Source organism: Streptomyces piniterrae, from assembly GCF_005048155.1.
GTDB lineage: Bacteria > Actinomycetota > Actinomycetes > Streptomycetales > Streptomycetaceae > Streptomyces > Streptomyces piniterrae.
The window spans coordinates 631,121-746,463 of the sequence record NZ_SUMB01000004.1; the positions used below are offsets into that span (position 1 = coordinate 631,121).

Below are 115,343 nucleotides of genomic sequence, written 5' to 3' on the forward strand. Positions count from 1 at the left end.
CTGTCCGGCGCGGAGGGGCCCTGTGGGGCGGCGTCCGGCGTGGCGGAGCCCGGCGCGGGCCCGCTGGGAGCGGTGGTCAGGGTCACGGCGGTGCCGTCGGCGATATTCGTGGTATCTCCCGAATCTTGGGTACGAAATGCATCGATCATGCATCCATCGAACCATGACCCACTGACACACCGACTGGACTCCAGGTGAATTCCGGGTGCCACGGGGCGCACGGCGCGGCGATCCGGACACCCAACGTGACCCCACGATGACGCCGCCATGACGCCGCCATGACGCCACCGTGACGGCGCCGGGATACCTCCGGGATGCCGCCCCCTCAGCGCCCGACCGCGTACCCCTGCATCCCCCACGGATTCGCCGCCCCGGAGAGCACCCCCGTCTCCGGATCGCGCGCCACCGCGCACAGCCGCCCCTCCGACCAGGCGTCGCCGACCGTGACGAGATGCCCACGTCGCCGCAGGTCGTCGACGGTCTCCGGGCCGATCCTGGATTCCACGGTGACGCTCCCGGGACGCATCGTCCGCGGGAAGAAGGACCCCGGGAACGATTCCTGGTGCCAGTTCGGGGCGTCGATGGCCCCTTGGAGGTCGAGGCCCCCACGGACCGCCGCCCGCAGCGCCACGGCCAGGAAGAAGTGCACCTGCCACTGGTCCTGCTGGTCGCCGCCGGGCGTCCCGAAGGCCATCACGGGGACCCCGTCCCGCAGCGCGAGGGACGGTGTGAGGGTGGTGCGGGGCCGCCGCCCCGGGGTGAGGGAGTTCGGCAGCCCCTCCTCCAGCCAGGCCATCTGAAGGCGGGTGCCGAGGGGGAAGCCGAGCGCCGGGATGACGGGGTTGGACTGGAGCCAGCCGCCGGAGGGGGTCGCGGAGACGAGGTTGCCCCAGCGGTCGACGACGTCGATATGGCAGGTGTCGCCCCGGGTGGCGCCGTTCCGGCCGACGTCCGAGACCACCCGGCGGGCGGTCGTCGGCTCACCCGCCCCGCTCCCGGAGATGCCCAGCGGGTCGAATCCGCCCTCGCCCGCCGCCACGGCCGCCGCCGCGTGCTTGCCGAGCCGCGGCGTACGGCCGTCCGGGCTGCCGGGCCGCAGCTCGTACGAGGCGCGCTCGCCGATCAGGGTCCGGCGCGTGGCGTTGTAGTCCCCGCCGAGCAGCGTGCCGAGCGGCACCTCGGCGGCGTCGCCGTACCAGGCCTCGCGGTCGGCCATCGCCAGCTTGCTGCCCTCGATCAGCAGATGGACGTATTCGGGACCGCCGTAAGCCGGCAACTCCTTTGGCAGCAGGGCGAGTTGCTGGAGGAATACCGGGCCCTGCGACCAGCCGCCGGCCTTGGCGACGGTCCAGCCGTTCCAGTCGTGGGTGACCGGCGCCTCGTAGGTCGCGGTGTACGCGGCCAGGTCGTCGCCGGTGAGGGTGCCCGCGTGCCGCTCGCCCGAGGTGTCCATGGCAGGGCGGGCGGCGAAGGCGGCCAGCGCCTCACCGATGAAGCCCTCGCGCCAGACCCGGCGGGCTGCCTCGATCTGCGCCTCCCGGCCGGCCGACGCGGCCTCCGCCTCCGCGATCAGCCGACGCCAGGTGGCCGCCAGCGGCCGGTTCCTGAGCAGCCCGCCGGGCGCGGGGGCCGCACCGCCCGGAAGGTAGATCTCGGCCGAGGTCACCCACTCCGTCTCGAAGAGCCGACGCACCGTCTCCACGGTCTCCCCGACCCGCTCGACGGCCGGATGGCCCTGCTCCGCATAGCCGATGGCGTACCGCAGCACCTCGGCGAGGGACTTGGTGCCGTGGTCGCGGAGCAGCAGCATCCAGGCGTCGAAGGCACCGGGTACGGCGGCGGCCAGCGGCCCCGTGCCGGGCACCAGGTCGAGGCCGAGTGCGGTGTAGTGCGCCACGCTCGCACCGGCCGGCGCCGGGCCCTGCCCGCACAGCACCCGCACCGGCCCGCCCGCGGGCGCCAGAATCACCGGCACCTCGCCCGCCGGACCGTTCAGATGCGGCTCCACGACGTGCAGCACGAACCCGGCGGCGACGGCCGCGTCGAAGGCGTTGCCGCCGTCCTCCAGAACGGCCATCGCGGACTGGGACGCCAGCCAGTGGGTGGTGGCGGCCATGCCGAAGGTGCCTTGGAGGGTGGGGCGGGTGGTGAACACGGGCGGCTCCTCGTCCATGGGTGACGATCAACGCCTGGTTAGTCTCTCCCCCATGGCTATGCAGCGCACCAACCTCCCCCGAGCCGCTCAAGGGGTTCCCTGGGACGGACTGGCCCTGACCGTCGATGGTCCGGCTCGTCCGGCACTGCGCTGGGAGGTCGCCGACGGAGGGCGGCTGGTGTTGCTGCAGAACGGTGAGCAGGGGGATCAGGTCGTGATCCTGGGGCGCCAGCGGGTCACCCATCGCGGGGTGCACTACGTGCGCACCGGGCAGTACGCCTCGCCGCTGCCGCCGCTGCGCGCCGACCTCGCCCGTAAACACCGGGAGGCGTGCCCGGACGACGACGCCTGGTCTGCCCGGTGGGCGAACCACTTCGCGGACGCACTACGGGACAGCGCCAACGGGCCGCTGCACGACGGCAATTGGCAGCTGACACGTGGGATGCGGTCCGGGTGGAACTCGGCCGAGAGCTGGGAACGGCTGCCGCACCACGACCCGGCCGTCGGCCACATCACCTGGTTCGGCTACGGCGACCCCGAAGAGGACCGCCGCGACCTCCTTCCGCTGCGCCCACTGTCCGCGCCCGACGCACCGCGGGTGAAGGCGTACCGCCGCCAGCACCGCGAGGGCGTACTGCCGCCCATCCTGGTCTGGTGGGTCGGCGGCCTCCACTCGCTGGTGCTGGTGGACGGGCACGACCGGCTCGCGGCGGCACTCGCCGAGGGCGGCCGCCCCAGCGTCCTCGCCCTCGCCCGTGAGTCGTCGGAGCGGTGGCTGAAGTGGATCGCGCAGCCGCTCATCCTCGACTACAAGCACCGCCTCGCACCTCTGGAGCGCGCCTATGGGGAGGGCGATGCGCTGGCGACGATCCTCGCCGGCGCGGCGAGCCGTCAACTGGGCAATCAGCTGCACGACCTGGCCGTCCACCCGGATATCACCCGCTCCTGGCCCCTCCCCGGCGGCGTCCCCGCCTGGGAGGCCCTCGCCGAGGAGCACGCCCCCGGCTGGCATCCCGACACCAGAAACTGACAGGACGCCAGTCGCGTCGGCTGCGTACGCTCGCCCCATGACCGGCAGCAACCCGCCCTCCGACCAGCCGACTCCCGACCAACCGGCCCCCGGCGAGACGCCCCACCGCCCCCTCGTCGCCATCCTGAGTGGCGCCGGGATCTCGACCGACTCCGGGATCCCCGACTACCGCGGCCCGAACGGGCTGTGGCGGCGCGACCCGGAGGCCGAGAAGCTGGTCACCTACGACACGTACATGGCCGATCCGGAGATCCGGCGCCGCTCGTGGCGGATGCGCCAGGAGAGCCCGGCGTTCCGGGCCCGGCCGAACGTGGCGCATGAGGCGGTCGCCAGGCTGGAGCGGTCCGGGACGCCGGTGCGGGTGATCACCCAGAACGTGGACGGGCTGCACCAGCTCGCCGGGATGCCCGAACGCAAGGTCCTGGAGCTGCACGGCACCGCGCGGGCCGTCACCTGCACCCGCTGCCACGCCCGTTCCTCGATGGCGGAGGCTCTGGAGCGGGTGGCCGCGGGCGATCCCGACCCCGCGTGCCTGGTGTGCGGCGGGATCCTGAAGTCGGCGACCGTGATGTTCGGGGAGCGGCTGGATCCGCAGGTGCTGGGTACGGCGCTGGGCGTGGCGAAGGCGGCGGAGATCTTCATCGCGGTGGGTACCACGCTTCAGGTGCATCCGGCCGCCTCGCTGGCCGGGGTGGCCGCCGAGCACGGTGCCCGGCTGATCATCATGAACGCCGAGCCGACGCCGTACGACGAGCTCGCCCACGAGGTGATCCGCGAGCCGATCGGCAGCGCGCTGCCCGCGTTGCTGGCGGAAATCGGCGAAGGCGGCTGACTCGGGCAAGTCGACCGACGAGGCGGCTGAGCGCGCCCAGTCCCCCCAGCCACCAATCACCAACCGGTCCCCTTTGCCGGGAATGCCGGCGCCCGCGATACCGTTGATCACTCTGACGGCCGCGCGGGCCGTCGGGAGCGGGAGACGGGGACAAGGAGCACGTCGTGCAGGGCAAGCACCACGGTGAGTACAAGGTGCCGGGCGGCAAGCTCGTCGTCGTCGATCTCGATGTGGTGGGCGGGGCGCTGCGCGGGGTCCGGGTCGCCGGGGACTTCTTCCTGGAGCCGGACGAGGCGCTGGACGCGATCAACGGAGCGCTGGAGGGCGCCCCCGCCGAGCTGGACGCGCGCGGGCTCGCGGCCAGGATCGACGCGGCGCTGCCGGCCGGCGCGGTGCTGTTCGGGTTCAACAGCGAGGCGGTGGGCATCGCGGTCCGGCGGGCCGTCGCGGACGCCGCGGAGTGGACGGACTTCGACTGGCAGATCATCCATGACGGGCCCCAACCGCCCGCGCTGCACATGGCGTTGGACGAGGTCCTGACGGACGAGGTCGCGGCGGGCCGGCGGCCGCCGACGCTGCGGGTGTGGGAGTGGGACCGCCCCGCGGTCATCATCGGCAGCTTCCAGTCACTGCGCAACGAGGTGGACCGGCAGGGCGCCGATCGCCATGGTGTGACGGTCGTACGGCGGATCAGCGGCGGCGGCGCGATGTTCGTGGAGCCGGGGAACACCATCACCTACTCGCTGTGTGTGCCGGACACGCTCGTACAGGGACTCTCCTTCGCCGAGAGCTACGCGTATCTCGACGACTGGGTGCTGGGAGCGCTCGGCGACATGGGCATCAAGGCCTGGTACAAGCCGCTGAACGACATCGCCACCGACGCCGGGAAGATCGCGGGCGCCGCGCAGAAACGGCTGGCTTCGGGAGCCGTGCTGCATCACGTGACGATGTCCTACGACATCGACGCGGACAAGATGGTCGAGGTGCTGCGGATCGGCCGGGAGAAGCTGTCGGACAAGGGCACCACCAGCGCGAAGAAGCGGGTGGATCCGCTGCGCCGGCAGACCGGGCTGGCCCGCGCCGAGGTCATCGACCGAATGATCGCGTCGTTCCGGTCCCGCTACGGCGGGTCGGCGGGCGCCGTCTCGGACAGCGAGCTGACGCGGGCGCGGGAGCTGGCGGCGGGCAAGTTCAGTTCACCGGAGTGGTTGGCGAGGGTGCCGTGACGGCTGTCCGGCACCTCCCGCGTCCCTCCGGCGCCTGGGGAGCCCACGCAGTCCCGTTCGTGGGAATCAGAACCACGGTCTCAGCGCCACAGCCTCAGAACCACGGCCTCAGAACCGCAGTCACGTGCCGACGGCTCCCCTCTGTCGCTCTCCCGCCATCAGTGCCACATAGACCAGGAACGACGCTGCGAGTCCCACGGCCCAGCCGTAGTCCGCGAGCGGCTTGAGGGGCGGGATCAGTCCGTCGGCCGGGAACGGTCCGGCCCTGTTCCCCTTCGCGTCGAGCGTCGAGTAGGAACCGCCGACGGCCAGTACGCCCCCGGCCAGGAACGCGACGACGGCGCGCCAGTTCCATCCACCGCCGTACCAGTAGCGTCCACCCGCCACGTAGAGGTCTGCGAGGTGCAGCACGGTCCGCCGGATGATCCAGTAGTCGGCGATCAGGATCCCGGCCACCGTGCCGAGCAGCCCGCCGACGACGCCGAGCCAGGTGAAGATGTACAGCTCGGGCGTGGACGTCAGCTTCCACGGCATGACCAGTACGCCGACGATGCCCGTGATGACCGCGCCGGTACGGAAGTTGATGACCTTCGGCGCGAGATTCGCGAGGTCGTAGGCGGGGGAGACGACATTGGCCGCGATGTTCACGGAGATCGTCGCCACGAAGACGGTGACGAGCGCGAAGAGCAGCCCGAACACATTGTCCGTCTTGCCGGCCAGCTCGACCGGGTCCCAGATCGCGGCCCCGTACACCTTCTCCGAACCGGCCGTCACCAGCACCGACATCAGGGCGAAGGCGGTCATGGTGGTGGGCAGTCCGAGGGTCTGCCCCCAGACCTGGGCCCGTTGGCCCTTCCCGAAGCGCGTGAAGTCGGGAATGTTCAGCGACAGCGTCGACCAGAAGCCGATCATGCCCATGAGGCCAGGGAAGAACACTTTCCAGAAGTCCGCGCCCCAGCCCACTTTCGACGGCTCGTGCAGCAACGGACCGAAGCCGCCCGCCTTGTTCGCGATCCAGATCAGCAGCACGACGGCGCCCACGAGCACGAACGGCGCCGCCCAGTTCTCGAAGCGGCGCAGGGTGTCCATCCCCCGGTAGATGATGGCGAGTTCGAGCACCCAGAAGATGACGAAGCACAGCCAGAGCGTCCACGGGTAGCCGCCGATCTTCCCCGCGTCGGCCCAGCCCCCGAAGATCTTCCCCAGCAGTACGAAGATGCCCTGGCCGCCGATCCACGTCTGGATGCCGAACCAGCAGCAGGCCACCGCGGCCCGCACCATGGCGGGCAGGTTCGCGCCGCGGATGCCGAACGAAGCGCGGGCCAGCACCGGGAAGGGTATGCCGTACTTCGGTCCGGCATGGCCCGTGAGCAGCATCGGCAGCAGCACGATCACATTGGCGAGGGCGATCGTCAGAACTGCCTGCTTCCAGTCCATGCCGAGCGCGACCAGCCCGGAGGCCAGCGTCCAGGACGGGATGCAGTGGGCCATGCCGATCCACAGGGCGACGAAGTTGTAGGTGGTCCAGCGGCGTTCGGCGAGCGGGACGGGGCGCAGGTCCTCGTTGGCGTAGCGGCTGCCGGACGGATAGGCGTCGGCGGTCAGCTCGATGCCGACGCCTCCGGCCGGCAGCGGAGACGAGGAGGGGGATGGCACGGTGTCGGTCATGGGCAGTCCGTTCGATGAGGGGCCGGTGCGGAGGGGCCCTACGGGGGACGGGGGAGCTTGGCCATGCGGGTGCCGTGAACTGCCTGATTGGACTGACCTGACCGACCGGTTGAGAGGGGTGCCCAAGTGGCCGGTGACTCGCAGGTTATGAGGTCAGTGCGGGAATGATCTGGGCCCCGTAGGCGTCGATGGTGGATTCCTTCGCGTCGTGCATCGCGTACACCGCGAACTGGTCCACGCCCAGTGCCTTCAGGTGCCGCAGTCGTTCGATGTGCGCCTCGGCCGGGCCCAGCAGGCAGAAGCGGTCGACGATGGCGTCCGGGACGAAGGCGGTGTCGGGGTTGTCGGCCCGGCCGTGGTGGGCGTAGTCGTAGCCCTTGCGGGCCTTGATGTAGTCGGTCAGTTCGTCCGGGACCATGCCGGAGTGCTCGCCGTAGCGGGCGACGAGGTCGGCGACGTGGTTGCCGACCATGCCGCCGAACCAGCGGCACTGCTCGCGGGCGTGCGCGAGATCGTCGCCGACGTAGGCGGGGGCGGCGACGCAGATGGTCACCTGGGACGGGTCGCGCCCGGCGTCCGCCGCGGCCTGTCGTACCGCCTTGACCATCCACTCGGTCAGGAACGGGTCGGCGAGCTGGAGGATGAAGCCGTCGGCCAGCCGTCCCGCCATGGCGAGGGCCTTGGGGCCGTACGCGGCCATCCAGACCGGCAGTTTGCCGTCCCTGATCCAGGGGATCTTGATCCGGTTGCCGCCGATGTCGGCCTCCCGGCCCTCGGCCAGATCACGGATGACGCCGATCGCCTCGCCCAGCCGGGCCAGGGTGTTGGGCTTGCGGCCGGCCACCCGCATCGCCGAGTCGCCGCGGCCGATGCCGCAGACCGTGCGGTTGCCGTACATCTCGTTGAGGGTGGCGAAGGTGGAGGCGGTGACCTCCGGGGTGCGGGTGGAGGGGTTGGTGACCATGGGGCCGACGATCAGATGCTCGGTGTGTTCCAGGATGCGGCTGTAGATGACGAACGGTTCCTGCCACAGGACGGCCGAGTCGAAGGTCCAGCCGTAGCGGAAGCCGTTGCGCTCGGCGCGGCGCATCAGGGTCACGACGGCGGATGCGGGCGGGTCGGCCTGCAGAACGAGTCCGAAGTCCACGGCGGCGCTCCTTAGATGAGGTACTGGCAGGTCCCGCGCGGGATGTACTGGCCATGGCCCGCGCGTCCGGCGAACTCCCGCCGGTCGATGACGAGTTCGCCGCGCGAGAGGACCGTCTCGACCTGCCCGGTGAGCTGTTTGCCCTCGTACGCCGAGTAGTCGACGTTCATGTGGTGGGTCTCGGCGGAGATGGTCTGCTCGGCGGTGGGGTCGTAGATGACGAGGTCGGCGTCGCTGCCGGGGGCGATGGTGCCCTTCTTGGGGTAGAGGCCGAACATCCGGGCCGGGGTGGCGCAGGCGATCTCGATCCAGCGGCGGCGGGTGATGCGTCCTTCCACGACTCCCTGGTGGAGGAGGTCCATCCGGTTCTCCACGCCGGGCATGCCGTTGGGGATCTTGGAGAAGTCGCCGCGGCCGAGCTCCTTCTGGCCCCGGAAGCAGAAGGGGCAGTGGTCGGTGGAGACCACCTGGAGGTCGTTGGTGCGCAGCCCGCGCCAGAGCGCCTCCTGGTGTTCGCGTGGCCGCAGGGGCGTCGAGCACACGTACTTGGCGCCCTCGAAGTCCGGCTCGGCGAGATTGTCGGTGGACAGGTACAGATACTGCGGGCAGGTCTCGCCGAAGACGTTGAGCCCCTTGTCGCGGGCCTGGGTGATCTCCGCGACGGCTTCCTCCGCGGAGACATGGACGACGTACAGCGGCGCGCCGGCGACCCGGGCGAGCTGGATCGTACGGTGGGTGGCCTCGGCTTCGAGGAGGACGCGGCGGACCTCGCCGTGGTAGCGGGGGTCGGTCCTGCCCTCGGCGAGGGCCTGCTCGACGAGCACGTCGATGGCGATGCCGTTCTCGGCGTGCATCATCACCAACCCGCCGTTGCCGGCGGCCCGTTGCATCGCGCGCAGGATCTGCCCGTCGTCGCTGTAGAAGACGCCGGGATAGGCGGTGAACAGCTTGAACGAGGTGACGCCTTCGGAGACGAGGAGGTCCATCTCCTTGAGGGTGTGCTGGTTCACGTCCGAGAGGATCATGTGGAACGCGTAGTCGATGGCGCACTGGGCGTCGGACTTGGCGTGCCAGGTGTCCAGACCGGCGCGGAGCGCCTGGCCCCGGGACTGGACCGCGAAGTCGACGATGGTGGTGGTGCCGCCCCAGGCCGCGGCGCGGGTGCCGGTCTCGAAGGTGTCGGAGGCGAAGGTCCCGCCGAAGGGCAGCTCCATATGGGTGTGCGCGTCGACGCCGCCCGGGATGACGTACTTGCCGGTGGCATCGATATCGCGGTCCGCGGAGGTGCGCCATTCCTCTGCGGTGGGGCTGCCGTGTGCGGCGAGGGCGGCGATCCGGCCGTTCTCCACCAGGACATCGGCGTGCATCTCATCGGCGGCGGTGATGACCAATCCGCCCCGGACGACCGTACGGCTCATCATCTCAGCTCCCTACCTGACGCCACGTCACAGCTGGTCTACACCCGTAGATTCCGGTCGAGAAGGAGACACCGTAGAAGCATGTCACCCACGGTGGCAATACCGTGACCGTTAATCGGCGGGGACGGCCGTGTTGCGCCGACGATCAGCTGGACGGTTCAACGGCGGGGCCGGTGCGGGGCGCGGAGGGGTGCGGGGCCGCCGCGGTGGGCAAGTAACAGGCGGCACCGGCGGGCGGTCCTTGCCGAGGGAGGGCCCGGCAGGGCGGGGGCCGGGGCGGCGAACGGACTGCCCGGTGAACTGAACAGTGCAGCGAAAGAGAAGTGAACAGCGGATCGAGCGGGGTTGGGCACAACCATCTGCCGGGCGAACGAGGAACGGAAGAAAAAGCACACAGGACGTCAGATCAGAAAGGGCGACACGTCATGGAGCAGAGCACGCCGTGGGAGTTCTCCGACGACCGCGGGCGCCTGGCGGTGGCCGGGGAGCGACCGGTGAGGATCGTCGCGTACATACAGGCGGGGGCCACGCTGTGGGACCACGGCATACGTCCCGTGGGGCTCTTCGGGTCCCAGCACGACGGCGCCACCGCCGACCCGGCGAAGAGCGGTGAGCTGCCGCTCGCGGAGGTCCCGTATCTGGGTGCGGGGGGCGCGCTGCACCCGGACACGCTGCTGGAGGCCGAACCGGATCTCGTGGTGGCCGTGACCTACGACTGCGAGCAGGTGTACGGGCTGGAGCCGAAGACCGCGCTGGAGCTGGAGGCGCATGTCCCCGTGGTGACCGTCGCGGTGGGCCCCGGGCGGGGACTCGCCGAGGTACGGGAGCGGTTCGCCGCGCTCGCCGGGTCGCTGGGGCGGGGCGAACCGCCTTCGGTGGCAAGGCAGTTGGATGCCGCCGAGGACGCCCTGCGGCAGGCGTCGGGGGGCCCGGTCAGGCCCCGGGTGCTGGCCTTGTCGGCGGCGGGACCGGAGCGGGTGCATCTGGCCAGGCCCGGTTCCTGGCCGGATCTGCGGGCGCTGGCCGAACACGGCGTCGACCTGCTGGAACCCGCGTCGGGCCCCGGCGTCAACTGGTCCACGGTCGGCTGGGCGGACGCCGCGGCGATGGCCCCTGACATCGTGCTGAGCGACGCCCGGGTCAACGCCGCCCGCCCGGAGGAGCTCCGGTCGGTCGAGCACTGGCGCGCGATCGAGGCCGGCGCGCGGCTGCTGCCCTGGAATCCGGAGGCCCCGTGCAGCCGCCGTGCGCACACCCGCTTCTACACCACGCTGGCCGAGACGATGCGGGAGATCACCGAGGGGGCGTAGGGCCCTGCGCCCCCTCGGGTCCAGGAGACCGCGGCAGCGCGGGCCCGTCCCGCCGACTGCCGTATGCCACCCCCCCGGCCCTCCCGAGCACCCCGCGGCTCCTCCCGCACCCGCCGCGCATCCGCCGTCGGCCGGCCCGAAGCTCCGGCCGGCTACGACGTCACCAGCTGCCCCTGCGCCACCTGGAGCGCCTCCGCCAGCAGCCCGGCGCCCTCCTCCGCCTCCGCGACGGTCAGCGAGAGCGGCGGTGCGATCCGCAGCGTCGCGCCCGTCTGGCCGCCCTTGCCGATGAGCAGACCGCGCTCACGGGCCGCCTCCAGCACCAGCGCCGCCGCCTCGGGCCACGGCTCGTCCGTGCCGGGGCGCACCAGGTCGACGCCGATCATCAGGCCCCGGCCGCGCACCTCCCGTACGACATCGAGTCCGGCCGCCACGGCGCGCAGCCGCTCGATGAGCAGGCCGCCGACCCGCCGGGCGTTGCCCTGGAGATCGTGTTCCAGGAGGTAGGAGAGGTTGGCGAGGCCGGCGGCCATGGTGACCGGGCTGCCGCCGAAGGTGGAAATGGAGTTCGCGGAGAGGGAGTTGATCACCTCGGCGCGGCCCACCACACCGCCGACGGACATGCCGTTGCCGATGCCCTTGGCGAAGGTGAGCAGGTCCGGCGGGCCGTTCTCGGCGTGCGCCTGCCAGCCCCAGAAGTGGTCGCCGGTGCGGCCCCAGCCGGTCTGCACCTCGTCGCTGATCCACAGGATCCCGTGCCGGTCGAGCACCTCGCGGAACGCCGCGTACAGACCGTCCGGAGGTGCGGTGAATCCGCCCACCCCCTGAACCGGTTCGGCGATCAGCGCGGCGACGCCGCCCGCGGTCTGCTGGAGCATGTCCTCCAGGTCCGCGACGCAGGCCGCGATGTACTCACCGTCGGAGAGGCCGGCGTACGGGCCCCGGGTGCGCACCCCGCCGTGGACGTACAGCGTCTGGAACGGCGAGAGGCTGGTCGGCGACCAGCTGGAGTTGCCGGTGACGCCGACCGTGGAGAACGAGCGGCCGTGGTAGCTGTTGCGCATCGCCAGGATCTGGTTGGAGCGGCGGTGCGCGGTGGCCAGCAGTATGGCCGTGTCGTTGGCCTCGGTGCCGGAGGTGGTGAAGAAGACCCGGGCGTCGGGGATGCCGGAGAGCGTGGCGATCCGTTCCGCCAACTCGACCATGGGCCGGGAGAGATAGAGCGTCGAGGTGTGGATGATGCGGCCGGCCTGTTCGCTGACCGCTTTGGTCACCTCGGGCAGCGCATGCGCCGTCATGGTGGTGAGGATGCCGCCGAAGAAGTCGAGATAGCGGTTGCCCTCGGCATCCCAGACATGCCGGCCCTCGCCGTGCGTGAGCTCCAGCGGGCGCTCGTAGTAGAGGGCGAGCCAGGAGGGCAGAACGGCCTGGTGGCGGGCGTGCAAACTCGGGGAGTCATGGTTCACGGCTGCACCAGTCCCTGGTACGCGTCGGGGCGGCGGTCGCGGTAGAACGCCCACTGTTGGCGCACTTCCTCGATCAGCCCGAAGTCGAGGTCGCGGACGACCAGTTCCTCCTTGGAGTCGCTGGCGACCTCGCCGACGAACTGGCCGCGCGGGTCGACGAAGTAGCTGGTGCCGTAGAAGTCGTTGTCGCCGTACTCCTCGACGCCGACCCGGTTGATCGCCGCGATGAAGTACTCGTTGGCGACGGCCGCCGCGGGCTGCTCCAGCTGCCAGAGGTAGGCGGACAGGCCGCGGGAGGTGGCGGAGGGGTTGTATACGAGCTGCGCGCCGTTGAGGCCCAACTGCCGCCAGCCCTCCGGGAAGTGGCGGTCGTAGCAGATGTAGACGCCGACCTTGCCGACGGCGGTGTCGAAGACCGGCCAGCCGAGGTTCCCGGGCTTGAAGTAGTACTTCTCCCAGAAGCCCTTGACCTGCGGGATGTGGTGCTTTCGGTACGCGCCCAGGAACGTGCCGTCGGCGTCGACGACGGCCGCGGTGTTGTAGTAGAAGCCGGACTGCTCGATCTCGAAGACCGGCACGACGATGACCATGCCGGTCTCCCGGGCGAGGTCCTGCATCCGCCGTACGGTCGGGCCGTCGGGCACCGGCTCGGCCCAGCGGTAGTGCTCCGGCTCCTGCACCTGGCAGAAGTACGGGGCGTTGAAGACCTCTTGGAATCCGATCACCTTCGCGCCCTGCGCGGCCGCCGCTCTGGCGTACTCCTCGTGCTTCGCGATCATCGATTCGGTGTCGCCGGTCCAGGTCGCCTGGACCAGTGCGGCACGCACAACATCGGCCATGAGCTGCTCCTTTGTCGTTGCGTCAGCCTGCGGCCACGCGGGATCCACCACACCGATCTACGCGTGTGGAGGTGACCGTAAGCCCCGTCACGCACCGTGGCAAGACCATCTCTCATGCGGCGCGTCCGCGGTGAGAGGGCGCCCGGAGAGGCCGACGCCCCTCGGGCCGTCGGCTCTCCGGCCGTCAGGGGTGGGCGTCGAGGCCGACGGCGCGCAGGGCGTGCGCGATATCGCTGTGCCGGTCCCGCGAGACGGTCCCGGCCGCCTCCAGCAGCAGCGGCGCGAGCGTGTCCGGGGCGACGGCGGCCGCCATGACGGACTCCTCCGGGGTACGGGCCCGTACGAGCGCGGCGAACAGCTCCAGTGCCTGCGCGGGGCGGTGCCGGCCGAGCAGCACCTGCGCGGCGTGTGCCACCTCCTCGACGGGCCGCGCCACGCTCTGCCTGAGCAGGCTGAAGCCGTCGTCCGTACGGCCGGCGGCGGCCAGTGTGTCGGCGGCCGCGGCGAGCTCCTCGGGCGGCAGCGAGGCCACTTCCCAGAGCAGGGTGGGCACATCGGACTCCAGGCCGCGTCTCTCCAACTCGCCGATGAAGAGCGGGAGTTCATGGGCGGGCCGGCCGGCGGCCGCGCACAGTTCGGTGTAGGCGAGGCCGCCGCCACCGGTTGTGTGCAGCTGCGCCAGACGGGCCACGGCGTCGGCGATGGCCCGCCTCGCCTCGTCGTCGACCGGGGCGACCGAGGCGGCCGCGGTGTCGGTGTCGTGCGCGGGCGGCGCTTCGTCGTACGCCCCGGCGAACCGGGCGCCCCGCGGGGCCGTCGCGGCCTCGGCCTGACCGTCTTCGTCGGACGGCGCTCCTCCTGGTGGATCGTCCTGCGTCGCCTCCGGGACGAGGGAGGGCAGCAGCGCCGCGGCGGGCTGTCCGCCCGTGTCCTCGTCGCCCAGATCCAGCCCGGCGAACCGCGCGCCACGGGGGCGGCCGGCGGCCTTCGTCCTGACCTTGTCCTTGGTCCTGCCTTTGGCCTTTTCCTTGGTCTTTTCCTTGGCGGACTTTTTGACCTTTGTGAAGGTTCGGGCGTCCGGCTCGGGGGCGGGTGGTGCGGCCGGTGCCGGTGCGGGCTCCGCTGTCGATGCGGGGGCCGGTGCCGGTGCGGCCGTCGGTCGGGCGGTCGGTTGGTGAGCCGGCTGGGGAGCCGGTTGGGCGGTCGCCTGGGCAGCGGGTCCGCGTACGGCAGCCTCGGCGGGTGGTTCCGGGGCGCGCGGCCGCGGAGCGTCGGCCCGCGGCTGCGGCGAAGCCGGGGCTCGTGCCTCCCGGCCCCACCCCATCGACTCCGCCTCGGCCTTGGTGAGCCGCTCCAGGCGGGCGCGGAGCTCGCGGACGCGGACGCCGGCGCGGGCATGATCATCCTGCGCCCAGGCCAGTTCCTCGGCCAGCCGCGCGCCCTCCTGGGTGCCGGCCGCGGCCCATACCGCCCCCTGGAGTTCCCGGGCGCGCAGCGCCGCATGCTGGTGTTCGCGCAGCATGACCTCCAGACGGTCCTGGAGTGCGGGCTTGCCGCCCGGTTGCGCGTCGTGGTCCGCCATCGCGCGCGCGTGCAGCCGCCTGGCGCGCGGGCCCGCGGTGTGTGCGGCCTCGTCGCCCTCCAGCCCCGCCAGATCGTGCAGCATCGACTCGACCACGTCCCAGGGCGGCACGTCCCGCCCGTCCAGACAGGCGCGCAGCCCGTCCGGGTCACGGTGCGCGAAGACGCCGTACCAGCCGGAACCCGGGTCGAGCAGCGACGCGAGTCCGGTCAGGAAATGTGCGAACTCCTCTACAGGCCCGAGGAGTTGAGATTCCGACATGCCTTCACCTCTCCCCCCGTAGACCGGATCTACCGGCCCGCCCGCATTCGACACCAAACATGTTTCAGGGGTGATAACGGCAGTGCTACAAAGAGTTTTCCGGCAACGCACACGGCAACGAAACGGAACTTTCGCGCGTTACAGACGGACGGCCGCCGGCCGCCGTTCGTGCCACCCCAGCGCGTCCTCCAGCTGCGCCGCCAGCGAGATCAGACGCGGTTCGCCGTGCGCCGGGCCGAGCAGCTGGGCGCCGAGCGGCAGCCCGTCCGAGCTGAATCCGGCGGGCACGCTCACGCCGGGCCAGCCCAGTACGTTCCACGGCCAGGCGTACGGACACGCCGCGATCATGGCTTGATCCGTACGCCAGCCGCTGAGCTTGGCGAGCGTCCCGACGCGCGGCGGCGGGGTGGCGGTGGTCGGCGTCAGCAGCACGTCGTACGGGCCGAACAGCGCGCCGATACGCCGCTGTTGACGCTTCTCGACGGCCCGCGCCCGACGCAGCACCGGCCCGCCCAGGAGCCGCCCCAGCCGGGCCGCGCCTCGCGTACGGGGGTCCAGCAGGGTGCGGTCGGGGACCCGGGCGGCCCACTCCCCCACCCCGACCGTGGCGCGCGGCACGAAGGCCAGCCCGACCAGCCCGTAGTCCGGTTCCGCCGCCTCGACGACATGGCCGAGGCCGGTCAGCGTACGGGCCAGTTCGGTGACCGCGGCCCGGACCTCGGGGTGCAGCTGCTTGCGGGTGAAGGTGATGGCCGGTTTGAAGGACAGCGCGATCCGCAGCCGCCCCGGATCGCGCCGGGCGGCCTCGCGCGCGGCGATGGCGGGCGGCCGGTGCAGATCACCGTCGTGGTTGCCGCTTGCGACGTCCAGCAGCAGGGCCGCGTCCTCGACCGTACGCGCCAACGGGCCGATTCCGGTGATCCCCTGGAACGCCTCGGCGTCCGGCCAGGTGGAGATGCGGCCGCGCTGCGGCTTGATACCGACGAGATGGGACCAGGCGGCGGGGATACGGACCGAGCCGGCGCCGTCGGTGCCGAGCGCGGCGGGGACCAGCCCGGCGGCGACCGCGGCGGCCGAGCCGCCGGACGAACCGCCCGGGGTGTGCGCGAGGTTCCACGGATTGCGGGTGTCGCCGAAGGCCGGCCCCTCGGTGAACGGCCACTGCCCCAGCTCACAGGCGTTGGTCTTGCCGACGATGATCGCGCCGGCCGCGCGCAGCCGCCGGACGACCTCGGCGTCCCGCTCCTTGGGCGGGAACTCGCCGGCGCAGCCGAACGCGGTCGGCTCGCCCGCCACATCGGTGTCGTCCTTGACCGCGACCGGCACGCCCAGCAGCGGCAGCCGCTCACCGGCGGCCAGCCGGCGGTCGGCGGCCGCGGCCTCCGCCAGCGCCGCCTCGGTCCGCACCCGCCGGAAGGCGTTGACGGTGCTCTGGGTGGCCTCGATGCGCTCCAGCGACCGCAGGACCAGCGCGGTCGAGGTGACCCGCCCGTCGGCCAGCGCCCGCGCCTGATCGGCGAGCCCCTCGCACTCACCGGCCACCGCGCCGGTGCGGCCCGCCGGAAAGGACGGCTTGGCCGCCGGACCGCTATCACGGCTCTCGTCAACGCTCACGGTACGTGCCCTCCCTGGGACCGCCCCATTCGAACGAACGGTCCCAGGAGGCTAATCGTTCCCGGCCGTGGCCAGCAATGACGCCGCGCGGCACGGCACATGGACGACACACGGACGGCATAGAAGGACGTGCGGCGTGCCGGGGAGGTTACGTCGGGAGCCCTCGCCGATCTCCGGCCTTCGGCCTCCGCTGCGTCCGCTCGCCGGAGGCCCTCCCGGTGGGTCAGGACACGGGTGGCCCGCCCGCCTCGTACGTCCTCGGCGCGGCCCCGCTCCCCCACTCTCACCAACTTCCCCTATGGACGCGCCAGATCGACGCCCCCCAAGGGCCGCCGAGGCGGCCACCGACGGTTTTTCGCCAGTTCGCAGCGCCCGAGCCGGGCAACGGAGGGCATAGCAGGGCAAGCCCGCCCAGCCGCCCGCCCCGCCCTCGAACGCAGGCCCGGTGGGCCGCTACGCTCCCCGGCCATGGACGACACCCTGCTGCTTCTGATCGCGGCGGTCGCGGCCCTCCTCATCGGGCTGGCGGCCGGCTGGGCCGGGCAATCCGCCGCGGCCCGCCGGAAGCTGACCCGCGAGCAGAGCTTCTTCGGGCTGCCGGAGGGTTCGGAGTGCGTACTGGTCACCCACCGGGACAGCACCTCGGCCCACTGGAGCATCCCGCGCCATGACGCACTGGCGCTGCTCGGGCTGGCCGCGGTGATCGAGAACTGCGGGGCGCACCCGGAGGTCGCACCGCATGACACCGGCCTCCAGGGATTCGGGGCGCGCACCGAGTTCTGCGTCGGCGATCCGACCGCGCACCGCCGGCTGGCGGCCCATATCGCCAATCTGCTGCCGGGCGTCAAGGTGCACCCGGGCGACGAGGGCGGCGCGGACCGCGGCACCTTCGCCATCGGCGGCTCGACGTACCGGATGGAGCCCGGCGCGGTCGAATATGTCCTGCTGGCCCGGCTGACGGCCGGCGAGAGCGGCCGGCCGGTGTTCCTGGCCGCCGGCCAGCGCCCGGTCACCCACCGGGCCGCGGTCCGCCATCTGGTACGCAACCGGACCCGGCTGGCCCGTAAGCACGGTGCGGACGGCCAGTTCTGTCTGCTGCTGAAGGTGGTCAACTCGCAGGCCTACGGGCCCGATGTCGTGGAACTCGTCGCCGATGTCACCAAGGCCGCGACCGCCCCGGCGGAGTCGAAGGGCCACCGGGCTTCGGCCTGAGGGCCCGCCGTCCGCTCCCTGCCGGCACGTGCGCCAGGCCTCTTTGTGACGTGGTCCACGTTGTGACGTGGTTCCCACTGTGACGTGGTTCCCGTTGTGACCTAGTTCCTTCCGGCCGGAGATTCGGCCTGCCTACGGTGATGAGCACCCAGCAGCCCGCTCCGCCTGGAGCGCAGACCGGTCCGGAAGGAGAACTCTTGACCAAGACGCCTGTGACCCACGACATCACCGTGACCCACGACGGTCAGGCCGTCGTCACCCTGGAAGGCGAGCAGGACATCCTCACCGCGCCGCGCCTGCTGACCCTGCTCAGCGCCGCAGCGGCGACCCGGGACCGGATCCTCGTCGATCTGCGGAATGTGACCTTCATGGACACCACCGGCCTGGAACCGCTGGTCAGGACCGCCCGCCGGCTCGAACCGACCGGTGGTGGCGTCACCCTCGTCCTCACCGACCCGCGGCTGCGCAAGCTTCTGGTCCGCAGCCGGGTGGACAATCTGTTTACGCAGGTCAGCTCGCCGCGCTATATCTACAGCGCGTTTCTGCCGGCGGCACGGCGGCCCGCCGACGGGTGAGAGTCGTCACCCACGGCTCCACAACGCTCGATAATGGTTTATCGTTCAAATTGGATGCGGGTGCCGCGATGACGGCGCCCCTGGGCCAGGACCCCGCAGCGGGACGCCGGCCCACAGGCGTACGGCAGCCTCCTCCGCGAGGTGACCGCCGTCACCCCCGCACCCCATAGTCGCCCCGGGCCGGATTCCCCCGTCCGCCGTCCGGGGCCCGCCCCGGCCGGAATCCCCCGTCTGGCCGGGGCCCCCACTTTTCCGGACCGTTCCGGTGCTCCGGACGGCCGCTGATCACGGCGGACGGGCCGCCCCATCCGCGTCACCGCAGGTGGGACGCCCCATTGACGTCGAGGACGGCGCCGGAGGACCAGACCGCCTCGGGCGAGGCGAGATAGTGCACGGCGGCCGCCACATCCCGCGGCGCCGCCACCCGCCCGAACGGGCTCTGCTGCCGAACCTCGTCGGTGATCCGGTCCGCGACCCGCTCGGTCGCCACGAACCCCGGGGCGACCGACGCGACCGCGATCCCGTACGGCGCCAGGTGGACCGCCAGCGACTGGCCCATGGCATGCAGCGCCGCCTTGGCGGCGCCGTACGCCGGGTGGTCCGGCTCGCCGCGGAACGCACCGCGTGAGCCGATGTTGACGATCCGGCCCTCCACCTCGCGCTCGATCATGTTCCGCGCAGCGCAGTAACTCACATGCGCGGCACCCAGCAGATTCACGTCGACGACCCGCCGCCAGGCGTCCTGCCAGTCCTCGAAAGACGTCCGGTCCAGAGGGTGCGCCACATTCGCCGCGGCATTGTTGACCAGCACATCGATGCCGCCGAGCCCGTCCACGGCGGCCCCGACGATCTCGGCCGCGCCGTCCGGGCTGCTGACATCCCCCTGCACCAGGACATGCCCCCTGCCCTCCAGCGCCGCGAACGCCTCCGCCGCCGCCTCCCGCCGCGACGCGTAATGCAGCGCGACCCGGTCCCCGTGCGCGGCGAAGATCTCCGCGACCGCCCGGCCGATCCCCCGCGAGGCACCGGTCACCAGCACCGCGCGGCTCACCGCGCCTCCTCCGACGCAACGAACGAACGGCGCTGACCCCGTTGACCTCTCAGACCTCGTTGACCTCTCAGGCCCTGTTGGCCTCTCGGGCCTCGTTGGCCTCTCAGGCCCCGTTGGCCTCGTTGACTGCGCTGGCTCATAGACATCCCCTGCTCACACCTCGCTGGCGCCGGCAAATGATCATAAGGAATCGTAGGCACCGGGACGGGTGGGAAACGAGGGGCGGGAGGGGCGCCGGTGAGGCCGGAGCAGGGCGATGGAGGCAGGCGACGATGACGCATGAGGCCGCGGCGGTTCCGGGACTGCGGTACGTCGCCGACTGGCTCGCGCCCGATGCCTGCGCGGCCCTGCTCTCCCATATCGACGCCGCGGAATGGTCGACGCGGCTGAGGCGGCGGGTCCAGCACTACGGCCACCGCTACGACTACGGCCGGCGCAGCGTGGCCGCGGATCCGCACGGCGCGCCCGCGCCCCCGATCCCCGAGTGGCTGCGGGAGCATGCCGCGCGCCTGGTCGGCGAGGGCGTGCTGGACCGTGCGGCGGACCAGGTGATCATCAACGAGTACCAGCCGGGGCAGGGCATCAGCGCCCATGTCGACTGCGTCCCCTGCTTCGGGCCGGTCGTCGCCGCGATCTCGCTGGGTTCCGCCTGCGTCATGGACTTCACCCATCCCGAGGACGGCACGAAGGCGGCGCTTCCGCTCGCCCCGGGAAGCCTCTGCGCCATGACCGGCCCGGCGCGGTTCACCTGGCGGCACGCCATCGCCGCCCGCAAGAGCGACCCGGGCGCGGCGGCCCGCATCCCGCGCGGACGGCGGGTCTCGGTCACCTTCCGTACGATGGCCGATCCTGCCGCGGCCCGGTGATAGGCCGTACACCATGCCCTTCAACCACAACGACCACTATCACCGGCTGCTGTTGCGCCGGCTGCCGCGAGATTGCGGTGCCGCACTGGACGTGGGTTGCGGGACCGGCAGGTTCGCGCGTCGGCTCGCCGGGCGCGGGATCGATGTGCGCGCGGTGGATCCATCGGAGGCCGCCCTCACCGAGGCCCGCGCCGCGTCCGGGGAGACGGCGGCCGGCCGGGTCCCCCGCTTCGAGCACGCGGATGTCACCGAGCTCGAACTTCCCACCGGTCACTACGACTTCATCTCCTGCCTGGCCAGCATCCATCACATGCCGTTCGGCACCGTCAGCGCACTGCGCGAGGCGCTCGCGCCCGGTGGCGTCCTGGTGATCCTGGGCTGCTATCGGGAGCAGTCGCCGGCCGACTGGGCCTGGGGCCTGGTGGCCTCTCTGGTGAACGCGGTCGCCAGGCTCGCCATTGGCATCGCGGACGTGGTCCGCCGACCGGCACCCGTGAAGGCGCCGACCCGGCCACCGACGATGCCACTTGCCGAAGTCCGCCGGCAGGCCGCCCTGCTCCTCCCCGGGTGCCGCATCCGCCGATTGCTTTTCTGGCGCTATCTGCTGGTTTTCCGCAAGGACGGCTGACGGCCGCGGCAACCGGTGAGAGAACCCTTTACTTGGCGGTGCGCGAACGGGCCATCTTGGCCGCAAGAGTGCGCGGTGCATGGCGTACGGCCTGCGCATAGGTCTTGTAGCGCCAGCCGGTGATACTGACCGGCCGACCGCGGCCCAGGTCCTTCAGCGCCTGGTCCACGACGTTGTCCGCCTCCAGCCATGCCCACTCCGGCAGGCTGCTGACATCCATTCCGGCGCGCTCCTGGAATTCGGTACGGGTGAATCCCGGGCACAGGGCGATGACCCGGACGCCGTGCGGAGCGAGGTCGACGCGGAGGGATTCGCTGAAGGCCGTCAGCCATGCTTTGGCGGCGCCGTACGTTCCGGTGGGCAGCAGGCTCGCGACGGAGGAGACATTGAGAATGACGCCTCGCCGACGGGCGGTCATACCCGGCACCGCGGCATGGGTGAGCCGAAGCGGGACCTTGGTGAGAAGGTCGAGCATCCGCTCCTCGTCCTCAATGGGACTGTGCGGAAAAGGAGCGGGCAGTCCGAATCCGGCGTTGTTGACGAGGACGTCCACGGGATTCACCGATGAGGCGAGGCGCTCTTCCACCGCTGTGCGACCGGTGGCGTCAAGAAGGTCTGCGGCGATCGTCTCGACGTCGACGCCGTAGCGGGTTCGCAGTTCGTCGGCCGTGCGATCCAGGCGCTCCTTGTTCCGGGCGACCTGCACGAGGTGGAATCCCTTGGCCGCGAACCGGCGGGCGAACGCCGCGCCGATACCGGACGTCGCACCGGTGATAAGGACATTCGTCATGGGCGGACGGGGTTTCCTCTCTCTGGGGGTCTCTGGGGGTCTCTGGGAACTATGGGGACTACGGGGGTCATTCTGGGGCTTTCACACCTGACGCTACGCCCTGTCGGACACCCATCCGATCGTGTCGAGCTGACAGCCGAACGTCTTGAGCAGCGGCGATTCGTACTCCTGGGTCGCCTGCAGAAGGAACGCCTTCTCGTCCGCGAAGTCGCCACTGCCGATCCCCAACTGCTCGGTGGGAGACGGCTTATGGGGAAGCCCGGCGAGCTTTCTCCGGCGGGCTTCCCGCATCACACACGCCAGCACCGCGGCCTCCGTCCTCGGCTCCGGGATGTCCGCCCCGGCCACGAATTCGCGCGCCGCGCTCAGCGTCCCGGGCTCGACATATCCCCGCAACACGACGATCGCGTCGCGGGTTTCGATGACTTTGCGATAGGCGAGAAGTCTCCAGGGAACGAGCGGCCACAGGATTTCCAGGATCCGCGGCCGCGTCTTGGTCAGTGCGACCTGCGGTACCGCGTCCATGAGATCGCGCCAGAGCGGCCACAGACGCCACACCGTTCCGATGTCCACGATGGCGCGGCGGGCCGTGGCGAACGTCGGCACGAGAATGGCCATGGCGCGGAGGAGTGCGTGCGCGCCCATGATGATCGCCATGACGGGCGGAATCCAGTCCGCGCTGGTGAAGAGCCTCACGACATGCCCGACCCAGTAGACGCCGGCGAGCGCGGTGCCGAGGCCGAACAGCCGCAGGCTCGACCTCAGCAGCGGCGGCGCGGTGGACCGGCCGTAACGCCAACACATGGAAACGCAGGCCGTGTTGGCGGTGAGATGGGCGGTGACCAGGATCAGACGGTAGGCGATCGATGTGGGAGCGGGATCCGTACCGGCGAGGGGGAATTCATAGCTGCTGCCGTCCGCCCAGAGCAGTGCGGCCAGGGCGGCAAAGGCCATGCCCATCGCGACATACAGCCGGCCTTCGAATCGCCGGCCGCCCACGGTCATGGTGACGAAGAACAGTACGGCGCCCGCCGACAGCACACCGAAGAAATTCGTCGTGATCTGGATGAGGCGAATGGACTCGCCACTGTCGCGGAACACCTGCTGCACGGCGGAAAGGTTGAGCGTCATGGCCGTCGCGGCCGTCGCCACCGCGAGCCACAGGCCGCGCTGGCTGCGGGACCGCACCGCCGACGGCAAGCGGACCAATACCGCGCCCCATAAGCAGATGGCTCCGACGGTTTGCAGCCACTGCCCGAATTCCGCCGGATCAGGCTTCATGAGAGGAACCCAGACCGAGGCCGGCGCCGAGCCGCGCCAGTACGTCGTCGTCCGCTTGTCCTTGCCGCGGCGGACGGCCCGTGGAATCGATATTGGTGCGCATCAGACTGGCGATCATCTCCGCCTCCCGTTCCTGGGAGGTGGAGTAGTTGGTGCGGCCCAGGAGCCGGCCGATAAGAGCGGGATCCAGGTCCGGCAGGAGTTGAGCGGTCCAGCTGTCATCCGCGTCCGACGCGTGATGGTCGAACAGCATGTGCCCGATCTCGTGCAGCACGATGTGTTCCTGATGCACGCGGGAGGTCTGCTGCTCGTAAAAGATGTGGTCGTCGACCGAGGTGCCCAGCCAGAGGCCGTACGCCCCGGCCATCACCGATTGCATGGGCAGCGGATGGAGATGCAACGGCCGCCCGCGCCGCTCTCCCATATGACGGCATAACGCCTCGATGGAAAAAGGCTGAGGCGGGCTGAATTTGCTGAGTACCGCATTGCATCGGCGACGCAGAGCTATGTCCCTGTACGGCATGCTTAACTTCCCTCGACCCCGTCCGGGGCAACGGCGGTAGGCGTGACACACGGGCTGCCCCCCCCAGGCGTGGTGCCCTTGGTTTTCGACGCACACTACGTCATTCGGGCCGCTTGCGACCCACGCGCGGTTAGTTGAATGGAGAAGCTCAGGCTTTGGGTTTGGCAGGGTCAGCACACTCCGCCGGATTGACGAAGTGGGCCGAGTGGGCGGGGTGGGCGGAGCGGCTGGAGCGGGCGGCGTCGGCCGAGTTCACGGGAATATCGTTACCGGCCGGCAAATTCTGGATCCGGCGGGCTTCGTTCACCATGGTGAGCAACGCGTCCAAACTCGCCGGGGACAGCCCGTCCGCGCGCAGCGCCAGACTGCGGACCCGATTGTCCCGCAGTGCGGTGGCCAATGCCAGTTGGGTATTGACCTTTTCGGTCACCTCGTCATCGAAGAAATAAGCCGGGGGCACACCGAAGAATTCCGCCAGCGCCGCGAGATGCCGCAGCGTCGGATTATCCCGCTGCCCCTTGCGCAACAGCCAGATATAACTGCCGGAGATGGACACACCGTTCGCCGAAATCGCCTGGGCGGCTTCTTCGGTGCTGTACGACCTGCGACCCGCAGGCACCACGGTCCGGAATAGGTGATTGATTTTGTCAGCGAGGCTGGGTCCAGCCGGGCCGGCTGTTCCAGACATGGTCAGCGCCTCCCATCCCCATAGGTTTCCACACTGGCGTGTGGTCCAGGCCATCGTGAACAGAGGTGCGATCAGCGGTCCCGCATCCTACTACCCGTCAACCCGGCGCGGCAGCTTGCCCCAACCGCCCGGAACTTCCCCCTGCTTCACCCGTCTCCCCTCCCGGACATGCGCCGACGGCGATTCCGACATTGAATTCTGAACGTCTGATACACCGCGCCCCACCGCCGCACGCGCGCCGGTCCCCGTCGGGAGCACGCATGCCGTTGCCGAAGACCCCGAACGCCCCTGCCGCGCCCGGCGCGCCCCGTCCCAAAGGCGCGCTTCGGCGTCTCGGGGAGTGGTGCGCCCGCCACTTCGTCGTCGTCATCGTCCTGTGGCTGGCCGCCCTGGCCGCCCTTCAGATCCTCCAGCACGCGTACGGCGGCGACTATTCCGACAACTTCTCCCTCCCCGGCACCCAGTCCTCCGAGGGCCGCGACGTACTCAAGGCGCACGAGCCGCAGGCCGGCGGCTACAGCGCCCAGGTGGTGCTGCACGACGCCTCGCGTCCGCTGACCGACTTCAGCGGCCAGATCAACACCGCCGTCGGCTCCCTGTCGAAGCTCCCGGATGTGCTGTCCGCGCAGAACCCGCTGCCCCCGCCCGGCTCTCCGCCGGCGAAGCCGCCGCCGGGCACCCAGAACGTCGGCCCGCTCTCCTCCGACGGCCGGACGGCGTACATCACCATGCGTTTCTCCGTCCAGCCGTCCACCCTGGGCGCCGGCTATCTGGACGGCGTCGACCGTGCCGTACAGCCGCTGCGTTCCGCGGGCGTGCAGGTGGAGTACGGCGGGCCGTTGGGCGAGCTGGCCCGGCCCAAGGCCAACGACCGGATCAGCGAGGCGATCGGCTTCGGGGTGGCGATCGTGGTGCTGCTGATCGGCTTCGGCAGTGTCCTGGCAGCCGTGATTCCGCTGCTGACCGCGCTGATCGGGGTGGTCTGCGGGCTGGCCGTGCTGGGAATGCTCGCCGCCGCCTTCACCTTCGCCACCGTCTCCCCCACCCTGGCCACGATGATCGGCCTCGGCGTGGGTATCGACTACGCGCTGTTCCTGATCACCCGGCACCGGCAGAACCTGATGGGCGGTACGGATCCGGTCACCGCCGCGGGCCGGGCGGTCGCGACCAGCGGGCGGGCGGTGCTGGTGTCCGGCTGCACGGTCATCATCGCGCTGACCGGACTGACGGTCTCGGGTGTCAGCTTCATCGGGAAATTGGGCGCGGCCGCCGCCGTCACCGTCGTCTCCGCGGTGCTCGGCGCGCTCACCCTGGTGCCCGCGCTGCTCGGGCTGGCCGGCCGCCATATCGACCGGCTGCGGGTACGCAATCCCATCGCGGAGACGGACGCCGAGCCCGGCGAAGAAGCACACGGCACCTGGCACCGTTACGCGCAACGGGTGGAGCGCCGCCCGTGGTGGTTCCTGACGGGCGGCGTGATCACCGTGGCCGTCCTGGCCATCCCGCTCTTCTCGATCCAACTCGGGCACATCGGCGACGGCGCCGACCCCAAGTCCTTCACCGACCGGCGCGCCTTCGACCTGATGTCCGCGGCGTTCGGTCCCGGCTCCAACGGGCCGTTGACGCTGGTCATCGACCAGTCCGGGGTCCCGCAGGCGGACCGTGCCGCGCTGGCGTCGCAGGCGCAGAAGGCGCTCACCGATGTGCCGGACGCGGCCACCATCACCCCGCTCAAGCCCACCTCGGACGGCGACGTACTGACCGCGACCGCGTACTCCACCCAGGCTCCGCAGGACGCGACGACCACGGATCTGACCAACCATCTGAAGGACGACATCCTGCCGCAAGCCGTGCACGGCACCGACGCGCACGGCTATGTGACCGGCACGACCGCTTCCCAGGTGGACTTCCTCGACATCGTCTCCAGCCGCCTCCCGCTGATCATCGCCGTCGTCGTCGGCCTCGCCTTCCTCATCATCCTGACCGTCTTCCGCGGACTGCTGGTCGCTGTGAAGGCCGCGATCCTCAACGTCCTTTCCATCGCCGCCTCGTACGGGGTGGTGGTGGCCGTCTTCCAGTGGGGCTGGGGCGGGCCGGAGCTCGGGGTTTCGGGCACCGTGCCGATCGAGAGCTACGTACCGATGATGATGTTCGCGATCGTCTTCGGGCTGAGCATGGACTACGAGATCTTCCTGCTGTCGCGGGTCCATGAGGCATGGCTGCGGACCGGCGATTCCAAGGCGAGCGTCGCGCACGCCCTGGAGATCACCGCCCGGGTGATCACCTGCGCCGCGCTGATCATGGTGAGCGTGTTCGCCGCGTTCATCGTCAGCGACAACATCGTGGTGAAGATGCTGGGCCTGGGCCTGGCCGTGAGCGTACTGATCGACGCCACCGTGGTCAGGCTGCTGCTGGTCCCCGCGGTGATGACACTGCTCGGCCCGGCGGCCTGGTGGACCCCCCGCCTCCTGGACCGGATCCTGCCGCACGTGGACACGGAGGGGGCGGCGGAGGACCGGGCTGGCGGGGCGTAGCGGGCCGGCGCTGCGGGAATCCCGCGCTACGAGAATCCGACGCTGCGAGAATCCCCCGCCACGGGAATCGGGCGCCACGGGGGTCCCCCGCTACGGGAATACCGCCCCGCGCCCCCGCGTTGTGGCCCCGCAGGGGGGCCTCCGATCCCCTAGGGGATCTGTTCGACTGCCCCCTAGGGGTTCCGTTCGACCACCCCGATACGGCGCCCGGTCGCCCGCCCCCGGCACGCCCCGCCCCCGCCCCCCGCGCCCGATCTGCGCGCCCGCCCGCCTCCCCCGATCATCGAAGCATGGCCCCGACCGCCGACGGTGGCTTCGCCCCGTATCCCGTGATCCGGCCGATGCTGGCCACCGTCGGTCAGCTGCCGCCCGAGGGCGACGACGCGGCGTGGGCGTTCGAGGCCAAATGGGACGGGGCGCGCTGCATCGTCAATACGCCCGGCGACGGCACGATCCGGCTGATCACCCGGGCCGGCAACGACGCGACGACGACCTACCCCGAGCTCGCCGACCTGGGCGGGCAGCTGCACGGCCCGGCCGCCGTTCTCGACGGCGAAGTGGTGGTGCTGGACGCACGGGGACGGCCCGACTTCGGGCTGTTGCAGCGTCGTATGGGTGTGGTGAACCCGCGCCGTACGGCCCGGCTGGCGATGGAGCACCCCGTTCATCTCGTGCTGTTCGACGTCATGTACCTGGGCCGGTCGCTGCTCGACGCGCCGTACCACGAGCGCCGGTCCGTGCTCTATGGGCTGGGCCTGCGCGGCCCGAACTGGTCGGTGCCCGCGCATATGGAGGGTCATGGACGGCAGGCGTGGGAGGCGTCGCTGCGGGGCGGCATCGAGGGAGTCGTGGCGAAGAAGCTGAACTCGGTGTACACGCCCGGGGTCCGGTCACCCGACTGGCGCAAGACGAAGCATCTGCAGACGCTCGACGTGATCATCGGCGGCTGGACGGAGGGCCATGGCGCGCTCGCCGGTCTGCCGGGCGCGGTCCTGGTCGGCATCGAGGACCCGTTGGGGCTGCGGTACGTCGGCTCCGTCGGGTCGGGCCTCTCCGACCGGGAACGCCACGACCTCGCGCAGTACCTGAGCGTGATCGCACGCCCCCAGTCCCCGTTCAGCAACCCGGTGGACCTCGCGGGCGTGCACTGGGCCGAGCCCCGGCTCGTCGCGGAGATCTCCCTCTCGGGCTGGACCTCCGCCGGCCGGCTGCGGCACCCGATCTGGCACCGGTTGCGGCCCGATCTGACGCGGCTGTGACGCCGGTCGGGCGCGGCCTTGAGGCAGGGACGGCTGCCCCTCGGCTGCTTTCCTCAGCTGCTTCCCCTGGCAGCGCTCACCTCACGGGTGGCAGAACTCCGCGGCGGCGATCGATCCGCCGTCGTTCTCGTCGTCGGTGCCCAGGATTCCCTCGCGGGAGCCCGGAAGACAGGCGAGCGCTTCGATCTTGTGCCTCGGGAACGTGCCGAGGCGCCGCGGCCCGTCGGCGACATGCAGCCGGACTTCGCCGCCGACGGAAATGCGCCCGGCGTGGTAGAGCGCGGAGTCGTACGGGCCGTCGTCGCCCGGGTCCGAGGCCGAGGAGACCGTCAGCGCACCGGTGGCGGAGAGCTTCACATCGGAGATATGCCGCACATCGTCGGCCGGGTAGGGCACCGTGAATTCCGCGGAATCGGGCTCGCCGAATGTGTTCGTGCGCGGGTTCCATTCCGCCGCCGAGAGTTTCGCCGGCCGGTCGTCCTGACCGCGGTCCGCCCAGACCGCGGCAATGGTGCCGTGGACCGCCTTCAGTGCGAATCCCTCATAGTTCGCGTCCGGGGAAGCACCGGGCAGCGAGAATTCCTGCGCTACGTGCACGGTGTCCCCGTCCCGGTGGATTCGGTACGCCTTTCCGCTGCTCGCGAGGGCCACGTACTCGTCGTCCCGGCCCGGTACGGCGTCGATCGCCTCCAGGTCCACCGGCGGCTCCCCGGCCCAGGCGACGGGGCGCACCCGCGGCTTGGCGTCCGGGGCGTAACGCACCGCCACCAGCCGGTTCTGCCCTGGCTCCTTGTTGTCGCGTACGGCGAGCGTGTCCACCGTGTCGCCGTCGCGGGCGGCTATGGCGATCCCGCTGATGCCCGAGGTGATGCCGTCGCCGATGGGCTGCCAGCCGTCCGCCGCCGGAATTTCGGATGACGGAACTTTGGCGGACGGAATTCCGGTCGAGGGAACGGGAGATTGGGCGATGGCGGTGGGCGCGATGAGCGCGGCACCGAGAACGGCCGCGGCCACACCGAGTGCTTTCTTCGTCATCGATCGATTGTAAGGCGGACTCTTTATGGCCGCCCGCCCTGTCGGACTACGCGTCAGATCAGCGGTGAGCATGGGCGGTTGACTCCGCACCAATTCGTAGCGGCACGAGAACCCTCTGTACACGGGAGGGAGATGGTTATGCGAAATGACAGGAAATAGGTGTGACACAAGAGCAACAGACAGCAAGAGGCAGCAAGCGGCAACAATCCGGGCGGCGCGGAAGGGGATAGGCAAGTCACCAGCGGTACTCGCCCGGTCGCCGAAACGAGATCATCTGCCGTCCCATCCGCATCATGAGATCCTGAGATCGGTGCGACCGGAGCTTCCCGCGAGCGTGCCGTGCGCCCGGGCTCCCGGTCCGCCGCGAGCCGCGCGAGGAGTGAGTCCCATGAGGATGGTCCTGAAGGCCCAGATACCTGTCGAGGCGGGCAACGAGGCGATCCGGAACGGCACCATGTCGAAGGTCATCGAGAGCGCGTTGGAGAGCATCAAGCCGGAGGCGGCGTACTTCACGACCGATGACGGCTATCGCACCGCGTTCCTCTACTTCGACATGCAGGATTCGTCGCAGATGCCGGTCGTCGCCGAATCCTTCTTCCTCGACATGAACGCCAATGTCACGATCAAGCCGGTGATGAACACGGACGACCTGCGCAAGGGCCTCAAGGCGATGCAGGGCGGCATCTGACCCGGCATCTGACCCACGGCGGTCTCGACGGTCTCGGTACCGGCGGCCGGACATCCCGTCTGCCGCCGGTCACCCGGTGGTTCCCCGGTGGTTCCCAGAATGACTCCGCAGACGGTTCCGTAAATGGCCCCGTAGATGCTTCCGTTTGGAGCAAAACGAGGATCCTCACTACGATCCGGCGATGATCATAAGAAAATGGCTGGCGGCCGCCGTGTGCGGCCTGGTCGCCGCCCTGGCCGCCGGGCCCGCCGCGGCCGACGAACCGGATGCGGAACCCGCCCCGAAGCCCGCCCCCAAGGTGGAGTTGGTGCTCGACGTCAGCGGCTCCATGCGGGCGCGGGACATCGACGGGCAGAGCCGGATGGCGGCCGCGAAGCAGGCGTTCAACGAGGTGCTGGACGCGGTGCCGGAAGAGGTGCAGCTCGGCATCCGTACCCTCGGTGCCAACTACCCCGGCACGGACCGTAAGACGGGCTGCAAGGACACCAAGCAGCTCTACCCGGTGGGGCCGCTCGACCGGACCGAGGCGAAGACCGCGGTGGCGACACTCGCCCCCACCGGTTGGACGCCGATCGGCCCGGCCCTGCTCGCCTCGGCCGACGACCTCAAGGGCGGCGACGCGACCCGCCGGATCGTCCTCATCACGGACGGCGAGGACACCTGCGCCCCGCTCGACCCGTGCGAAGTGGCGCGCGACATCGCCGCCAAGGGCATCCATCTGACCATCGACACCCTCGGACTGCTGCCGAACGCCAAGACCCGCAGCCAGCTGAGCTGCATCGCCGAGGCCACCGGCGGCACCTACACCTCCGTGCAGCACAAGGCGCAACTCCGCGACCGAGTCCATCAGTTGGTGGACCGAGCCGCCGACCCGGTCGTCACACCGGTGGCGACCGAGGGTGCGCAGGAGTGTGCCGGCGCCCCGAAGCTCAAGCCCGGTCTCTACAGCGACCGCGAGAAGTTCGCCGAGCACCGCTGGTACCGGGTGGATGTGCTGCCCGGACAGGAGCTGCGGGCGTCGGTGAGCGTCGCCGCGGACCGTGCGGTCAACAAGGACTACGGCGTCCTGCTGCGCGCCTCGACCGTGCACGGCCGGGAGATCGTCCGCGGCTCGGAGGCGGGCAGCGGCCGCACCGACGTGATCTCGTCCGGCCTGCGCTACCCGAAGGCCGAAGCGGACGACGCGGACCTGGACGAGGACGGGAAGCCCGCGGCGGAGACCGTCTGCCTCCAGGTCAGCAACTCCTTCTCGGCCCCCGCGTCCGTGAAGACCTCGCCGGGCCTGCCCGTCGAGCTCACGGTTGACGTGGTCGACGCGCCCGACGACGCCTCCGACGTGGCGTCCTTCGGGCTCGGCCACGGCTGGTGGCTGCTGGGCGTCATGGCCGTCGTCGGCCTTCTGGCCGGTCTGCTGTGGGGCTGGATCTCCCGCTGGCGCGTCACCGTATGGAGGACCAACTGATGCGTACCGTACGGATATTGACGAGCCTGCTGCTGGTGGGCGGCGGCATCTTCGGCGCCGTGGGCACTGCCGCGGCGGACGACCCCTCGGACGCCCCTTCGGACAGCGGCGCGTCGGGGAGCCCGAGTCCCGGCGCGAGCGACGGCGCCAACGGCCCGACCGAGGCGGGCACGTCCTTCCGCACCGCGGCCAAAATGAAGCCGGACCAGCGGGCCGTGGCCGACGCGTCCACCGGCGACTACCTCTACTGGACGCTCCCTCTGGACAGCGGTCAACGCGCCACGGTGAAGGCCAAGGTGAAGCTGCCGGAGACCGCCCGGCACGGTGCCGCCACCTGGCAGCTCGACGTATATGACGGGCTGCGCCGCCGGCAGGCGTGCACCTACGGCGCGCAGAGCAGGGCGGCCGCCAAGGACGCCGGCTCCGTGGAGCTGTCCTGCACGCTGCGCCCGGTGCGCGCCTGGGCCGATCAGTGGGCGAACGATCCGCTGCCGGGCAGCTATTACGTGCGTCTGACGGTCGTCGACCTGCCGCAGGAGGACCTCGGCCTGCCGGTGCACGCCGAGGTCGAGGCCACCGCGACCGACGCGGGCGGCGGCCAGGCGGTGGACGGTGCGCTCGCCGCTCCGTTGGTGCCGGGCATCGGCGCCCACACCGGCGCGGCACAGCCGGAGGGCAGCGGATCGCCGTCCGCCGACGGCGAGGCACAGGAAGACGAGGACGGTACGGCGAAGCAGTCCGCCGCCCTCGGCGAGCCGGACGGCGGCTGGTCCTCCGGCTGGTGGTCCGACCGCTGGATCTGGACCGCGGCGGGCGGGCTGCTCGCCGCTCTCGCGGGCATCGCGGGCTACTCGGTCACGCGGGGATCCGGTCGCCCGTCGCGGGTGCCGCCGGGCGCCTGACAGGGGGGAGCGGCCGCGGCCCGCGCGCCGCGGCCGCTCCCGTCACGCACCCGACCGTCAACTAACGGTTGACGCCCGCCCATCGTCAACCTACCGTTGACGCATGACGAAACCAGTCCAAGTGACGAACCCCGTCCGCCTCGACGACCTCATCGAGGCCATCAAGAAGGTTCATTCCGACGCCCTCGACCAGCTCTCCGACGCGGTCATCGCCGCGGACCACCTCGGTGACGTCGCCGACCATCTGATCGGTCACTTCGTGGACCAGGCACGACGCTCGGGCGCCTCCTGGACGGACATCGGCAGGAGCATGGGCGTCTCCAAGCAGGCCGCCCAGAAGCGATTCGTCCCGAAGGACCCCGGCCCGTCCGCGGCCCTCGACCCCAGCCAGGGATTCGGCCGGTTCACCGATCGGGCCCGGAACGTCGTGGTGGCCTCACAGAAAGAGGCCCGGGATGCGGGGAACGACGAAATCCGCACCGAACACGTGGTGTTGGGGCTCCTCTGCGAACCCGAAGCGGTCGCCGCGAAGGTGATCACGACACAGGGCGTGACGCTGGACGCCGTACGGGAGGCGGCCACGGCGACGCTGCCCGCGGCGGCGGAGCAGGTGCCCCACCTCATTCCGTTCGACACACAGGCCCGCAAGGCGCTGGAGCTGACCTTCCGGGAGGCCGTGCGGCTGGCCCACAACTACGTCGGGACCGAGCACATCCTGCTCGCCCTGCTGGAACTCGAGGACGGCCAGGGCACACTGGCCGGACTCGGGATCGAAAAGGCGGCCACGGAAGCACACATCGCGGAGGTGCTGGGCGAAGCCTGACGCGGTCGCACGAAGGGGCTGGTCACCTCGCCGGTGACCAGCCCTCGCCGGGCGGGGTCGCCGGTCGATCACCCCACCGCCCCCACCGCCAGCAACGCCGAATGCGGCAACACCAGCCGCCCGTCCGCCTCCATGAACTCCTCGGCCAGCACGCCCAGTTGATGCCTGATCCGCTCGATCACCGCAGGGGGCTGGCTGATCACGATCTGGCCGATGGACGCCACTCCGGCGGCCGGGCCGCGCCACCACTCCTCGATCGTCGTGCGGTGGTTCCAGGACAGCTGCCGGCAGGTCACCTCAGCCAGGTCCGCGGCGCGCAGCAGCGTCGCGAGGCCGTGTGCGGTCCGCGGGAAGTCGTCCTCCGGAGCGAGGGTGGGCAGATGCGCGGGGCGGACCGCACCGGCCGCCTGTACGGCGCGGCCGAGGAGCGCCTGGCCCGGCGCGGCGGGGGCCGCCCAGATCGTCAGCGCGATACGGCCGCCCGGCGCGGTCACCCGGCGCAGTTCGCGGAGCGCCGCCGCGGGCCGCCCGACGTGGTTGAGGACGAAGTTCCCGATGACGGCGTCGAACTCCCCGTCGGGGAAGGGGAGATGCGGCAGGGCGGCGGTACGGACGTCCGCGTCGGGGACCGCGCGGGCGGCACTCCGGACCATCTCCGGTTCGGCGTCCACGGCGGTCACCCGTGCCGCGCGGGCGCGGGCCGCCGCGGCGACCGAGCCCGTCCCCGTCCCGACGTCCAGCACGCGGGTGCCCTCGCCGACCCCGGCCGCGTCCAGCAGTCGCGGAACCGGGTACGCGCAGAGCCTGGCGAACCCGGCCGCGTACGCCTCCGCGCTCCCCGCCCACGTACGTCGCTCGCTCTCGTCAAATGGCGTTTCCGGCACCGCTGCCCTTCCCTCGTCCACTGTCACCCACTCGCGCCCCATGCCTCGCTCCGCGTCTCGCCCCGCCTCTCACCCACATGGATGGATGAACGGCCGGAGGTAGAGGTTCCGCCGAGCGTTGCCCGAGCGCCGTCCGGGCGCGGTACGGGTGCGGTACGGGTGCGGACCCCGCGCCCGCCAATTCCCTTGGCCGCGGCGGGAGTCGACCCGCACGGCAAGCGCGCCGTCTCGGCCATGCCGGTCGACGTCGACTCGACCCCGTGATGTTACCCAGCCGTAACCTACCGACGGGTTACCACGGGTAAGTGGCGGACCTTAATCTCCAGTTAACACGGGCCGACCGGACGCCCCTCCTGTCTTCGGACAGCGTCCGACCGGCCCGCTTCGAGATCTGGAGAGAAGATGACGCCCTCCCGCACGACTTTGCGCGCCTCGATCGGCACCGTCTCCGCGGCGGTGCTCGCCACCACGGTTCTCACCGGCGCACCGGCAACCGCCGGGGCCACGACAGCGGCATCCCCCACTTCAGCCGCCTCCGCCGCCACCGCATCCGTGAAGTTCGTCGACATCAAGGGCGACGGCGGAACCATCCTCAAGGCGAATGTCTTCACCCCCGCCGGCGCCGACGGGACCCGGCGGTACCCGGTCATCGTGCTGCCCACCAGTTGGGCGATGCCGCAGGTCGAATACATGGCGCAGGCCAAGAAGCTGGCCGACTCGGGCTATGTGGTCGTGGGATACAACTCGCGCGGATTCTGGCAGTCCGGCGGACAGATCGAGACGGCAGGACCCGAGGACATCGCCGATGCGTCGAAGGTCATCGACTGGGCGCTGGCCCACACCCCGGCCGATCCGCAGAAGGTCGGCATGGGCGGTGTTTCGTACGGTGCCGGCATCAGCCTGCTGGCGTCCGCGTTCGACAAGCGGATCAAGGCGGTGGCGGCGCTCAGCGGCTGGGCCGACCTCATTGGCTCGATCTACAGCGGCCGTACGCAGCACCTCCAGGCTGCGGCGATGCTCGGCGGCGCCGGTGCGCTGACCGGCCGCCCCAGCCCCGAACTCCAGGGCGTTCTCAAGGACTTCCTCACCTCGAACCTGTCCAAGGAAGACGAGATGATCGCCTGGGGGAAGAAGCGCTCGCCCGCCACCTATCTCGACAAGATCAACGCCAACGGTGCGGCGATCATGCTCGGCAACGCATGGGGCGATTCGCTGTTCCCGCCCAATCAGTACGCCGACTTCTACGAGAAGCTGAAGGGCCCCAAGCGGCTGGAATTCCGTCCGGGCGACCACGCCACGGCCGAAGGGCTCGGACTGCTGGGACTGCCCAATGACACCTGGACGAACACCAAGCGGTGGTTCGACCACTACCTCAAGGGCACGGACAACGGAATCGACCGCGAATCGCCGGTACTCCTCAAGTCCCGTTCCACCGGCGCGTACGAGGGTTACAAGAGCTGGAAGGATGTGCCGTCGGCGCACCGGAGGATCGAGCTCAACGACACCCGGCGCATTCACACGAATCTCGACTCGGGCGCGAATGGCGGGCTGATTTTCCTCTCCAGCATGCTGGACCAGTTCCTGAGGCTCCCACCGATGGCCTCGGTTCCGCTGCTGCCCCGTTCACTGGCCGCCGTCTGGCAATCGGAGCGCTACGAGACCGAGCAGCGGGTCCGTGGCACAACGCGGCTGCACACCACCGTGACCAGCACCGCGGAGAGCGGCACCGGCATCGCGTATCTCTATGACGTCGGCCCGCTCGGCCTCGGCAGGCTGGTCTCGCACGCACCGTTCACTTTCCACGGAAAGACGCCGAACCAACCGTTCGGAGTGGACCTGGAATTGTTCTCCACGGCCTATGACGTACCGGCCGGGCACCGGCTCGCGGTGGTCGTGGACTCCGTCGATCCGCTGTATATCGAGCACAATCCGATGGGCGCCCGGCTGACATTCTCTTCCCCGGCGGACGACCCGTCGTATGTGTCGGTACCGGTGCGCGACTAAGACCGGCGCATACGTTCCGCACGCAGATTTCGTACGCGGTCGTATGCGGGTTCTGCGCGGCCTGGGCCACCCGAGGCCCGGGCCGCGCCGCCCCCACCACCCCCACGCTTGATACGCACCTGACAGGCTCCACCCGGGCATCGCACCTCGGCACGGAGTAACGGACCCCTCACTCTCTGTGTATGGTCGGCACTTGTAGTGAGTTCCGTTCGGCGGGAACCCCAACGCCCTCCCTGCTCAGGAGACCTGCATGCCCGAAGCACAGGTGAAGCCGCGCACCATCCCCCGCCCGCGCCGCCCGTTATTCGCGGCGACCACCGGCACTTCGCCCGGCCATCCCTCCGGGCTGACCGTCGCCCCTGACCCGTTGCGGTTGACGATCGACAACGTGAGCGAGCATCCGGCGCCCCGCCGGGGCGTACGGCTCACGCTCAGGGCGCCGTACGGGGCGACCGAGCCCATCGAGGCCACCGTCTCCAGCACCCGGCGCTGCACCGTAGGCCTCCGTGAGGACCTCTCCGACCAGGCACGGGCGGTCGTGGTGACGGTCCGTGAGGCGGAGCCGGCCGAGGTGTGGGTGGCCCCGTGCGAGGCCGGTCCTCCGAACGAACCCGGTGCTCATATCGACGTCGGCACCGACCAGGGCACGACGCGGGCCGAGGTCTGGATCGAGCCGATCGGCGGCCAGTGGCTCCCGGCCGGCTTCCATAATCGGAAACTGGACCTTGTCCCGCGCCCACCGGTCCCGGCAACGCATCCGGAGACCCTTCCCCTCGATATCACCTCGCCGACCGTGAACGATGTCGTCATGCCCTCGGCCATGCCGCCGAACTTGAATCTCTTTCCCGGCGTTCACCTCCACGGTCCGGCCAAGCGGCCCCAGTGGAAGATGCTCAAACCGGAAGGGCGGACATCCGTCCGGCGCTGGTATCCGAGCGTGACCACCCTCCCGGACGGACGGATGCTCATCACCTCCGGCAGCCGGAACGTATTCCTCGGCAGGCCGGGCATCGGCAACGATCCGGGGGCGGGTTATTGGGACCTCATCAACAATGACTACGAGATCTACGACCCGGAAAAGAACGTACGCGGCGGCCGTGCGATGGGCAGGCCCTATCCGGACCTCATCGACGACGCGGCCCTGCGGAAGAAGCTCCCCCGGGCCCGGCTCGCCACTTATCCGGCCGTCTTCGTCCTGCCGAAGGGCGACCGGGAAACGGTGCTGGCGCTCGTCGAGATGAACCGGACCTGGCTGTACGAATACCTCCCCGACCGCAAGCCGCCGCTCAAGCGGGCACCGGGCTGGCGCACCATGGCCGGCCGCGGCTCGCGCAGTTATCCGACGGCCGGCTCGGCGGTGCTGCTGCCCTTCACGGACGGCGATGCCGCGATGCGGCTTTTCGTGGTGGGCGGCCAGCATGAGTCCCGTACCGAGCACCGTGCCACGGAGCGGTTCGGGGACGGCACCGCGACCGCCGAAATCCTGCGTATCGACACGGCGGAGTCGCTGACCAAGGTGGGCAACTGGCATTACACCAAGCGCCCGTTGCGCCGGCCGCGACTGTTGTGCGACGCCACCCTCCTCGCCGACGGCAATGTCCTCATCAGCGGCGGCGCGGAACAGGGCCGCTGCAGCCGGGGCAACAAGGGGGTTTATGAAGCCGAGTTGTTCGATACCGAGTCCGAGGAATTCCAGCCCGTGGCCTCCGGCACCACCGACCGCCGATTCCACTCGACGGCGCTGCTTCAGCCCGACGGGACCGTGCTCAAGGCAGGCAGCACCGGCGGATTCGAAGCGGAGCGTTACTTCCCGGCGTATCTGTGGCGCGGTCCCCGGCCCACCGTGTTCTCGGACGGCCGGCTGGCGCTGACGTACGACGGGGAATTCACCGTCACCGCCAAGGGCGCCAACCTGAGCCGGCCCCGGCTCGCGATCGTCCGTCTCGGCTCCCCAGCGCACGGCAGTGACACCGGCCAGCGATTCATCTGGCTCCAGGTGACCGGCTACGACGAGCGGACCGGCAGGGTCAGGGCAAAGGCCCCGAAGAACCCGGCGGCGGCACCCCCGGGGGATTACTACTTCATCGTGGCGGACGATCTGAAGGTGCCCTCGGAGGCGCGGATCGTACGGGTGGGCCCCGGGCCGAAATAGCCCATAAGGCATGATCGACGCCATGGGACATCCGCATCTGCCGACCACCGAGGCCGTCGTCACCGCGATCCGCGAGATCGCGGACGCCTACCGGCTGGAGCTGACCGTCACCGACGACATCGGCGCGGACCAGACCTCCCGCCGTACCGCGGCCGGTGCCTTCACGGTCCTGGACCCGGACGGCTCGCTGCCGCACGAGGCCTTCGCCGAACTGGGCGGCTCCCCCGCCGTCACCGTCCAGGTGTTCCCGGAGGACGATGCGAAGATCACCGTCGACGGGGTGGAGTTCCCGGACGTCCCCCGGGACGCGGTGCCGGCCTTTCTGCGGTCCGTGTACGGCGGGCTGGCGTATGTGAAACAGCGGGCCTTCCCACCGGGCCAGTGGCTGATCGTGCCGCTGCCGGGCGACGAGACGTACAAGGAGCTGATCTTCCGGGGCGGCCTCAGCCGGTGGCTCGCCCGCCGCATCCGCTGAGCGCGGGCGGCGCGCACGCTCAGGCGGTCGGCGGCTGGTGGCCGCCCGGAAGCAGCGGGCCCGGTTCCGCGGCGGCCACCTCGACGGCCTCGACCTTGGGGTTGCGCTTCTGGCGCTTGGAAACCCAGTTGGCGAACCAGGACAGCAGCATGCACAGCCCGATGTAGATCGGCGAGATGACCATGACGACGGGGATGAACGGCAGGCCGTAATTGAGGTTGGAGGCGATCAGCTTGCCGGCGTGCAGGAACTCGTCATAGGTGATCAGAAAGCCCAGCGAGGTGTCCTTCAGCGCCACCACCAGCTGGCTGATGATCGCCGGCAGCATCGCGCGCACCCCTTGCGGCACCAGGACATGCGTCATGACCTGCGTCTTGCGCATGCCCAGTGAGTACGCCGCCTCCCGCTGCCCGCGCTCCACGGAGTTGACTCCGCTGCGGAAGACCTCGGCGAGCACCGAACCGTTGTAGAGGGTCAGCCCGGTGACCAGCGCGGGCAGCGGTTCGACCTTCAGCGCCACATAGACGAAGAAGATCATGACGAGGACGGGCATCGCGCGGAAGAACTCCACCACCAGGGTGCTCACCCAGCGGAGGGCCCGGTGCTCGGAGAGCCGGCCGGTCGCGAGCACCGCGCCCAGTGCCAGTGACAGCACCGCCGCGTAGGCGAACGCCTTGAGGGTGTTGCCCAGGCCGCGCAGCAGCAGTTCCTGAATTCCCTCGTAGGTGAAGGGATTCCATTTCACGGCGACGAACTGGCCGGTATCGAAGAGCAGGAAGATGATCCAGGCGACCAGAGCGATGATCACGGCGCTGGCGGCGAGCCCGTAGAAGAGATGCCGCCGCCTGGTCCTCGGCCCCGGGATGTCGTAGAGGGCAGTGGTCATCGGGCGACTCCGAAGTGCTTCTCCAGCAGGTTGAACACCGCGCTGATGGTCAGGGTCACGAGGAGATAGCCGACGGCGATCCAGACGAAGGTCCAGATGATGCTGTAGCCCATCTCGTTGAGCGGCTTGTAGACGCCGAGCAGTTCGACGACGCTGAACGATCCGGCGATCGCGGAGTTCTTGGCGAGCGCGATCAGGGTGGAGCCGATGGGCGGGATGACGGACCGGAACGCCTGCGGGAGGACCACGTCGCCGAGGGTCTGCGGGAACGTCATGCCCAGGCTGCGGGCCGCCTCGCCCTGCCCGACCGGCACCGTGTTGATCCCGGAGCGCATCGCCTCGCAGATGAAGGCCGAGGTGTAGCAGCCCAGCGCGATGATCGCGAACAGTTTGAAGGGCAGCACCACCCCGAAGCGTGGCAGGCCCAGCACCACCGCGAAGAACAGCAGCGTCAGGGGCGTGTTGCGCAGCACCGTGACCCATGCCGTGCCGAAGGCCCGCAGGGATCTGACCGGCGCGACGCGGAAGGCCGCCATGACGAAGCCGAGGACGAGCGCCAGCACCGAGGCGTAGACGGTGAGTTCGACGGTGCCGAGCAGGCCGTCCCCGTAGAGGGAGAGGTTGTCGAGGAGAACGTTCATCGGTCAGGTCCTCATTCCTCAGCTCGCCGGGTAGCGGTCGACCGGCGGCGGCTTCGGTGCGGGCACTCCGGACAGGCCCAGCGTCGCGTCGTACGCCTTCTTCCAGTCGCCGTTCTTCTCGTCGGCCACCAGCGCGTCGTCCAGCGCGAACCGCAGCGCGTTGTCGTTGTGCGGGACCCCGATGCCGTACGGCTCCTCGGAGAACGGCTTGCCGACCACCTTCAGCTCGTCGGGCACCTTCGCGGCATAGCCGGCCAGGATCGCGTCGTCGGTGGTGACCGCGTCGACCTGGTAGGCGAGCAGGTTGTCCACACACACCGAGTAGGTGTCGTAGGCGATCAGGGTCGCCCTGGGGTAGTCGGTCTGGATGCGCTGGTACGGCGTCGAACCGGCCGCCGAGCAGACGCGTTTGCCGGCCAGGTCCTCGGGTCCCTTGATGTCGTTCTCGTCGGCGCGGACCAGCAGCGACTGGCCGGCCATGTAGTACGGGCCGGCGAAGCCCACCAGCTTCTTGCGCTTGTCGTTGATGGTGTAGGTGCCGACGTAGAGATCGATCTGGCCGTTCTGCAGGGCGGTCTCGCGGTTGGCGGACGCGATGGTCTTGAACTCGATCGTCTTCGGGGGGAAGCCGAGGGCCGCGGACATCATCTTGGCGATCTCGATGTCGAAGCCCGTGTAGAGGCCGGACGCCGGGTCCTTCTCGCCCATGTAGGGCTGGTCCTCCTTGGCGCCGACGATGAGATGGCCGCGCTTCTTGGCCTTCGCCCAGGTCGGCGAGTCGGGCAGCCGGAAGTTCTCGGCGACCGGGTACCGGGGCAGTTCGCTGCCCTCGGGGCCCTTGACCGGCGGGCTGCCTTCCCGGCCGCAGGCCGCGGCGGTCAGCGCGAGGGCGGTGAGCGCGACCGCCGCGAGGGCCCGGCGCAGGCGGGTGAAGTGCCGCGGGAGGCGGCGAGGGGAGTGACGAGGGAAGTGGTGGCGTGGGGAGTGAACGTGCATCGCGGCGCCCCCGTTCAGTGCTTGAGGATCTTGGAGAGGAAGTCCTTCGCCCGGTCGCTCCGTGGCGCGGTGAAGAACTCCTCGGGGGTGCGGTCCTCGATGATGCGGCCGTCGGCCATGAACACCACACGGTTGGCGGCGGAGCGGGCGAACCCCATCTCGTGGGTGACGACGACCATGGTCATCCCCTCCCGGGCGAGCTGCTGCATCACCTCCAGCACCTCGTTGATCATCTCCGGGTCGAGGGCGGAGGTCGGCTCGTCGAAGAGCAGCGCCTGCGGGTCCATGGCGAGTGCGCGGGCGATGGCCACGCGCTGCTGCTGGCCGCCGGAGAGCTGCGCCGGATATTTGTCGGCCTGGGAGGCGAGCCCGACCCGGTCCAGGAGTTCGCGGGCCCGCCGGGCCGCCTCGTCCTTGCTCTTCTTACGGACCTTGACCGGCGCCAGCATCACATTGGCCAGCACGGTCTTGTGCGCGAACAGGTTGAAGGACTGGAAGACCATGCCGACGTCGGCACGCATCTGGGCCAGCGCCCGGCCTTCCTCGGGCAGTGGCTTGCCGGCGAGGGTGATGCTGCCCGACTCGATGTCCTCCAGGCGGTTGATGGCCCGGCACAGGGTGGATTTCCCACCTCCGGAGGGACCGATGATCACCACCACCTCCCCGCGGCCGACGGTGAGGTCGATGTCCTGGAGGACATGCAGTTGCCCGTAGTGCTTGTTGACCCCGCGCATCTCAATCAGCGCTTCACCGGCCATATGCAGACCTGCCCACTCTCATCCGTACAGCGGAGAGCCCGCAACTTACCGGCCAGAAAGGGACAGTTCTCTACTGACACGCATGACACGCACATACGGGGTTATGTGAGGTCATAAGCCAGGTTTACGTATGCGGTTCGGGGGCGGCTCGTGGACGATGCACGTACGGTCCGCGGGCGGTTTCGGACGGTTCCGGGCGGTTCCCGGGTGGCGCTGGCGGGTGGCGCCGCCGGGTCAGCTCTCCGCGGCCTCCGCGTACAGCTGGGACAGCTCGGGCGCCCCGATGTCCGCCCAGCCATGGCCCGCCCGCACCACATCGATCTCCCGTCCCGACGCCAGCCGCACCACCGGCTGCCCGTTCGACCGCACATGCCAGACCGCGCCGCGCACCGTACGCACCAGGACGGTGCCGAGGTAGAGGCCCGCGTCGTTGCCGAGCCAGGGCAGCACTTCGGGGTCGTCCCGCCAGACCGGCTGCAGCTGGTCCAGCGCTTCCAACGACCGTACGGAGTCGTCGAGTTCGACTCCCGCGGCGTTGGCCTGGGCCCGCAGCAGCTCGCATTCGGACAGCAGCTCGACGACGCTGGCGGGGTCGGCGCGCACCGACTCCGCGAGGGACACCGGATGGTCCGCGCGCGGGCGCTTGCGCCACTTGTCCAGGAAAGACATGTTCATGGTGTGCAGGGTCCCACCCGCCCCGGGGGCGCGACTACAGGCGCGCGGCAGCACGGTGACCCGATCGTCACCTTGACGTCCCCTGGTGGCCTCCCTACTTTCATGGCGCTCGGCTCGGATCGAATCGGATCGCTGGATCCGCAGGAGCTCCCCCAACCTCTCGCGGGAACGGCCGGATCGCGGCTCAGCACCTGCCTGTTGACGCCATCGGGAGGGAACGATTCATGCCCGCACGACGACGGTTCTCGCGACGACGATTCTCACGACGACGGTTCTGGGGCACGGCCATGGCGCTGCTGGTCGGCGCGACAAGCCTGCCGACAGGGGCCGCGGCCGCCGTGGCAGCCCCGGCGGCCCGCACCGCTCCATCGACCTCATCAGCTCCTTCGACTCCCGCGACTCCCACGACTCCTTCGATGCAACACCCGCCCGGCCCGATGCCCTTGGCCCGGCTCTTCAACAACACGGCGATCAGCGACGACTCCAGACCCGGGACCGCCGATTTCGACGGCGCCGGCCATTCGCTGTCCGCACAGGACCTGGCCGCGGCGGGCTGGTCACGCGGAAGCGTCCTGGCGATCGACGGGGCACGGATCGGCTGGCCGCGCTCGGCGGCCGGCGCCCCGGACAACGTGGTGGCGGACGGGCAGCCGGTGACGGTGACCGGGCGGGGCGACGCGCTCACGTTCCTGGTCGCGGGCACGGGCGGCATCGACCCCGACGTCGGGAACGACCCGGACGACGGGAGCGCTACGGACGGCGAGAACGGCCCGGCGGTCACCGGGACCGGCACCGTCCGCTACCGCGACGGATCCCGCAGCCGCTACGAACTCACCGCCCCCGACTGGCGGTCGGGCCCCCTGAGCACCAAGGCGGTGGCGCTGCCGCACATCAACGGCGCGGGCGGCCAGACCACCGAAACGGCCCGGCTGTACGCGGTGACCGTACCCCTGCGGGCCGGGCGCGAAGTGGTGTCGGTGACGCTTCCCCCGGCCCCCGGCGCGGCCGGTGATCTGCATGTGTTCGCGGTGTCGGTACGCGACACCGGGCAGGGCAGGACGGGGAGTTGGGCGGCGAGCACGGCCGGCTACCGGGCCGTCGGGCCCTGGCAGGACCGCACGCTGCGGCTCGTCGTACACGCCGGCGCGGGCGGCCCGAGGGCTCGGATCCGGCTGGCGAACACGTTCGCCGCGGCCCCGGTGGACATCGCGTCGGCGAGCATCGCGCTCCAGGACTCGGGGGCGGCGGCGCGGACCGCGCCGGTCCCGCTGACCTTCGACCGGGGGCACACCGGGACCCGTATACCCGCAGGGGCCGAGGCGTTCAGCGATCCGGTGGACTTCACCGTGCCGGCCGACACCAACCTGCTGGTGAGCATCCATCTGCCGGGTACGGTGACGGCCGCGCCGGTGCACCAGGAGGCGACCCAGCTCAGTTACGTGAGCGCGCCGGGCAGCGGCGACCGTAGTGGTGACCGCGACGGCGCGGCCTATCCGGAGACCATGACCAGCTGGCCGTTCCTGACGGGCGTCGATGTCGAAGGGGGCCCCGGCTCGATCGTGGCACTGGGCGATTCGATCACCGACGGGGTGAAGTCGACGAGCGGCGCGAACCGGCGCTGGCCCGATGTGCTGGCCCGCCGCTTCCAGGCGCAGAGCCTGCTCCCCCGCTACGGCGTGATCAACCACGGCATCTCGGCGAACCGCATCGTCACCGACCGCTATCTGGGCGACGGGGTCAGCAAGGACATGGGCGGGGTGAGCGCCCAGCACCGGCTGGAGCGGGACGTACTGGCGCAGCCGGCGGCGCGGACCGTCGTCGTCTTCGAGGGCATCAACGACGTGCGCTGGGGCACCGAGGCGGACGAAGTCATCGGCGGTCTGCGGGCCATCGCCGGGCGCGCGCACGAACGGGGGCTGCGGGTCGTGGCGGCGACCGTCGCCCCCTGCGAGGGCTACACCGACTGCACCCCGGCCGTCGAAGCGCGCCGCCAGGCGGTCAACGCGTTCATCCGCGACCACGAGGGGACCTTCGACGCGGTGCTCGACTTCGACGCCGTCATCCGCGATCCGCAGCGCCCCCAGCGGATGCTGCCCGCCTACGACAGCGGCGACCATCTCCACCCCGGCGACGCGGGCCTCAAGGCCCTCGGCGACTCGGTGGACCTCCGGGCGCTGGTACCGGAAGGGAGGGGCTGAGAGCTCGGCGAGTTGACGGCCCGGCCCCTCCCCTCGGGCCTAGACCTCCAGATCCACCACCACCGGCGCATGGTCCGAGGCGCCCTTGCCCTTGCGCTCCTCGCGGTCCACATAGGCGTCCGAGACGGCCTTGGCGAACGGCTGGTTGCCGTAGACCAGGTCGATGCGCATGCCGTTGTTCTTGGGGAAGGCGAGCTGGCGGTAGTCCCAGTACGTGTACGGGCGGTCGTACTTGAGGGGGCGCGGTACAACGTCCGTCAGGCCCGCCTCCCGCAGCGCGGACAGCGCGGCGCGCTCGGCGGGGGTGACATGGGTGGCGCCTTCGAAGACGGCCGGGTCCCAGACGTCCTCGTCGGCCGGTGCCACGTTGTAGTCGCCGAGGACGGCGAAGGGGCGGGACCCCGAGGCGTCCTCGGCGACCGCCGCCTTCAGAGCCTCGAACCAGCTCAGCTTGTAGGTGTAGTGCGCATGGCCGACCTCGCGGCCATTGGGTACGTACACCGACCAGACGCGGGCCGGGCCGCAGGTCGCGGAAATCGCGCGCGGCTCCTCCACGCCCTCGTAGTGCGGACCGCCGGGCAGACCGGCGACCACGTCCTCCAGGCCCACCTTGGAGAGCAGGGCCACGCCGTTCCACCGGCCGCTGCAGTTGAGGGCGGCCTCGTAGCCCAGTTCGCGCAGCTCGTCGCGCGGGAACTGCTCGGCCGAGCACTTGGTCTCCTGGATGCACAGCACGTCCGTGCCGGTGCTCTCCAGCCAGGCCAGCAGCCTCGGGAGGCGGGCGGTGATCGAATTGACGTTCCAGGTCGCGATGCGCATGTCCGTAAACCTACAGCCAGGGTCTGACAGTCAGCCGAGCTCGGTGGTGCTGCCAGGTGTGAGCCGGCCGTGATCCGTCCCGCCCAGCTTGTCGATCATGGAGTCGTAGACCGGGCGGGCGTGGTCCTGGAGCAGGCTGTCGTGGATGTCGATGGCCCGGCGGGGCGCGACCTCGCGGACGTAGTCGATGATCTCGGCGACCTTGTTCCAGGGCGCGTGGACCGGCAGCAGCAGCGTGTCCACGCTGCGGCCTTCGGGGACGGTGAGCGCGTCGCCCGGGTGGAAGACCGCCCCGTCGAGGAGGAAACCGACATTGGTGATGCGCGGAATGTCCGGGTGGATGACGGCGTGCAGCTGACCGTGCACCTCGACCTCGAAACCGGCCGCGGTGAAGGTGTCGCCCTCGCCGACGGTGTGCACCCGGCCGGGGAACGCGGCCGAGATCTGGTCGGCGACGCTGGCCAGGGTCCAGATCTCGGCGGCCGGGTTGGCCTCCATGCCCGCCCTCAGCCGGTCCTCGTTGAAGTGGTCCATGTGCTCATGGGTGACCAGGATCGCGTCCGCTCCCACGGCCGCGTCATCCTCGCTGAAGACACCGGGGTCGATGACGAGCGTCTGCCCGTCCTTCTCCAGCCGGACACAGGCATGCGTCTTCTTCGTGAGTTCCATGGAGCCAGTTTGCCGCGCGCGGGCGGCGGAAACGGCGCGCAGGCGGGTGGGTTCGCTACCTGCCTCAGCGCGCCGACGGATCGGTTCCGCACCTGCCTCGGCGCGCCGGCAAATGGGTTCCGTACCTGCCTCGGCGCCTCACGCCTCCGGCGTCGTCTCCTCCCGTATGACCCGCTGGGCCACCGCGAAGGCCGAGTTGGCGGCCGGGACGCCACAGTAGACGGCGGTGTGCAGGAGGACTTCCTTGATCTCCGTCGGGGTGAGGCCGTTGCGGAGCGCGGCGCGGGTGTGCAGCACCAGTTCTTCGAGGTGGCCGCGGGCGACCAGCGCGGTGAGCGTGACGATGCTCCGGGTGCGTCGGTCCAGGCCCGGTCTGGACCAGGTCTCGCCCCACGCGTAGCGGGTGATGAAGTCGTGGAAGTCGCCGGTGAACTCGTCGGCCGTGGCCTCGACCCGGTCGACATGCGCATCGCCCAGCACCTCGCGGCGGATCTTGATGCCCTGGTCGTACGTGCCGCCGCGGGCCGCTTCCGGCTGGGTGAGCCCGGACTCTATGGCGGCGGGCGCCGACTGCGGGGGCGGCGGGGGCGCGATCTGCGGCTTGGGGGCGGCCGCGCCGATCGCGGCCGGCCCGCCGGGGCCCGGCTTGTCGTGCCAGGCGGTGGTGAAGTGCCGGATGAGGAGTTCGGTGACGGCGGCCGGCTGCTCGACGGGAACGAGATGGGAGGTGCCGGGCACCAGCGCCAGGCTCGCATCCGGTATTCCGGCGACCAGCGTGCGCGCGTCGGTCGTCGGCGTGACCTGGTCCTCGGAGCCCACGACGACGAGCGTGGGCACCCCGACCCGGCCGAGGGAGGACCGCACGTCATAGGAGGCGAGCGCCTCACAGGCGGCGATGTAGCAGCCCGGGTCCGTGGTCCGCACCATCTGCACGGCCCACTCGACGATCGCGGGCTGGGCACCCGCGAAGCCGCCCGTGAACCAGTGCTCGGGCGCGGTGCGGGCGATCGGGTCGAGCCCGTTCGTACGGATCACGACACCGCGCTGACGCCAGGCGTCGGCGGTGCCGTAGCGCGGCGAGGAGGACACCAGCGCCAGCGACGTGACCCGGTGCGGGCGGGTGAGCGCCAGCTGGGTGCCGATGGCACCGCCGATGTTGCAGCCGGCGTAGCCGAAGCGCTCCACGCCCAGACCATCGAGGGTGGTGACCAGCCGGTCGGCCAGCTCGGCGATGGACGAGGCCGGGTGGGCGGGCGAACCGCCGTGACCGGGCAGGTCGAAACGGATGACCCGCCAGTGACGGGTCAGCTCGGGGATCTGCCGGTCCCACATGTGCCATGTGGTACCGAGCGAGGCGCCCAGTACGAGTACGGGGGCGTCGTCGGGACCGTCAATCCGGTGCTGCAGGGTCTTCTCGCTCACCCGGCCACGCTACCGAACTATCTGACGCGGTCCTGACACCCGGGTCAGGAAGAGCCGACACGAGGCCGGCCGGAGCGTGCCCGCCGCCGCGCCCGAAGCGGGATACGTGCAGGTCAGAGCATCACGGTCGAGACGGCGTAGGTGACCGGGCGACCCGGCTCGTTGTAGCTCACCATGATCCGCTGTACGGATGCGCTGCCTTGCTCGTGATCAGGACTAGGGCGTCTTCTGGCCCATCAAGGCCGTGCTGGAGAGAGCGCGTCGGTATCTCGCTCACGCCCTGCACGCTCTCACATCTCACAACAGCCCCTATGACCGGGATCACGCCTGTATGGGTCTGACCAGGTGGAACACCTCGCGGGCGGCGTACACATCGGCGGCGGGAGGTTCCGCGCCGGGTGCACAGCGCAGCATGACCCGTACCAGGCAGCGTCGGCGGGCGGCGTCGGAGTGGTCCTCGTAGGACGTGCGGCCGTGCAGGACGCGCCGGTCGTCGATGACGAGGCAGTCGCCCTCCTCCAGTGGGATCGTCAATTTCAGCTCCGGGCGGGCCAGCACCTGGCGCAGCGTTTCGAGGGCCGCCCGCTGATGAGGCGGGATGGGTTCGCCGGTCAGTTCGCCGGCGGTCTCGATGCGTTTGAGGTTGCAGCGGACCTGGACGCGGCCGTCGGCCTGCTCGAACACCGGCGCCCACACGACAGGACTCTCGCCTTGGGGCGTGACGTGGCGACGGTCCACCGGGTACGGCGTGCTGAGCAGGTCCAGCGCGTGCGGCGACGACTCGCGAAGGATGCGGTGCACTGTCCAACCGTCCACCAACACGGAAGCTCCACCCCGCATGGCCTTGCGGTGCGTGAGAAGGGCGACGCAGTCGGGTTCCTGACCGAAGGGCTGGACTGCCCGGTCGTTGTGAAGGTGCAAGTAGCCGCGCGACTTGGAGGTGTAGGCGTTCTCGTGGAAGCGGCGGTCGTCGGTGTACGACGAGACACCCTCGTCCCGGACCAGCCAACCCAGTGAGGTGTCCGGGCCCCGGCCCTGCACCAGCGGCTCACCGAGGTGGCCGAGCATCGATGTGGCGAACTCCTGGGCCGCCCGGGTGCTCATGGTGCCGGCAGGCGTACCCGTCACCACGGCGAAGCCGCGGCCGTCGAGCACCTCGGTACGCAATCGGCGGGCCAGGAGGGCGTGGTCGGGGCTGTAGGGGAGGCGAAAGGTGGTGTCGGAGGCGAAGGTCTGCGGTGTCCAGCCGTTCAGGGCATCCCCGGTCATCAACATCCCCTTCCCGGATGCGCACCGGCGTCTCTCTCAGGGTAGAGGGCAGGGTGAAACGTGGAGAAGACCACAAGGAGGCTCGGATGCTGCGCAGGCGGCTGGGGCGCGGCGGTCCCCTGGTGTCGGCGATGGGCCTGGGCTGCATGGGCATGTCCGACTTCTACGGCCCCGCCGACGAGGCGGAGTCGACCGCCACGATCCACCGGGCACTCGACCTGGGCCTCACCTTCCTCGACACGGCCGACATGTACGGCCCGTACACCAACGAGGAGTTGGTGGGACGAGCGGTCGCGCGACGCCGCGACGAGGTGTTCCTGGCATCCAAGTTCGGTGTCGTACGGTCCGGCGACCGCCGGGCGCGACGGGTCGACTCGACGCCCGCCTACGCCAAGAGGGCCTGTACCGCGTCACTGCGCCGGCTCGGAGTGGACCATCTCGACCTCTACTACCTGCACCGTCGCCACCCGGCCGTCCCCATCGAGGACACCGTCGGCGCCATGAGCGAACTGGTCGCCGAGGGCAAGGTGCGCCACATCGGCCTGTCGGAGGTAAGCGCCGACACGCTGCGCCGGGCGTGGGCGACAGCCCCGGTCGCCGCGCTGCAGAGCGAATACTCGTTGTGGACACGCGGCCTGGAGCGGGAGATCCTGCCCACGGCCCGCGAACTCGGCGTCACGCTGGTGGCGTACTCGCCGCTCGGCCGCGGACTCCTCACCGGAACACTGACCGGCGTGGACACCCTGGCTCCCGACGACATCCGCCGCGACCAACCCCGGTTCCACACCAAGAACCTGGCAGCCAACCTGCGCCTGGTCCAACGTGTACGGGCACTGGCCGGGAACCTCGGCTGCACTCCCGCGCAACTGGCACTGGCCTGGCTACTGGCACAGCCGTACAGCGTGATCCCCCTGCCGGGCATGCGCCGCCGCACCCACCTCGACGAGAACGCCGCGGCGCTTGCGCTCACGCTCTCGGCCGAGCAGACACAACTGATCACCGACGCGATACCGGAAGCCTCTGGCGACCGTGCACCCGACCTGTCCCGGCTGGAAAAGTAGACCCAAGCAGCAGGCGGCGCACACTGAGCACATGTCAGCCACAGGGCCTCCGGACAGCACCTGCCTACGGAAGCACGAAAGCCGGTCGTGTCTCCTCCAGCATCTTCCGAATGCCGCTCCCCAGTCCTTTCCCCTCCGCGACGACGCGCTTCCTGGCATACTCCTGCGATCTCACGGCCCCTTTCCCGCCTACAACACCGTGACCGCGCAAGGAATTAAGGAATTGAGGCCCAAGAATGCACAACCAGAATGGCCCTCGTCTGCCGCATAACGTCCCCCGCCCGCTGCTGCACTTCGGCCACCGCACCCGCATCGTCACCGCTGTCCCCACGCCGTCGAGAACGGCGTGCCGGAGCACGGCAAGACCGCCCCGAGCACCGCGAACCAGGCGGCCCCGAACACAGGAACCCCCGCCGGCACCTGCCCGACAGGAGTTCCTCACCTGTCACAGCTGCCCCTACGACAGGGGCCATGATGGCGAGGGCCTGACCAGGTTGAAGACCTTTCGGGCAACGTAGTGTTTGAGGCGTCGGGCGATCCGTCCGCGCCTACGAGAGCATCATGCTGCCGCGCTCGATCGAGGCCGCGACGGGGAGTGCGAAGGGACTCGACAACCTCGTTCCCGCGACGGCCTCCTGAAGCGACCTGTATCCGACCGACTGACTGAGCAGGACAAACAGGTCAGCGATCGTGAGCCGCAGGCGTCGCTCCGGCCACCCCACGGCCGACGCAGCATGGGGGTAGGCGGCCAGGAGTCTGTCGAGACGTTCGTGTCCTGCCTTCTCGGCAAGCTCGGGCTTCGCGGCCCCGTTCAGCTCGGTCGTGTACGCCTACCGGCGGGGTTGGTGCTCTGATGCCGGTGCGGAGAGCGGCCGGCCGTGCGGCATCAAGGTGGTCGCGTGGACGTTATGGGTGAAGCGGCCGGACGGCGCCGACTACGACTCTCCGTTCATGGCCAGCGCGGTTCGCGCCAGCCCGCGCAGCCAGGCGTGGGCGTGGTCGGTGTCGTAGCGCTGATGCCACGACAGGTATATCGGTGCCGATGGCAGTTCGAGCGGGAGGGGGAGCACGACCAGGCCGAGGTCGGCGACCGCTGACCGTGTGGTGGCTTCGGGGACGCTGATCAGGAGGTCGGAGCCGCGCGCGAATTCCAGCGCGGCCGCTTCGGTGGGCGCGGTCGCCACCACGCGGCGGGTGAGGCCGAGCCGTGCGAGGGCGTCGTCGAGGGCGTTGCTGAGGTTTCCCCGTCGCGAGACGGTGACGTGCTCGGCGGCAGCGTACCGCTTTGCGGTGACGGTCCTGACGCGGGTGAGGGGGTGCCCCTGCCTTACGACGATGACGAGGCGGGTCTCGCCCACGTTCTCGGCTCGGATGTCCGGTGCGCTCGGGCGGTTGGCGTTCGCCTCCAGGTCGACCTCGCCGCGCCGCAACTCGGGGGTGTCGATGCTCGATTCCGCGACGAAGCGCAATCGCACGCCCGGCGCCTGTCCGCGCACGGCCGCGAGTAGTGCGGGGCCGCTCAGGGCGACCAGGGAATCGTGCCAGCGGAGTGTGAAGGTGCGCTCCAGCGTTGCCAGATCGAGTTCACGGCTCGGTGCCAGCACCCCTTGGACCTGGTGCAGCAGCTCGTGCACCTGTTCCCGGACGGCGATCGCGTACGGCGTCGGGGTCATCGTGCGGCCGGTGCGCACCAGGATCTGGTCCCCGGTCGTGCGCCGGATGCGGCCCAGACTCCGGCTCATCGCGGGGGCGGTGACGTGCAGGCGCGCCGCCGCCCCGGCCACACTGCCCTCCTCCAGCAGCGCGTCGAGCGCGGCGAGCAGATTCAAATCCAATTGCATGCGAGTAATCCTAGCCGTGCCTAACATGCATTTGAAGTCAATCAAGGGTCTGTATACCTTCGAGACCAGGGCGCTGAACCGAGCGAACAGTTCGACTCGAACGGCCTCAACACCCCCTACTCACAAGGGAGTTCACCATGTCCGAAACGGTTCAGACCACTGACGTCGCCGCCCTCGACGCCGACGTGCTCGCCCAGACCGCGGTCGCCGTGCGTGAGGCGGGTTCGGCGCTGCGCGAGCGCTTCGGCGAGGTGGTCCGCTATCAGAGTCGCGATGAGCTGATGCGCGCGCTCGCCGCCAACGACGAGATGGCCCTCGACATCCTGCGCCCCCGCCTCACGTGCGTGCGCCCGGACGCCGGCTGGGTGGAGGACGAGCTGGACGGCGGGGCGCTGCCGCCCGGCGAATGGTGGGTCGTGGATCCGGCCGAAGGCAACGTCAACCACCTGCACGCCCTGCCGGAGTGGGCGGTGACCGCCACCCTCGTGCGCGAGAACCAGCCGGTGCTCACCGCGGTCCACCTGCCGTTGACCGGCGAGACCTACACCGCGCTCACCGGCGCCGGCGCCCACCTCGACGGCCGGCCGCTGCACGTCTCCCAGAGCGCGGACCTCGGCCTGAGCATCGTGGCCACCAGCCAGGCCCGGCCGGACGAGAACGAGAAGGTCGTGCGACGCGTCGGCGCCTCGATCACCGCGATGCTCTTCGACGCGCTCGTCGTTCGCACCGCCGTGCCCGCGACCCTGCACCTGCTGAATGTGGCCGCCGGTCGGATCGACGCCTTCTGGCAGTTCGCCGGCGCCCGCGCGGACCTGCTCCCCGGGGCGCTGCTCGTCACCGAGGCCGGCGGACGGATCTCCGACGCCGACGGCCGCGCCTGGACCCCGCAGAGCGAAAGCTTCCTGGCCACCGCGCCCGGCGTCCACGCCGAGGCCGTCGCCACCCTCTCACGCTGACCACGCACCACAACCTGCACGCACGGAAGGACCGGATCATCATGACCACGATCGCAGTTCTCGGAAACGGCCGCGTCGGCGGCAACCTGGCCACCGCCCTCACCCAGGCAGGGCACGAGGTGACCGTCGCGGACCGCACGCCGGGCGCCGCCGCCGACGCCGCCCGCACAGCCCAGATCATCATCAACGCCACCCCGGGCACCGGCTCGCTGGACCGGCTCGTCGCCCTACGGGAGGAACTGCGCGACAAGATCCTCGTCGACGTCTCCAACGCCACCGTCGACGGACCGGACGGACTGCCCGCCGACCTGATCTACCCCGGCTCAAGCCTCGCCGAACAACTCCAGGAAGCGCTCCCCGAAACGCACGTCGTCAAGACACTCAACACCATGCTCTTCCCAGTGATGACCGCACCGGCCACGCTCACCCAGACACCGACCGCGTTCCTCTCCGGCGACGACCCGCAGGCCAAGCAGACCGTCGGTGAACTGCTCACCGACCTCGGCTGGCACAAGGAGTGGATCACCGACCTCGGCGGGATCCAGACCGCCCGCGCCACAGAGGCCGCGATCCTGTTCGTCCCGCACATGATCCGGTCCAGCGGATTTACACCCTTCGCGATCTCGATCACCCGCTGACCGTACGCATCGCACCGCCCCCGGCAGGCACACATCCAGAACGGCTACGACAGCGCAGCCAGGGCCGGCGATTCAGCGCCGGACGGCATCACGCTGCCGCTGCTCCACTCCTGCGACTTGCAGAGATGGGAACAGTCATTCCAATCCGTGTCGTTTCGCCAGCTCCAGGAAGGTCCTCATCATGTCCCTCGACCCCCAGATCGATGCCCTGCTCGACAAGTTGGCCGAAGGAGGCGAACCGGCACCGGAGAGTCGAACGGTCGCGGAGAACCGCGACCTCGTGAGCAGCTTCTCCACCCTCGCGGGCGACGTCGAGCCGGTCGGCAGCGTGCGCGATGCAGTGGCCGCCGCCGAAGGACTCGAGGTTCCCATCCGCATCTATGCCCCCGCCACCGTCCCCCGCTCCGGGCCGCTGCCCGTGACGGTCTTCTTCCACGGCGGCGGATGGGTGCTCGGGGACCTGGACAGCCAGGACCACATCGCCCGCATCATGGCCAACCGCTCCGGCACGATCGTGGTCTCCGTCGACTACCGGCTCGCGCCCGAACACCGCTTCCCGGCGGGGATCGAAGACGCCTACGCCGCCCTGACATGGGTCGCGGCCCACGCCGGAAGTTTCGGCGGCGACGGGCAGAACATCGCGGTGTTCGGCGAGAGCGCCGGCGGCAACCTCGCCGCGGCCCTCGTGCAGGAAGCGCAGCGGCGCGGGGGACCTCGGATCGCACTGCAGGTACTGGCGTACCCAGCGGTCGACCGGTTCGACGACAGCCCCTCCATGTACGAGAACGTGGCCGGACCGCTGTTGAGCCGCAGCTGGCTCGAGTGGTTCTGGGGCCTTTACCTCAACACGCCCGACGAAGGCACCGACCTGCGCGTCTCGCCGGCGCGCTCCGACGAGCTGGCCGGGCTTCCTCCCGCCGTCATCGTCACCGCCGAACACGATCCGCTGCGGGACCAAGGTGACCGGTACGCGCAGAAGCTCGCCGAAGCCGGCGTGCCGGTCACGCACCTCCCGATCAAGGGTGCCACCCACGCCTTCTTCTCGTTCACCGGGTCCGTGCAGCTCGCACGGGACGTCTTGAATCAGCTCGGAGATGCCGTGGCCACGGCGTTCAACAACTGACCCGCCCACCGTTGTGACAATCATCAGGCAGCGGCTGATCTCCCAGATCGTCGCAGGAACCCGGACTGCGTGAAGCGCCGACTGCATCGTCCGCGCCAGCGCAGCCGATCTCACGGCGCCGCCGCACCGGAGCGGTCCGGTGCGGCGGCGCCGTCTCAGGGCTCCGAGTAGAGTCCCGGCAGGAAGGACCCCGGCGGGGCCTCGCCGTATCACTCGTCTATCACACAGCCCCTATGACCGGGATCACGCCTGCATGGGTCTGACCAGGTGGAACACCTCGCGGGCAGCGTAGCGTTTGAGGCATCGGACGATTTCGCGGCGAGATCTTGCCCCCCTTGATGCGACGTTCGTAGTACTCCTGAGTCCGCCGGTCGCAACGCAGGCGGGTCTGCACGATCCGGTGCAGAGCAGCGTTGGCCTGACGGTCGCCGCCGCGGTTGAGGCGACGGTACTGCCGCGCGCCCGAGGAGCGCTCGACAAGGCTGACCCCGCACAGTGCGGCAAACGATGCCTCGCTACCCAGCCGCTCCGGGTTGTCCCCCATCGTGATCAACAGAGTCACGGCCGTGTCCGGCCCGATCCCCACCACTGCAAGTAGCTGCGGGGCGTGGCGTTCCGCGAGGCAGGTGGCGGTAGATGGCTGATGCCTCTTGGCCACGCCGAAGCCGTGGCAGGTTTGCCGGACGCGCCGCACCTGCGCGAGCCATGTGAACAGGTCGCCGCCCACCGCAGTGCGGAGCGTCCTGGAGGCCAGAGGAGCGATTTCCTCTCACTTCCCATCGGGTTGAGGACCCGCGTCCGCCGATGTCCTTACGGTGCTCTGAAAAGGGAGGAAAATCCTCCCTCTTCGGCCGGACTTCACGTACTTCGGAGGCGCCCATGCGCGCAGACGCACGGCACAACCGTGTTCGGATTCTGCTGGCTGCCCGGCAGTTGTTCGTACACGAGGGGCCGGACGTTCCGCTGGAGGAGATCGCCGGCCGCGCGGGCGTGGGGATCGCCACGCTCTACCGCCGTTTCCCCAGCCGCGCTGCGCTGATCCGAGCGGTGGCGGTCGACGTCATGGAGGCGTTGTACGAGGCGGCAACGGACGCAGCGCAGCGGGATAGCGATCCGTTCGAGGCCCTGCGCCGCTTCATGCACACCGCCCTGGACAGCAAGGCCGGAGCCGTCATGCCGTCGCTCTTCGGGCGGGTCGAGATCGTCAAGCTGCTCGACGAGGAGCGGGACGCCGTCGGCCCCCTCGGGCGTCTGATCGCACGGGCCCGGGAGGCGGGGCTGCTACGCGACGACGTGGTGACCGGCGACATCGTCTTCATGATCCTCCGCTTGACGCGACCGATGCCCGGCGGAGGGTTCTCCCAGGACGAGGCGCTCGCGCATCGCCAACTCGACATCTACCTCGACGGGCTGCGGCCTCCGGCAGCCGGGCTGCGCCGCGGGGGACTGCCGGAGCCCGCGATCTCAGCCGGATGGGTCCGGCACATCCGCGCATGGATGGCTACCGGCCGTCCAGCGGCCACTTCCCCTCCCCTCTCAAAGAGTTGGCGCGGCCACCGCGCCACACGGGCACGGCCCAGGCCCCTGAGCAGCCACCGATCGACCGGGCATCGACCGAACAACGGAGGACCGCAGTGACGAACAGCCCCCTGCCCACCCCCAAACTGGCCGGCGTCGCCACCACATCGCTGGGGGTGGCCGCGATACGCGCACAAGAACACAGCCGCCCCGACCGTCTCTTCGCCGACCCCTACGCACAGCACTTTCTCGACGCCTCCGGCGACGCCATCTTTGCGGCGGGAACGCAAACGGCGGCCTCCACACCCGAGCTCTTCACCTTGATGGCCGACCAAGTGGCCGTCCGTACCCGCTTTCTGGACGACGCACTGACAAGTGCGGCGCGAGCGGGAACGCCCCAGACGGTGCTGCTGGCCTGCGGCATGGATGCGCGGGCATTCCGTCTCGACTGGCCTCCCGCGACAGCCCTCTTCGAAGTCGACTTCGCCGACACGCTCGCCTACCGCGCGGCCGTACTCTCAGCTCACGACATCACCGCCACCTGCCGACGGACGGAGGTGCCGACGGATCTGCGCGAGAACTGGCCGACGGCACTCTGCGCGGCCGGCTTCGACCCCAACCTGCCGACCGCCTGGCTGATGGAGGGCATCCTCTACGCCCTGACCTCCCACGCCGCAGACCTCCTGCTCGAGCGCGTCACCGCCAACTCGGCTCCGGGCAGCACCCTCGCACTGGACCACCAGGAGGACTCCGCGCTGCTTCGCAGCGCCCGTGCCGCCCTCTCCAAGGAACTCGTCGACATCTGGCACGGTGGACCCTCGGAAGATCTCAACTCCTGGCTCGCACGCTACGGTTGGCAGCCCGAGGTGCACGCGCTGGAAGAGGTCACGACGACACACGGCCGCCCGGTGCCGCCGCCCTTCGACCCGCAGCGCCCCGACACCGGACGGAGCTGGCTCGCGATCGGCCGCCTGCCCAGCTGAGTTGACCGAGGCCGGTGGTGGCGAACCTCCCTGCTCCGCTCTCCCGCCCCTCCCGGCCCTCTCTCACCCTCTCCGGTCGCTCCCGCTCGTTCCAGTGTCGGCGGCCAGTTAGATTTCCCCACCCGCGGTCGTGTGGTGGGGAGTTATCTGGCCGCCGGGAACTCTCACTGTCAGTGACCAAGGTCAGCGTCCCGGCCGTCCGGCTCAGCCACTGCCGGTGGCGACGCCGTGCGCGCATCATTCCCTCTGGGGCTCGCTGCGCTGTGCGTAGCGCGGCCTTGGGGATCGACGTCGTCGGTCGTGGGGTGAGGCCCACGACCGTGTCACGCGAGAGTGTCGAGGATCCCGGCCACCTCACCGGGGCGTAGCTGGATGCCCATGTGGCAGGTGTTCACGGTGTGGACCTGGAAGGGGTTCTCCGGGGTCAGTGCGTCGGCCTCGGCGATCATCCGGTCTTGCACGGCGAGCGGGATCGCGCGGTCGCGGGAGAAGCGAATGTAGGTGCGGGGGATCCGTCCCCAGGTGTCCGCTCGGCCGCGGGCTTCGGTGGTGAGGACCTGTGCGGAGTCGGCGGGTTCGAGAAGGTTCAGAGCAGCCCGGAACTGCTCGTCGGTCGCGTCGGCCATCAGGTTCTCCTTGGCCGCGAGCAGGAACTGAAGGTCGGCCGAGTGCCAGTTGACCAGGGACGCGGCAACATCCTTGATCCCCAGGGTCTCCAGGTAGTCGGCGACGCTCGGCAGCTCGATGCAGCACCACGCCGAGGCGTACACGATCCGGCTGACCAGATCGGGCACTACGTTGCCCACGCCGGTGATGGTCGCCCCGCCCCGCTGGTTCCCGCCAGGACCACCGGCCCGTGCTCCGCGACCTGGCGGACCGCCTCTACGACGTGGTCGACGTTGTCCTCCAAAGCCACGTCGGCCAGTGGCGAGGGCTGTGCCGAGAACGCCTCCAGGTCCTGAGGTGCCTGGCAGGAGAGAGGGAAGGGAGCGCCTATGCCATGGCCCGGCAGATCAACGGCCAGCGCCCGGTGGCCGAGCAGAGCGAGCTGCTGGATGACCGGCGACCAGGAGGAGGAGTTGCTGTGCATGCCGTGGACAAGGACGAAGGTCGGCCGGCCGTCTCGGCGTGGTGTCCTTCGGTGGCGTTCCTGATGCACAGGGGATCCTTCCAGCGGGGAGAAGGGACCGATCACTCTGGCAGCGGCCGGCCGGGAGACCGGATGTCACGGCTTCGCCTAGAGCATGGCCTCCATGGTGAAAGTCGGGTTGAGCGGCATGGGGCCGAGGCCCTCCTTGCACTCGCCTGACGCACTTCGCGATCTTGCCATCCCGGCGCCAGCCCCGTCATCACCCAGGCAGCGGGCTGCCACGACAAGAACACCCCCTGTATCGCCCGACGAGGCTCGGAGATCGACTTGTGGAACGTCGCGTAATTCCCCACCGGCAGGGTCCTCTTCCTCGTCCAGACGTTCAAGCCCAACCCGCTGGCAGCGCATCGGGCTCGCTGCGCGTGTTGGCAAGGCAGGCCCTAGCTAGGCCGTTTCGTTTGGATCAGCGTGCGGACCAGAGGAAGATGCCCGCGATGTGGAGTCCGGCCCTGCGAGAAGAGATGAAGCGATGACATTGCATTCCGATGTGGCCGAGTTGCTGGCGGAGGCCAGCATCCTCGACGTGGACGTCGACGAAGCCGTCGCGGACGAGCAGCACGCCCGATTGTCCGCGTACCTACGCGTCGTCTCGGTAATCGCTTCCTCGCAGAGCCGCGACCGGGACCGGGACCGGGCAATCGTGGCCACGATCCTGCGCGACCCCGATGAGAACGGGTCCAAGACGGCGGTGGTCGCCCTCGTGGACGAGATCGCGTGGAAGGTGACCGGTCCTGCCGAGTTCCGGCGGTGGTCGGCCGAACTACTGCCGGAGATCGACCAGCTCAAGACGGAGGGGTTCCGCGAGTTCATCCGCCGCCGCATCCACGACTGGCTATTCTACCTGTCCATCAAGGACGGTCACGTGCCGACACCGGCCGAGTTGGCGGAGGTCACGGACTGGATGCAGCGCTTCCTCGCCGAGCATTCGACGTCGCTTGCGATACTCGCCCTGGTCGCCGAGTCAGCCAACACCAGGAAGCCACGAAACATCGCGAAGAACCGAGCCGGAAGCCGCAAGCTGAGAACGCAATGAGCCGGTAGTGGCAATGGGCAGGCGCGCCGACTGCCTCACCCACAAGAACGGCGTCATGTCCGACGATCATGCGGGAGAACACGTCCAGGACGAAGGCGACGTAGGCTCAGCCGGACCAGGTTCTGACGTAGCCCGTTTCGTTTGGATCAGCGTGCGGACCAGAGGATGATGCCCGCGATGTGGAGTCCGGCCAGGTAGATGGTTGCGGTCTTCTCATAGCGGGTGGCGCTGCCGCGCCACTGCTTGAGCCGGTTGATGCAGTGCTCGACGGTGTTGCGCTGCTGATAGGTCTCGCGGTCGAGGGCCGGTGGCCTGCCGCCCCGGCTTCCCCGTCGCGGCCGGTGGTGTTGCTGGTCCGCCGGGACTGGGATCACCGCACGGATGCCGCGCTGGCGCAGGTGGTTTCGGATCGCGCGGGAAGAGTTCGCCTTGTCGGCCAGAACCATGTCGGGCCTGGTGCGAGGCCGGCCGCGCGGTCGGGGCACGCGCAGGCGGTCCATCACCTCCGTGAAAGCAGGCGCGTCGCCTGCCTGGCCGGCGGTGAGAGGGAAAGCCATCGGCCGACAGCGGTCATCGGCAGCAAGGTGGATCTTCGTCGTCAGTCCGCCGCGGGACCGGCCGATGGCATGGTCGTCCGGTTCGCCGGCCGGGGCCCCCTTTTGCGGGCTCCGGCCGCATGCTGGTGAGCCCGCACGATCGTGGAATCCACCGAGATGGCCCAGGTCAGGTCCTCATCGGCGTCGGCCTGGGCCATCAGCGCGGTGAACACCCGCTCCCAGGTGCCGTCGATGGCCCACATCCGCAGCCGGTTGTAGACACCTCGCCAGTTGCCGTACTTCTCCGGCAGGTGCACCCACTGCGACCCGGTCTGGAACTTCCAGGCGATCGCATCGATCACCTCACGGTGGTCACGCCAGCGACCACCCCGCTTCGGCGTCCGGTCCGGAAGTAACGGCTCGAATCCATGCCCACTGCGCGTCAGTCAACGGCATACCCGAACCAACGATCCGATGATCGGAATGAAACGCCCTAGGCGCCCGTTCCGGGCCCTTGTCGCAGCCAGTCGGGGGCCGGGTCCTCAGCAAGTAGCGGCCGGAGGGCGCCGAGAGCCGCGCCGATACAGACGTCGCGCAACTGGGTGCGGGTACAGGTCTCGTGGGTGAGCCAGTCGACGCAGAGGACCCGGACGAAGACCAGCCAGCTTTTCAGGACGCCGGACACGGCCTCGCGGGCACTCTCGTCCGCGAGTGGGAGTACGGTCAGCAGCCGCGCACGGAGGGCGTCCAGCTCGTTCGTCATGATCGTCTGGATCACCGGGTCGCCCGCGAGGACCCGGTTCGCGGCGAGGACAGCGTTGCGGTTCGCCACGAAGTAGTCGAGATGGACGTCCATGCCCTGGATGAGCTGTTCCACCAGGGAGTCGGCGGGGTCGAAGCGCGTCTCGGCGAGCAGCTGGTCCGCCGCCTGCCGGTAGACGGCCGCGAACAGGGCGTGCTTGCTGGGGAAATGGCGGTAGAGCAAGGCCCGGGAGACGCCGGCCTCTTCGGCTACCTCCTCCATCAGCACGTCGGCGTACGGGTGTGCGGCGAAGAGCCGTGAGCCGACGGCGAGGAGTTGGGCGCGGCGGTCGGCAGGGGTGAGTCGCTGGCGGGGAGGCATGAATGAAGCTTAGTTGACATGTGTCTACTAGCACGCCAGTCTAGTAGACACATGTCAACTAAGTGTTCGCCAGGACGGCTTGGAGGGATTATGGCCAGGACCCTGCGCATACTCACACAGCTGATGGGCTGGGCCTGCGTGGCGATCGGCCTGTTCCACGTGGCACTCGGCAACGCGGCGATCCCCGGGGCCGGCTCCGCCGGCGCGACGGTCGACAGCTGGGGCCGGTTCATGGGGGCCATCTTCGTCGGCTACGGGCTGGCCTGGCTCTGGGTCGCGCGGCAGCGCCCGATCCCGGCTCAGGCGGTGCGGTGGCTGGCCGGCGTTTTCCTGTTGGGTGGCGTGGGCCGGCTGCTCTCGCTCGCCGTGCACGGCTGGCCGCAGTGGTTCCAGATCGCGCTGGCGGTGATCGAGCTCGGCCTGCCGCCGATCTTCTTCTGGCTGGCCAACGCAGAGGAAGCAGAGGAACGGGCCCCGCGAGGCGACGTGGAAGCTGTTTCCGCCGATCGATGAACGCGCGTGAGCTCGTCCCAATCGCACACTTGGGCGGGGAAGCTGACGCTGTCGGTGGGGAATTGCGTGGTTCTGACCGCATTTGCGTGATGGCTATGCCACAGGCCCAAGGCCCACTACGACATTCCGCTGTCACACCACGGAAGCGCGGCCACAACCAACTGGGGCGCACAGTCACGCCCCCCCTGTGGCTGAGCGGCTTAGTTGGTTCAGGCCGCGCTGCCGTGACGGCTACGTGAGAAGTGCGGCCTGCAGCCGCGCTGGGCAGCCGCCGAGCGACCTCCCGAGGGCAGCGCCAGGCGGTAATGATGCGGGAAGATCGGGATGTTCGCCGCGTGCCTAACTCAGCAGCTCGCGAGCCAGCGCCTGCCCCCACCACTCCTCGATGCGACTGGGCGGCCAGCCGCGTTCGGTGGTGAGTGTGGTGTAGACGTCGATGTTGCAGATGGCCGCGTAGATGTCGACGGCAGACTGCCGGTCCAGGCCGCGTCGGAGGGTGCCGGCCGGCCAGGACGAGAAGATCTGCACCCGGGTCGCATCGCCCCGTTCGCGACCGTCACGGTAGGCCGTGGCGAGCTCGGGTTCGCTGCGGCCCGCTTCGCGCATCACCATGATGATGTCGCCCGCGCGCTCGAACAGCCGCCGGTCGTAGGCGGCCATCGCCGCGAGCTGGCCCTGGGGGTTCGCCACTGCGGCCTCCAGCTCCGCGAGCATCTGCGGCGCGTCGGCGGACAGATCGGCTGAATCGGCCACGGCCCGGGTCAGCCCGGTCTTGTTCCCGTACGTCGCGTAGACCGTGGGCACGGAAACTCCTGCCTCGCGCGCCACCTCGCGCACGGTCGTGCCCGCCCAGCCCTGGGAGTCGAAGAGCCGGCGCGCGGCGCGGGCGATCTCGGCCCGGGTCTCCCGTGCCTGCGTCGTGCGACGCAGTGAGTCATAGCGACGTCGGTCCTGCTCTTCGCTCATGCCTTGCCCTCTCCAGGTTTACGCTGCTTATAATCAATATATGACACAGCAATCCAAGTTAGCCGCCGTCGGCTTCTCCCGGATCGGCGGCATGGCGGCCATCGGCTTCGCCGCCATGATCACCCTCAGTAACGTGATCATGGTGCCCGCCGGCCTGCCCCTCACTGGCGCGGAGGCCAGCAAGGTCACCGAGTTCTTCGCCACGCAGGGCACGGCCGTCGGCATCGGATCCGCACTGGCCCCCGCCGCCTGGATCCTGGCCACGTTGTTCGGCGCCGGTGCGCTCATCGCTCTGCGGCGGTCCGAGCGCGACCGCAACGAGGCGTGGTCGCTGCTCGGACTCGCCGGTCTGGCCCTTCAGAACGTCACCTTCGCCGGGGTCATCGCGACCCGCCTCGCCCTGACCTCGACAGCCCCGCACGATCCCTCCGCGACCGCGGCACTCTGGGCGCTGCACGATGCGGTGTTCACCCTCAACGGAACGTTCCTGGCGCTGGCCCTCCTCGGCCTGTCCGTCGGAGGTCTGCGCACGGGCCTGATCCGGCCGTGGCACGGCACCCTGGGACTGCTCGCCGCCGCACTGCAGTTCAGTTCCGCCACCCTCGCCCACTGGGTCATCGACGACGGCGGCGCCATGGGCCTCCTGGGTCTCGTCGGCTGGCTGATGTGGGTCGTCTGGATCGTCGTGTACGGCATCACCCTGATCCGGCAGAAACCCACTACCCCGGTCCGGAGGTCCACCCATGACCACACGCGTGCCGTTCCCGCGTGACCCCGCAGGCCCTGCCTTCCCGCTGGGAGGCTCCGTGAAAAGGCGTCACATTACCACGGCCCTTGCCGTACTATCCGGCGCCACGGTTCTGTTCTTCGGGCTCAACTTCCTGCTGAATCCTGACGGCGCACCCTCCGGATTCGGGATCACCCCCTGGCCGGAGGGAAACGCCGATGGCTACTTCGCCGTGAAGGGCGTACGCGACATCGCGGTGGCAGCCACCGTGTTCCTGCTGCTCACGATCGGGCAGCGGCGGACGCTCGGCTGGGTGGTCCTCATAGACGCCATCATTCCGCTCGGCGACGCGCTCACGGTCCTCACCCATGGCGGCACGTACACCACAGCCCTGAGCATTCACGTATCAGCGGCCGCTCTCGTCGTGCTCACCGCCATCATGCTGCTGACTGAAAGCGGCCAACGCCCGCCGGAGAGGACGCACCTGACATCCTCACCATGACCCTCTGGACAGTGCCTACTTGGCTGTTGGCCGTATGCGCATGAAGCCGCTGTCCGGCGCCGACCCCGAGTACTGCGCTGCCCAAGCGCTTGCACGGTAGCTGGCTGACCTGGACGCGGGCGGCCTCTCTGGCGTAGTCGTCACGGAACCACGGTCTGAACCAATTGCGTGATCGTCCACACGATTACTGGACAAGCCTCATCGACGCCGCGCCATCGGGGACGAGCGGTCCGACTTGCCACTGTGACGTTCCGTGTCCGGTGCACCGGAGATGGGGAGCTGAACTGGCCGCCGATGAGGGCCGCCAGTGGGGAGTTGCCGGCCATACGTGGGGAAAAGATCTTGGCCGCTGTCATTCCAGGAGACCTCCGGTGCCGGATCCGGTGTCGGAGAGGTCTCCGCCATCTCGCCGTCCACCTCGACGGCCGGTGTCCAGGCCGTCCAGGCCGCCTCCGGGATCTTCACCACCGAGGCCGATACCGGCAAGCTTCACCAGGAAGCAGTAGCCGACCGAAGCCCCGCGACCAGCGGCCTTGTCCCAACCTCACCGGAAACGGACATCACCTCACGAACCGCCCTCTCACGCCATGCTCGAAGCTCGTAGCCTGCACCAGGTCCACCCACGATCTGTCGGAGTCGTGATCTCACCCCTTGGGGCCCGTCGGTGGGACGGCGTTATCGAGCTGGCACCGGCGCGGCTTGTTGCCGCGAAGCGAGGGCTTCGACCAGCCAGCAATGCGTGATCCCCAGGTTGGGGCGCCCAGCGGCCGTGATCGTGGCGACGTGTTGCCAGTAGCGGCGAAAGAGGGGGATGGTGCCGTGCAGCTGCGCACCCATGAAGGCGCGGAATCCGGGTGTGTCGTCCTCGCCACGGGAGCGGGCGCAGGCTCGGGAGAAGTGGTCCAGAGCCTCTCCGGGCTGGGGTGGCAGGCCGTCGGCGACCGTGTCGGTGGCGAGCTCGGAGGCATCGAGGAGTTCTGAGTACAGCGACGCCTTGTCGCTTGCGTGAGGGCAGGCCCAGTAGACGGGGAAGTCCTGGTGCCTGGTGAGTGTGTGCAGTTCGGCGTAGGCCAGGACCACTTCCGCGGTGGGGTTCTCCGGAGGTTCCGGAACGGCCTGCGCGGTGATGGCATCGGCAAGGCGCGCCGGTACGGATGCGGGAATCGTCTGCCCCCATGCCCCTGCGAGCCGGTCTTGGGCTTCCGGCAGACGCTGAACCCGGGACAACACCTCCAGACGGCGGAGCCGCTCCTGTGCCGAGCAGTTGTCCAGTGCCTCCAGTGTGGCCTGGCGCCAGTGGAGTTCGGTTAATCGGCTCCGCACAAGGCCCATCTCGTCGGCGATGAGGTCGCCGAGGCTGCGTTCACCGGAAGCCAGCTGGGTGATGGTGGAGATCGGGGTGTCCAGCGCGCGCAGCCGCTGGACCAGGCGCAGTTGTTCCAGCGCCTCCGGCCGGTAGCGGCGGTGGCCCCCAACGCTTCGCTCGGCGACGGGCAACAGACCGACGTCGGAGTAGTACCGGACCGTCTTCACCGGCAGCCCGGTGCAGGCCGCCAGCTGCCCAATGGTCCATGTGATCTCTTTCACAACCGCTTGAACCTCCAGTGCACGGGAGCTCTTAGCGTACGAAGTGCCGGTCGAGCACGAGCACGAGAAACCGGCCAACACATCACCCATCTCACGTGCCTCATGTGAGAACTGACCAGAGGGGAACGCATCATGCGTATCCGTCACATAGCCAGCGCGGGCGCTGCCGCTGCCGCACTCACGCTCGGTGTCACATTGCCGGCCTTCGCCGACGGTCACGCCTCGGTCGCCGCCGACCAGGCGGCCGCCGCGAAGCGGAAGGTCGTGGTCTACCAGGACGCCAACTACAAGAACCGAAGCACGACCTTCACCAAGAACATCCCGAAGCTGTCGAAGTACGGCTGGAACGACACCATCAGCTCCGCCAAGAACAAGGGCAACCGCACGGTCACGTTCTACCAGCACAAGAACTATGAGGGCGCCCGCTTCTCCCTGAAGCCGGGCGAGAACGAGCCCCACTTCGGCGACCACGCCAACATGAGCGACGCGACGAGCTCCATCAAGTTCAGCTGACAGCGGGTTTCGTCAGTAACTAACTACTGACGGGCGGGGTGCGGCGACTGGGGCCGCACCCCGCCCTACCTGCCACCGCACCCCACTCAACACACACCGCACACCGCACACCGCACGACGAGAGGCAACCATGTCGCCCTCCCGCGCCCGGGCCACCACCGCGCTCGCACTGCTGCTCCTGGCCACCACCGCCTGCACAGCCGCGCAGCACGAGTCCACACCCGCCTCGCACCCCCCGCCGGTGTCCCGGCAGGCCCAGCAGCTCCGGCTGCCACTGGACGCCTACGCATCGACCGTGGCCGAGACCCACGCCGTGGAAGACGCACAGGACATCCTCATGCGCCGGTGCATGAAAGACCTGGGCATGGAGTGGAAGCCCCTGCCCGGGGTGGACGCCCAGGACACCGAGCCGCCCAACCTCCGACGATACGGAGCCGACGAGACGGAAGCCGTCCGCTACGGATACCACCCGCGCCCCGACCCGCCGTCGGTGGTACGGCGCAACCGGGCCTGGGACGAGCGCGAAGCACTCCCGGCCGAGGTGCAGCGCGCGGCCTACGGGCTCTCCGGCAAAGGTGGGTGCCTCAAGACCGCCCAGCGCCAACTCGTCGGCGACACCGCCCCACTCGACTACCGCGCCTTCAACCAGCTGACCGGCACGGCCCTGGAAACCTCCCAGCGGGCCCCCGAAGTACGCGACGCCCTGCGGACATGGCACACATGCATGGCGAAGGCAGGCTTCGACTACCCCGACCCCTATGCCGCCGCCGGCAGCGAGCGCTGGGAGACGACCGAGCCCACCGCGGCCGAACGCGCCACCGCCCGCGCCGACGTGGCCTGTCAGAAGTCGGCGAAGCTGGTAACGGTATGGGCAGCGGCCGAGACCCGTATCCAGCGTCGTCTGATACGGCAGAAGGAGAACGCCGGCCGGCTGCGCGAGGCGAAAGCCCGCAAGGACCGCTGGCTGGCAGCGGCCCGCCGCGTCCTGGACCGTGAGGGCCGCACGCACGGCCAGCATCACGCATCCGACCAATAGCCCCCACGTATCCGATCAATAGCCAACCAAAGGAGTTCCTCATGCGTATCGGTCACCTAGCCGCTACCGGTGCCGCCGCTGCTGCACTCACGCTCGGCGCCGCGCTGCCGGCCTCCGCCGACGGTCACCCGGACCTTGCCGCGGCCAAGCCCAACCCCAAGGTCAAGGTCTTCGAGCGCCCCATGTTCCAGGGCAGGAACGCGACCTTCACCCGCAACGTGCGGAATCTGCCGCCCCGCGGCTGGGACGGCATCGGCTCCGCCAAGAACAAAGGCAACCGCACGGTCACGTTCTACCAGCACGCCAACTACGGCGGCGCCCGCTTCTCCCTGGCACCGGGCGAGGCCGAGCCCCACCTCGGCGACCACGACGGCTCCCTCCGCTTCCACTGACAGCGAGCCGCTGACGGGCGGGCCGGTTTCCCAAAGACTCGCTGTGCAGCTCAGAGCTCTAGTGATCTCGCCCCACCAGGTGCCTTCTCAGCGCTTGACCTGTTCGAGGCCCCTGCACGGGGCTGACCGCGCTTCTCGCCCTCAGCATCCCCGGCCTGGCACTCTTCATCGACGGGCCCCATTTCCTGCCGACGGTTCCGGTGTCCATCGGGCAGATGTGGCTGGCCTACATGTTCCCTCTGAGCCGGCTGCCGGAATTCATCCTGGGCATCCTGCTCGCCCGCATCCTCAAAGAAGGCATGTGGCGCCCTCTGCGGCTGCGTTACGTGCTGCCGCTGCCGTTCATCGCCATCGCCAGCCTGGTGGCACTCCCACCCGTGTTCGCCTTCGGCCCCCATTTCGCGGTCCCGGTGGCCGTCCTCCTTGCGGAGATCGCTTCTCGTGACGTACGAGATGCCCCGTCTCCATTCCGCCGCCCCACCCTGCTCTACCCGGGCGACCGATCATTCGCCTTCTACATAGTCCACTACGTCGTGATCATGTACATCAGCCACTTCCTCCTCGGCCCAAAGGCCGCCTTCAGTGCTCCGGTGGCCACAGGCTGCGTGCTATTCCTGCTCCTCCCACTGGCTTTCGCGGGGGCTTGGCTGCTCCACCACTACGTCGAAAACCCATCCGTAGCCCGATTCTCCGAAGTAGGCACGAGGGCCGGCCTAAGCCCGTAACCGCACCTATCGGACACGCCCTGGGTGCGTCCAGTGCTCGGCCGGCGAATCGTAGATCACCAGCAGCTGCTCTTGGTCGTCGGTGATGTTCTTGACCGCCTTGGGGAACTTCGGTCCTGCGAAATTCCGAGGAAAGCGGTAGTGGCATCATCGTTGGTCGAGGTGAGAAGGGCGGGACAACAGTCAGAGGTGGGCGGTGGACCCCGGCCCGATAGGGTGCCTGTCAGCAGGGGCGTTGGAGGACGAAGTAGAAGTTCCGGCCGTTGTCGGACGGCTCATTGCCTCCGGTCATGAGGCCCATGAGGGTGTCGTGGTCGGCCTTCTTGAAGTAGTCGATGACTGGCTTGGCGTCGTAGACGAGTGCGGTGGTCACGTCATTACGGAAGGGCAGCATCTGCAGGCGCCCGCCGCCTCCGGACGCGTCGGTCTCGGAGTACAGGCGACCGTGCTCGTCGCGGCAGATCAGCGGCTGGACGTCATCGGGTGAATTGAAGGTCTTGCCGTACCAGCGCAGGGCTCGAAGACGTCGCTCGGCGGAGTGGCCTGTGTTGAGGGGAGATCCGCGCCATGTCCCCAGGATCTGTTCCGGGCGGACACACTCCAGCTCCTCCCACAATTCGTCGAGCTCCTCGGGTTCGGCGCGTGCGTGGCTCTCTGCGAGGTCCATCAGTCGCCTGCGGGCCAGTGCGGTGTTTTTCCCGCCCGCCTTACCTGCCTTCTGCGGCCGCCCGGACAGGGGCATGGCATCGGCGGCTGAAGAGACCGGAGGCAGACCGTGCCCCCTGATCAGGTCTGCGGCCTTTTCGGCGATCATGATGGCAGCGGCGTTGGTGTTGCCGCGGGGCACCGAGGGCAGGACCGAGGCGTCCGCCACGCGCAGGCCCTCGACGCCGAGGACGCGCAGCTGTGCGTCGACGACACTGCCAATGGCGCAGGTCGATGTGGGGTGGTAAGTGCTGCATCCGGTGCGTCGTACGAACTCCTCCACGTCACCGTCGGCGTCGGATTCGGGCGCGAGGTGGGGGCGGCCTCCCCGGGCCAGGAGGGCGGGTCTGCGGGCGATGCCGAGGGCGAGCCGGATGCCGTCCACGGCGGTCTTCATCTCGCCTTCACTGGCTAGGAAGTTGGTGTGGATGCGTGGCTTGTGGTCGGGGGCGGCCGAGCGTAGCGTCACGCGCCCTCGGCTGACCGGGCTGATGGAGGAGGTGAGGACGGTGTACGCGTCCGTGTGCACGTCGCCGAGCCCGTCCTCGTGGAACATCGAGTGCGACAGGTAGAGCTGGAGGTCCGGAGCGGGCTGTTCGGCGGCGCTGCGGAAAAACCCGCCGGATTCGCTGCCGTTGGATGTCATGGGTCCTCGGCCCTCGCTCCAGGCCGTCGCCATGGCGTGCGGCGTGGACTGGGAGTGAAGCGTCTGCTCGCGGGTGCGCCACACCAGGGGTACGGCCAGGTGGTCCTGGAGGCCGCGACCGACCGGCAGGTCCTGGTGTGTCTCGATGTCCAGGCGCGCGAGGTCCGCGGCCGGTCCGATGCCGGAGAGCAGCAGGAGGTGGGGTGAGTTGTAGGTTCCCGCGCAGACGATGACCTCCTGCGCGGCGGCGACGGTGAACTCCTGCCCACCGCGTTTGATCCGCACGCCCGTCGCCCGGCCTCGCTGGACGACGATGTGCAGCACGAGCGCCTCGGTGAGCACGCTGAGGTTGGGGCGGGCGAGTGCCGGGCGCAGGAAGCCGACGGCGCTGCTGCAACGGCGTCCGTCGCGTTGCGTGAGCTGGTAGCGCCCGGTCCCATCCTGGCAGGCACCGTTGAAGTCTGGGTTGGCGCGGTGTCCGGCCTGTGCGCAGGCGTCGAGGAACGCGTCCGCGAGAGGGTGCCGCGACCGGCCGTCGGACACGCTCAGCGGGCCGCCGGTCCCGTGGTAGGCGTCTTTGCCGCGCTCGTTGTCCTCCGAGCGGCGGAAGTAGGGCAGGACGTCGTCGTAGGACCAGCCCTCGGCTCCGTCTGCGGCGTATCCGTCGTAGTCCTGACGGTTGCCCCGGATGTAGATCATGCCGTTCTGGGAGCTGCATCCGCCCAGGACCAGTCCGCGGGTCAGGGGCAGGCGGCGGCCTGCCAGTCCGGGCTCCGGTTCGCTCCACAGATTCCAGTCGTACGAGCTCTGGACGAGCCGGCCGTACGCGGCGGGAACATGGATCTCCCGGGCGGTGTCCGGGCCTCCCGCTTCGATGAGCGCGACGTTGACCCTTGGGTCCTCGCTGAGCCGGGCCGCCAGCACACAGCCGGCCGAGCCCGCTCCCACGACGATGTAGTCGTACCAGGTCATTGGCTGCTCGCTCTCCTACGCGGGGAACCCGGCACCGTGGTGGCTGCCGGCCGTGGGGTGGATCGCATGCAGTGCGCTCATGCCCGGCCCGTTGAGGGGGACGTCAGCGCCGGGCATGGTGGGGGCGGGCCGTGCGGTCGGCAGATGCCGGGGAGCGGCGGGCGTGCAGCCGGGCAGCCGGCCCAGTCGCCTGAGGTCTCCGAGCGCGGTAAGGACGTACATGTCTGCCATGCCGGGGAAGTTGTAGGGGATGGGGCGAGGGGCGACTTGATCGGGGATGGAGGTGAAGCCTCCGTCCGGCCGCTGCTGCCGCAGCAGGTAGGTCAGTCCCCGGCCGGCCCAGTCGGGAGTGCCCAGGATCGCGGCCGCGCTGAGCGAGTGGGCGCTGCTGATCGGGTCGCTGTCGTTGTCGGCCCGTTGGCCCCAGCCACCGTCGGGGTTCTGGGTCTGCTCCAGGTAGGCACCGGCGCGTGCGTATGCCTGCTCGATGCCGCGGTTGAAGCGCGGGCGAGCCTGCTCGGGTACCCGGTGCAGAGCGTGCAGGACGCGTCGGATGGCGTGCGCCTGGCTCAGGCTCCAGCTGCGCTCGTAGGTGCCGTCCGGCTGCTGCGCGTCGAGCAGGAAGGCCACCGCGGGTTCCAGCACGTGTGCGTGAGCGGTCCACTCGGAGGCGAGCGCGTTGACCACGTTGGCGGTCATGACGACCTCCGAGGGATGTCCGCGCCGATAGGTGGGGAATCCGCCGTCGTCGTTCGCCATGCCGGCCAGGTAGCCGGCTCCGCGCGCCAGGGCGGCTCGGTAGCGGTCGGGGTCCACGGCTCGCAGGACTTCGATGACGGCGCCCGCACCTTCGACGTCGGTCTGACGGACCCGCTCGGTGAAGGGCCAGCTGCCGTTGTCGCTCTGCTGGTCGGTGAGGTAGTCGCCGACGCGGTGCAGGAGCAGCGGGTCGGCGTCCACCGTGGCCAATGCGAGCCCGGCCAGCGCGCCGAAGAAGACGGTGTAGTCGGGGATGAAGGGCAGGCCGCCGTCCGGCTTGCGCACGGTCAGGATCGCTTCGATGCCGTCGCGGATCAGCCTGTCGCCCGGTGCGAACTCGTGGACGGCCAGCAGAGCCATCAGATGGGCGCCCACGTTTGCTTCCCAGATCTCCCGCCGGCCTTCCTTCAGTCGGGAGACGAGAAAGGCACGGTCTTCCTCGCCGACCAGGTCGGGCCGCCCGCGCCCGTGGGCGTTGAGGACTTTCATGGCGCACAGGGCGAGTTCCACCCAGGTGGCATGGCCGTGGTAGTCGACGCCGGTGACGTCCACGTCCGGGTACGGTTCGGCTCCGAGCACCGCCAGATACGTCCGGAGCATCACTTGCTTGCGGTCCGCGGTGAAGTGGTCGAAGTCGCCCAGGAGTGTGTTCGCCTGGTCCTGTCCGGATGCCGTTCCGAGGCTGATGTCGGCGAGACGGCGTTCCAGCGGGTTGAGCGAGGGGGCACGCCGTCGGTCGGCGAGAAACCGCTCGAGGGTGTGCTGAACGCCTGGATGGCAGTTTTCACGGCGGAGTAGCGCCAGCATCATGGTGGACTCGGTGACCCGACTGTCGCACGATTCCCGGAATGCTCCGCAGTCATCGAAGGATCCGGCTACGCGAGCGGCCAAGCGGGCGATCCGCTCCCGGAGTGGGAGGCCGCCGATGTCGTCTGCCGCCGTGGCGTCGATATCGGACGGTGCGGCCCGCAGGTGCTGAACACGGGGCGAGGAGCGCAGGCTGCCGAGCTGATCGAGGACGAACGACGACCAACTCCGGTGAAAGGGCTCGGTGGACCCGGGCACCAGTGGTGCCCGGCTGTCGACCAGATCGGCGATCCTGTGGCGGAGGTCTTCGGCGAGGTCGAGCAGGGAGGCGCGGAGCCCGCCCCGCCACTCCGCAGCTGCGACGGAGAGGCTGTACGACCACAGTTCGGCAAGCCCGCGCTCCATCGGATTGGCCGGCTTGAGGCCGGGCTCCGCTCCTCGCTGAGGCATGAACTGCGGCAGGCGTGACAGGAAGGCGGTCGCCCCGTCCGCATCCCGGCTGTCCGCATACCGTGTCGAGAAGTAGTCGTCGGCGAATCGCGACCAGAGGTACCATGCCGCGGCGAGGTCGAACTCCGATGCGGCAGCGATGGTTTGGCTGGACGCTGCCGAGGACCGCAACGACCGTACAGACGCGAAGTCGAGGCCGGACAGGTCCTTCTCGTCCCACACACCGAAGAGCGGGTCGGCCATGCCGGCCTGGCGTGCCCAGGCCAGCGCGCGCTGGGCCGCCACCTCCAGCTGTAGCCCCAGCCGCGTGTCGGCTACCGGGGAAGGAGCCGGGGCCGGCTCCCGGGGGCTACCGGTGGCCCCCTCGGCGGGCTCGTCGGCACGCCCTCCCAGCAGCAGCCGGGACGCTGAGGTGCCCAGTCCGGTAGGCCCACCGAGAACGGGTGACGGCGACGGGGCACCTGCGGGGCCGGTGGCCGCGTTCCGTCCTGATTGCTCGTGCCACTGACGGTTGCCGGCCATGAAGTCCCGCAGACCCTGCACGTAGCCGATCACGGTTGCCTGGCCAGACGGCCCGACGGTCTGATCGGCGAACAGTACGGGCAGCTCGGAGGCCACGATGTCCTCGAACCGGCGCATGCGGGTGTCGAGCAGGTCCCGCACGATGTCCGAGGCTTCCTCCGGGCAGCACCCGAGGAAGTGCTCCACCACGAGAACCTCGTTGCTGACCTCTCCTTCCTCTTCCACCTCCCGCCGATAGGAGGTGAGGTCGTTGTGCAGGCGCACGACGTCTCCGAAGGCGTCCTGCAGCGCCCGCATCGGTCGACTGCGGGAGATCTCTGCCGGCAGCGGCGCCCGGAGTGCCAGTTCGACCAGCTCGGCTGCCCACGGACCGCCCCGTCCCTCACGGCGCATGTCGAGATAGCTGATGGGGTCGGGCACCCGGCTCTGCCCATAGAGCACGAGCTCGCGCAGGTGCTCGTCGAGGACGCCCTGATTGCTCTCCCGGAATCGCTGCCGCCAGTCGTCGCGCATCAGGGGAGCCGTACGCGGCCAGAGGTCGGCCAGCCCCCGCTCGGCCGGGTCGTCCGACATGAGCGCGCCCCCGTGCCCACCCGCCATGATGGCCGCGAGCAGACTCAGATACGCACGGCCTCCCGCCATGTCACCACGGCGCATATACAACTCGTCGAAGTGGTCGTCGAGAAAGAACAACCACACGTACCAGTCCGTGACCAAAGGCAGTTGATCGGCGCCGGCGTCCGGATGGCACGAAGCGGTGAGCGAGGCGTAGTCGGCCGATTCGAAAGACGCCTCGCTCCAGACGCCACCGCGCTCCAGCATGCCCATGCTGCGTGCCCAGCCCTTGGCGAGATCACGTGCCAAACCCAGATGAGGACTCACGCGAACTAGAGGGGACACAGGTACTGCGGACCGCATGCTCAGCGACTGCCTTCCTCGGACGCGCGTGCGACGCATGGACGCCCACCGCCTTCGGTCCCTGGAGACGGGGGTCCAGAGCACGGAAAGCGGTCGTCTGGCTTTGACGTCGACGACCAGTCGCATTACACGCTGATCATGTCGTCCGTGCCCGGGGATATCCGTTCTCCAGCTCTCCACCACTCGAAGGAGTGACCTTTCCATGGACTAGGTAGGCAGAGGCCGTGAGGAAGCGTCGTCGGTCCAACTCGCGCCTACACATCGACAGCAGGGCGTCGAGCGGCGTTGTCAAGTTGTCGGCGTGGCCAGAGAGTTGAGGGTGAGGGTACGTGCGGCCCCGGCGGGGCCATCCGACTCACGCGGCGGCGGGCATGTGTACGGGTTCGGCCGGGGCTGGAACGAGGCATGCTCCGCATACGGGGTCAGGCTCTCCGATGGCATCCATCGTCTCGACGTCGGCCAGCAGCCTCTTGACCTCCTCCTGACGGCGCGGCGTCGGCAGGGTTCTGACGAGACACGGCATGGCAGACTGACGGCACATCGAAGCTCCGTTGCAGGCAGACGACGTGGGAAGGTCATCTGCATCAACGGGGCTTCTTTGCGTCAGGCACGGCCACCCCGCCCTGCGACGCTACGAGATCACGCGACTCCGCAACGGCCCTGCGCCGGCACCTGCCATGCTGAGCGGGTTCGATTCGATCCTCACACCTTGGAGGTTGTGATGCGTGCAGGCGTCGTTGTCGCCGCGCAGCCCGGTGTGGAGGACCTCGCCGCGCGGGCCGAGGAGTTGGGCTTGCACAGCTTCTGGGTCAATGACACCCCGATGGTCCACGGCGATCCCTTCGTCGCCTTGAGCATGTGTGCGAAAGCCACCAGCCGCATCAGGCTCGGCATCGCCGTGACCTCACCGGCGCTGCGCTCGGCCCCGGCCGCCGCGAGCGGGCTCGCCAGCCTCAACGCCCTGGCACCGGGCCGGATCATCTGCGGCGTCGGCACCGGAAACACCGCCCGGCGCGCCCTGGGCACGCGGCCGACCACGGCGGCCAGGCTGGAGAACTTCACCGCCGCACTGCAGGATCTGTGCGCCGGACGCTCGACCGAGTACCGCGAAGGTGACCGGGTCCGCGACATCCGGTTCCTGCACGCCGGGGCGCACGTGAACACCGTCGACCCGATCGAGTTCGTCGTGGCCGCGCTGCTCGGACCGAAGGCCGCCGCTGTCGCCGGCCGCCGCGGCACCGGCCTCATCTCCTTCGGCCTGCTGGACCCCACCGCCTGGCACGCGCTGCACGACGCCCGCCGCCACGCCGCCCAGGACACACCCCGCGACCCCGACTCCCACACGGCCTCCTACGTGGTCACCTCACTCCACCTACTCGACGAGGACGAGGACCCCCACGGCGACGCGGCCCGGGACGCGACGGGCCACCTCGTCCTGTCGCTGCTGGCCTTCGCCGCCGACACAGCCGCCGCAAAACCCGCCTTCGCCGAGCAACTCGGCCCCGAGGAACGCGAGGCGGTGCGGCGGCTCCTCGAACGGCGCGGCACTACCGCCACCGCGCCGGACCGGCACACCAAGCTCTACCCCAACTACCTCGGACGCATCGCACCGCAGGACCGGGACCTGGTTCTGCCCTCGCTGATGAACACCCTGGCCCTGGTCGGCACCCGCGACGACCTCCTCCCCCGTGTCACCACCCTGGAACAGGCCGGCGTCGACGAACTCCTCATCCAGCCTGTGATCGACCCGCCCACCGAGATGGCCCTGCTCGCGGAACTCCTCACCTGAGCTGACCCGCCTGCCGCACGCCCTTGACCTCCACATCTACAAGGTCACCGAGACTTTGCAATCGCCCTGGGTCTCGGGTACAACCGCGCCCGTGAAGGTCACGGCCCTCGTCTCCCGCGTAACGTCCCCCGCGCTCTGCTGCGCTTCGGGCATCGCACCCGCATCGTCACCGCTGACTCCCTACGCCGTCGATGAAGGCGAGCCGGAAAACAGCAAGGCCGCGTCGAACACCACGCACCAGGCCCATCCCGAACGCAGAAGCCCCCGCCGGAGCCAGCCGACGGGGGTTCTTCATCTCCCACCTGCTATCACACAGCATCTATGACGGGGGTCATGGCTGTGTGGGCCTGACCAGGTGGAACACCTCGCGGGCGGCGTAGCGTTTGAGGCATCGGACGATTCGCGTCGGCTCTTGCCCTCCTTGGTGCGGCGTTCGTAGTAGTCCTGGGTGCGCGGGTCGAAGCGCAGTCGGGTCTGCACGATCCGGTGCAGGGCGGCGTTGGCCTGCCGGTCGCCGCCGCGGTTGAGGCGACAGTACTGCCGAGTGCCCGAGGAACGCTCGACGGGACTGACCCCGCACAGCGCGGCCGAAGGACGCCTCACTGCCCAGCCGTTCCGGGTTGTCCCCCACCGTGATCAGCAAAGTGACGGCCGTGACCGGCCCGATCCCCACCACTGCGAGCAGCTGCGGGGCGTGGCGTTCCACGAGGCGGGCCAGGCGATCTTCCAAGTCCCGGATCTGCTCGGTGAGCTGCCCGATCCGGCGAGCCAGCACGCTCAGGGTGATGCGAGTGGCATGCAGCACCGCCTCTTCACCGTCCCCCTCGCTCTGGCTCACATCGGCGAACCGCGCGCAGCTGCGGAAGAGTTCCGCATTGTGCAGCCCGGCCAATCCTTCCCGCAGGTCGGGGTCGGCAGTAAGAAGGACGGCCTTCAGTTGCTTAATGGCCTGAGTGCGGGCTTTGACGGCCGATCCCTTGGCCAGTTTGTACAGCCGGGCGATCTGCACTGGCCCGTCACCTGACTTGGCCCTGGCGCCGGCCTGCCCGCTCAGCACCGCCCGGGCCGCGTTCTCGGCATCAAGCGGATGCGTCTTGCCGCGCCGACGGCGATCCGTGCGGTCCATCCGATTCACGTCGGACACGTCCACACCCTGGGCCAGCAGATAGCGGGACAGAGCCGCCCCGAAGCAGCCGGTCCCCTCAACCCCGGCCCGCCTCACCACACCCAGGCCCCTGGCCCCTGGCCCCTGGCCCCTGGCCCCTGGCCCCTGGCCCCTGGCCCACTGCAACAGATCGCGGTATCCCACCGCGGTGGCCGGGAACTCGCCGGTGGCGAGCACCGCCCCCACCAAGGAGAGCACCGCAGCCACGTGAGCATCCCGGTGCGTGTCCACTCCCAGCACCACCTCCCCCGTGGGGCGCCGACGGCGCATACGCGGGACAGGCGACGTACTCGACGTACTCATTGAGGACATGCTCGTTCCCTCCCGGTCCGATGGCTCATCGCGTTGCCGGCACCGGGTCGCGTCGGACGGTCAGAACTGTGATGACGCCTCATGAATCGGCCGGCTCCTATCGAGACACACCCCGCCAGCCCGATACCGACAACGCACCATCCCCGGCCAACGGCCGACACTGTGAGAAAAGGACATCGCGGTCAGAGCTCTCATGAGTCAGACCCCGGACCCGGGAAAGCGCCCAGCCATCCTCCCGCCCCTCACGACACCTGGACCCCGGTTGTTCAAACCCGACCGTCCGTCGGGACCATTCGACAGCTGGCGCCCACTGACGACAGCGAATGGACGGACCAAGGAGATAGTGACGACGCGTGCTGCGACCGACCTGCTCGGTGAACGGGCGATGGCCTGCCTCGAGGGCCGGCGCGTCCGTCCGAAATGGCTCTGGACAGGGTGCGGCAAGAGCGTCTGCTCGGCCAAAGCAGGGCGCTTCCGGGCTCGCCGAGGGAATTGCGGTATGGGGGGTGCCTTTGCGTCTCATGCTCTGGTGGGGCGGCAATCGGCCCTGGGCGGTCCGACATCGCGGCCGCGCACCGGACCAAGGTCTGTGAGGGGTTGGCGGTAGGTGTTCTGCGCTGTGCCGAGGAGGCGGCGCAGGCGGAGGCTGTCGGGGGCGGCGGCGGTGACGAGGGTGGCGGGGCCGGCGAGCGGTGTCAGCACGGCCTGGCCGTCTTGCGGGGCGTCGCCGAGCAGCTGCACGTCAGGGGTGATTTCTTCGAAGGCCGGGTCGACGGTGAGGAGTTGTCCGGTTGCGCGGTGGCCGGCGAGGATGGCTGGGCCGTCCCAGCCGGGTTCGCCCGGTCCGTATGCGGCCTGTTGGTCCAGCAGGGTACGTCCGCCGCGTCGGACGGTGAGCCGGGTAGCCACATGGCCGGACGGTTCGCCGGCGCGTCCGAGGATCTGTTCCTCGCGCAGAACGAGCCGTGCGGTGGAGGCCAGGTCGATGGTCCAGGTCTGGTGAAGATCGCTGCCTGCCGCGCAGATCAGCGGCTTGGGGAGCCAGTGGAGCTGCGCGTGCTCTCCTACGGTCAGGTGCACGTCGTAGGTGGCGTGTTCGGAGGTTGGGCCGCGCAGGGCGAGGGTCGCGGCGGCGGAGGTGACGTGGAGCGCCGCGCCCTGTTGAACGGTGGCTTCGATCCGCAGCCGGTCGCCGCCGAGGGGGGCGCTCATGGCTCCGACGATGCATACTCGGGCCTGGGCCCCGTGTGAGTGGAGGCGGCGCAGTTCGAAGGGGCCGTCGCCGTCGAGGACGGGCAGGGTGGTGGTGCCGCTCCTGGCGGCGGCCAGGATGCGGGCGGTGGCGCGCATCCCGACGGCAGGCCCGTCAGGGGCCGATGCGGTCTTCGGGTGAGTGCAGGTGGTCAGGGTCATGCGGGGCCCGCGCTCCAGTCGGTGAGGCGTTCGCGGATCCAGTCGGTGACCGGCTTGATGCCGTCGTCGGTGGTGAGGGAGGTGAAGGCGACGGGGAGGTGGCCGCGCTGGGCCTTGGCGTCGCGGGCCATGGCTTCCAGGTCGGAGCCGACGTAGGGGGCGAGGTCGGTCTTGTTGATCACCAGGAGGTCGGCGGTGGTGACGCCGGGGCCGCCCTTGCGCGGGATGTCGTCGCCGCCGGCCACGTCGATGACGAAGATCTGGGCGTCGACCAGGCCCTTGGAGAAAGTCGCGGTGAGATTGTCACCGCCGGACTCCACGAGGACCAGGTCGAGCGGTCCCGCGGTCTCCTCCAGGTCCTCCACGGCCCCCAGGTTGGCGGAGATGTCGTCGCGGATGGCGGTGTGCGGGCAAGCGCCGGTCTCCACCGCGGCGATCCGCTCCGCGGGCAACACGGCCTCGCGGAGCAGGAATTCGGCGTCCTCGCGGGTGTAGATGTCATTGGTGACGACGGCGATGGACAGCTCGTCGCGCAGTGCGCGGCACAGGGCGGCGACGGTGGCGGTCTTGCCGGTGCCGACCGGGCCGCCCAGGCCGATGCGCAGGGCACGCCGGCGCCCGTCGCGTCGTACGGGATCGGCGGCGCTGTAGGTGCGGCGCTCGGGGAACGCCTCGTCGTGGTCGCGGTGCATGCGGGCTCCGGTTCTGCCTGGTGTGCGCGGCGTTCTTGGGTGTGGGGCTCTTGGGTTCTTGGTGGTCAGGAGGCGAAGAGGCGTACCGGCCAAGTGGCGTGCTGCTGGGCGGTGATGTCGAGCAGAGGTGCGGAGGCGGCGGGCAGCGCGTCGAACCCTTCGTCGGAGATACGAGCGGCGGTTGCGGCCGCCGCGGTGGCGGTCTGGTCGAGGTCGGGGGCGAGGCGGGCGAGGACCGCGGTGGCGTCGAAGGGGTCCAGACTCAGCAGCCGGACTGCCGCCGTGGCCGGACCGCTGACGGCTTCGTATGCAGCCGCGTACCCGGCATCCAGCGGTGTCAGCCCGGCTGACCGTGCGGCCAGCCCCAGCACCACCGGCTGGTGCGCGCCCTGTGGCCGGGCCGCGGCCAGTGCGTCCAGCTCGGCCGAGGGCCACGTCGCGCGGGCGGCCCGCATCATCTGCCGTCCCAGCTTGCGGGCGGTGATCCGTAGCGCCAGGACGGGTGTGCGGGCGTCGGCGGCCTCGTCGACCGCCACCGGATCACGGCCCGCGGCGGTCGCGGCGGCGAGCGCCGCCGCGACCAGGCCCGCGGTGTGCAGTCGCCCCCGGCAGAAGTCCTCCAGCGAGTGCGCGTCCTTGATACGGCCCGCTGCCACGGCGGGTTCGGCCCCGCCGGAGTGCGCGTGTCCTCCGGCGGGGAACCGGCCATCGGCCAGGACGAGCAGTGCGGCACGACTCATCTTTCGCAGTTCACCTTCCGTCGCCCGGCTCCATGGCGCGGGTCTGTGTGCCGTTGCACCGCCTGCTCGTCAAGGCTCAGAAGAGGAAGTACCTCTGGGCCATGGGGAGTTCGCTCGGATACTTCCGCTCGACGACCTGGCCCGCGACGGATGTCGTCACGTCCTCCACCTTGTGGCCCCCGGCGATCACCTCGTAGGTGTCGGCGTCGATCTCGACGTCGGGGGTGGCGCTGTTCTCCTTCATGTCCGCCTTACGGACGCCGCGCGTGCTGGTGATGGCCTTGAACTGCTTGCCCAGCTTGAGCCGTTCGGCCAACCCACTGTCGATGGCCCGTTGGGTGACGAAGTTGAACGACGTGGAGCGAGGCGCGAGGCCGGTGGCGCCCCAGACGGCGCGGGGCAGGACCGGCTGCGGGGTGGGGATGGAGGCGTTGGCGTCGCCCACCTGCGCGTACGCGATCTGTCCGCCCTTGATGACCTGGTGCGGCTTGACGCCGAAGAACTTCGGCTCCCACAGCACCAGGTCGGCCAGCTTGTCGGGCTCCACGGACCCGACCACGGCATCGATGCCCTGGGCGATCGCCGGGTTGATCGTGTACTTCGCGACGTACCTGCGGGCGCGCCTGTTGTCGGCCCCCTTGTCCCCTGTCGGCCGTTCCTCCTTCGGCAGCCTGTCCTCCTCCAGGAAGCCCCGGCGGACCTTCATGACGTGCGCGGTCTGCCAGGTACGCGTGATCATTTCGCCGATGCGGCCCATGGCCTGGGCGTCGGAGGACATGATCGAGATGGCGCCGAGGTCGTGCAGGATGTCCTCGGCGGCCATCGTGGAGGGGCGGATCCGGGAGTCCGCGAAGGCCAGGTCCTCCTCGATCTTGGGGTTGAGGTGATGGCAGACCATCACCATGTCGAAGTGCTCCTTGACCGTGTTGATGGTCAGCGGCCGGGTGGGGTTGGTGGAGGCGGGCAGGACATTCGGCTCCTTCACCATCTTGATCATGTCGGGGGCGTGGCCGCCGCCGGCACCCTCGACGTGGAAGACGTGGATGGAGCGAACGGGGCGCCCATCGCATCCGTCGCTGCCGTCGATCGCCGCGACGGTGTCGTCGACGAAACCCGCCTCGTTCAACGAGTCGGCGTGCAGCGCGAGTTGGACACCGGTCTGTTCGCAGACCTCCAGGCACTTCTTGATGACGGCCGGGGTGGCACCCCAGTCCTCGTGGATCTTGAAGCCGATGATGCCCGCGTCCACCTGGTTGAACATGGAGTCCTCGGACATGGTGGCGCCCTTGCCGAGCAGTCCGACGTTGACCGGGAAGGCGTCCAGCGCCTCGAAGGTGCGGGCGATGTGCCAGGAGCCGGGCGTGACGGCGGTGGCGGTACTGCCCTCCGCCGGGCCGGTACCGCCGCCGATGAGCGTGGTGACACCCGCGGCCAGCGCCTCACCGACCTGCTCGGGGCAGATGAAGTGAACGTGGGTGTCGACCCCGCCGGCGGTCAGGATCTTCCCGTTGCCCGCGATCACCTCCGTCTCGGGGCCGATGACGAAATCCGCGGGCGCCGGGCCGACGTCGTTGTGCTGACCGGCCCCGTCATGGAGACGGTCCATGGTCTCGTCGTTGTATGCCTTGCCGAGCGCGGCGATGTGGCCGTCGCGGATGGCCACATCGGCCTTGACGATGCCCCAGTGGTCCAGGATGACGGCGCCGGTGATGACGGTGTCCGGGGGCTCGACGACGTCGGCGTCGGAGTCACCGGACTCGTCGTCTCCGCGTGGATCGCGTGGCGCGATGGACTGCCCCATCGACTCGCGGATCACCTTGCCGCCACCGAAGACCATCTCGTTCCCGCTGCGCCCGGGACCGCCGGCCCAGTCGTCCTCGATCTCGATCCGCAGCTCCGTGTCGGCGAGACGGATGCGGTCGCGGATCGTCGGACCGAACCGGTCCGCGTACTGGGCGCGGGTCAAGGGGTCGGACGGCTTGGGGGGCTCAGGACAGCAGCGCTCAGTCATCGAGCTCACCCCCGACCTCATCGGATGAATCCTGGACGCTGATGAGGGGGCCGCCGACCTGGCCGCGCAGGCCGTGCACCACACGCTTGCCCTCGATGGGGACGAGCTCGACGTCCTCGGGCGCGTTGGGCTCGAAGCGTACGGAGCTGCCGGCCGGGACGTGGAGGCGCTTGCCCCAGGCGGCGTCACGGTCGAAGTCCAGGCCGGGGTTGGCTTCGTGGAAGTGGTAGTGGGAGCCGACCTGGATGGGACGGTCGCACGGGTTGGTCACGGTCAGGGGAGTGACCTCGCGGCTCTCGTTGAAGCGCACGAACTCGTCGTCCGGCTGCGTGGAGAAATCCACCTTGCCCGGGGAGACCAGCGGCTTGTCGTCCTCGCCCGCTTCGGGGAAGGGATCGTGGATGGTGACCAGCTTCGTGCCGTCGGGGAACGTGGCCTCCACCTGCACGTTCTTGATCATCTCCGGGACACCCTCCATGACCTCCTCCCGAGTCAGCAGCTTCTTCCCGGACGACATGAGCTCGGCGACCGTTCTCCCCTCGCGCGCACCTTCAAGGACGTGGACGGTTAACAGCGCAACTACCTCGGGGTAGTTGAGCCGAATCCCTCGGGCCCGGCGCTTCTCGGCGACATCCGCCGCCACATGAATCATCAGGCGCTCTTGTTCGTGTGGAGTCAGGTGCATGGCCCTACCCTGCGTTCGCCCTGTCCAGGGCTCATGCTCTGGACATCGGAGCCGGGACCGGCCATGACCGTCGACAGCCCGGGGCGGGGCCTCCACGGCCTCACTCCCACGCCGCGCGGCGCAGCACAGCTTCCTTGGCCATCCGGCCCCGACCCTCGTGACGACGAACATGGGCACGCGGACAGAGCCGAAAACGCCCCGCAGCCACACCACGCCCGTATGAGTGAGCCGTAAGGATTCTTCCGAGAAAGGCGAGGGAATCAGCTGTATGGCTCGGCCGACTGCCCACTCAGTAGGGATGCCCTCCGACAGACCTGCCTCGTTGAACACCGCCTGCCCCTGCCGCCCTCGCTCCCGGCTAGCCGTCGGCCCCTCTCACGACTGCGGCTTGAAGATCCACAGGATTCCGCTGCAGTCCGGCTGCCCGTCCATCGACAATCGCCCGGACAACAGCTCAACGGCACCGGTGAGCTCTACCCGCTTATTGGGACGGCCGCTGAGTGTGTGCTCGGTTGACGAGTAACGCGTGCCGCCCCCGCTTTGGCCTGGGCGCGGGCTCTGCCGCTCAGCACCGCCCGGGCCGCGTTCTGCGCATCGACCGGGTCCGACTTACCGCGCTGGCGGCGGTCGGTCCGGTCGGGCCGGTTCACGTCGGAACCTCCAGGCCCTGGGCCAGGAGCTAGCGGGACAGGGCCGCCCCGATGGAACCGGTCCCCTCCACTCCGGCCCGCCGCACGGTGCCCAGTCCCCTGGCCCATGTCAGCTGGCCCATGTCAGCAGTTCGCGGTATCCAGTCGTGGTGGTCGGGAACTCCTCGGTGTCGATCACTGCTCCCACCGGGGAGATCACAGCAGTCACGTGCACGTCCCGGTGCGTGTCCACACCAAGGACCAACTCGCCCTTCGGCCGGCGTCGGCGAGCACGCGAAGCAGGGAGCGTACTGGTCATGCTTGTTCACCTCCCGATCCGATGCCACATCGTGTAGCCGGCACCGGACGGAGCGGGCGGTCAGAACTGTGATGACGCCGTTCGACAGGCCCCTATCGAGACACACTCACCCGGCCCGGTACCCCTAACGCACCGTCCCTGGCCGGCGATCGACACAGCGTGAGCAAGACACCCCGGTCAGATTTCTCAAGAGTCAAACCCCGACTCAAGACGCACCCACCATTTCTTCCCACACCCACGGCCCGCACTCAGGATCTCAGGGCATGGTCAATTCCCGCTCGCAGAAAGCCCTGAATCTGGCTTCGATCGACTACAACAGCTCGCTGAGGTCAATATCGCGTTCAGCCTTGGGGATTCACCAACGCCGCCAGCGAATGAACACAACGGCCTGTCAGGGATGTGTTCCGCCGGTGCTTCCGCACTCCCCCGTCGTGGCGCTGACTTACGTGGCCAGCGGTCGCCGCCGCATTCCAAAACGACGGTCGACGGGCCAGATGCACCCTGGAGAACGTCCGGGCAACCAGGGACGGCGACCGACGGTGAAGACCGTGGGCCAGCCGCGACAGTGAGGTCTAGCGGCTCGTATCAGTCAACGGCGTCGACGGTTATCTCCCCGACGGCCAGAACCATGCCGCGGAGCACCACTTCATGGCGTCGGGTACATCCGCTCTTGCGAAGCCCACGACCTTCGCCTGCCTCGCTCCCCCACCGCAACTGCTGCCCTCCCTGCGCCGTCGCGAGCGGGAAGCCGAAGCGCAGCAAGACCGCGTCGAACACCACGCACCCGGGCCCACCCCCGAACACAGAAACCCCCGCCGCAGCCAGGCGACGGGGGTTCTTCACCTCTCACTTGCTATCACAACAGCCCCTATGACCGGGATCACGCCTGTATGGGTCTGACCAGGTGGAACACCTCGCGGGCAGCGTAGCGTTTGAGGCATCGGACGATTTCGCGGCGAGTCTTGCCCTCCTTGATGCGACGTTCGTAGTACTCCTGAGTCCGCGGGTCGCAACGCAGGCGGGTCTGCACGATCCGGTGCAGGGCGGCGTTGGCCTGACGGTCGCCGCCGCGGTTGAGGCGACGGTACTGTCGCACCCCCGATGAGCGCTCGACGGGGCTGACCCCGCACAGCGCGGCAAACGATGCCTCGCTACCCAGCCGCTCCGGGTTGTCCCCCATCGTGATCAACAGAGTCACGGCCGTAACCGGGCCGATACCCACCACATCCAGCAGCTGCGGGGCGTGGCGTTCCGCGAGCCGGGTCAAGCGGCGCTCCACGTCCTGGATCTGCTCGGTGAGCTGCTCGATCCGGTGGGCCAGCAGGCACAGGGTGGCGCGGGTGGCCTGCAGCACCGTCTCCTCCTCGCCCTCGTCGTCCTTGCTGTCGTCGGCGAACCGCGCACAGGTACGCAAGAGGTCCGGGGTGTTCAGCTGGGCCAACTCCTCGCGCAGGTCCGGGTCGGCGGTAAAGACAACGGCCTTGACCTGGTTGATCGCCTGGGTACGGGCTTTGACCGCCGACCCTTTGGCGAGCTTGTACATCCGGGCGATCTGTACGGGTCCGTCGCCCGTTTTGGCCCGGGCGCGGGCCCGCCCGCTCAGCACCGCCCTGGCGGCGTTCTGGGCATCGAGGGGATCCGACTTGCCACGTAAACGTCGGTCGGTCCGGTCGGGCCGGTTCACCTCGAACACTTCCACGCCCTCGGACAGCAGGTAGCGGGACAGGGCCGCCCCGAAGGAGCCGGTCCCCTCCACCCCAGCCCGCCGCACCGTGCCCAAGCCGCCGGCCCACCCGAGTAGTCCGTGGTATCCGGCCGCGGTGGCCGGGAACTCTTCGGTGCCCAACACTGCCCCGAGCGGGGAGAGGACGGCAGCCACATGAGTGTCCCGGTGCGTGTCCACCCCGAGAACCACCTCTCCCGTGGGCCGACGTCGGCGGGCACGCGGGGCAGGGGACGTACTGGACGTGGTTCGTCTGGGCATGCCCGTTCGCCTTCCGGTCCGATGGCACATCGCGTTGCCGGCACCGGGCCGCGTCGGGCGGTCAGAATTGTGATGACGCCTGATTGATCGGCAAGCCCCTATCGAGACACACCCCGCCAGCCCGGTACCGACAACGCACCATCCCCGACCAAGGGCCGACGCTGTGTGAGAAAGACACCACGGTCAAACGTCTCATGAGTCAGACCCCGAGACCCGGGACAGCACCCACCAAGTCTCCCGCCCAACACGACGCATCAATAGCTGTGGTGGAACCTGACCGCCGACGGCGACCATTCGCCAACTGGCGCCCGCTGGTGACAAGGAGCGCACGCATTGGGAAGAAGTTGGCGGCCTTCCGGGTCCGGCTCAATGCCGGCACGCACAGCCCCATACTCGGGATCGGCGCATCTGTAACAAAACCTCTCGGCCTGCTCTCACGGCACCTCCTCGGCCGGTGAGGCGACCGCGACGCCCACGCCGCCCGATGAGGCATGGGAAGGGTTGACCATCGCGTTCAGGTTCGGCAGCGCAGACGCCGACCTCACAACAATGCCCCTGTGACGGGGTTCATGACTGTGCGGGCCTGACCAGGCGGAACACCTCCCGGTTGGCGTAGCGTTTGAGTCGCCGGACGATTTCGCGTCGGGTTTTGCCCTGTTTGGTGAGGCGTTCGTAGTAGTCCTGGGTGCGTGGGTCGAAGCGCAGGCGGGTCTGCACGATCCGGTCCAGGGCGGCGTTGGCCTGCCGGTCCCCGCCGCGGTTGAGGCGACGGTACTGCCGACTACCCGAGGAGCGCTCGACCGGGCTGACCCCGCAGAGCGCGGCGAAGAACGCCTCACTGTGCAGACGTTCCGGGTTGTCCCCCATCGTGATCAGCAGAGTGACGGCTGTGTCCGGGCCGATGCCCATCACAGTGAGCAACTGCGGGGCATGGCGTTCCGCGAGCAGGGCCAGGCGGCGTTCCAGGTCCTGGATCTGGTCGGCCCCCGCCGAACTCGCCGCGGCAATCATCTCGTCGACACCGGCCAGGCGGTGCTGCCGCATACTGAGGATCTGCGGCTCGAAGGTGAACCGCGAGGCGACCGCGAAGTCCGCCTGGTCCAGCAGCTCGTGCAGCCAGACAACCGCTGGTGGCTCGTCGGCAGAGGTCAGCGTCACCGCGTCGCACTCCTCACTCCGACCTGTCCCGCGAAACCGCGACCGATGACGGCGACCCCGGCAACGATCCGTGGGCGTGGGCATGACCGGTGTCGATAGGGTTCCCGGGGCGGCATCGCCAGCTGAGGCCGGGCACCATCGCGCCAGAACGGAAAAATGAGAATTATGCACAGCAGTAGACTGCTCCGCATGCGTCGGCATGCCATGGCTGTGACTGCGTCCCTGGCCCTGGTCGCGGTAGCCGTCAGCGGCTGTTCAAGCCGTGAAACGCCGAGGTCGTCCGGGACATCACGAGCGCCGCTGAATATGACGGCTGGTTCGGATTCGTCGGTGGCTGCATCGTCACGGGTGCTGTTCGGCGGCGACGCGCAGCTGTCCGGTCTGCGGGACCTCGGCCGGTCACCGGCGATCGTGCGCACCTACGACACCATCGACAACGCCGGCAATTTTCCCACCAAGGACGAGAACAGCGCCCTGCGCTCTGGCGCCACTTTGCTGACCAGCCTCGGGACGGGGCGCCACCGGGATTGGGCATCGATCGCCGCAGGCAAATCGGACACCGCCGTGCTGAAATTCCTGCGTGCTGTCAACAAGGCCGCCGCAGACCACCACCTGAAAGCGATCTACGTCTCGTTCAACCACGAACCGAACGCGAAGATCAACGCCAACAAGGGGCGTCCGGAGAATTTCGTCGCGGCCTGGCGCCACGTGCACAAACTGGCGGCCGACGCGCACCTGGATGCCGAGGTCGGCGGCCACCTGCGTTGGGTGTGGATCCTCACCGCGAGCGGCTTCCGCAAGTCGAGCATCGCCAACAGTTTCTGGCCGGGCGCCAAATATGTGGATGTGGTCGGGGCTGACGGCTACGTGTCCGGCGGCTGCACGAAGCAGAAGAGCGGCAACTACGTGAACCCCGCCAAGAACGCCCCCCAACCCGGCGCCATTTTCGGACCGGCACTGACCTGGAGCACCACCCATGCCACCAGCAAGCCAGTATTCATCCCGGAGTGGGGCAGCGTCCGGTTCACCGACCGTAGTGTCCGCCCCTCATACATCCACGCAATGACCGACTACGTGGTCGCCCACCCTCAGATCGACGCCATCCTGTACTGGAACGACCACGCGCATTACAGCTCCTGCGACTACGCCCTCGACAAGGACCCCTCATCGCAACGCGCCCTCACCGCCATGGGCCGCAATTCCCACTTCCAAGCACACCGCTAGAGACATAGGGCGAGTGCATGCGGCAGCAATGGCCACGGTGCCGCGGAAACACAAAGGCTCCCTCATCAACGGGCGGCCACGGCCCGAATGCCCTTCGGGGCGTATTGAACGTTCGCTCAACTTCGTTGCGGTGCCTGTAGAGGGTGCGGTCGAACCCTGCCGGCCAGCCGCGCGCCGCGCTGCTCGGCGTTGGCGGTTGGCCTACTGGTCTCTGCGGTCGGAATGGTGTGCTTGATCTGCCGGCGTCGGATCACGCGCAACAGCATCACCGTCCGCGGCCAGTGGATGTACCCGCGAGGCGGGAGCCCGGCTCATCCGGCTGGTCCGCTCCCACGACGCCCAGTAGCCCGCCGCGCGCAGAAGCCCGGGCCGGAAGCATGGCGCATTCCGGCGGGGGCTTCTCGTCTCACTGCCCCTATGACGGGGGTCATGACTGTGTGGGCCTGACCAGGTGGAACACCTCGCGGGCGGCGTAGCGTTTGAGGCATGGGAAGGCGTCGGCCGCTGCCGGATCTGCAGTCGCCCGTCACCAGTCACGGTTCAGGCTTTCTTGACCACGCTGGACTTGAGCTGCATCGCCCCGAAACCCTCGATCTTGCAGTCGATGTCGTGGCCGGCGACCCCCTCGACCAGCCGGATGTTGCGCACCTTGGTGCCGGCCTTGATCCCCGAGGGGCTTCCCTTGACCTTGAGGGCCTTTACGACGACCACGGTGTCGCCATCCTGAAGCACATTGCCGACGGCGTCCTTGATCACCCGCTCCCCGGCACCACCCCCGCCCTCCGCACCGCTCTCAGCGGGGACCCATTCATGGCCGCACTCCGGGCACACCACAAGGTCGTTCATCTCATAGGTGTACTCACACGAGCACTTCGGGCAGGAGGGAATGTTTTCGGTCATCCCGTCAGGGTATCCGGGCCCGAGCATCCGTCCTGACGGACAAGACCGCAGCTCAGCGCCAGGACGTGCACAAGTCGAGGACCTTGCTGAGCGGGTAGCCCCGGTACCTGGACGCTCTCGCAGCCTCCGATGGTGACGTCGAGCGCGCGGTCGGCTACCAATGGCCCCCGGAGGATGCCGAGACGCTGGCGCTGCGCTCCCGTGTCCGGCTGGACGCCCCCGCGGCCGGAACTCCCCAGCCGGTCACCAGACTGTGGACCCGCATCACCGATCTCAACCGGTTGCGTGCCTTCGCCGAACAGAACCGCTCCCTCGGCTACGAGGGCATGATGGCCATCCACCCCTCCCATATCCCTGTGATCAACGAGCTGTTTTCGTCTACCGCGGACGAACTCGCCTGATCTGCGACGGCAAGGGCACCCCGCTGCACGTCATCACGACCGCCGCCAACGTCAACCACATCCCCCACACCCTCGACCTCGTCGTCGGCTCCCGCCCGTCGCCGGACGACCCGGCCGGCCCCGACGGCGGCCGGAGTGCCTCCTGGGCGACGAGGCGTACGACTCGAAGGCTGTGCGCGGTGAGCTGCGACGCCGCCGCATCCAGGCGGTGATCTCCCGCAAGGGCTCCCCGAATATCACGGGCCTGGGCAAGCTCCACCCCCAAGCTCTCGGCTTCGCTCGAGCACGGGAGACCCCACTTTTCGTCGAGCAGACCTTCGCCCTGCTCCACCAGTTCAAACGCCTCGCGGTCCGCTGGGAGCGACGTATCGAACTCCACCACTCCTTCCTCTCGTTGACTTGCAGCCTCATCTGCTGGAGACGACTCAAGAAGACCGGATCATGATCGCATTACGAGCTCATAGGAAATGAGTTGAGCGAGGCGGCGCCCCGCCGCTACTTTCGCGGTGGACCGTGAAGTCGTCGTATGGAGGTGAGACCCGTGAACACAGTTACCCATGGGTGCTCCCTCAACCCGTCACGGTCCGGCGGCTGACGTTCGGTGTCGCCAGGAGCGCCTGAGATCGAGGCACTCCTGGAAGGAGACTCCGATGAACACGAAGCCTTTCACCTCTGGCCTGAGCGAGAACGCTGTGATGATCACGCGCGTCGCGGACAGGCAATGGCATGCACTGGATGACGACCTGGTGGTCGGCCGCGGGCATGCGGAACGCCGACCCGACGGACGCCTGTTCGTCAGCATCGACGCCTGGCACGACGCCACCTTCGACCGGCTCGCCGAGGCGATGCTGGCGCAACTGCCGGCGCCGCTCTACACAGTGGTCGACGAAGCCGACGTCGAGCTGACGGCCGGCTGGCGGCGGGCCGGTTTCACGATCGGGCGCCGCGAGCGGGAGTACGTCGTGCCGACCGACCCACAGGTCACAGGGCTCGAAGCAGTCCTGCCGCCTTCGGGCGTGACGATCGTGCCCGCCGGTCAGGCGGACGAGAGTCTGCTGCGGGCCGTGGACCGCGCGATCCGTGACGAAGTCGAGGCGACCGTCGGGTGGCAGTCGATGCCCGCGGAGGTAATTCCCCTGCCCGAAGGCGACACCATCGTCGACCCGTCGAAGTACGCGGTGGCCGCGGCGCCGGACCGCTACCTGGGGCTGATCCGGGTGGTGACGGTGAACCGGCCGCGCATCGGGCTGGTCGCGGTCCGGGCCGGCGAGCAGCGCCGCGGCATCGCGCGGGCGCTGCTGGCCCACGCGCTGGGGACGCTGCACCGCTCCGGGTTCGCCGCGGCCTGGACCGATGTACACGAGTCCAACCAGGCAGCCTCGGCGCTGTTCGAGGGCATCGGCGCCCGGCCGATGAGCAGCAACCTGGAGCTGGTGCGATGACGAAGAACAAGAACGTCATCGAAGTCGAGGGCAAGGTTGTCGAGTGCCTGCGCAGCGCCATGTTCACCGTGGAGCTCGAGAACGGTCACCAGGTGCTCGCGCACATCAGCGGGAAGATCCGCAAGAACTACATCAAGATCTATCTGGCAGACCGGGTACTGGTGGAGCTCCCGCCGTACGACCTGACGCGCGGCCGGATCGTGTTCCGGTACCGGAACTAGCGGCGGGCGGCACCTTCCGCGGTAGCTGATCCTGGGCCCCGGTCACGGCGTTTCCGTGACCGGGGCCCCGATGATGGCTCGCACGGCCGCGGCGTCCACCGCTCCAGCCGCCGCCAGCAGCTCTGGCCCGAGCCGAACCCAGCTCCAGGGGCAGCAGTTGCCAGGCGATGTCGTTGTGCAGCACGTACAGGATGCCCTGCAGGCACAACCGGCTCGGCACCGGCCGCAGACCAGGAGCCCGGCCGCACCCAACGCGACCACGCCGGTGGCCCGTCGCCGACACCGTTCCTGGCATCGGCGCTGGCCTGGTGGCCGGTGGAAGGTTGCTCAGCCGTCGGCGTCGAGCCTGAAGTGGAAGATGCCCCAGGTGAGGTGCTTCTCGCGGCCACCGTCGATCCAGTGGCCGAGCCCCTTCTTCATCTGCGCGAGGTAGTCGTGACTGATCTTTCTGGCCAGTCCTTCAGCCTCTTGGCGCTTGGTCTCCTCAAGGACCCGCGTGTAGTGGTTCACCAGCTGCTGGCGGTGCTCTTCGAAGCCATCGTCGACGGCGGTGAATCCGAGCCGGTTCAGCTCGCGTGTGTAGAAGCCGGGCGAGCCCATGTCATCCAGATGGATTCGGTCGAGAATCGGCTGCAGCACGTCGGTGGAGCCGCCGTCCGCCACCGCCATCGGGTCGGTGAAGATGAGATGGCCTCCGGGCCGCAGCACCCGCGCGATCTCCTCAAGGACCTGGACCCGGTTCCCGCTGTGCAGGAAGGCGTCCTGGGACCAGATGACGTCGACCCGGTCGTCCGGGTACGGGATGTCCTCGAAGGACCCGTCCACGACCTCGATCCTGTCGGTGAGCGCGCGGGCCGAGTTCAGCTCCTTGTGGCGCTGGTTCTCCACCTCGCTGAGATTGAGTGCGCCCCCCGGGGGGGGCCAGGGGTGCTCCATCTCGGCGCCGTAGTGGTAGGGGACGGCGTAGTCGATAAGGGTCTTGTCAGCCAGCTGGTCGGCGATGGCAGTGAGAACGGCGACGGCGAGGTGACGCGCGGCCGAAGGACCGGACCGGCCATAGCACCAGGTCGGCGCTGACGCGTTGAGGTGACGCAACCTCACCAAAGCGCGCGCTCGTCCAGCCGCTCCAGCTCCACGCGGACCCGACGCCGGACCCCCTCTGTGGTTAGTAGGTCCGTCATCGCGGACATGACCGACTGGAATAGCTGGGTCGGAGAATTTCGACTGGCCCAGGTTCCGGGACATGGCCTCCGCCACGTACACCGCCGCGAGCCAGTCCGACTGTTCGTAGAACTGGGCCTGACCGGAGACCTTCAGGCTCTGAAACCAGCGCTTCGCAATGGGGTGCCAGTCGCCGGATGCCCGGGGAATGGTTGGGGCCTTACCGGCCTCCGCCTTCACCAGAGCCGGGCCCTCCAACTCGTTGCGCCTCCGACGTTGCTCGCTTCGCTTCGGGACAGGGCTCGGCACAGTGTCACCTCCCAGAAGACGACGAATCGTTCCGCCGCCCCCTTACGGGGGACATTGCGCTTATCTGAACATCGAGTTGGCTAGCGGCGAGGAGACTCGCACAACCAGCTCAGCAAACGCCAAACCCGCATGACGAAAGGGAAACTGTATGCGCCGAATCGCTGCTATCACTCTTGGAACAACTGCGTTCCTGGGCCTCTTCGCTGTGCCTGCCAGCGCCGACGGGCCCTCGCTTTTCGCCCAAGGCGGCGCCCAGGGCTCCGTCCAAGGCACCCTCGGTATGGTTGGTGCGCCCACCAGTGACTGGACCTGGCACTGGCAGTCCAACGTTCAATCCCAAAACGGTTTGGCCAACATCGCCACGGGCGGCAACCTCTGCGCTGGGCTGGTTGGTGTGCTGGCCCCCGCGAACAGCTGCGGCAGCGCCTGAGCTGGGGGCACTTTCGCCTTGTAGCCCTCGCGGGTCATTCGCAGATGGCACGGCCGACAGGGTGCCTGTGCGTGCCCGGCCCTGCCATCGCGACGAGAGTGAGCGGACCTGACGCTCCATGCAGATTCATCGACTTGGTGGCCTTGGAACCCGTACAGAATCCGAGCCGCTGTCACGCTTCGATCTTCCAGCCCGGCCGGAGGGGCCACCCCCAGGGGGGAAGCGGACGCAAGGGACGCGACGGGCGCCGAGCGTTCATCACTCTCCGCTAGGTCGGCGCACGACGCAGCGTGATCACTGCGCCCCTTCGGCCCCGTACACGCCTATCCAGAGGCCGCCCGGGCGCGGCGTTCGATGCATTCCTCGTTCGAGTGATCAGCGCATGTTCATACACCGGCTTGGGCAGCCCTCGGACAACTCGAACCAGCTGCCGAGTCACCGTCAATTGCCCTGTCTCGAAAAGGAATTCCCATGCGCCGCATCGCTGCTGTCGCCCTCGGAACCACCGCTCTTCTTGGAGTCCTTGCCACGCCTGCCCTCGCCGACTCCGGTGCCCAGGGCGCCGCCCTTAACTCGCCGGGCGTCATCTCGGGCAACACGATCCAGGTTCCCGTCCATGTTCCGGTCAACGCCTGCGGAAACAGCATCAACGTCATCGGGCTGCTGAACCCGGCATTCGGCAACACCTGCGTCAACGACTGACAGGCGGACTCAGCTGTGGCGCTGTTCCGTTCCTCTAGGCAGCATCACAGCGCAGATCCGGATGGGCCTAGTCAAGGCCGGTAGGTCGCGCATCACAACTCCCCCGGGTGGGGGACACTCTTTCCGCAGTCTGGATGGCCGCCGCATAGACGCCCCCGCCCTGGCCGCCGCACCCTCCGCGCTGGACTTCCGAGCATGATGCCAACGGCACAGAGCCTGAAGGTTCGCCGGGTCGTGGTCAGTCCAGTGACGAGGATCGCCCTATCTGGCACATGGCCAACACCGTCCAGGCGGGGTATCGCGTGTCCCCCTCCCGCGCGGCATCCCGGGGAGAGAACGGGGCGCGCGGGAGGAGCCTCGGCGAGGGACCCCACCCACCTCCACGTCAGACGCTGGAGAGTGAGGCCGTGGGCCCGCCTACGTATCCATTAAGCTTGTCATTTATCCAGTTCGACGCGGTTTCGTGCCGACTTTGTGGTGGGCGGGTCGGCTGAACGCCTCGCCGGTTGCGAGGACTCGGCCCACGTCGTGACGTGCGGCCGGGCGGCGGTTCTTCGAACCCGGTGGCCGACCCGGACCAGGGCGAGACGGTTTCGGTGCACCGGCCGGAGAGCCGGCCTTCATGCACAGGTTCCTGAACCCTCTCCGGACGCGGGCGGGTGTCAATTTGTTCGGCTCGGCCGGCTTCTCCCAGGGCCTGCGGAGGTCGGTGGCCAGTGGACGGGCGAGCCGGAGCTGGGCATAGGCAGCGATCACCAGCCAGGTCCACCGGTCGGCCGCCTCAGAGCTGCGAAGCCGGGGCTTGGTCCACCCGAGCATCTGCTTGAACAGGCGAAAGGTGTGCTCGACGTCGAAGCGCCGGAGGAAGGACTGCCAGCAGCGGTCGACGTCCGTCTCGGTGGCGCCGGTGGCTGACCACCACAGCCAGACCGGCTTGTTGACCCCACCGCTGGGCAGTTTCTCCACGACCAGTCGGATGACGGTTCCCTCGATGATGGGCAGCGGCCCGTCGTGGTCGAGCCATGCTGCCCGGCGGGTCAACCTGGGATGCAGATGGTCCCATGCCTGCGCGGTCGCCTTGCCGTAGAGCCGGGTGTTTGTGCTCGTCACGGCCTGTTCGGCGCCCCAGGTGCTGGGGTTGCCGAAGACGAACTCGCCGCCGTGCTTGGGCGGACGGCCGCCCTTGGGGTCGTAGACCCGCGGTGGGGTCGGCCGGCGCATCACGCGGTCCGAACGCAGGCGGCCGAGGATCTCAATGGGCAGCCCGGCCAGCAGGTGGGCGATGCGAGGTGCGTCGTATCCGGCGTCCAGCACGACCATGATCGCCGGGTCGCCTTCCTGCCACTGGCCGGCGGCCACCAGCCGCTCGACGATGTCGCGGATCTGGACCGTGGTCACCGCGGCGAGGTCGGCGCCGGGCTCCAGGCGGACCGCGTCCAGCACCGCCGTCCACGACGTTCGCCCGGTCTCCAGCGCGGCCACCACCGAGTACGGCCAGCCGGGCACCATCTGGTGCTTGCCCTCGCCCCGGCCGTATGTGTGGCAAAAGGCCCGGTCAGCACAGGTGTTGGCGTCGGGCCGCAGTCACGGCGAGACGTCCACAGCCAGTACGAGCCGGCCGGCCGTCGCCCTCGGCAACGGCATCCCGGCCAGGGCTCGACGCAGCCGGGCGACATCGATCCGTCCCTGGTTGAGGCCGCCGTACAGAGCTCCGTGCCCGCGGCGGTGTTCGGGCGCGAGCGCGAGATCGACCAACGTCCGCACCGGCCCGTCCGTGCACAACAACGCGTCGCATAACTCGAACAATGCGTCGGCCCGAGCGGTCAGACACGCGTACAGCTCCGACCGGAAGTGCGACACTTCGGCGAACGCTGCTGGCTGGGTCCCCTCGCATGGCTGGCTGACTCCCGCAGCCTTCGTCTTGCTCACGCGCACTCCTTAGTTGGAGCCCATGATCAGACGAAGGCCACCTCCCCGTTCGGAGAACGCCCATGTGAGCGACCCTGCTCGAGACGCGTTCGAGGACGGAAGTTCTCGTCGTCGGGTTAGCGTCTTGGCATGACCACAGAAAGCAACTCCGTGCTGGTCGACATACGGAAGTACGACGGCAGCCTGAGCGCGCAGTGGACCGCCGCCCGGCTCGGTGAGGACGAGCACGGCGTGTGGTTGGGCACGGTGCAGGGCGTTCCCGTCAGTTCGGCCACGGGCGGCTGGACGAGCCGGTTTGCGTACGTGATGTTGGTCCCGCGCGGTGAGTGGTGGACAGCTACGTTCTGTGCGGATCCGGGCCCCGAGATGTACTGCGATGTGTGCATGGTGCCCGAGTGGAACGCGGACGGGACTGTCCTTCGCACAGTGGACCTCGATCTCGATGTCGTGCGGCCTCGTGGCGGCGAAGCCCTTATCCAGGACGAGGACGAGTTCGACGAACACCGAGTGCACTACGGCTACCCCGACAACGTCATCGACAAGGCCCGACAGACCTGCGAGTGGTTGATGGAGGCGGGCCGTCGCCGTGGTGATGGCGTCGAACCCTTCGCCTCGGTGTACCGCCACTGGCTCGGTCTCATCGGGTAGTCGGTGTCAGCGGGCATGGCCTTCTTCGAGCAACACCGCAACCAGTGACAGAGGTTAAACAACAAGCTAAGGACCCCTGACAAAAGTGGTGGGCTTTGACCGGGTCGGCGGTCGGTGTCATGCACGAGACCGCCGGGTAGCGGGACGCGGTCAGCCGCGGAATCGCATGCGATAAACCCGGCGACGTCGACTGTCATCCGGGATGCTGGTCGCCATGGATGAGGTCAAGGTCGTCGTCGCCCATTCCGAGCGCGCGACCCTGCGCGTCGGCGATGTGTTCCTGAAGGTGGACGCCGATCAGGCGCGCATCGACGTCTGGGGTGAGGCGATGGCCTTGGCGCCGGTCCCGACCCCGGCGGTCCTGTGGCACAAGCCGCCCGTGCTCGCGATCGCCGCCGTCCCTGGGGCGGAACTCGGCCGCCTCGGCGAGCCGTCGACCGCGTCGCCGGCGGCGTGGGCCGCGGCGGGTGCTGCCGTCCGGAAGTTGCACGACGCGCCGTTGCCGCCCTGGCCCGGTCGGGGCGGCCGGGTCCTCGACGAGTTGGCGGCGGATCTCGACGGCCAGTGCGAGTGGCTCGTGACGAACGGCGTTCTGCCCGCCGATCTGGTCTCTCGCAACCGCCAGGCCGCCGAGGAACCGCGCTCCGGCCGTGGACTCCGGTGTTAACGCACGGCGACCCGCAGATCGCTCACGTGTTCGCCGGCGGCGACGAGATCACTGGCATCATCGGCTGGTCCGAGGCGGGCCAGGGCGATGCCCTGTTCGACCTCGCCACCTTGACACTCGAACACGAAGAGCACCTCGGCGACGTCGTCGGCTACGGCACCAACGTCGACGTCAAGCCGCCTTCCAAAGCCGCTCCACCCCACACAACGCCCACGGAACCGCAGATGGAACGGGCCGATCTCCTTCCACGACGACGGCACCGTCATGGCCGTGAGAGTCCTCCCCATCCGCAGACGGCAACCTCACTGAACGCACCCGAAGCGTCGTCACCGCCCGCCCCCAGCAGGAGGGACGTAGACGCCCCGTCCCGACAGACCGCATCGATCGCCCCGCAGAGAGACCCGCCGCGACATGCAGTACCCCCGTCGGCACCCACCGACGGGGGTACGCATCTCTCACACGGCTATCACCAACACCGTAGACACTCCTGGACCACAGCGGCCTGACCTGCACTCACGCGCATTACCTAGACCACCCTGGACCGCAGAAGACGCGATCTACAACCTGTGCCAGGTGGTACCGAGCGACGCTCCCAACACGAGTACGGGGGCATCGTCGGGACCGTCGATCCGGTGCTGCAGGGTCTTCTCGCTCACCCGGCCACGCTACCGAACTCTCTGGCGCGGTCCTGACACCCGGGTCAGGGACAGCCGGCACGAGGCCGGCCGAGCGTGGCTGCCAGCCGCGCCCGAGGCGGGGTACGTGCAGGTCAGAGAGTAGGGATGCGGTGCCTTGTACGCGATCAGGGTTGGGGCCCCTTCTGACCCATCAACCGCGCACCGCCGCCGGCTCTGCGGGAGCCAGGAAATCGACGAGTTGGCCGTGCGCGCCCGGGGCCGGCGTCTGACGCGGTACCGCGTCGACGCCGCACCGTGGGCCAGCGCAGGGTGACGCCAGTGGCCCGTGCTCGACCACCGCCCGTGAGGCCGTGAGGCCGTGATCCGTATCAGCCCGAACGGTCCGCCTCACCCTGGGCGAGCGACTCCGTCAGACGCTCCAGGCGCATGGCGAAGGTGGCGGCCTCACCTGGTGGCCACGTCGCCATCTCTTCGGCCAGGAAGGATTCCATCGCCGCTCGCAACGCCGTGACCGCGCGCTCGCCCTCATCGGTGAGGGCCAGCCTGGTGGCACGAGCGTCAGCAGGGTCGGGGCGGCGGGTGATCAGCCCGGCCTCCTGCAACCTGGTCGCGTAGCGGGTGGTGACGGTGCGGTCCATCCCGATCGCGTCGGCGAGCTTGGTGGCGGTGACGGGGCCGACGCGAGCGAGCCCGGACAACACCGGGTAGGTCGTGGCATCCACGCCCTCCACGCCGGAGGTCAACCGACCGTAGAGCCCGGCACGGGTGGCCCGCAGGGTCAGCGCCCCGATGGCCGCGGCCACGCGGGCGGCGGACGCGCTGCCATTCGTCGTTTCACTCACACCTCGATGATACGTGCAAAAAGCACGGAGTCCTGCTACCGTTCACATGCGTGCAGAAAGCACGTGTATTCAACACGCAAAGGATGACCAACCATGTCGCATTCGTCTTCGCCCCAGTCCCAGTCCCAGTCCCAGCACCAGCCCGTCGTACGCCCCGAAGACGTCCTGCCCGAGGGCATCGACTCGACCGCAATCAACGGACTGACCGTCCGCAAGGGTTCGGTGGCCGCATTCGTCGCCAACGCCCTGCGACTGGACGACCTCACCGAGGGCACTCCCGAGCACGCCGACGTCGTCACGCAGATGCGAGAACTCGCTCCCGTCCTGCGCACCATCGGCCTCCTCGACGTCTTCCTGCCCCGCTCCCCCGCAGTGGAACGGATCCTCGCCGAGGCCGCCTGACGCGGCACGTTCAGGCACCGACCTGCTCATGCCGAAGCGTTCAGCAATCAGGGCAGGTCAGGGGCGTTGTCAGTGGGGTGCGGCATGATGCGGGTACGAAGACTTCATGGGGTGATCGCAGGCACCCCGTGAGGTCACCCGCACAGATTCCAACCACGCCTGTGGAACGGGACGTTGGCGCCACTTCGGTGTACGGGTTCGTACGAGTTCGTGCGAACTCGCCCGCCGGAATCGATCAGCTAGCCGTGTCGCCGGCGCCGCTCCACACGTGGGTGGCAAGCACACGCCACACCTGGGTAACAAGCGGCGGTCGGGGTGCGATTCGCCCCGTGCGACGAGCCTAGGATGAACGACGTACGGTCAACACGACTTGACGGTGCCGGACGGACAGGACAACGGGGAGACAATGACCAGCCCGACCCAGGCCCCAGAACAGACCAAGACCCATGAGCCCCACCCCTACATCGGGGGGCGCAACGCCGCGCTGCGCGCGCTGACCGCGTGGCGGATGGAGCGGCCTGGCGCGCCTCGGGTCGTCGTCCTGACCGGGAGTCCGGGCACCGGGTGTTCGCGGCTGCTCACGGGGTTCCTGATGCTCTGCGACCCGGAATATCGCGAGGGGCTGGAGCTGGACGCGCTCGATCCGGCGACCGTGCCTCCGGACTTGCCCGCACCCGCGGTGCCGAGCGCCGCCGGGCTGACGGCAACGCAGACCCTGTGGCTGCTGGCCGATCACTACGAGTTGTCCGCGACCCGCACCGCCGACATCCTCCCCGAACTCGGTCAACTCCCGCTGTCCGGGCGGCCGGTGACGATCGTGGTGCCGGATGTGGACCGGGCCGGTCCGGTACGGGGGGCGGGTGAGCCCGCGCGCGTGGTGCGGGACGTACTGAAGCCCCTCGCCGCCGTCGATTCCGTCCGCCTTCTCGCCGAGGTGCCCCGGGAGTTCGCCGTCGAGCTCGCCGAGGGCCTGCCGCCCGGCGTGGCTCAGGTCATCGACCTCGACGCACCCGAGTGGGCCGACCCCGAAGGGCTCGTACTGCAGGCCGAGGCGCTGCTCGATCCCCAGTTCGGCGCCCCGGAGCTGCCCTTCACGACCGAGCCCGACGCTCGGCGCGCGCTCGCCGAGGCGCTTGCCCGGCACGCGGGAGACGGCGCGGGCAGCCGTCTGACCGTTCATCTCGCCGTGCGATCGATCCTGATGCACCCGGAGGGGTTCGACCCGGCGGATGCGAGCCAACTGCCCGAGAGCGTCGGCGAAGTGCTCGATCTGCACGCCGAGCGACTCGACACCCACCCCCGCATCCTGCGGCAGATCCTGGCGCCCCTCGCCCTCGCCGAGGGCGAGGGCCTGCCCGTGCACCTGCTGACCCCGCTCGCCTCCGCAGTCGCCGAGCGGGACATCAGCGAGGACATGGCGCGGGGCATGTTGCTCGCCGCCCCCTTCATCCGCCCCGTCGAGAGGGCCGGCGAAGGCATCCCCGAGGACGAGCGGACGCTCCTCGGATTGGAGCACCCGGGCATCGGCGAGGCCGTTCGGGCAGGCATTCCGAATGTTCCGGGCGCTCAGGCGCGTATCGCCATGGAGTTGCTGGAGGCCGTACCGGATCAGGACTGGGCGAAGGCAGGGGCGTACGTTCGCGATCACCTCGCGGGACACGCCCTGGAGGCCGGTTTGCTCCCCCGGCTCCTCACCGACCCCGGCCTGTTCGCCCACGCCGAGCCGGTGCGGTTGCGCGCCGCGGTGGAGGCCGTGCCCCCGGAGCAGTTGGACGCACCGGCGCGCACATATCTGCGTACGGCCCCGCTGCTCACCCGCACCCAGGCACCCGCCATCCTCCGAGCGGCGCTCCTGGAGAGCGCGTTCGTCGAAGACGGGCTGCCGGAGTACGCGGCGACGTTGCGCCGCATGGTGCCCGAGCTTCCCTGGCACACCCTGTGGAGCGTGCCGGCCGCCGGGGTCGACGCCGTGACCGTCGGCAAACTGCCCCCGTCCGCGGCCGCGTCGGACAGCGCCGCGGAGGCTTCTGCCAAGCAGGATCCTCCGGAGTCCGCCCCGCTCGCGGTCGCCGTGAGCGTGGTGCCTCAAGGCACCCCGGGTTCACGCCCGTTGAAGGCCGACGATCCCGAGGCGCCCGCCGTGCTGGTGCAGGACCTCGCCACCGGCTCCGTCATCGATGCCGACCCGACCCGGATCCAGCGCCTCTCGGATGACGAGCGCGCCATAGGGCCGCTCGGGTTCAGCCGCGGCGCCGACTATGTACGCGTCTGGCGTCGCGGCGAGCAGAAGGACGACGAGAAGACGAAGATCGTCACGGCCCTGATCTCCGCCACGCCCTTCACGGGAACCGACCTCTCCCCCGACGGCATCCTCCTTGTTGCCACGGAAAGCGGTGTGAAGGCGCTGCGGATCCGCCCGGCGCAGCCCCATGCCACGACCGCTCGGCGCTCCGTCCCCGACCCCCGGGCAGCCGAGCCCGAGCCCGCACAGGCCCCCGAGCCCAGGCCGGAAGCCGCGCAGGCTCCGCAAGCCCCCGGGCCCGATGCCCACCCGGCCGCCTGACACCCACCCACCGCAGACCGTTAGTCTCAAAGACTCAAAAGCCCGAAGCCTCTCGAAGGCGCCCACATCAGACCGCCTGCCCCCAGGCCCACTCGGACGAGGGCCGCGGAGCGCGCCCGGCACCAACCCCGGCCGCACCGGCCCCGTCCGCCCGAAGACTCGAAGGGAGTTCCCGTGATCAGCCAGGAGCAGGCGCTCGCGACCGCCGAGGGGTGGCTCAACCCCGAGGGACAGGAGCGCCGTGAGGTGCGGATCCAGGAGTTCGATCTGGGCTGGGTGGTGTGGGCCGCGGCCCCGCCGATCGAGCGTGACCCGGTCACGGGCAAGCGCCGGCCGCCGGCCACGATCGGCCACTCCTGCGGTGTGGTCGACCGCCGCACCGGCGAGCTGAGCACCTGGCCGTCCGTGCCGGTCGAGGAGGTCGTGCGGATGTACCAGCAGAAGCACGGCGGCGGCCAGGAGGCCGAGCCGCCCGCGCAGCCGCCGGTCACCGGCCCCGGCAACACCACGGTCTTCACCTACGTCGACCCGAGCACCGGTGAGGAGACGAGCCTCGCCAAGAACTCCGCCCCGGGTGAGCCACACTCCGAGTACCAGGCCATGGCGGAGCTCGACAGCCTCGGCGTCCCCGCGCAGAACGTGGTCGCGATCCACACCGACCTCAGCTCCAGCCTGCTCCCCGGCGGGTACCCGGGCCTGCTGCTCGGCCGTCACTTCCCCAACGCCAAGTTCACCTGCGTGCAGGAGTACGGCCTGCGGGGCGAGGATCGCGCCGAGGCGGTCGCCGGGCTGATCGAGCACGTCGAGCAGATGCACCGGATCGCGGGACAGCAGCCGCCGCCCCGGCCGCACCGGGCGCCGGTGCCGACGGACGTCGAGCCGGCCGAGCCGCTCCGCGATGTCGCCCTGGGCCGCGAGCTGGCGGAGGCCTTCGGCGCTGACGGCGTACGTCGCTACGACGTCGACGACCTGGCGGGCCCCCCGCTCCCCGCGGCCGCCAAGGCCACGCTGACCTGGGCCGGGCTTCCGACCGACATCCCGTTCTTCTTCACGGCCGACGGCCCGGAGGCGCAGCTTCCCGGCGGCCTGTTCGGCAATGCCGCAGCGCATCTCCGCGAGGTCGGCTCCCAGGCGAGCGCCGACTCCCTCGCGTTCCTGGAGGGGCACGTCAGGATCGGCACCGACGGCGTCGCTCTGATCACCGTCCAGTGCACGGGGTCCGATCTGGAGGGTGAGGCGGTCGGCCAGCTCTGGGCCGTCACTCCGGAAAGCGGCGCGGGCCGCCGCGTCAACGCCTCGGTGTCCGCCTTCGCCCGCTCCCTCGCGCTCCTGCACACCACGCGCGAGGAGATGATCGCGCTCGACCCGGTCATGGCGGGCAGGGCCGTCGCCGACTTCCAGGATCAGCTCGTCGCCATCGACGCATCGGCCCTGGACAACCCGACGAACTGGTGGTCGGTGATCGTCGAGCAGATGTGGCACGGGTTGTTCTGACCGACCCCGATCGCCTTGGAGGCGCGACGCGTTGCCGAGAACGCGCCGCGCCTCTTCGCGTAGGTACGCGATGAAGAGGACAACTGGACCGTGATACTGCGCCGTGTCGCGACTGCCTCGGCCTGAGAGCATGTACGCGAGGCGGCACAGGTGTACGCGGGCGAGGACGGCCGCGACAGTCAGGACGGGGAGGCAGTACCGGAGCATGGGCCGGCGCTACGAAGTGGACGGTTACACCGTCGAGTTGGACGACGACCTCCGGGTCGTCTATCGCAATCCACGCGGTAAGAGGCTTCAGCAGGTACCCGACTGGCTCGCGGACAGCCGAAGCGCGCGCCGGCTGTACCGTCTGCGGCGGGCGCTGAAGGAACACCGCGGGCAGGCGCGCGTGCTGGCCGAATCCTGGGCCGGCGCGGGCACGCGCGTGCCCATGGCCCTCGCCGAGTCCGACATCGTGTGGCGCGAGGCACTGGACGACGCCGGGGTGGAACCGGTGGCAGACCCGCCCGCGCCGGATGCCGAAGAGACGACGCTGGTCGCGCGGACGTACGTCCACCCCGACGACCACACCATGACGCTCCTCCTGAACACCCCCTTCGCACGCCACTGGGACGTGCTGCTGGCGTCGCGGGAGGAGTGGGCGCTGACGGACACGTTCGCGACCGGCATCCGGGCTCCGGCAGACACCGGGGGCACCGAGAACACCGAGAACACCGAGAACACCGGGGACAGTGAACTCCCGTTCCCCGAGCGGCTGATGGCGGCACACCCCGGCCAGGAACAGGAGGCCCTGGAAGCGGCCTACGCCTTCGGCTGGAGCCTCTGGGGCAGCCCAAGTCTCTACAAGTCCCTCCTGGACAACGATGTGGAGGACCTGGCCGCGACGGCACCCAGGTTCCTCCCCGCGTTCCTCGACGAACTCGCCGACCTGTGCCTGAAGGAGGGCGGAAAGCACAAGCAGTACGCCACCGGGTACTTCACGCGCGCAAGGAACGCCGAACGTGAGCAGCACGCCAAGCCCGACGAACACTGGCTCGACGCCCGCTACGCCACCTTCGCGGACCATGGAGCGCTGGCCAGCGGGGCGGTACGCGCGCGTGCCAAGGAACTGGCTCCCCGGGGCGCGACGGTCTCGCCGGACCAACTCCAACGATTCCGCGACGTACTGGTACGGCGCGTACACACGCCCCACGACCTGTATCCGGGTATGGCCGCGGACCTGCGCAAGGTGGCCCGGGCGGCGGGCGCCAATCCCGAGGCCGAGGTGGCCGCGCTGCTTGAGGGCATCGTGCCGACGATCGGGCTGTGCGCGGGTGACACGGACAAGTTCTGGGTCGACGCCCTGAAGGGGAAGGCCCTGGAGCTGCTGGTCGAGCGACGCCCGGAGACGGTGCACGACGTGCTGCGGCTGCTCCCCGACGACGCGAACAGTGCGGAGGAGTGGCTGTCACTGCTCCAACGGAGCGGCGCCCTGGCACAGTTGACGGGCGAGCGCCCGGGGCTACCCGACGGCGAGGCCGCCCGCCTGCTGCGCAACTGGCTGGCGAGCGAGCCGACGTCGCGTGTGCGCAGTGACGAGTTGTACGACCTGGCGGTGCGCCTCGCCCCGCGCCTGGCGGCGGACGCCGTCCCGGTGCGCCTGCCCTGTCCCGAGCCCGACCGCATGCGCGCCCTCATCCCACTCGACCTGGCGGACGAACTCCTGGAACACGGGGTTGCGTTGGCGGACCCTCCGCCGGGACTGGGCGGCGCGGGCATCGCCAACATGCTCGTCCACCGGCGCCCGCAGCTGACCCGGCTGCTCGCGGACCCGCGCTTCGCCCGCGAGCTGCGCAACGCGCTCGATGCCGAACTCGAGCTGGTGGGCCTACCGGACGCGGGGATCTCGTACCACCGTCACTACCGCCCGCATCGCGCCACCGAACACAACAGCTGGCAGAGCACCCCCGGCATCTGCCGCACGCCCTTGGGCCGTGAGGCGCTGCACGCCTGGCTGGACCGCCAACGCGCACGCCTGCGCGCAGGCCTCGACCTGAACGGGCTCGTCCGCGTACTCGCCCCGTTCGTGCACGTCGGCGGGGTCGTCGACGAGCTGCTCAAGGACGAGGCGGCGGCGCGGGAGTTCGCGGCTGTGGACGTGGCCGCGCTGGTCCTGGCCGACCTTCCGATCCAGGCCGACCGGCCGGCGGTCGAAGCCCTGATGGCCACGATGCGCCCCAAGGACCTGATCGGCACCAGGCCCATGCCTGACCTGCGCACACGGATCGACGAGACCCTGCCCGACCTGTCCGAGCCGCAGGCCGCCGAGGCCTGGAAGGTGCTTCAGACGGGGGTCAACTGCCAGGAGGGGCTGAGGCGCCTTGTCGCGCGCCTCTCCGGCTGATCGGCGTCACGTGTTGTGGAGTACGTACGACCAGGCGGGCTGCTCACCGCCGGTCTCGTCGACATCGGCGAGCGCTCCCAGGACCCAATAGGCGACCTGCTCGCGCTCGGAACTGGCCGGGGGCGCAATGTCCCGCGTACGCCACCCGGTGACGAACAGCGCGACCATGGTGAGGAAGTCTTCGAGGCTGTGCGCGATGGGAAGGCCGGCGAGGTGCCCCTGGCCCGGCTCCGTGGGAACGCGCAGGACGTGTCCGGTGGGCCCGTCGACGACGAGCTTGCCGCCCATCCACTTGCCGAACTGGAAGAAGGGCCCGCTTTGGGGGACGGGCTCGATTCCCTCGGGCCAGGAGGGAAGTTCGTCCAGAGTTCCCATGTCCCAGCCGCCGTACGGGAAGATCCCCATGGCCCCTTCGTTCACGTAGGGCAGACCGAAATCGAGGAGCAGTTCGCGCGTCGCCGCATGAGTGAGTCGATCCGGAAGGTCCTCGTCCGGGATGGGGCAGAGCAGGTTCTCGCCGAAGAGGGGGATGACGTCCTCGTGACTCGGTGCCGGCGCGTCGATCGGACTGCACGGGCCCGCGTCCGCGTAGTCCTCGCTCAGGGGGCACAGCCGGGCGCCCAAGCCGGAGATGTCCACGCCGTCCGCGGGACTGATGGCGATCAGCCCCAAGTCGCCTGCGAAGACGACGACTTCACCCACGGTCAGCGGCACACAGGGGAGCAGGAAAGCGCGCTGGTCGCGTCGGGGGGACGACGCAGCGAACAGATCTCGCACACGTACGGGCGCGGCGGCGTCGCTCCCGGGTGACGCGGGCCAGGTGAGGTCCGCGCGATGCTCCTGCGGAATCTCGTCGTGTTCCCAAGGGTCCGCGACACGGTCTCCCGTCTCCGCGTCCCAGATCGAGACGTACAGCTCCTGTTCCTCAAGCACCGTCCGCTGCTGCAGACCGGCGATGGCGGGTCGACCCTGCCAGCGCACCTCCGTCAGGGCAGCGAATCTCCCGGCCTGCAGAAAGCGCGCGTGATAGCCACCCGGCGGCCGCCAGTGCGCCCACTTGGCCTGCCAGGGCAGTGCCACCCCAGAGGAGGCGATCGCTGACGCGACCTCGAGATCGTCGCGCGAAAGAGCCATCAAATGCAGCCACGAAGCCCACTCCGTCTGATGCCGCGGTGTGACACCCCAGCCCCACAGATGAATGGCGTCGGAAGCGGCCGTGTTTCCGGGGATGAGGAAGGAGATACTGCGTGCCGCGTCCATGAGTGCCGTTTGCGGCAGATTGGCGATGACACGACCGTCCCGAAGAACTTCGTCGAACGTCCCCGCCTGTACTGCGTGCATGGCGAGCCCAGTGGCCGCGTACAGGCCGATGGCACCGTGCCTGGCCCACCCATCGGGGTGGCGCATATCCGGTGCCGAGCGCATCAGCCAAGTAGTCAAATGCCCATGCACACGGTGGAGTTCGGCGGATTCGGCCTCCCGGCGCAATTTCTCGGCCAGGCCCTCGTCGACAAAGGAAACCCCGAGTGGCCCGATCCGAAGAATTCCGGGCTCTTCCCTCGCGAATTCGGTGAGTTCGTCTTCGGATGCCGCTTCACCGGTCAGTGCGGTGACAAGTTGGGCCCAGACAGGGACGGGCACGAAGCGAGGCTCGGCAATGGCCAAGGCCCGCAGGGCGGCCGAGTCCGGGGCCACCGACGGCTCGGTGGCGGGCGCGGAAACCCGGAACACCGCCTTGGGATCGGCCCTCGTAGGCAGCAACCGGGGAACCACATGCACCATCACGGCCAACTTGCCACGCGCCAACTGCCGGAGAGTCCAGGTCACCAACCGCTCGGCCTCGTACGACCGCCGTGTCGGCCCGGCACGATGGGCATTGACGACCAGTAGCAACCGCTCCTCGGGCCACGAGCCGAGCGCGAAAGGCCAGTCGTCCCGCTTGTCTGCGGAAAGATCGACTCCGAGCGCCGTGAGGGCCTGCTGCATGACCTGCTCGGCGGTGAGACCGGTGGCGTCGACGACAATGCTGCCGGGCACTTGCTCGTGTGCCTCCCGCACGACGGCCGAGGCATCGTGGCCGTCCGCAAGGGCAAGGAAGGCCACTTGGCCGCCGCGCCCACCCTCACGCCACCATGCGCCGACACGAGCGGCGACCTCTCCCTCGGGGATTCCGGGGGTGGCGGTGGTTGGCTCGGGCATGGTCCTCCTCAGTTGCGCGATGCCTCGACCCTACGCGTGGTGGGCGGTGGCGGAATCAGGCTGGGGCAGCCGCGACGCGGCGCAGCTCCACGATCCAGTCCTCGCCCGGCCAACCCTTCACGTCGGCGAGCTGCCACGTCTCCTCGCCCACGGGGAAGTTCTCACCAATGCGGAGGGTGTGACGCTGCTCCTCGGTGGCGACGCTCCCGAGCCGAACCCTGACCGAGGCGTCGGACTCCGTATAGACGTCGATCACGGCGAACCTCGCGTTGTCGGACTTCCGCTGAATTCCGTGCCAGAGTTTGATCGTGTCGACGCTCACTTCTCATCCTCCAAAGACGCGTACTGGTTGCTGCAGTATTTCATGAATTCCTTGATGGTCAGCGGCTGGGGCTGGTTTATGTTGTGCGGATTGCGCAACTGAATCAGGCCCTTGTCGTCGACCGAGACGATCTCGTAGGCGTGTGAACTCAGGAGGTCTTTCTCCATCTTGTTCTCCACACCCGTACCCTTGGGGCGGGTGCCGATGACGACCGGCCTGCCGCTTTCCGTGAGCTCCCGCAGGTGGGCCAGGAGTTGCTTTTCCGGACTGCGGCCTTGCATATCGTACTGCGTCGGGAATTCGTGGTTTTCCGACGTACGTCCCGTGAGCTGGGCGAGCAGCTCGGCACGGTCGCCCGATGTGGAGCCCTGGGTGATACGGGAGTAGCCCGTCAGCAGGTTGCCGTCGAAGTCCTTGTTGGCGGGGAACTGTGACTCGTGCTCGCGCTTCTTGTCGTCCCAGAACTGGTCCAGGCCCGCGATGGCCTTTTCCATGATCGCCGGCCAGGCCACACCCACGTCGTTGGCGTCGGCGTAGGCGGTGGTGTTGGGGAATTCGCTGTACACGGGCACGTCGGGAGTGACCCGCACGGTCAGGATGCGGCCGGTCGGAGCCTGGTTGCCGTAGTTGTTGCGCCGCACCTCGTGGAAACGGACCTCGTAATTGCCGTCCTCCGTCTCCCGGATCATGTCCTGGAGGAGATCCGGGTACCTGCTCGCGATGGCGCCCAAGGTGGCGATGATGCCGCAGTCGCCGATGGCGCCCTGCTGCGTCTGCTCACGCGACGGAGGCCCGTCGAACAGCGGCACGCGCGTCCCGTCGGGACGGTCCAGCGGAGTGCCGTAACGGTCGGGCTGGAACTCCGCCGGCTTCTTGTGGTTGCCGAAGCGCGGCTGGTCCACCTCAGTGGTGATCTCGGTGGGTTCGGCCGGGCCCGACTGGGTCAGGGACTGCCAGAGCTGCTTGAACCGGCCTCGCTTCTCCGGCTGGTTGTCCGAGGCGGGGAGGCCCTCGCGAGGCTCGCCGGCGGATGGGTTCGGGGTGCCGGCCTGCTCGGCCGGCGCCGTGGCGGCGGTGGTGGGTCGCGGGGTCTCTCCCGCTCCGGCGAGTCCGGTCTCCTTCTGCGAAACGTCGCGGTTCGAGCGCTGCGAGTCCGCCGGCGATGGTGTTCCGTTGTTAGCAGTCCCGTTGCCCGCAGCCCCGTTGCCCACAGTCCCGTTGCCCACAGGGGAGTTGACGCGCGCGGGGTCTGCCGAAGGTGTGCGCTCGCTATCCGTCGGGGTGGTGGTCGGCGTGCCTGTGGGGTCGGCGGGGGGCCTCCGGTCTGTGCCTGCCGGGTCGACCGGCGGGCGTCGGTCCGTGCCCGCCGGGTCGGCCGGCGGGCGTCGGTCCGTGCCCGCCGGGTCGGCCGGCGGACGTCGGTCCGTGCCCGCCGGGTCGGCCGGCGGACGTCGGTCCGTGCCCGCCGGGTCCGATGGGGGTGTGCGGCTGGGGTCTGTGGGACTGGACGGGCCCGACTGGGGTGCCTGGGTGGGCGGTGTGTTCTGGTCGGGGCCTTGAGGCGGATGGGAGGTCTGCCTCTGGGGGGCCAGAGTGCGCGCCAACTCGTCGACGAATTTCAGGTGCTTGTTGATCTCCGCGTCCTGGATCCGCTGGTTCGGCGTGCGGTACTCGCGGAGCGCGGTCTTGATTTCAGACGGGGTCTTGCCTTCGTCGTGCAGCCTGCCCGACTCGGCCGCCTTCAGCTCCTTGAGGTCCGGGTCCGCTCGATAGGTGGTGCCGTAGTAGACGGGAACACCGTTCATCGCTGTGGACTTGTTGATCGTCTGGCTGCAGTTGGCATGGCCGGTGGGATGATGGGAGACCTTGCCGTCGGGGCCGGTCTTTGTGGTGGTGGGCAGGCCGCAAGGTTCACGTTCGGTGAAGAGGCCCTTGATCTTGACCTGCGACTCAGCTGTCCGGCTCTTATTGAGGTCGTCGATCCACTTGAGAATGTGGGACTCGGAGTGCGCCGGGGTTGCGCCGTCCACACCAGCGGGAACCGACGAATCGACGATGAAGTGACTTTCGTTGGTCTTCGGGTCGAAAACCTCGATGACCGCGTAGTTCTTGCCGCTGAGGTCGGGCGAATTGACCTCCGCCGCCTCAACCAGCCGCTTGAGGTCCTCGATGTCCTGAGGGAGCGCCCCGTCCGGGAGCACGGCTTCTTCACGTCGCCAGGCAGCCGCGGATTCGTGGAACTTTCCATCGCTGTACGCGTCGTTGTTCTTGGCCGGGCCCGGGGTTACACCCACTGCGTTGTTGGCGTGGAAGGACTGGCTGATGCGGGCCATCGCGGCGATCGCGGCGTACCGTTCGCCGTCGTTCATCTCCGACCACGCGGGATCGAGATGCTGTCGGAGGTCGCTGTCGGTGAAGCTCGTCGACGGCACCGGAACGTTCCGGTGCGCCTCCATCGCAGCCTTGTGGGCAGCCTCGGCCGGACCAAGAACCTGGTTGGCACTGGCGAGCCGCTTCTCCGCCTCGACCCGCTTGGCATGAGCCGCCTGCCTCGCGTCGTCGGTCTTTGCCCTGGCCTCGGCATTTGTCGCCCTGGTCCGCGCTGCCGTGGCGGCGGAGACTTCCTTCAGAGCCCTGTCATAGTCGTGCCGGGCCGCACGTACCCGCTGTGCCGACTCCGCGTGTTCCTGGCGGCGGGTGATGGAGTCCTGCAGTACGTCGGCCAAGGGTGACCGGGGCGGCTGGCCCTGCGGCTGGGCCCACTGCCGCAGTTGGTCATGGACCGGGTCCAGGCCGATGCGATAGACGTTGCGTGAGGTTCGAAGAGCGCGCTGAGCCTCGTCCGGAGGGAGGTTCGCGTGCTTCTGATCCGCGGATTCCGGGTCGGGGAGGCTCTGGTTGCGATGCGCGCGAGCTTCCGCGGTGGGGTCGTTGGGATCGGAGGTCGCGCCAGCGGGGCGCTGGGGCGCCGGTGCGGTCTGGCTCTGGGGCTGTGCGGTGGGCTGGTTGGTGGTCTCGATGGGGCGTCGGTTGGCGTCCAACGGGATCGCGAAGACGCCGTTGTTGCCGCTGTGGAGCGGGGTGGTGCTGCTCTGGCCCGTCTGCGGGTCGGCGTAGACGATCTGGCCGTTGTGGTTGACCACGTTCCAGGCGTGGGCACGGCCGTCGGCGTTCTGGGTGATGATCACGGCCTGTGAGCCGTGGCCCTCGTTGAGGAGGGTGGTCTCCAGGTTGTTGTACGCGTCGCGGCCGTCGCCGAAGTCGTCGAACTCGGCACCCAGCGCGTTCTCGATACGGTCGCGGCCGTTGGGCTCGGGAGTGCCGGCGGGGGTGCCGTCCTCATTCGGGCTGCGGCGGGCGGCGACCGTGGGGTTGCCCGCGTACGACTCGACGAACGCCAGTGATCCGTCGGGGCAGTTGACGTCGCGACCGGACTCGTCCGGGTTCTGTCCGCGGATGTCGTCGACCCAGGTGCCCTCACGTGGGTCGGGGGCCTGCTGGAACGATCCGTCCTCGTTGCGCGGGAATCTCTCCTGCTGCGCGCGGGTGTCGGCGTCGGTGGGGTCGTCGTAGCCATCCGGCGGACCGGAGGGGCGGGTGGCGGTGGACGGGAAGACCGGTTCCCTCGACTCCGCTTGCTGGTCGGTGTCTTGAGGATCCTGGGTTTCCTGAGTTTCCTGGCTGTCGTGGGTGTCGTCGGTTTCCTGGGAGTCGTGGGTGTCCTGGGAGTCCTGAGGGGCGTCGGATTGCTGGCTGTCCTGGTCCGTCGCGTCCGAGTCCTGGGTGGTCTCGGATACCTGGTCCGGGTTGGACTCCTGGGTGGTGTTCGTGTCCGGAGAGTCGTCCTCGTTCTGCGGTGACGTCGTCTCCGGGGTCGGCATCGTTTCGGGAGTCGGCGTCGTCTCCGGTGTTGTGGAGGACTCCGGGGTCGTCGACGGCGTTGCTGCGTCGGTGCTGCCGTCGTTCGCGTTCTGTTCGGTGGTCGAGTCGTCGTTGTCGGAGTGCGCCTCGTCAGTGGGCGACTCAGCGGACGGCTCAGTGGACGGCTCAGTGGACGGCGCGGTGTTGGACGGTCCGTCCGACTGAGTGTCGGGAGTTGACTGATCCGTCGACGAGTCGGGGCCCGGGCTGCTGTTGGTGTCCGGAGTGTTCTGGGTGGACGGTTGAGGCGTCGACGGGGTCAGGAAGTAGGGAGTGATCGGATTCCGATTGGCGTCCAGCGGGGTGTAGAAGACCTCTTGGGCGCCCAGGTGAATCGGATTCTCGCTGACGACGCCTGTTTGCGCGTCGACGAACAGGACCTGGCCGTTGTGGTTGACCGCGGCGAAGGCATGGCCGCCACCGCCGGGCCAGTTGACGCCGATCACGGCTGCCGAGCCATGCCCGGCCTGCGAAAGCTCGTAGGTGATACGTGCGTACGGGTTGGGATGGTCCTTGCCCGCATACGTGCTGGGTGCGCCGGCCCAACGCGCCTGGTTGTTGACCGAGTCGCGCTCCGCGGAAAAGGTGTTCAGGCTGCCGTCCGCATTGAGGTCCAAGGTGCGCGGGGCGGACACCGTCGGGCGGCCGAACCATGTCTCGAGGAACGAGCGGGTGCAGTCGGCGCAGTTGTTGGACCGGCCGGGCACCCCCGGGCCGCCGTCGTTCTGCAGCCCTGCCCAGTTTCCTTGCCGCGGGTCCGCGTACACCTGCGGGGTGCCGTCGGGGTTCCTCGGATGGGCGTTCTCGAGGTCCTGCTGGTGCGCGGGGTCGGGTGTGGTCAGGCCTTCGAACGGGATGTTCAGGCCGTTACGGATATCGGAAAGGTTGTCTGCCTGGGGCGATGGCGGAGGCGCCGTGGGTTGCTTGGGCGCGCTGTCGTCAGCGGGGGGCTGGTTCTGATCGGGCGTCTGGTTGGTGGCGTCCGGCTGCTGATTGTCCGGCTGTTGGTTGTTCGGAGCCGGCATCCCCTGGTCGTTCGGCGTGGAAGTGGGGGACGCGGCCGGTGACTGCTGGTCCGTCGGACGGTTCGTGGGCTGCTCGCCCTGGAGCGGCGTGGTCGCGCGCCCAGGCGTCTCGGCGCGCGGAGTCTCGGCACGCGGCGTGTCAGTGCGCGGTGGCGTGGTCGGGCGGCTGGGCGTTTCGGCACGCGGCGTGTCAGTGCGCGGTGGTGTGGCTGGGCCGCTCGGTGTCTCGCTACGCGGCGGCGATGCGGGACGGTTCTGCTGGGTGTCCCGCGACGGCGTCGTGGGCCTGGTGCTCGGCTGTTCCGTACGCGGCGTCGTGGCGCTGGGCGTGGTGGCCCGCGGTGTCGTCGGTGTCGTCCTGGGGGTGGCTGCCGCCGGCGCCTGCGTCGGGATGGGGCCGGCCACCGGTGGTGGCATGGCACCCGGGGTCGACGTTGAGGGCGTCGCGGACGACGGGGCCGCCTGCTGCGGGCTGCCCGCCTCACCGGGCTGCGTACCAGGGGTCGGGGGCGGCGCCGTGGCGACGTTGCCCATGAGGCCCATGTCATCGTCGTCCGGGTTGTGCTGGGTCGGTGTTGACGGTGTCGGCGCGTGGCCCTGACCAGGGCTGGGGTGTGCGGTGGGCGTATGGCCGGGCATGGCACCGCTCGGCATGGCGCTGCTCGGCATGGAGCCGCGGCCGCCGGCCTGGTTCTGGTTCTGGTTGTCGTTGTTGTTGCCGTCGTTGGAGTCGCCCGGCATGGGGCCCTGGGCCGGTGCGGGCATGGTGGTGACCGAGTCGCGGTCGGCCTGGTGCACGCCCGGTTCGGGGCGGGAGTTGTCGGGAGCCGGGGCGGGTGCGGCCTCGGGGCGGTCTGTCTCCGGTTGCGCGGACGGCATGGGCGCGGGCTCGGTGTTGCGCGGGTCCGGGATCGACGCGCCCTGCTCCGGGGTGTGGACGTCGACGCCTTCCGGGCGGCTCGGGCGAGCGCTGTCCGGAGTGGTGTCCGGCGCCGGGGAGCCATCGACATCCGGCGTGGTGCCCGGAGCCTCGATGGGCGAGGAGTTGGAGGGCGTGGAAGGCTCGTTGCCCGGTGCCGTGCTCGGCGAGGCGTCCGGTGTGCTGTCCGGACGGGCGGAGTCAGGGGTGGTGTCGGGGGCCGGCCCGCCCTCGACGTCCGGCCTCGTCGTGGTGGACGGCGTGGACGAGTCCGGAGACGAGTCGGGGGTGGACGAGTCGGGGGTGGACGAGTCGTCGCTCAGAGGACGACCGACGCTCTCGTTGTAGGCCTGGGTACCCACGTCGAAGGGGCTGGGCGAGTCGGAGCCACGGCTTGGTGAGGGCGAGGACGACGAGGGGTTCGACGAGTCCGGGCTGCCGGTGCTGTCCGTGCTGCTGTTGGAGGGCGTACTCGAGGAAGAGGAGGGCGAACTCGAAGCCGACGGGCCATCGGACGACGAGGACGGGCTCGACGAAGAGCTGTCCGAACCGCTCGACGAAGACGAGGACGACGGACCGCCGATATCCGGTGCCCTGCGTCCGGAGTCGCCGCTGCTCGAACTCGGCGAACTACTGGAACTCGGGGAATTGCTCGACGAACTGCTGTCGTTCGATGACGAGCTGGATGAGCTCGGTGAGTTGGACGAGCTCAGCGAGTTCGACGAATCGGAGGAGCTGGGGGGGTTCGGCGAATCGGAGGAGCTGGAGGAGTTGTTGGACGAACTGCTGTCGCTGGACGACGAGTTGTTGTTCGACGACGAGGAGTCGTTCGACGACGAATCGTTGGAGTTCGACGAGCTGTCGTTGCCGGAGTCCGACGACCCGTCGCCGCCGTCGTTTCCGCTGTTGGTCAGTCCGTCGCGGGCGCCACGCCCCGCGCGGGAGCCGGCGCCGTCGCGCAGGGACTCGCCGAAGGTGGAACCGGAATTCTTCAGGGCCTCCTTGCCCTCTTCGTAACCCTTCTTGGCGGTGCGGCCCAGGTCGTAGCCCGACTGCTTGCCGAAGTTCTGCTCGACGGTCTGGGCGACCAGGTCGGAGACCATGGCTTCCAGAGCGGAGACGAAGGGTTCCTTGGCGGTTTCCAACACCGCCTGCAATATCTGTTGGGCTACTTCCTTGAGGATTTTGCGCAGGATCATCCGCGTGGCGGCGGCAGCGCCCATCGCGCCGAGTTCGGACAGACCCAGGGTGAAGGGAGCGGCGGCCTGGGCCGCGATGATCTCGACCGCCAGGATGATCAACTGGGCGATCACCGCCACTTTTAGCCCGATGATGAGCATCGCCGCGGCGTCCATGCATATGGCGATCAGCTCGGCGCCCTGGCGGGCGTCGTCGAAGTAGCCCGAACCGCCGGAGAACTTCTCCCAGGTCTTGTTGAAGCCCTCGATGGAGTCGCCGGCGCTCTCGGCGAGGACGTTGCCGGCGGCGCTCATGCCACGGGCCTGGAGGCTCTCCACATCAGCGGCGAACTGGCGCCAGGTGTTGGCGCACTCCATCATTTTGTCTTCGTTGCCTGTGGGCCACTCGAAGCCACACATCTCGAGAACCCACTCAAGTGCGTTCGGCAGCATCAAAGCCATGACGAAGACCCCCGTTGTCGCCCATGTAATTCGTGTTGTCCCGGCCTTGTGGGCCGACCGACCCCATCCACCTCACCGCCGGCGGAAGGGCCCCTGCTTCTCTTCTGCTGCTGCCGGAGGCGCCATTCGGAGCCTCGTGAGTGCTCAACCGGCCTGCGTCGACGCAGGGCCATGCCCATGCCAGAGCCTACCGAACGGCCCTTCTGATCCCCTCAACTCTGTTGTGTCACAGTGCTGTAGCAGACATCCGGTCCAGAGCCGTCCAGCCCTCAGGCGGTCGCCCTATCCATTGGACCGGCGCAGGCTGCGGTACAGGTCGATCGCAGAGTCCGGCGGAAAGTTGGGGACATAGGTGACGGCTCCGTCGCTTTTGGAGATCACCATGTGACTGCCGCCCAACGGCGCCTGAGTTCCGGGCGGCGGTGGGGGCATGACAGCGTGGATGAGGAAGCCGATGTCGAACTCCACCACGTGCAACGGCGCCGGGTTTCCTTCCAGATCCAGTACTTCGAATCGGGCGCGAGCGGCAGCCAATGCCTCTTCGGCAGTGGCGGGGACGGGCTGTACCGGTTCCGGCGCGTCGGGATGCGACACGGACTCTCTCCTATCAGTGAAGGGGCGGCTCTGGATTAGGCATGGTCATGCGGTT

91 protein-coding genes and 8 pseudogenes (1 of these 99 cut by a window edge) are annotated in these 115,343 nt (G+C 69.3%); 44 read left to right on the top strand and 55 right to left on the bottom strand.

The annotated features are described in order from the left end of the window. Together FCH28_RS15360 and FCH28_RS15365 are read right to left on the bottom strand one after the other, a co-directional pair. Positions 1-149, bottom strand: partial view of an inositol monophosphatase family protein gene (locus FCH28_RS15360; RefSeq protein WP_136740419.1) — the start only. 829 nt of this gene lie to the left of the window's left edge; the window shows 149 of its 978 coding nt (coding positions 1-149); it begins with the start codon at positions 147-149; its stop codon lies beyond the left edge, outside the window. A gap of 176 nt (positions 150-325) precedes the next feature. Continuing rightward, complete coding sequence (locus tag FCH28_RS15365; RefSeq protein ID WP_136740420.1) at positions 326-2,155, bottom strand: gamma-glutamyltransferase family protein; 1,830 nt, start codon at positions 2,153-2,155, stop codon at positions 326-328. Positions 2,156-2,207: 52 nt separating this feature from the next. Between FCH28_RS15365 and FCH28_RS15370 the strand changes: the two genes are divergently transcribed. The 3 genes from FCH28_RS15370 (at position 2,208) to lplAB (ending at position 5,243) form a co-directional block, all read left to right on the top strand. After that, on the top strand, positions 2,208-3,185 hold the full coding sequence (locus tag FCH28_RS15370) for a hypothetical protein (RefSeq protein ID WP_136740421.1): 978 nt from the start codon (positions 2,208-2,210) through the stop codon (positions 3,183-3,185). 37 nt (positions 3,186-3,222) lie between these two features. Further along, the gene (locus tag FCH28_RS15375) at positions 3,223-4,017 is read left to right on the top strand and encodes an SIR2 family NAD-dependent protein deacylase (RefSeq protein WP_246102868.1); all 795 of its coding nucleotides are present in this window, start codon (positions 3,223-3,225) and stop codon (positions 4,015-4,017) included. Positions 4,018-4,181: 164 nt separating this feature from the next. Beyond that, a complete protein-coding gene (gene lplAB, locus FCH28_RS15380) occupies positions 4,182-5,243 on the top strand; it encodes a lipoate-protein ligase LplAB (protein ID WP_136740422.1) in 1,062 nt (353 codons plus the stop codon). A 120-nt stretch (positions 5,244-5,363) separates the two neighbouring features. Here the strand turns inward: lplAB and FCH28_RS15385 are convergent, their stop codons facing one another. From FCH28_RS15385 to hydA, 3 genes are all read right to left on the bottom strand, one after another. After that, positions 5,364-6,911, bottom strand: a complete 1,548-nt coding sequence (locus FCH28_RS15385) for an NCS1 family nucleobase:cation symporter-1 (RefSeq protein ID WP_136740423.1) — start codon at positions 6,909-6,911, stop codon at positions 5,364-5,366. 145 nt (positions 6,912-7,056) lie between these two features. Beyond that, positions 7,057-8,058 carry a TIGR03842 family LLM class F420-dependent oxidoreductase gene (locus FCH28_RS15390; protein WP_136740424.1) on the bottom strand — a complete coding sequence of 334 codons (1,002 nt, stop codon included), beginning with the start codon at positions 8,056-8,058 and terminating at the stop codon, positions 7,057-7,059. Positions 8,059-8,069: 11 nt separating this feature from the next. Beyond that, positions 8,070-9,476 carry a dihydropyrimidinase gene (gene hydA, locus FCH28_RS15395; RefSeq protein ID WP_136740703.1) on the bottom strand — a complete coding sequence of 469 codons (1,407 nt, stop codon included), beginning with the start codon at positions 9,474-9,476 and terminating at the stop codon, positions 8,070-8,072. A gap of 425 nt (positions 9,477-9,901) precedes the next feature. Here hydA and FCH28_RS15400 point away from each other — a divergent pair, with 425 nt between their 5' ends. After that, on the top strand, positions 9,902-10,786 hold the full coding sequence (locus tag FCH28_RS15400; protein WP_136740425.1) for an ABC transporter substrate-binding protein: 885 nt from the start codon (positions 9,902-9,904) through the stop codon (positions 10,784-10,786). 152 nt (positions 10,787-10,938) lie between these two features. Here the strand turns inward: FCH28_RS15400 and FCH28_RS15410 are convergent, their stop codons facing one another. The 4 genes from FCH28_RS15410 to FCH28_RS15425 all read right to left on the bottom strand — a co-directional run bounded on the left by FCH28_RS15410 (position 10,939) and on the right by FCH28_RS15425 (position 16,548). Then, complete coding sequence (locus FCH28_RS15410) at positions 10,939-12,252, bottom strand: aspartate aminotransferase family protein (RefSeq protein ID WP_136740426.1); 1,314 nt, start codon at positions 12,250-12,252, stop codon at positions 10,939-10,941. Beyond that, entirely contained in the window at positions 12,249-13,091 is an 843-nt protein-coding gene (locus FCH28_RS15415) for a nitrilase-related carbon-nitrogen hydrolase (protein WP_136740427.1), read from the bottom strand. Before FCH28_RS15415 ends, FCH28_RS15410 begins: the two co-directional genes overlap by 4 nt. A gap of 184 nt (positions 13,092-13,275) precedes the next feature. Continuing rightward, positions 13,276-14,934, bottom strand: coding sequence for a hypothetical protein (locus tag FCH28_RS38135; RefSeq protein ID WP_169314164.1), 1,659 nt, complete (start codon positions 14,932-14,934; stop codon positions 13,276-13,278). A 138-nt stretch (positions 14,935-15,072) separates the two neighbouring features. After that, entirely contained in the window at positions 15,073-16,548 is a 1,476-nt protein-coding gene (locus tag FCH28_RS15425; protein ID WP_136740428.1) for an amidase, read from the bottom strand. Positions 16,549-17,016: 468 nt separating this feature from the next. Here FCH28_RS15425 and FCH28_RS15430 point away from each other — a divergent pair, with 468 nt between their 5' ends. Together FCH28_RS15430 and FCH28_RS15435 are read left to right on the top strand one after the other, a co-directional pair. Continuing rightward, positions 17,017-17,760, top strand: coding sequence for a hypothetical protein (locus FCH28_RS15430; protein ID WP_136740429.1), 744 nt, complete (start codon positions 17,017-17,019; stop codon positions 17,758-17,760). Positions 17,761-17,957: 197 nt separating this feature from the next. Then, positions 17,958-18,335: an STAS domain-containing protein gene (locus tag FCH28_RS15435; RefSeq protein WP_169314165.1), complete on the top strand. Its 378-nt coding sequence runs from the start codon at positions 17,958-17,960 to the stop codon at positions 18,333-18,335. 313 nt (positions 18,336-18,648) lie between these two features. Here the strand turns inward: FCH28_RS15435 and FCH28_RS15440 are convergent, their stop codons facing one another. Further along, a complete protein-coding gene (locus FCH28_RS15440) occupies positions 18,649-19,386 on the bottom strand; it encodes an SDR family NAD(P)-dependent oxidoreductase (RefSeq protein WP_136740431.1) in 738 nt (245 codons plus the stop codon). A 272-nt stretch (positions 19,387-19,658) separates the two neighbouring features. Between FCH28_RS15440 and FCH28_RS15445 the strand changes: the two genes are divergently transcribed. Both FCH28_RS15445 and FCH28_RS15450 read left to right on the top strand, forming a co-directional pair. Then, positions 19,659-20,252 (top strand): alpha-ketoglutarate-dependent dioxygenase AlkB, encoded by a 594-nt coding sequence (locus FCH28_RS15445; RefSeq protein WP_136740432.1) that lies wholly within the window; start codon positions 19,659-19,661, stop codon positions 20,250-20,252. Between the two features lie 13 nt (positions 20,253-20,265). After that, positions 20,266-20,880, top strand: coding sequence for a class I SAM-dependent methyltransferase (locus FCH28_RS15450; protein ID WP_136740433.1), 615 nt, complete (start codon positions 20,266-20,268; stop codon positions 20,878-20,880). A 28-nt stretch (positions 20,881-20,908) separates the two neighbouring features. On the opposite strand, the gene FCH28_RS15455 is transcribed toward FCH28_RS15450, so the two are convergent. From FCH28_RS15455 to FCH28_RS15470, 4 genes are all read right to left on the bottom strand, one after another. Further along, entirely contained in the window at positions 20,909-21,670 is a 762-nt protein-coding gene (locus FCH28_RS15455) for an SDR family NAD(P)-dependent oxidoreductase (protein ID WP_136740434.1), read from the bottom strand. Positions 21,671-21,763: 93 nt separating this feature from the next. Next, positions 21,764-22,951 (bottom strand): MAB_1171c family putative transporter, encoded by a 1,188-nt coding sequence (locus tag FCH28_RS15460; RefSeq protein ID WP_136740435.1) that lies wholly within the window; start codon positions 22,949-22,951, stop codon positions 21,764-21,766. Next, positions 22,941-23,474, bottom strand: coding sequence for a hypothetical protein (locus FCH28_RS15465; RefSeq protein ID WP_246102870.1), 534 nt, complete (start codon positions 23,472-23,474; stop codon positions 22,941-22,943). The genes FCH28_RS15460 and FCH28_RS15465 overlap by 11 nt, the downstream gene beginning before the upstream one ends. Before the next feature lie 148 nt (positions 23,475-23,622). Then, positions 23,623-24,162: a helix-turn-helix domain-containing protein gene (locus tag FCH28_RS15470; RefSeq protein WP_246102872.1), complete on the bottom strand. Its 540-nt coding sequence runs from the start codon at positions 24,160-24,162 to the stop codon at positions 23,623-23,625. Positions 24,163-24,422: 260 nt separating this feature from the next. On the opposite strand from FCH28_RS15470, the gene FCH28_RS15475 reads away from it, so the two are divergent. After that, positions 24,423-26,696 carry an MMPL family transporter gene (locus FCH28_RS15475; RefSeq protein WP_136740436.1) on the top strand — a complete coding sequence of 758 codons (2,274 nt, stop codon included), beginning with the start codon at positions 24,423-24,425 and terminating at the stop codon, positions 26,694-26,696. A 290-nt stretch (positions 26,697-26,986) separates the two neighbouring features. After that, positions 26,987-27,955, top strand: coding sequence for a non-homologous end-joining DNA ligase (ligD, locus tag FCH28_RS15480; protein WP_136740437.1), 969 nt, complete (start codon positions 26,987-26,989; stop codon positions 27,953-27,955). 81 nt (positions 27,956-28,036) lie between these two features. On the opposite strand, the gene FCH28_RS15485 is transcribed toward ligD, so the two are convergent. After that, positions 28,037-28,990, bottom strand: coding sequence for a hypothetical protein (locus tag FCH28_RS15485; protein ID WP_222852427.1), 954 nt, complete (start codon positions 28,988-28,990; stop codon positions 28,037-28,039). A 388-nt stretch (positions 28,991-29,378) separates the two neighbouring features. Here FCH28_RS15485 and FCH28_RS15490 point away from each other — a divergent pair, with 388 nt between their 5' ends. From FCH28_RS15490 to FCH28_RS15505, 4 genes are all read left to right on the top strand, one after another. Further along, positions 29,379-29,678, top strand: a complete 300-nt coding sequence (locus FCH28_RS15490) for a hypothetical protein (RefSeq protein WP_136740438.1) — start codon at positions 29,379-29,381, stop codon at positions 29,676-29,678. A 181-nt stretch (positions 29,679-29,859) separates the two neighbouring features. Further along, positions 29,860-31,140 (top strand): VWA domain-containing protein, encoded by a 1,281-nt coding sequence (locus FCH28_RS15495; RefSeq protein WP_136740439.1) that lies wholly within the window; start codon positions 29,860-29,862, stop codon positions 31,138-31,140. Next, positions 31,140-32,042, top strand: a complete 903-nt coding sequence (locus tag FCH28_RS15500; RefSeq protein ID WP_136740440.1) for a hypothetical protein — start codon at positions 31,140-31,142, stop codon at positions 32,040-32,042. Before FCH28_RS15495 ends, FCH28_RS15500 begins: the two co-directional genes overlap by 1 nt. Before the next feature lie 103 nt (positions 32,043-32,145). Further along, a complete protein-coding gene (locus FCH28_RS15505; RefSeq protein ID WP_136740441.1) occupies positions 32,146-32,865 on the top strand; it encodes a Clp protease N-terminal domain-containing protein in 720 nt (239 codons plus the stop codon). Positions 32,866-32,933: 68 nt separating this feature from the next. Here the strand turns inward: FCH28_RS15505 and FCH28_RS15510 are convergent, their stop codons facing one another. Continuing rightward, positions 32,934-33,791 carry a class I SAM-dependent methyltransferase gene (locus FCH28_RS15510; RefSeq protein WP_136740442.1) on the bottom strand — a complete coding sequence of 286 codons (858 nt, stop codon included), beginning with the start codon at positions 33,789-33,791 and terminating at the stop codon, positions 32,934-32,936. Between the two features lie 360 nt (positions 33,792-34,151). Here FCH28_RS15510 and FCH28_RS15515 point away from each other — a divergent pair, with 360 nt between their 5' ends. The 3 genes from FCH28_RS15515 to FCH28_RS15525 all read left to right on the top strand — a co-directional run bounded on the left by FCH28_RS15515 (position 34,152) and on the right by FCH28_RS15525 (position 38,380). Then, positions 34,152-35,753 carry a CocE/NonD family hydrolase gene (locus tag FCH28_RS15515; RefSeq protein WP_136740443.1) on the top strand — a complete coding sequence of 534 codons (1,602 nt, stop codon included), beginning with the start codon at positions 34,152-34,154 and terminating at the stop codon, positions 35,751-35,753. Between the two features lie 250 nt (positions 35,754-36,003). Continuing rightward, positions 36,004-37,905, top strand: a complete 1,902-nt coding sequence (locus tag FCH28_RS15520) for a galactose oxidase-like domain-containing protein (protein ID WP_136740444.1) — start codon at positions 36,004-36,006, stop codon at positions 37,903-37,905. Between the two features lie 22 nt (positions 37,906-37,927). Beyond that, positions 37,928-38,380, top strand: coding sequence for a hypothetical protein (locus FCH28_RS15525; protein ID WP_136740709.1), 453 nt, complete (start codon positions 37,928-37,930; stop codon positions 38,378-38,380). Between the two features lie 19 nt (positions 38,381-38,399). On the opposite strand, the gene FCH28_RS15530 is transcribed toward FCH28_RS15525, so the two are convergent. From FCH28_RS15530 to FCH28_RS15550, 5 genes are all read right to left on the bottom strand, one after another. Further along, positions 38,400-39,266, bottom strand: a complete 867-nt coding sequence (locus tag FCH28_RS15530) for an amino acid ABC transporter permease (RefSeq protein WP_136740445.1) — start codon at positions 39,264-39,266, stop codon at positions 38,400-38,402. Continuing rightward, positions 39,263-39,907 (bottom strand): amino acid ABC transporter permease, encoded by a 645-nt coding sequence (locus FCH28_RS15535; RefSeq protein ID WP_136740446.1) that lies wholly within the window; start codon positions 39,905-39,907, stop codon positions 39,263-39,265. Before FCH28_RS15535 ends, FCH28_RS15530 begins: the two co-directional genes overlap by 4 nt. Positions 39,908-39,925: 18 nt before the next feature. Then, positions 39,926-40,903 (bottom strand): glutamate ABC transporter substrate-binding protein, encoded by a 978-nt coding sequence (locus FCH28_RS15540; RefSeq protein ID WP_136740447.1) that lies wholly within the window; start codon positions 40,901-40,903, stop codon positions 39,926-39,928. Between the two features lie 14 nt (positions 40,904-40,917). Beyond that, complete coding sequence (locus FCH28_RS15545; RefSeq protein WP_136740448.1) at positions 40,918-41,661, bottom strand: amino acid ABC transporter ATP-binding protein; 744 nt, start codon at positions 41,659-41,661, stop codon at positions 40,918-40,920. Positions 41,662-41,895: 234 nt separating this feature from the next. Then, positions 41,896-42,336 (bottom strand): DUF6278 family protein, encoded by a 441-nt coding sequence (locus FCH28_RS15550; RefSeq protein WP_136740449.1) that lies wholly within the window; start codon positions 42,334-42,336, stop codon positions 41,896-41,898. 287 nt (positions 42,337-42,623) lie between these two features. Between FCH28_RS15550 and FCH28_RS15555 the strand changes: the two genes are divergently transcribed. Further along, positions 42,624-44,534, top strand: coding sequence for an SGNH/GDSL hydrolase family protein (locus tag FCH28_RS15555; RefSeq protein ID WP_187363848.1), 1,911 nt, complete (start codon positions 42,624-42,626; stop codon positions 44,532-44,534). A gap of 39 nt (positions 44,535-44,573) precedes the next feature. On the opposite strand, the gene FCH28_RS15560 is transcribed toward FCH28_RS15555, so the two are convergent. The 4 genes from FCH28_RS15560 to FCH28_RS15575 form a co-directional block, all read right to left on the bottom strand. After that, positions 44,574-45,353: an exodeoxyribonuclease III gene (locus FCH28_RS15560; RefSeq protein WP_136740450.1), complete on the bottom strand. Its 780-nt coding sequence runs from the start codon at positions 45,351-45,353 to the stop codon at positions 44,574-44,576. Between the two features lie 30 nt (positions 45,354-45,383). After that, positions 45,384-46,022, bottom strand: a complete 639-nt coding sequence (locus FCH28_RS15565; protein WP_136740451.1) for an MBL fold metallo-hydrolase — start codon at positions 46,020-46,022, stop codon at positions 45,384-45,386. A gap of 138 nt (positions 46,023-46,160) precedes the next feature. Then, a complete protein-coding gene (gene pcaDC / locus FCH28_RS15570) occupies positions 46,161-47,444 on the bottom strand; it encodes a bifunctional 3-oxoadipate enol-lactonase/4-carboxymuconolactone decarboxylase PcaDC (RefSeq protein WP_136740452.1) in 1,284 nt (427 codons plus the stop codon). Between the two features lie 321 nt (positions 47,445-47,765). Further along, on the bottom strand, positions 47,766-48,713 hold the full coding sequence (locus tag FCH28_RS15575) for a TauD/TfdA family dioxygenase (RefSeq protein ID WP_169314166.1): 948 nt from the start codon (positions 48,711-48,713) through the stop codon (positions 47,766-47,768). An 86-nt stretch (positions 48,714-48,799) separates the two neighbouring features. Between FCH28_RS15575 and FCH28_RS15580 the strand changes: the two genes are divergently transcribed. Next, positions 48,800-49,774, top strand: coding sequence for an aldo/keto reductase (locus tag FCH28_RS15580; RefSeq protein ID WP_136740454.1), 975 nt, complete (start codon positions 48,800-48,802; stop codon positions 49,772-49,774). Positions 49,775-50,709: 935 nt separating this feature from the next. Here FCH28_RS15580 and FCH28_RS15585 read toward each other — a convergent pair. Next, the gene (locus FCH28_RS15585) at positions 50,710-51,615 is read right to left on the bottom strand and encodes a LysR family transcriptional regulator (protein WP_136740455.1); all 906 of its coding nucleotides are present in this window, start codon (positions 51,613-51,615) and stop codon (positions 50,710-50,712) included. A gap of 137 nt (positions 51,616-51,752) precedes the next feature. Between FCH28_RS15585 and FCH28_RS15590 the strand changes: the two genes are divergently transcribed. The 3 genes from FCH28_RS15590 (at position 51,753) to FCH28_RS15600 (ending at position 54,332) form a co-directional block, all read left to right on the top strand. Then, a complete protein-coding gene (locus FCH28_RS15590) occupies positions 51,753-52,571 on the top strand; it encodes an inositol monophosphatase family protein (RefSeq protein WP_136740456.1) in 819 nt (272 codons plus the stop codon). Between the two features lie 41 nt (positions 52,572-52,612). Beyond that, positions 52,613-53,209, top strand: a complete 597-nt coding sequence (locus FCH28_RS15595) for an NADPH-dependent F420 reductase (RefSeq protein WP_136740457.1) — start codon at positions 52,613-52,615, stop codon at positions 53,207-53,209. A 181-nt stretch (positions 53,210-53,390) separates the two neighbouring features. Beyond that, a complete protein-coding gene (locus FCH28_RS15600) occupies positions 53,391-54,332 on the top strand; it encodes an alpha/beta hydrolase (protein ID WP_136740458.1) in 942 nt (313 codons plus the stop codon). A gap of 243 nt (positions 54,333-54,575) precedes the next feature. Here FCH28_RS15600 and FCH28_RS15605 read toward each other — a convergent pair. After that, positions 54,576-54,948, bottom strand: a pseudogene (locus FCH28_RS15605) (transposase); the annotation flags it as partial. Positions 54,949-55,211: 263 nt separating this feature from the next. Between FCH28_RS15605 and FCH28_RS15610 the strand changes: the two are divergent. Next, a complete protein-coding gene (locus tag FCH28_RS15610; RefSeq protein WP_246102876.1) occupies positions 55,212-55,970 on the top strand; it encodes a TetR/AcrR family transcriptional regulator in 759 nt (252 codons plus the stop codon). Next, positions 55,967-56,833, top strand: a complete 867-nt coding sequence (locus FCH28_RS15615) for an SAM-dependent methyltransferase (protein WP_222852428.1) — start codon at positions 55,967-55,969, stop codon at positions 56,831-56,833. Before FCH28_RS15610 ends, FCH28_RS15615 begins: the two co-directional genes overlap by 4 nt. Before the next feature lie 323 nt (positions 56,834-57,156). Here FCH28_RS15615 and FCH28_RS39200 read toward each other — a convergent pair whose 3' ends face one another. Then, on the bottom strand, positions 57,157-57,639 hold the full coding sequence (locus tag FCH28_RS39200) for a hypothetical protein (protein ID WP_246102877.1): 483 nt from the start codon (positions 57,637-57,639) through the stop codon (positions 57,157-57,159). Further along, entirely contained in the window at positions 57,627-57,923 is a 297-nt protein-coding gene (locus FCH28_RS39205) for an alpha/beta fold hydrolase (protein WP_246102879.1), read from the bottom strand. The genes FCH28_RS39200 and FCH28_RS39205 overlap by 13 nt, the downstream gene beginning before the upstream one ends. A 547-nt stretch (positions 57,924-58,470) precedes the next feature. On the opposite strand from FCH28_RS39205, the gene FCH28_RS15625 reads away from it, so the two are divergent. After that, entirely contained in the window at positions 58,471-59,016 is a 546-nt protein-coding gene (locus FCH28_RS15625; protein ID WP_246102881.1) for a hypothetical protein, read from the top strand. Positions 59,017-59,162: 146 nt separating this feature from the next. Here FCH28_RS15625 and FCH28_RS15630 read toward each other — a convergent pair. Both FCH28_RS15630 and FCH28_RS15635 read right to left on the bottom strand, forming a co-directional pair. Beyond that, positions 59,163-60,008 (bottom strand): annotated as a pseudogene (locus tag FCH28_RS15630) (IS5 family transposase). A 37-nt stretch (positions 60,009-60,045) separates the two neighbouring features. Then, a complete protein-coding gene (locus tag FCH28_RS15635) occupies positions 60,046-60,675 on the bottom strand; it encodes a TetR/AcrR family transcriptional regulator (protein ID WP_136740461.1) in 630 nt (209 codons plus the stop codon). Positions 60,676-60,765: 90 nt separating this feature from the next. Between FCH28_RS15635 and FCH28_RS15640 the strand changes: the two genes are divergently transcribed. Beyond that, positions 60,766-61,188, top strand: coding sequence for a DUF4345 domain-containing protein (locus tag FCH28_RS15640; protein ID WP_136740462.1), 423 nt, complete (start codon positions 60,766-60,768; stop codon positions 61,186-61,188). Between the two features lie 339 nt (positions 61,189-61,527). On the opposite strand, the gene FCH28_RS15645 is transcribed toward FCH28_RS15640, so the two are convergent. Continuing rightward, positions 61,528-62,154: a TetR/AcrR family transcriptional regulator gene (locus FCH28_RS15645; protein ID WP_136740463.1), complete on the bottom strand. Its 627-nt coding sequence runs from the start codon at positions 62,152-62,154 to the stop codon at positions 61,528-61,530. A gap of 40 nt (positions 62,155-62,194) precedes the next feature. Between FCH28_RS15645 and FCH28_RS15650 the strand changes: the two genes are divergently transcribed. Both FCH28_RS15650 and FCH28_RS15655 read left to right on the top strand, forming a co-directional pair. Next, positions 62,195-62,926, top strand: coding sequence for a 2-oxoglutarate/malate transporter (locus FCH28_RS15650; RefSeq protein ID WP_239590309.1), 732 nt, complete (start codon positions 62,195-62,197; stop codon positions 62,924-62,926). Further along, positions 62,898-63,383 carry a DUF4267 domain-containing protein gene (locus tag FCH28_RS15655; RefSeq protein WP_222852429.1) on the top strand — a complete coding sequence of 162 codons (486 nt, stop codon included), beginning with the start codon at positions 62,898-62,900 and terminating at the stop codon, positions 63,381-63,383. The genes FCH28_RS15650 and FCH28_RS15655 overlap by 29 nt, the downstream gene beginning before the upstream one ends. A 675-nt stretch (positions 63,384-64,058) precedes the next feature. Here the strand turns inward: FCH28_RS15655 and FCH28_RS15660 are convergent. Then, a complete protein-coding gene (locus FCH28_RS15660) occupies positions 64,059-64,970 on the bottom strand; it encodes a MerR family transcriptional regulator (protein ID WP_169314167.1) in 912 nt (303 codons plus the stop codon). A gap of 132 nt (positions 64,971-65,102) precedes the next feature. On the opposite strand from FCH28_RS15660, the gene FCH28_RS15665 reads away from it, so the two are divergent. The 4 genes from FCH28_RS15665 (at position 65,103) to FCH28_RS15680 (ending at position 67,636) form a co-directional block, all read left to right on the top strand. Beyond that, complete coding sequence (locus FCH28_RS15665; protein WP_136740465.1) at positions 65,103-65,483, top strand: peptidase inhibitor family I36 protein; 381 nt, start codon at positions 65,103-65,105, stop codon at positions 65,481-65,483. A 130-nt stretch (positions 65,484-65,613) separates the two neighbouring features. Further along, a complete protein-coding gene (locus FCH28_RS15670) occupies positions 65,614-66,519 on the top strand; it encodes a hypothetical protein (protein WP_136740466.1) in 906 nt (301 codons plus the stop codon). A gap of 41 nt (positions 66,520-66,560) precedes the next feature. Continuing rightward, positions 66,561-66,911: a beta/gamma crystallin-related protein gene (locus FCH28_RS15675; protein ID WP_136740467.1), complete on the top strand. Its 351-nt coding sequence runs from the start codon at positions 66,561-66,563 to the stop codon at positions 66,909-66,911. Positions 66,912-67,033: 122 nt separating this feature from the next. Continuing rightward, entirely contained in the window at positions 67,034-67,636 is a 603-nt protein-coding gene (locus FCH28_RS15680) for an acyltransferase family protein (RefSeq protein WP_136740468.1), read from the top strand. 223 nt (positions 67,637-67,859) lie between these two features. Here FCH28_RS15680 and FCH28_RS15685 read toward each other — a convergent pair whose 3' ends face one another. Both FCH28_RS15685 and FCH28_RS15690 read right to left on the bottom strand, forming a co-directional pair. After that, the gene (locus FCH28_RS15685; RefSeq protein ID WP_136740469.1) at positions 67,860-69,959 is read right to left on the bottom strand and encodes a GMC family oxidoreductase N-terminal domain-containing protein; all 2,100 of its coding nucleotides are present in this window, start codon (positions 69,957-69,959) and stop codon (positions 67,860-67,862) included. Positions 69,960-69,974: 15 nt separating this feature from the next. Further along, complete coding sequence (locus tag FCH28_RS15690) at positions 69,975-73,361, bottom strand: terpene synthase family protein (RefSeq protein ID WP_136740470.1); 3,387 nt, start codon at positions 73,359-73,361, stop codon at positions 69,975-69,977. A gap of 775 nt (positions 73,362-74,136) precedes the next feature. Here FCH28_RS15690 and FCH28_RS15695 point away from each other — a divergent pair. Further along, the gene (locus FCH28_RS15695) at positions 74,137-75,204 is read left to right on the top strand and encodes an LLM class flavin-dependent oxidoreductase (RefSeq protein WP_136740471.1); all 1,068 of its coding nucleotides are present in this window, start codon (positions 74,137-74,139) and stop codon (positions 75,202-75,204) included. Positions 75,205-75,535: 331 nt separating this feature from the next. Here FCH28_RS15695 and FCH28_RS40095 read toward each other — a convergent pair. From FCH28_RS40095 to FCH28_RS15745, 9 genes and pseudogenes are all read right to left on the bottom strand, one after another. Continuing rightward, positions 75,536-76,672: pseudogene (locus tag FCH28_RS40095) on the bottom strand (IS110 family RNA-guided transposase). A gap of 528 nt (positions 76,673-77,200) precedes the next feature. Then, positions 77,201-78,094 (bottom strand): urease accessory protein UreD, encoded by an 894-nt coding sequence (locus FCH28_RS15705; protein ID WP_136740472.1) that lies wholly within the window; start codon positions 78,092-78,094, stop codon positions 77,201-77,203. Next, positions 78,091-78,786: an urease accessory protein UreG gene (gene ureG / locus FCH28_RS15710; RefSeq protein ID WP_136740473.1), complete on the bottom strand. Its 696-nt coding sequence runs from the start codon at positions 78,784-78,786 to the stop codon at positions 78,091-78,093. Before ureG ends, FCH28_RS15705 begins: the two co-directional genes overlap by 4 nt. Before the next feature lie 65 nt (positions 78,787-78,851). Continuing rightward, complete coding sequence (locus tag FCH28_RS15715) at positions 78,852-79,526, bottom strand: urease accessory protein UreF (protein WP_136740474.1); 675 nt, start codon at positions 79,524-79,526, stop codon at positions 78,852-78,854. A 76-nt stretch (positions 79,527-79,602) separates the two neighbouring features. Continuing rightward, on the bottom strand, positions 79,603-81,537 hold the full coding sequence (gene ureC, locus FCH28_RS15720; protein WP_136740719.1) for an urease subunit alpha: 1,935 nt from the start codon (positions 81,535-81,537) through the stop codon (positions 79,603-79,605). Next, positions 81,530-82,222: an urease subunit gamma gene (locus FCH28_RS15725; RefSeq protein WP_136740475.1), complete on the bottom strand. Its 693-nt coding sequence runs from the start codon at positions 82,220-82,222 to the stop codon at positions 81,530-81,532. Before FCH28_RS15725 ends, ureC begins: the two co-directional genes overlap by 8 nt. A gap of 1,533 nt (positions 82,223-83,755) precedes the next feature. Continuing rightward, positions 83,756-83,950: a hypothetical protein gene (locus tag FCH28_RS15735; RefSeq protein WP_136740476.1), complete on the bottom strand. Its 195-nt coding sequence runs from the start codon at positions 83,948-83,950 to the stop codon at positions 83,756-83,758. A 100-nt stretch (positions 83,951-84,050) separates the two neighbouring features. Further along, entirely contained in the window at positions 84,051-85,154 is a 1,104-nt protein-coding gene (locus tag FCH28_RS15740) for an IS110 family RNA-guided transposase (protein ID WP_425471929.1), read from the bottom strand. A 567-nt stretch (positions 85,155-85,721) separates the two neighbouring features. Beyond that, positions 85,722-86,132, bottom strand: a pseudogene (locus FCH28_RS15745) (transposase); the annotation flags it as partial. Between the two features lie 369 nt (positions 86,133-86,501). On the opposite strand from FCH28_RS15745, the gene FCH28_RS15750 reads away from it, so the two are divergent. Continuing rightward, positions 86,502-87,536 (top strand): glycosyl hydrolase, encoded by a 1,035-nt coding sequence (locus tag FCH28_RS15750; protein WP_169314168.1) that lies wholly within the window; start codon positions 86,502-86,504, stop codon positions 87,534-87,536. 540 nt (positions 87,537-88,076) lie between these two features. Here the strand turns inward: FCH28_RS15750 and FCH28_RS15755 are convergent. Further along, the gene (locus FCH28_RS15755; RefSeq protein WP_136740479.1) at positions 88,077-88,436 is read right to left on the bottom strand and encodes a zinc ribbon domain-containing protein YjdM; all 360 of its coding nucleotides are present in this window, start codon (positions 88,434-88,436) and stop codon (positions 88,077-88,079) included. Between the two features lie 573 nt (positions 88,437-89,009). Between FCH28_RS15755 and FCH28_RS15765 the strand changes: the two genes are divergently transcribed. From FCH28_RS15765 to infA, 3 genes are all read left to right on the top strand, one after another. Continuing rightward, positions 89,010-89,282, top strand: coding sequence for a hypothetical protein (locus tag FCH28_RS15765; protein WP_169314169.1), 273 nt, complete (start codon positions 89,010-89,012; stop codon positions 89,280-89,282). A gap of 205 nt (positions 89,283-89,487) precedes the next feature. Then, complete coding sequence (locus tag FCH28_RS15770) at positions 89,488-90,279, top strand: GNAT family N-acetyltransferase (RefSeq protein WP_136740482.1); 792 nt, start codon at positions 89,488-89,490, stop codon at positions 90,277-90,279. Further along, complete coding sequence (gene infA, locus FCH28_RS15775; protein WP_136740483.1) at positions 90,276-90,500, top strand: translation initiation factor IF-1; 225 nt, start codon at positions 90,276-90,278, stop codon at positions 90,498-90,500. Before FCH28_RS15770 ends, infA begins: the two co-directional genes overlap by 4 nt. A gap of 327 nt (positions 90,501-90,827) precedes the next feature. On the opposite strand, the gene FCH28_RS15785 is transcribed toward infA, so the two are convergent. The 3 genes and pseudogenes from FCH28_RS15785 to FCH28_RS40205 all read right to left on the bottom strand — a co-directional run. Continuing rightward, positions 90,828-91,601 (bottom strand): methyltransferase domain-containing protein, encoded by a 774-nt coding sequence (locus FCH28_RS15785; protein WP_246102886.1) that lies wholly within the window; start codon positions 91,599-91,601, stop codon positions 90,828-90,830. Next, a complete protein-coding gene (locus FCH28_RS40200) occupies positions 91,598-91,690 on the bottom strand; it encodes a hypothetical protein (RefSeq protein WP_484422075.1) in 93 nt (30 codons plus the stop codon). Before FCH28_RS40200 ends, FCH28_RS15785 begins: the two co-directional genes overlap by 4 nt. A gap of 82 nt (positions 91,691-91,772) precedes the next feature. Further along, positions 91,773-91,970, bottom strand: a pseudogene (locus tag FCH28_RS40205) (phage terminase small subunit); the annotation flags it as partial. A gap of 901 nt (positions 91,971-92,871) precedes the next feature. Here FCH28_RS40205 and FCH28_RS15795 point away from each other — a divergent pair. Continuing rightward, positions 92,872-93,102, top strand: coding sequence for a chaplin (locus FCH28_RS15795; protein ID WP_425471930.1), 231 nt, complete (start codon positions 92,872-92,874; stop codon positions 93,100-93,102). 441 nt (positions 93,103-93,543) lie between these two features. Here the strand turns inward: FCH28_RS15795 and FCH28_RS15805 are convergent. Beyond that, positions 93,544-94,962, bottom strand: a pseudogene (locus FCH28_RS15805) (NF041680 family putative transposase). 198 nt (positions 94,963-95,160) lie between these two features. Between FCH28_RS15805 and FCH28_RS15810 the strand changes: the two are divergent. Both FCH28_RS15810 and FCH28_RS15815 read left to right on the top strand, forming a co-directional pair. Beyond that, a complete protein-coding gene (locus FCH28_RS15810; protein ID WP_136740486.1) occupies positions 95,161-95,679 on the top strand; it encodes a DUF402 domain-containing protein in 519 nt (172 codons plus the stop codon). Positions 95,680-95,893: 214 nt separating this feature from the next. Next, positions 95,894-96,519 (top strand): annotated as a pseudogene (locus FCH28_RS15815) (phosphotransferase); the annotation flags it as partial. 393 nt (positions 96,520-96,912) lie between these two features. On the opposite strand, the pseudogene FCH28_RS15820 reads toward FCH28_RS15815, so the two are convergent. After that, positions 96,913-97,002: pseudogene (locus FCH28_RS15820) on the bottom strand (3-oxoadipate enol-lactone hydrolase); the annotation flags it as partial. Between the two features lie 350 nt (positions 97,003-97,352). Beyond that, the gene (locus FCH28_RS15825) at positions 97,353-97,826 is read right to left on the bottom strand and encodes a MarR family winged helix-turn-helix transcriptional regulator (RefSeq protein ID WP_246102888.1); all 474 of its coding nucleotides are present in this window, start codon (positions 97,824-97,826) and stop codon (positions 97,353-97,355) included. A gap of 93 nt (positions 97,827-97,919) precedes the next feature. On the opposite strand from FCH28_RS15825, the gene FCH28_RS15830 reads away from it, so the two are divergent. The 4 genes from FCH28_RS15830 to FCH28_RS15845 all read left to right on the top strand — a co-directional run bounded on the left by FCH28_RS15830 (position 97,920) and on the right by FCH28_RS15845 (position 104,668). Beyond that, positions 97,920-98,228, top strand: a complete 309-nt coding sequence (locus FCH28_RS15830) for a hypothetical protein (protein WP_136740488.1) — start codon at positions 97,920-97,922, stop codon at positions 98,226-98,228. Between the two features lie 406 nt (positions 98,229-98,634). Next, positions 98,635-100,791 (top strand): ATP-binding protein, encoded by a 2,157-nt coding sequence (locus tag FCH28_RS15835; RefSeq protein WP_187363839.1) that lies wholly within the window; start codon positions 98,635-98,637, stop codon positions 100,789-100,791. 174 nt (positions 100,792-100,965) lie between these two features. Further along, the gene (locus FCH28_RS15840) at positions 100,966-102,285 is read left to right on the top strand and encodes an SUKH-4 family immunity protein (RefSeq protein WP_136740489.1); all 1,320 of its coding nucleotides are present in this window, start codon (positions 100,966-100,968) and stop codon (positions 102,283-102,285) included. 205 nt (positions 102,286-102,490) lie between these two features. After that, positions 102,491-104,668 (top strand): hypothetical protein, encoded by a 2,178-nt coding sequence (locus tag FCH28_RS15845; RefSeq protein ID WP_136740490.1) that lies wholly within the window; start codon positions 102,491-102,493, stop codon positions 104,666-104,668. A gap of 6 nt (positions 104,669-104,674) precedes the next feature. On the opposite strand, the gene FCH28_RS15850 is transcribed toward FCH28_RS15845, so the two are convergent. From FCH28_RS15850 to FCH28_RS15865, 4 genes are all read right to left on the bottom strand, one after another. Further along, positions 104,675-106,867: an SUKH-4 family immunity protein gene (locus tag FCH28_RS15850; protein ID WP_136740491.1), complete on the bottom strand. Its 2,193-nt coding sequence runs from the start codon at positions 106,865-106,867 to the stop codon at positions 104,675-104,677. A 55-nt stretch (positions 106,868-106,922) separates the two neighbouring features. Next, positions 106,923-107,189 carry a DUF6406 domain-containing protein gene (locus FCH28_RS15855; RefSeq protein WP_136740492.1) on the bottom strand — a complete coding sequence of 89 codons (267 nt, stop codon included), beginning with the start codon at positions 107,187-107,189 and terminating at the stop codon, positions 106,923-106,925. Further along, complete coding sequence (locus tag FCH28_RS15860) at positions 107,186-114,694, bottom strand: toxin glutamine deamidase domain-containing protein (protein ID WP_484422073.1); 7,509 nt, start codon at positions 114,692-114,694, stop codon at positions 107,186-107,188. The genes FCH28_RS15855 and FCH28_RS15860 overlap by 4 nt, the downstream gene beginning before the upstream one ends. Before the next feature lie 282 nt (positions 114,695-114,976). Next, entirely contained in the window at positions 114,977-115,288 is a 312-nt protein-coding gene (locus tag FCH28_RS15865; RefSeq protein WP_246102890.1) for a hypothetical protein, read from the bottom strand. Between the last annotated feature and the right edge of the window lie 55 nt (positions 115,289-115,343).

What these genes read in the sequence shown, in the direction of transcription:
- FCH28_RS38135 (WP_169314164.1), bottom strand. Translation starts at nt 14,934, where the DNA reads ATGTCGGAATCTCAACTCCTCGGGCCTGTAGAGGAGTTCGCACATTTC.
- FCH28_RS15415 (WP_136740427.1), bottom strand. Translation starts at nt 13,091, where the DNA reads ATGGCCGATGTTGTGCGTGCCGCACTGGTCCAGGCGACCTGGACCGGC.
- FCH28_RS39205 (WP_246102879.1), bottom strand. Translation starts at nt 57,923, where the DNA reads ATGCACAGCAACTCCTCCTCCTGGTCGCCGGTCATCCAGCAGCTCGCT.
- FCH28_RS15695 (WP_136740471.1), top strand. Translation starts at nt 74,137, where the DNA reads ATGCGTGCAGGCGTCGTTGTCGCCGCGCAGCCCGGTGTGGAGGACCTC.
- FCH28_RS15555 (WP_187363848.1), top strand. Translation starts at nt 42,624, where the DNA reads ATGGCGCTGCTGGTCGGCGCGACAAGCCTGCCGACAGGGGCCGCGGCC.
- FCH28_RS15430 (WP_136740429.1), top strand. Translation starts at nt 17,017, where the DNA reads ATGGACGACACCCTGCTGCTTCTGATCGCGGCGGTCGCGGCCCTCCTC.
- FCH28_RS15640 (WP_136740462.1), top strand. Translation starts at nt 60,766, where the DNA reads ATGGCCAGGACCCTGCGCATACTCACACAGCTGATGGGCTGGGCCTGC.
- FCH28_RS15590 (WP_136740456.1), top strand. Translation starts at nt 51,753, where the DNA reads ATGTCCGAAACGGTTCAGACCACTGACGTCGCCGCCCTCGACGCCGAC.
- FCH28_RS15635 (WP_136740461.1), bottom strand. Translation starts at nt 60,675, where the DNA reads ATGCCTCCCCGCCAGCGACTCACCCCTGCCGACCGCCGCGCCCAACTC.
- FCH28_RS15495 (WP_136740439.1), top strand. Translation starts at nt 29,860, where the DNA reads ATGATCATAAGAAAATGGCTGGCGGCCGCCGTGTGCGGCCTGGTCGCC.
- FCH28_RS15450 (WP_136740433.1), top strand. Translation starts at nt 20,266, where the DNA reads ATGCCCTTCAACCACAACGACCACTATCACCGGCTGCTGTTGCGCCGG.
- FCH28_RS15845 (WP_136740490.1), top strand. Translation starts at nt 102,491, where the DNA reads ATGGGCCGGCGCTACGAAGTGGACGGTTACACCGTCGAGTTGGACGAC.
- FCH28_RS15685 (WP_136740469.1), bottom strand. Translation starts at nt 69,959, where the DNA reads ATGACCTGGTACGACTACATCGTCGTGGGAGCGGGCTCGGCCGGCTGT.
- hydA (WP_136740703.1), bottom strand. Translation starts at nt 9,476, where the DNA reads ATGAGCCGTACGGTCGTCCGGGGCGGATTGGTCATCACCGCCGCCGAT.
- FCH28_RS15455 (WP_136740434.1), bottom strand. Translation starts at nt 21,670, where the DNA reads ATGACGAATGTCCTTATCACCGGTGCGACGTCCGGTATCGGCGCGGCG.
- ureG (WP_136740473.1), bottom strand. Translation starts at nt 78,786, where the DNA reads ATGCACCGCGACCACGACGAGGCGTTCCCCGAGCGCCGCACCTACAGC.
- FCH28_RS15795 (WP_425471930.1), top strand. Translation starts at nt 92,872, where the DNA reads ATGCGCCGCATCGCTGCTGTCGCCCTCGGAACCACCGCTCTTCTTGGA.
- FCH28_RS15725 (WP_136740475.1), bottom strand. Translation starts at nt 82,222, where the DNA reads ATGCACCTGACTCCACACGAACAAGAGCGCCTGATGATTCATGTGGCG.
- FCH28_RS15515 (WP_136740443.1), top strand. Translation starts at nt 34,152, where the DNA reads ATGACGCCCTCCCGCACGACTTTGCGCGCCTCGATCGGCACCGTCTCC.
- FCH28_RS15470 (WP_246102872.1), bottom strand. Translation starts at nt 24,162, where the DNA reads ATGTCTGGAACAGCCGGCCCGGCTGGACCCAGCCTCGCTGACAAAATC.
- FCH28_RS15670 (WP_136740466.1), top strand. Translation starts at nt 65,614, where the DNA reads ATGTCGCCCTCCCGCGCCCGGGCCACCACCGCGCTCGCACTGCTGCTC.
- FCH28_RS15675 (WP_136740467.1), top strand. Translation starts at nt 66,561, where the DNA reads ATGCGTATCGGTCACCTAGCCGCTACCGGTGCCGCCGCTGCTGCACTC.
- FCH28_RS15750 (WP_169314168.1), top strand. Translation starts at nt 86,502, where the DNA reads ATGCGTCGGCATGCCATGGCTGTGACTGCGTCCCTGGCCCTGGTCGCG.
- ureC (WP_136740719.1), bottom strand. Translation starts at nt 81,537, where the DNA reads ATGACTGAGCGCTGCTGTCCTGAGCCCCCCAAGCCGTCCGACCCCTTG.
- FCH28_RS15600 (WP_136740458.1), top strand. Translation starts at nt 53,391, where the DNA reads ATGTCCCTCGACCCCCAGATCGATGCCCTGCTCGACAAGTTGGCCGAA.
- FCH28_RS15545 (WP_136740448.1), bottom strand. Translation starts at nt 41,661, where the DNA reads ATGGCCGGTGAAGCGCTGATTGAGATGCGCGGGGTCAACAAGCACTAC.
- FCH28_RS15715 (WP_136740474.1), bottom strand. Translation starts at nt 79,526, where the DNA reads ATGAGTCGTGCCGCACTGCTCGTCCTGGCCGATGGCCGGTTCCCCGCC.
- FCH28_RS15850 (WP_136740491.1), bottom strand. Translation starts at nt 106,867, where the DNA reads ATGCCCGAGCCAACCACCGCCACCCCCGGAATCCCCGAGGGAGAGGTC.
- FCH28_RS15460 (WP_136740435.1), bottom strand. Translation starts at nt 22,951, where the DNA reads ATGAAGCCTGATCCGGCGGAATTCGGGCAGTGGCTGCAAACCGTCGGA.
- FCH28_RS15485 (WP_222852427.1), bottom strand. Translation starts at nt 28,990, where the DNA reads ATGACGAAGAAAGCACTCGGTGTGGCCGCGGCCGTTCTCGGTGCCGCG.
- FCH28_RS15560 (WP_136740450.1), bottom strand. Translation starts at nt 45,353, where the DNA reads ATGCGCATCGCGACCTGGAACGTCAATTCGATCACCGCCCGCCTCCCG.
- FCH28_RS15830 (WP_136740488.1), top strand. Translation starts at nt 97,920, where the DNA reads ATGTCGCATTCGTCTTCGCCCCAGTCCCAGTCCCAGTCCCAGCACCAG.
- FCH28_RS40200 (WP_484422075.1), bottom strand. Translation starts at nt 91,690, where the DNA reads ATGTCCGCGATGACGGACCTACTAACCACAGAGGGGGTCCGGCGTCGG.
- FCH28_RS15580 (WP_136740454.1), top strand. Translation starts at nt 48,800, where the DNA reads ATGCTGCGCAGGCGGCTGGGGCGCGGCGGTCCCCTGGTGTCGGCGATG.
- FCH28_RS15520 (WP_136740444.1), top strand. Translation starts at nt 36,004, where the DNA reads ATGCCCGAAGCACAGGTGAAGCCGCGCACCATCCCCCGCCCGCGCCGC.
- FCH28_RS15595 (WP_136740457.1), top strand. Translation starts at nt 52,613, where the DNA reads ATGACCACGATCGCAGTTCTCGGAAACGGCCGCGTCGGCGGCAACCTG.
- FCH28_RS15575 (WP_169314166.1), bottom strand. Translation starts at nt 48,713, where the DNA reads ATGACCGGGGATGCCCTGAACGGCTGGACACCGCAGACCTTCGCCTCC.
- FCH28_RS15475 (WP_136740436.1), top strand. Translation starts at nt 24,423, where the DNA reads ATGCCGTTGCCGAAGACCCCGAACGCCCCTGCCGCGCCCGGCGCGCCC.
- FCH28_RS15585 (WP_136740455.1), bottom strand. Translation starts at nt 51,615, where the DNA reads ATGCAATTGGATTTGAATCTGCTCGCCGCGCTCGACGCGCTGCTGGAG.
- FCH28_RS15370 (WP_136740421.1), top strand. Translation starts at nt 2,208, where the DNA reads ATGGCTATGCAGCGCACCAACCTCCCCCGAGCCGCTCAAGGGGTTCCC.
- FCH28_RS15565 (WP_136740451.1), bottom strand. Translation starts at nt 46,022, where the DNA reads ATGGAACTCACGAAGAAGACGCATGCCTGTGTCCGGCTGGAGAAGGAC.
- FCH28_RS15835 (WP_187363839.1), top strand. Translation starts at nt 98,635, where the DNA reads ATGACCAGCCCGACCCAGGCCCCAGAACAGACCAAGACCCATGAGCCC.
- FCH28_RS15860 (WP_484422073.1), bottom strand. Translation starts at nt 114,694, where the DNA reads ATGGCTTTGATGCTGCCGAACGCACTTGAGTGGGTTCTCGAGATGTGT.
- FCH28_RS15525 (WP_136740709.1), top strand. Translation starts at nt 37,928, where the DNA reads ATGGGACATCCGCATCTGCCGACCACCGAGGCCGTCGTCACCGCGATC.
- FCH28_RS15400 (WP_136740425.1), top strand. Translation starts at nt 9,902, where the DNA reads ATGGAGCAGAGCACGCCGTGGGAGTTCTCCGACGACCGCGGGCGCCTG.
- ligD (WP_136740437.1), top strand. Translation starts at nt 26,987, where the DNA reads ATGGCCCCGACCGCCGACGGTGGCTTCGCCCCGTATCCCGTGATCCGG.
- FCH28_RS15705 (WP_136740472.1), bottom strand. Translation starts at nt 78,094, where the DNA reads ATGACCCTGACCACCTGCACTCACCCGAAGACCGCATCGGCCCCTGAC.
- FCH28_RS15375 (WP_246102868.1), top strand. Translation starts at nt 3,223, where the DNA reads ATGACCGGCAGCAACCCGCCCTCCGACCAGCCGACTCCCGACCAACCG.
- infA (WP_136740483.1), top strand. Translation starts at nt 90,276, where the DNA reads ATGACGAAGAACAAGAACGTCATCGAAGTCGAGGGCAAGGTTGTCGAG.
- FCH28_RS15650 (WP_239590309.1), top strand. Translation starts at nt 62,195, where the DNA reads ATGACACAGCAATCCAAGTTAGCCGCCGTCGGCTTCTCCCGGATCGGC.
- FCH28_RS15810 (WP_136740486.1), top strand. Translation starts at nt 95,161, where the DNA reads ATGACCACAGAAAGCAACTCCGTGCTGGTCGACATACGGAAGTACGAC.
- FCH28_RS15465 (WP_246102870.1), bottom strand. Translation starts at nt 23,474, where the DNA reads ATGCCGTACAGGGACATAGCTCTGCGTCGCCGATGCAATGCGGTACTC.
- FCH28_RS15540 (WP_136740447.1), bottom strand. Translation starts at nt 40,903, where the DNA reads ATGCACGTTCACTCCCCACGCCACCACTTCCCTCGTCACTCCCCTCGC.
- FCH28_RS15510 (WP_136740442.1), bottom strand. Translation starts at nt 33,791, where the DNA reads ATGGGGCGCGAGTGGGTGACAGTGGACGAGGGAAGGGCAGCGGTGCCG.
- FCH28_RS15665 (WP_136740465.1), top strand. Translation starts at nt 65,103, where the DNA reads ATGCGTATCCGTCACATAGCCAGCGCGGGCGCTGCCGCTGCCGCACTC.
- FCH28_RS15385 (WP_136740423.1), bottom strand. Translation starts at nt 6,911, where the DNA reads ATGACCGACACCGTGCCATCCCCCTCCTCGTCTCCGCTGCCGGCCGGA.
- FCH28_RS15755 (WP_136740479.1), bottom strand. Translation starts at nt 88,436, where the DNA reads ATGACCGAAAACATTCCCTCCTGCCCGAAGTGCTCGTGTGAGTACACC.
- FCH28_RS15655 (WP_222852429.1), top strand. Translation starts at nt 62,898, where the DNA reads ATGACCACACGCGTGCCGTTCCCGCGTGACCCCGCAGGCCCTGCCTTC.
- FCH28_RS15550 (WP_136740449.1), bottom strand. Translation starts at nt 42,336, where the DNA reads ATGAACATGTCTTTCCTGGACAAGTGGCGCAAGCGCCCGCGCGCGGAC.
- FCH28_RS15505 (WP_136740441.1), top strand. Translation starts at nt 32,146, where the DNA reads ATGACGAAACCAGTCCAAGTGACGAACCCCGTCCGCCTCGACGACCTC.
- FCH28_RS15490 (WP_136740438.1), top strand. Translation starts at nt 29,379, where the DNA reads ATGAGGATGGTCCTGAAGGCCCAGATACCTGTCGAGGCGGGCAACGAG.
- FCH28_RS15610 (WP_246102876.1), top strand. Translation starts at nt 55,212, where the DNA reads ATGCGCGCAGACGCACGGCACAACCGTGTTCGGATTCTGCTGGCTGCC.
- FCH28_RS15535 (WP_136740446.1), bottom strand. Translation starts at nt 39,907, where the DNA reads ATGAACGTTCTCCTCGACAACCTCTCCCTCTACGGGGACGGCCTGCTC.
- FCH28_RS15770 (WP_136740482.1), top strand. Translation starts at nt 89,488, where the DNA reads ATGAACACGAAGCCTTTCACCTCTGGCCTGAGCGAGAACGCTGTGATG.
- FCH28_RS15645 (WP_136740463.1), bottom strand. Translation starts at nt 62,154, where the DNA reads ATGAGCGAAGAGCAGGACCGACGTCGCTATGACTCACTGCGTCGCACG.
- FCH28_RS15500 (WP_136740440.1), top strand. Translation starts at nt 31,140, where the DNA reads ATGCGTACCGTACGGATATTGACGAGCCTGCTGCTGGTGGGCGGCGGC.
- FCH28_RS15740 (WP_425471929.1), bottom strand. Translation starts at nt 85,154, where the DNA reads ATGCCCAGACGAACCACGTCCAGTACGTCCCCTGCCCCGCGTGCCCGC.
- FCH28_RS15530 (WP_136740445.1), bottom strand. Translation starts at nt 39,266, where the DNA reads ATGACCACTGCCCTCTACGACATCCCGGGGCCGAGGACCAGGCGGCGG.
- FCH28_RS15445 (WP_136740432.1), top strand. Translation starts at nt 19,659, where the DNA reads ATGACGCATGAGGCCGCGGCGGTTCCGGGACTGCGGTACGTCGCCGAC.